This window comes from Vreelandella titanicae BH1 (assembly GCF_000336575.1).
GTDB classification, from domain to species: domain Bacteria; phylum Pseudomonadota; class Gammaproteobacteria; order Pseudomonadales; family Halomonadaceae; genus Vreelandella; species Vreelandella titanicae.
In genome coordinates this window covers 631,680-744,069 of the sequence record NZ_AOPO01000001.1, presented here as the reverse complement: position 1 = coordinate 744,069, position 112,390 = coordinate 631,680, and the positions used below count along the sequence as shown (strand labels likewise).

Sequence of the window (112,390 nt, the reverse complement as noted above, 5' to 3'; positions counted from 1 at the left end):
TTATTGGTAGTGGCGTGTTTCGCTACATGATCTGGACGGCCTATGCGGGCGCCTACTACCAGGCAGGCGAATCCGAGCCACAGCCGTTGAGTGACGTTCCAAGGCGTTTGGAGCTTGCTTATTTCCATGCCATCGACGCCCCTGACTTCTCTGAAGCCACCACAGAAAGCCTTCAGAAGAGCCTCACCGCCTATGAATTTTCCCAGTTGGAAGCAGAGGTTGAGGCATTTAACCAAAGCTACCAGGACGTCAAGCCGCAAGATCACTATGTGCTAAGTTGGGACGGTGACACGCTGCGCCTGGCGCTAAACGGCGAAACATTATATGAGGGTGGTAACGCAGAGCTGGCTAGCGCCATGTTCGGTATCTGGCTGGGTGAGCGGCCTTTGGGTGAAGATTTTCGCAATGCCCTGCTAGGGAAAAATTAACGAGCGGTCGTTATAATGGCCGTTTGCTAGTGGGGAGAGAGACGTTTTGAAGGCACTCATTCAGCGCGTGAAGCGCGCCAGCGTGGAAGTGGAGGGCGAAATCGTCGGCAGTATCGACCATGGACTGCTGGCGCTGATAGGAGTGGAGAAGCACGATGACGGGACTAGCGTGGAAAAACTGCTGCACAAGCTCCTCCATTACAGGGTATTCAGCGACGCCGAAGGTAAAATGAATCACAACCTGCAGCAGGTGAACGGTGGTCTGCTGCTCGTCTCCCAGTTCACCCTGGCGGCGGATACCCGTAAGGGGCTGCGGCCGGGCTTCTCCAGCGCCGCTCCTTCCGCCCAGGGTGAAGAGCTATTCAACTTGCTGGTTACCCAGACCCGTACTGCCTGGCCGCACGTCGCCACCGGTGAATTTGGCGCCGATATGCAGGTGGCGCTAATTAACGACGGCCCGGTAACGTTTTTGCTGGAAAGCTAGCTGTTTACTTTGCAAATATCCTTCGCTGGAAAGGAGAGTCGTCATTACATCGAATACTCAGCCACCCACTTGCTGGATCGTTGCTGGGCCTAATGGAGCCGGTAAGACGACCTTCGCACTTCATTATCTCCCTCAGGTAGCGCATTGCTCCCGGTTTATCAATGCTGACTTGATTGCTGCAGGTCTCTCTCCGCTGGCGCCAGAGCGGGAGCTACTAACCGCTAGCAGAATTTTCTTGGGCGAAGTCCAACAGGCAATTGAGGAAAGAGATGACTTTGCCTTTGAAACAACACTATCTGGACGAAGCTATATGCGGCTGGTGAAACAACTGCTATCAGAGGGTTGGCGCGTAGAGTTAGTTTATCTAGCCCTACCTTCCGTCGAAATGTCACGTCTACGCGTTGCAGAGCGTGTTTCACATGGCGGCCACGATATTCCTTCGAAAGACATTCAGCGCCGATTTCCGCGAAGTTTGCGCAACCTATTAACGCTATTTGCGCCATGTGTTACTCGCGCTCGCTGTTTTATGAATGATGGCGATATGCCAGAACTTGTCTTTGAGCAGCGTGGAAGCAAACGAGATATAATCAATGATCCGTATTTTCAATTAATCTGTAAGGAGTCAGCGTCATGAGCCAGCTTGCACCCGACACGCAGGAAATGCTCAACAGCCTTCGTGCCGCTGTGACAGAAACATTGGAGCGTAAGCGTCGACTTGGCCAGTACGCGGTTATTTGGAAAGACGGCAAACCTGAGTTGGCAGGTGGTGACGCTCCCGAGAACCAAATAGACATCTCACATCCCCAGGGTTCCTCTACGAGCTAATGATCAGGCATTCCAATTCCACGACGGCCCGGTAACGTTTTTGTTGGAAAGCTAGCCCTATTGTTGAGTATTCGCTTTCCGCTAGCTAGCCGTCTCTTCACTGGCGAGCAGTTCTGCTTCCATTGTCTCCAACGCCTCTTCGGCGCTGAGCCACTGCCGCTCTGATTCATCCAGGCGCGCTTTAATCTCTGCCTGCTGACTCAGCGTCTTGGTCAGTTCGGCTTTGCGGCTGCTGTCAGTGTAGAGCTCAGGGTCTGCCAGCACTTGTTCCACCTTATCAAGCTCGTGCTGGGCCTTCTCCATGGCTTTTTCTGCCTGGTCGCGCTGCTTTTTCAGTGGGCGCAGCTTCTCGCGCAGTTCGGCAGCCGCTTTGCGGGATGCTTTACGCGCTTCTCGGCTGTCGCCGCTAGGCTGCTGGTTCTGGCGCTCGGCTTTTTCACCGCGGGAATCCCGACGGCTCTCTTCCAGGCGCGCTTTAAGCCAAGCCCGGTAATCTTCCAAATCACCATCGAAGGGCTCGACACGGTGATCCGCCACCCGCCAGAACTCATCGACCGTGGCGCGCAGTAAGTGACGGTCGTGGGAGACCAGAATAACCGTGCCTTCGAAGCTTGCCAGCGCTTGGGTCAGCGCCTCGCGCATCTCTAAGTCCAGGTGGTTGGTGGGCTCATCGAGCAGCAGCAGGTTGGGTTTTTGCCAAGCGACGAGGGCCAGCGCCAGGCGGGCTTTCTCACCTCCAGAGTAGTTGGCGACTGTGCCGAAGGCGTCATCGCCCTTAAAGCCAAAGCCGCCCAGGAAGTTGCGGATATCCTGATCGCTGGCGGTGGGCGAGAGGCGCTGGACATGCACAAAGGGCGTCGATGAAACATCCAGGCTCTCAAGCTGATGCTGAGCAAAATACCCAATCGCCAAATGCTCGCCGGGTACGCGCTTGCCGTTAAGCAGCTCAAGCTCCCCGGTGAGCGACTTAATCAGCGTCGATTTACCCGCCCCGTTGGGGCCTAACAGGCCAATGCGGCTACCGGGCAGCAGGGTGACGTTGACCTTGTCTAGTTGAATGTTGTCGTCACTGCCGTCGCCCTTTTTACCGCGATAGCCTAGCTGCGCCTGGTCAAGCACCAGCAGAGGATGCGAGGTTTTATCGGCGGCGGGCAGCGTAAAGTGGAAGGGGGAGTCCACATGGGCGACGGCGATATCTTCCATGCGCTCGAGCATTTTTACCCGGCTTTGTGCCTGCTTGGCCTTGGTCGCCTTGGCTTTAAAGCGGGCGATAAAGCGTTCGATCTCTTCCCGGCGAGCCTGCTGCTTGGCGGCTTCAGCCTGCTGCAGAGCAAGCTTTTCGGCGCGAGTGCGCTCGAATTGGGAGTAATTGCCGCGGTATAGCTCCAGGGTTTGGTGGTGCATATGCACGATGTGATCGCATACGGCATCTAAAAAGTCACGGTCGTGGGAAATCAGCAGCAGGGTGCCAGGATAGCGGGTTAGCCACTGCTCCAACCACAGCAGGGCATCTAGATCCAGGTGGTTGGTAGGCTCATCCAGCAGCAGTAGATCGGAAGGCATAAACAGCGTACGAGCAAGATTGACCCGCATCCGCCAGCCGCCGGAAAACGCCGAGAGCGGGCGGGCGAGGTCAGCCTGGACGAAGCCCAGCCCCACCAACAATTGCGCCGCACGCGACTCCGCACGGTAGCCATCCAGGGTCTCAATCAAACCGTGCAGTTCGGCTTCGCGGTGGGCTTGCCCGGCTTCCTGGGCGGCCAATAAGTCAGCTTCTGCTTGGCGTAGCGCCAAGTCGCCATCGAGTACATACTCGATAATTGGGCGGTCGAGGGCGTCAACTTCCTGGGCCATATGCGCAATGCGCTGGCCGCCACTCATCTCGACATCGCCCTGGTCGGGCGCAAGCTCGCCGAGCAGCAGTTTGAATAGGCTCGATTTACCGGCGCCGTTTGCCCCGATAATCCCGGCCTTTACCCCGTTATTAAGGGTAATGTCCGCGTTGTCGAGTAGCGTTTGCGTGCCGCGTTGCAAGGCGACTTGGCGCAGTGCGATCATGCCTTCTCCCGAAGAAAGTGGGTCATTTGATGCGAGATTCTATTACGCTTGATTCTACCCGATTGCAGCGCCTACAGCAGACACCGTTATGGGATTTTGCACTGACGCTCTACGCTAGACCCGGCGTTGAAGCGGCCTGCCTGAAGCTTCAAGAGGAGGCCGGGCTGGATGTGTGCGAGATGCTGTTGCATTGCTGGCTCTACTCTTGCGGTCTGGAAGCCGAACCTAGAGCGCTGGCTTACCAGCGTGAGCAGCGTCACCTTTGGCAGTGCCATGTAACGGAGGTATTGCGTGGGTTACGCCAAGACTTAAAAGCCTCAGCGGCAGCAAGCGAGTCCGTAAAAGCGCTGCGCGAGACCATCAAACAGGCCGAACTGATGGCTGAGCGTGAGAACCTTCAACGTTGGCAAGCGTGGGCTTCGGCCTCGCCCAGCGATGAGGAACGTGTGGTTAACGTTGTTGAAATGTCGCTAGATGTAGATAAGTGGCTGCTAAAACAACTGTTTTTAGGAAGGTGTGCCCGTCAAGGCGAGGGGAGTATAAAGGAGCAAAATGAGTGGCTTGATTCGCTACAAACGCTTACTTGCCAGCTTGACCCTCACCAAGGAGCGCGCTAGCCTGAAATTAAGCTGTATTTGAAATACCTAGCGCTATTCGCCCGCTAGAACGCAGTATAGAGCAGCACCATTGCCGGTTGGCGAACACCGGTTAGCGAACAACAGTGTCGTGTTGAGATACGCGAGGCTTATCCAGGTTCTTGCGCACTCGTAAAGCGCGCTTACCACTGCAAGGGGAACACCGCATGAAGGCAAGCAAATTCGTTTCTACACGTTCTGTAACTACAAAGTCTGTAACTACAAAGTTAATGACCACGGCAAGTGTGGGTGCACTGCTGTTTGGTCTAAGCGCCGCTGCTCAAGCAGACAACTGGCGCTATGCTCACGAGGAGTATGAAGGCGACGTTCAAGATGTCTTTGCCTATGCTTTTAAAGAGTATATTGAAGATAACTCAGACCACACCGTGCAGGTTTACCGCTTTGGTGAGCTGGGTGAGTCTGACGACATTATGGAGCAGACTCAGAACGGTATCCTGCAGTTTGTAAACCAGTCGCCTGGCTTTACCGGTGCGCTCATTCCGGAAGCACAAATCTTCTTTATTCCTTACCTGCTACCGACCGACGAAGAGACCGTACTGACGTTCTTCGACGAAAGTAAGGCTATCAACGAGATGTTTCCTGAGCTTTACGCCGAGCAAGGCCTAGAGCTGCTGAAGATGTATCCGGAAGGCGAAATGGTCGTGACGACCGACGAGCCGATTAGCTCACCGGAAGATATGGATAATAAGAAAATCCGTACCATGACCAACCCGCTGCTGTCGGAGACCTACGACGCCTTTGGTGCAACGCCGACGCCGTTGCCTTGGGGTGAAGTCTACGGTGGTCTGCAGACCGGCATCATTGATGGTCAAGAGAACCCGATTTTCTGGATTGAGTCTGGCGGTTTGTACGAAGTGTCTCCGCACCTGACGTTTACCGGTCACGGCTGGTTCACTACTGCGATGATGGCCAACCAGGACTTCTACGAAGGTTTGTCTGAAGAAGATCAAACGTTGGTGAATGAAGCCTCTGAAGCTGCCTATGACCACACTATCGAGCATATCAAAGGCTTGGCTGAAGAATCATTAGCGAAAATTCAGGAAGCATCTGATGAAGTGACGGTGACACGTCTCGACGAAGAGCAAATTCAAGCTTTCCGTGAGCGTGCCCCGCAGGTTGAAGAAGCCTTCCTGGAAATGACTGGTGAAGGTGGTCAAGAGCTGCTCGAGCAGTTTAAAGCTGACCTTGAAGCCGTAACAAACGAGTAATCATCCTTAAAGCCGCATTGGCGAACGGTTGATTGATCAAGGGGCAGCAAAGGCTGCCCCTTTTTGTTTTGCGGCGGTTAGGCGGGGGCTACTCGGGCTGGGGTTTGACATCGTTACCGTTGGGTTACGTACATCTAGCGTTGAATCATCGGCGGCCGCAAGCCGTTACGCTTTAGTTAACTCCTCGCCTTGCACGAGGTAAGACTTGTCTAGCAGCTCTGGTTTAGGCAAGTTGGGAAATAGGCGGGTTTTGACGAGATAGCTTGGATTGAGATAGCTCTGGAATAACGCTGTGTTTATTGTGCCTACGGCACGTAACTGTTGCCGTTAGAGCCGTTCAAAAGGAGTCCGGCCATGACCGATGACGAGATGGAAAAGAGTTACCGTTCCGGCTTGCCGGGGGTACTAGGCGTGATCGACACTGCAATTAGCAAAATAGAAGCCGTGATTCTCGCGATGGGTGTTTTGCTAATGGCGCTGAATACGGTCACCAACGTGGTTGCCCGCTTTGTATTTGGCAACAGCATCATGTTCTCCGGTGAGCTAAACCGCATTTTGATCATCATGATTACCTTTGCGGGTATTGGCTATGCAGCCCGTCATGGTCGTCATATTCGCATGTCGGCTATCTATGATGCGCTGCCGGTAGGTGGGCGCAGAGCGCTAATGATCTGCATCGCGCTGTTCACATCGCTAGTGATGTTTTTCCTGCTCTACTATTCGATCGTTTATATCCTGGATCTGCATAGCAAAGGCAGGGTGTTGCCCTCCTTGGGCTTGCCGGTGTGGATCATTTACCTATGGGTGCCGATGGGCTTTTTAATCACCGGTATTCAATACTTGCTGACCGCGGTTAAAAACTTCACGTCCCACGATGTCTATCTCTCGACGGGCGTGGTGGATGGATATAAAGACACCGAAACAGAAGTCTAACGCGGGGCATTGCACCCTAGGGGAACAGCTATGACGACAATAATGGTCACCACCATGATTGCCCTGCTGCTGCTGGGCTTTCCAATGATGATTCCGCTGATTACCGCTGCGGTAATCGGCTTCTATATGATGTTTAACGGCTTCGGCCAGATGGATACGCTGATCCAGCAGATGATGGCGGGTATACGCCCAGCCTCACTTATTGCGGTTCCCATGTTTATCCTTGCCGCTGATATCATGACCCGCGGGCAGTCCGCTAACCGATTGATTGATATGGTGATGGCGTTTATCGGCCATATTAAAGGCGGCTTGGCGGTGAGCACGGCGGCTTCTTGTACGCTGTTTGGCGCCGTATCTGGCTCTACCCAGGCAACCGTGGTCGCTGTCGGTTCGCCGCTGCGTCCGAAAATGCTCAAAGCGGGCTACTCAGACTCTTTCACGCTGGCGCTGATTATCAATTCCAGCGATATTGCGTTTTTGATTCCGCCTAGTATCGGCATGATCATTTACGGGGTTATCTCGGGCACCTCTATCGGCGAGCTATTTATTGCCGGGATTGGGCCAGGGTTAATGATCCTGGTTATGTTCTCGATTTACTGCATTATCTACGCCATCGTTAAAGATGTACCTACTGAAGCAAAATCGAGCTGGAAAGAGCGCGCAGTAGCGGTTCAGCAGGCTCTTTGGCCTCTTGGCTTTCCGGTCATTATTGTGGGTGGTATTTACGGCGGTATCTTCAGCCCGACTGAAGCTGCTGCAGCTTGTGTGCTGTATGCCATTTTGCTTGAGTTTGTGGTCTTCCGCTCACTTAAGATGAACGACATTTATGCCATCGCCAAATCTACCGGCTTGATTACCGCCGTTGTCTTTATCCTGGTCGCGGTGGGTAATGGCTTCTCATGGATCATTTCGTTTGCTCAGATTCCGCAAATGATTCTGGAGGCGGTGGGTGTCAACGAAGCTGGCCCCACGGGCGTATTGATTGCTATCTGTATCTCCTTCTTTGTGGCCTGTATGTTTGTTGATCCGATAGTGGTCATTCTGGTGCTAACGCCTATTTTCGCACCCGCCATTGCGGCGACTGGCCTGGATCCTGTGTTGGTGGGTATTTTGATTACCTTGCAGGTGGCGATAGGGTCGGCAACCCCGCCCTTTGGATGCGATATTTTCACCGCTATTGCGATTTTCAAGCGCCCCTATTGGGATGTGATCAAAGGCACCCCGCCGTTTATTTTCATGCTGATTTTAGCGGCTGCACTGCTGATCATGTTCCCGCAAATTGCGCTGTTCCTGCGCGATGTCGCCTTCCGCTAAACAGCCACAAGGAGTACGCGAATGTTTAATCGCATTTTAGTCCCGGTGGATGGTTCAAAAGGCGCCTTAAGGGCGCTGGAAAAAGCGGTGGGTCTGCATATGCTAACCGGCGCTGAGCTCTATTTGCTGTGCGTGTTTAAACACCACAGCTTGCTGGAGGCCTCGCTCTCTATGGTGCGGCCCAACCAGCTGGATATCCCTGACGATGCGCTAAAAGAGTACGCCACCGAGATCGCTGTGCACGCAAAATCTCATGCGATTGAGCTTGGCGCTGACAGTGCTCGCGTGCGTGCTTTTGTGAAGGGCGGGCGACCCTCGCGCATTATTGTGCGCTTTGCCCGTAAGCGGGAGTGCGATCTGATCGTGATTGGTGCCCAGGGCACCAATGGCGAGAAGAACCCGCTGCTAGGCAGCGTTTCTCAACGGGTGGCGGGTGCAGCACACTGCCCCACGCTGGTGGTCTAAATCCGCTAAACCTCTCTCCCATTTTGTGGTCTTATTGGCGCCCACCTCCCCGAAGATGCAGCTCGGGGCGGTGGGTGTTAGTCTTTATATGACACTGATCGGCGTACGGCGCCGCTATAAAAAGGATCTTTCATGAAACAACTGCTCTCTACTACAGCTCTGACAGGTTTGCTTTTGGTTGCCCCTTTTGCCGCGGCAGCGCCCGAAACCGATGAACAGCGCTTGGCTTACAGCCTGGGTGTGACCCTGGGTGAAAGCATGCAGGCAGACATCGAAGACCTCGACTTGGATGCGTTCCACGACGGCATGAGCGATGTGTTTGAAGGTAATGACCTGGCGCTCAGTGAAGAAGAGATGACCGAAGCGTTGATGGCGTTCCAAGAGCAATCCATGCAAGCGCGTGAAGCGGAAGCTGAAGAGATGGCACAGAAAAACCTCGAAGAGGGCGAAGCTTTCCTAGCCGAGAACGCTGAGCGCGAAGAAGTGACCGTGACTGACTCTGGCCTGCAGTATGAAGTGCTTGAATCTGGCGATGGTGCCACGCCTGGCCCTGAAGATACCGTCGAAGTGAATTACGAAGGCATGCTGCTGGATGGCACCGTTTTCGATAGCTCTTTTGAGCGCGGTGAGTCCGTCAGCTTCCAGACCAATCAGGTGATCGAAGGCTGGCAGGAAGCGCTGCAGATGATGAGCGTTGGCGATAGCTGGATGCTCTATATCCCTGCGGATATTGCTTACGGCAAAAATGGTCAAGGGCCGATCGGGCCTAACGAAGTACTGACCTTCCGCGTTGAACTGCTAGGCGTCGAATAAGGGATGACTTCAACCCCCTCTTCTAACCTGCATTCTCTCGCTCAGGCACTGGTTTGCTTAGGTCTATGCACGCCGCTGCTAGCGCAGGCAGAGACGGACAGTGAGCCTGAGGATTTGCCCGCCCTGAGTGCTGCGAGTGAGCAGGCCAGCGTAGTGGGAGTATCGTCGGGCGGTTATATGGCGACCCAGCTAGCGGTGGCTTGGCCCGAGCGGTTTAGTGGCCTAGGTGTACTGGCAGCAGGGCCCTGGAGTTGCGCGCAGGGCTCGCTGAGTTTGGCGCTTAATCAATGCATGATGACCCGCCGTGGCGTGCCTTCGCTGGATGAATTGGAGGCTCGCCACCAGCGCTATATTGAGCTTGAACAGGTTGGCAGCACTGAGGCGCTTAGCCAGCTCAGGGCCTACTTATGGCACGGTGAAGAGGATGAAGTGGTTGAGCCACAGCTCGGCGACCTGCTTGCTGAGCAGTGGCAGCAGTGGCTTGCTTCGCCTGATCAGCTACGCGTTGCGCGCAGTGAAAATACGGGACATGGCTGGCCGATACGCTTACCCAGTGAAGCGGCTCCCGGGCCCCAGGAGTGGGGCGATTGCCGACAGGGTGGCGGTAGTTTCCTGTTATCCTGCGATGACGATATTGCTGGAGAAATGCTGGATTGGCTCTACCCCGAACGAGCAGCCTCGGACGCTGGCGAGTCTAGTCGTGAGCCAGAGGATGAGCAAGGGGGCGAACTAGTCGCGTTTGATCAGTCAGAGTTTGCGGTCAAGGGCCTAGCGGACACCGGCTATGTGTTTATACCTGAAGGCTGTGATGCGGGGGAGTGCCCGGTAACGCTGGCGCTGCACGGCTGCCAAATGAACGCAGAGGCCATTGGCGATACGTTCATACGCTACACCGGGCTTAATGCCTGGGCGGCAGCGCATCAGCAAATCGTGCTCTATCCTCAGGCAGAAAGCAGTATGGCGAACCCCCAGGGCTGCTGGGATTGGTGGGGGTTTGCTGAAAGTACCTGGCAGTTAAGCCCCCAGCACGATACCCGTAGCGGTACCCAAATTGGCGCGCTGCTGGCGATGCTGGATCGTTTACAGGCGGCACCTGAACAAGCCGATTAAGAAGAGACTTCGCTTAACCGTCTAGTTCGCTCTCTAATGCGGAAACTAAACCATGCGGGGTCGGTGAGTAGAGCACTCGCTGAAGAATATCGCCCTCGCGATTAACCAAAAAGAGCGAAGCGCTGTGATCAATGGTGTAGTCCATTGCTGAATCCGGCGCTTCGACTTTCCGCCATATCACCCCATAGCGTGAGGCGACATCCTCAAGCTGTTCCTGACTGCCCACCGCGCCGATAAACTCCTCGCCGAAAAAGCCCATGTACTCCTGCATGCGCGCGATGGTGTCGCGTTCGGGGTCAACGGTGACCATCACCGGCACTACACGCTCGCGCTGCTCCTCAGAGAGCTGGGCCAGGGCTTGACGCTTAACCGATTGGGTCATGGGACAAATGTCGGGACAGTAGGTGTAGCCAAAGGAGAGTATCGCGACTTGATCTTCATCTAACTGGGTTAACGAGAAATCACCCTGGGTAGAGGGCAGTTCAACTGGGCCTCCTACCGGTTCGCCCTCTTTGGGGGCGAAGGCATACTGATAGAGGCCTATACCGCTGACCACCAGTAAAGCCGCGACTAAACCGGTGCCTAGCCATAAGGGTTTCCTTGCCATATGCGTTAACTCCGAATTACGTCAAAATCGAACCAACTGCCTACCTTGCCTTCTGCGGTTTCCAGTATGACACGTGCACGCCAAGGCATAACGCTTTGAGTGCAAATCCCTACTTGGCCGTGACCTTGAAAATGGCCGGGTGCACCTGCGCTAAGGGCAAAACGGTGGAGCCCCAAATCCATATCTCGACCAATAAAATCTACCTCGACCTGGGTGGCCGTTACACCATCGACTTCCACTTCCAGTGGTAATATCTCTAGTGCATCGATTCGCCCATTTGCCTGAACCGCGAACGTGATGCGGCCCTTATCGCCCAAGGTGGCGGAGCAGGGCGCTGCATGCAGGTTACAGCTTGATGTGGGTGGAAACCATGTCACATCACTGTCGCGGTGGAGCCAATGTGAAAAGGCATACCACGCGCAGGCCGCTAGCGCCAAGCCAGTGACCAATATCAGTACCCTTAAGGCAGGAAAGCCCGCTGAGTGTGCAGGTTTTGATGTCATCTTCATGGCAGAATAATCGCTACGCAAGCCGTGGGGCGGGGAATCATTGCCATGGTAACAGTAATCGCACCGATATCGCTGTGCTGGGATGTCGCAGGCAAAAGGGACATAAATGGAGAGTATCACTGGCGCTTTAGGCCCACTATTTCTGTTGATCTTACTGGGCGCCGTGCTTGGCTATTGGCGCTGGCCCAGCGACACCTTTTGGCCGCAGATGGAGCGGCTGATCTACTTTGTGCTGTTTCCCGCCATGCTGGTAAGCACCTTGGCCACTGCGGATGTAAGCCGAGTGCCGGTCGGCCGCTTGGCGCTGGTGCTGCTGGGCGCGATGGCGCTGTTTGGCTTGCTGCTCTGGCGTTTACGTGGCTGGCTACAGCTAACGCCTGCGGCGTTTACGTCGGTATTTCAAGGCGCGGTACGTTTTAATACCTATGTGGGCGTTGCTGGCGCCGCCGCGCTACACGGCAGCTTAGGAGCGACCACCGCAGCCGTCGCCGTGGCACTAATGGTGCCAGTAGTTAACGTGATGTGTGTGGCCAGCTTTGTCGCCGCTGGCACACTCGGCGGTGCTAGCGTAGGTAAAAGTGCGATGGCGCTGATTAAAAACCCATTGATCCTTGCCTGCTTGGCGGGCATTGGTCTGAACCTTACGAACGTTGGTTTGCCCGGCTGGAGTCAAGATACGGTAGAGCTACTGGGGCGTGCGGCGCTGCCGTTGGGGTTGGTGGCCGTGGGTGTGGCGCTGCGCCCAGCGGCACTGCTACGCATTGACCGCGGCGTGCTGGCCACCAATGGCGTTAAACTGCTGCTCATGCCCGCGCTGGTATTGGCATTCACCTGGATCTTGCAGCTGGATCCCGTAAGCCGCGACGTAGCGCTGCTGTTTGCAGCACTGCCCACCGCCACCTCGGCGTATATCCTAGCCCGCCAACTGGGTGGCGATGCCGAGTTGATGGCGGCGATCATTACGGGCCAAACCCTATTGGCCATGCTCACCCTGCCTTTTTGGCTGCAGCTGGTTAGTTGACAGCGAGGCTGCAAAACTAAATAAAAAATATTCGCATTTGTATTGACGAGGTAAATGAGAACCATTACAGTGTGGTTGTCAGCGTTTGATGAGACGCTGACAACCAGGACAGCTGTTGATTTCAGAATCAGCGCCAGTTTACTGTCATGGTTTCTCCCTCTCATTGCTAGTCACGGTCTTTTTGCCGCTCCAATGGAGCGGCTTTCTTTTTTATGGGTTCCAGTTTCTTATTCATCTCCTGCGGGTGCGATCTTTGCTATCAGCAAGTGGTAATAAAAAATATTCGTATTTGTATTGACGCGGTAAATGAGAACTATTACATTGTGGTTGTCAGCGTTTGATGAGACGCTGGCAACCAGGACAGAAACCGCCAGTTTCCTGTCATGGTTTCTCCCTCTCATTGCTAGTCACGGTCTTTTTGCCGCTCCATTGGAGCGGCTTTCTTTTTTTAGCCTCTGCTACCCTCTCGCTTCCTATACTGCCTTTCGACTCCCGCTCCTCGCTTTCCGTCTCTTGTTTTAAAAACATGAATTTAAAAACGATGATTGCTGGCACGATGAGCCGGCTGACATAGCGTTATTGCTGTGGTGCGTTTTGGTGTCTACGTTTTATAAGTAGCCCCTAAAAGCGTTACTTGACATGGATACTAACGGAGGAGTTTGCCATGAACGATACACAAGACTTATTCCCTACTCGCTTGGAACGAAAGTTGGGAATGTTTGAACGCATTGATCCGGTGGTATACGGCGATGAGTCACAGCTTGCGAATGGCCCCTTAAGCAAATCAGAAATTGATGAGTACGAAAGAAAGGGATTTCTATCGTTTGAAGGATTTTTTGACGCTGATGACATGCAGGTTTTTCTTAAAGAACTGCGCGAATATGAAGACGATGCTGATCTGAAACTTTCAGAAGGCACTATTCTTGAACCTGGGCGTGAAGAGATTCGTACTATTTTCGGCATCCACGATGTTTCAAAACGCTTTCAGCGCTTGACCCAGGATCCCAAGCTATTGGCGATTGTTAAGCAACTTCTTGGCAGCGATGTATATATTCATCAGTCACGGATTAACTATAAACCAGGTTTTAAAGGCAAAGGGTTTGAGTGGCACTCCGACTTTGAAACATGGCATAGCGAAGACGGCATGCCACGTATGCGTGCGTTAAGTTGCTCCATCGTACTCACTGACAACGGTGAATTTAACGGCCCATTAATGTTGATCCCTGGCTCGCATCATTATTTTGTTCCGTGTGTCGGACGAACGCCGGAAAATAACTATAAAGAGTCGCTGAAAAGCCAAGAGGTGGGCGTGCCCCCAGCCAGTAGCCTTCGCGAGATAATGCTAGAAAACGATATCGAAGCTCCCAAGGGGCCTGCCGGTTCGCTGGTGATCTTTGAATGCAATACCATGCACGGCTCGAACATAAATATGTCTTGCTGGCCGAGAAGTAATCTGTTCTTTGTTTACAACAGTGTTGAAAACACGCTGCACGACCCTTACTGCGGTAACCGGCCCAGGCCGGAATTTCTAGCTAATCGTTCGGATTGGGAGCCGCCAAAACCGCTCAACGAGTAAAGCCCATGCGCATCGCCGTGTTTAGTGCTAAACCCTACGACCGCACTTTTCTTACACGCGCCAACTCGGGGCAACGCCACCACTTAAGCTTTTTTGAGGCGCGTTTAACTGAAGACACGGCGACCTTAGCCAACGGTTTTGACGCGATTTGCGCCTTCGTGAATGACTGCCTTGATGCCGCCGTGTTAGAGCAACTGCATAACGGCGGCACAAGATTAGTGGCACTGCGTTCGGCGGGCTTCAACCATGTTGATTTGGCTGCCGCCGATCGGTTAGGCATCACAGTGGTACGGGTGCCTGCCTACTCCCCCCACGCAGTGGCAGAACACGCGGTCGCCCTAGTGCTGAGCCTTAATCGCATGACTTATCGCGCTTACAACCGTGTGCGGGAGGGCAATTTTGCCCTGGATGGCCTGCTGGGGTTCGACCTGCACGGTAAAACGGTAGGCATTATTGGAACTGGGCATATTGGGCTGATTTTTGCCGATATTATGCACGGCTTTGGTTGCCGGGTAGTGGCCAGCGACCCGTTTCCCAGCCCGGATGCTAAATCCTTTGTTGAGTACGTGCCGCTAGCAACGCTGTTTGCCAGCGCCGACATTATCTCGCTGCACTGCCCGTTGACGCCTGAGACTCACCATTTGATTGATGCCGATGCCATCGCGCAAATGAAGGAAGGCGTTATGCTGATCAATACCGGCCGCGGAAGGGTGGTCGATACCCAAGTCGTCATAGCAGGCCTGAAAAGCGGCAAAATCGGCCGCTTAGGGCTGGATGTCTATGAAGAGGAAGAGCAGCTGTTCTTCGAAGACCTCTCTCAAGGCGTGATTAACGATGACCAGTTTATGCGCCTGACGACCTTCCATAATGTACTGATCACCGGACACCAAGCCTTCTTCACCGCCGAAGCGCTAACCAATATCGCCGAGACGACGTTGGCTAATATTGACGCTTTTGAACGCGGTAGCGGAACCCTTCATCGAGTGACTACCCCATAATTCACCTTCACTCATGGGGGCGTTAGCGTTTCATCCAAGCATTTAATTCATCTAAGAATGCTAGGCACTGGCTAAGTTGATCAATTTCTATGAACTCATCGGGCTTGTGGGCTTGGCGAATAGAGCCGGGCCCAACAATCACTGAGGGTATGCCGCCATCGATCTCGAACACGCCGCCTTCTGAGCCATAAGATACCTTGCCGCCACGCTCGGGAAGAATGGGTTCAAGCTTTTTGAACATATCGCTGTCGGTGGCGTCCCCCATGGCGGGGTAGGCAAATAGCTCTTGCCACTCAATGGCGGAATCGGCTGATTGGCGCTGCATTTCGGGGAGTAGGGCAGTCTCTATATCGCGGATCAGTGCTTGAATGTCCGTGGCGGCTGCTTCCTGATCAATGCTGCGTAGCTCAAAGATAAAGCTGCAGGAATCAGGGGTAACGTTGGTCGCCACACCGCCTTCTATCATAGTGGTCAGTGTTGTGGCGTGGGGAACGGTAAAGTTGTGGTCGAAAGGGCCTTCTTGCTCATATCGTCGTGATCGCTCGGCGATCATGGTGATGATACGCGAGGCATACTCCACCGCATTGACGTGTTGAGGGGAGAACGATGAGTGGCCCCCTTCTCCGCGCACCGTCACCCGCATGGCGATTTTGCCCTTTTGGCCGTTGATCAGTTTCATTTCGCTGGGTTCACCGATAATCGCCAGAGCTGGTGGCACCTTGAGCTCGGCTAAGTGACGAGCAATGGCGGGGGCACCCAGACAGCCTACTTCCTCATCATGAGAGAAGCAGAAATAGAAAGGTCGGTGTAGTTCGCCGTTGGCAAACGCCGGTGCCGCCGCCATAACGCAGGCTGCAAAGCCTTTCATATCGCAGGTACCACGACCAAACAAGCGGTTGCCGCGTTTCTCCATTTTGAAAGGGTCGCTCTGCCAGTTCTTCGGGTTGGCGGGTACGACGTCCGTATGACCAGAGAGGACGATGCCAGCTGCGTCGGCCGGCCCCAGGCGGGCGACTAAATTGGCCTTTTCGCCGCTCTCATCGGGCAGCACCGTCACATCCGCGTCAAGATTGGCGAAGAACCTCTCGATGTGATGAATAAGCTCAAGGTTGGAGTAAGCACTCGTTGTGTCGTAAGCGATAAGGTCGGTGAGGTGTGATATCGCGGCTTCCAACTGCGGGTGAGCGTTAGGCGTAGCACTAGCTTGCATAGCGTTAAATCCTTGGCAGTAAGGGAATCTTTGGCTCAGACCTTGGCTTTTTTAAGCTGCTGACGAATTGTCACTACCACCACGAATATCGCCAGCGAAGCGAATAACCAGGTGATAGGCGACGACACCAGGATGCTTGGATCACCGCGAGATAGCGCAAGGGCACGACGCAGGTTCTCTTCCAGCATCGGGCCAAGAATGAAGGCGATTAAAAAGGGGGCGGCGGGAATGGCGAACAGGAACATGAAAAAGCCAAATATGCCCATCGCTAGCAGTACGATGACGTCATACATACTGTTGGAGATCGAAAAAATACCGAATACGCACAGAGCAAGTACGATCGGCGCCATTAAGCCGGGGGGAATGCGCGAGATATGCGAGAAAAAGCGCATCGTTGCTTTACCAGCACCAAACAGCAAAACAGAAGAGAACAACATGCCAATAAACAGCATGTAAACCTCATGAAGGTTGTTCTCAAATAGCATAGGGCCTGGGGTCATGCCGTGAATCATAAAGGCGCCCAGCATCACGCCCGTAATCACATCGCCCGGCACGCCCAGTGCTAACAAAGGGATCATGGTGGAGCCACAGCAACCATTATTAGCGGACTCTGATGCTGCGATCCCTTCTAGTTCGCCCTTACCAAAGTTCTCGCGATTCTTTGAGCTACGCTGTGCTTCCCCGTAGGAGGAGAAAGCCGCCGCCGAAGGCCCTATGCCGGGAATGGCCCCCATCACAACACCAATCATGCTGCCTTTGAGCATTGCCTTTAAGGATCGGCGCAGCTCGTCTCGCGTTACGCGGTTATCGCCCAACTGCATGGGCTTATGGCTTTGATTGTTACGAAAGACAATAATTTTAAGCAGCTCTGGGATCGCAAACAGACCAATGAGTACGGGGGCAACGGCAAGACCGCTCTGCATATCCACGGTTAGATCAAAGCGGAACGAGCCGTACATATCTTCGCCCACTGTGGCTAGTAGTAGCCCTAAGCACGCCGATACAAGCCCAAGCAGCAGCGAGCGCCCTGACACCCCAGCGACGGTGGTAAGTGCGAAAATCATCAACATAAAGTATTCGGGTGGCCCAATACGCAGCGCAAGTAGCGCCAGTGGCGCGGCAATAAAAATCAGCGAGAGATTGGAAATAAAATCCCCGGTACAGGAGGAATAGAGCGCCATGTTGAGGGCTTTGCCTGCCTTGCCTTGCTGGGCCAATGGGTAGCCATCAAGGGTGGTGCAGGCAGCCGAAGCAGTGCCTGGCGTTTTGATCAATATCGCGGATACCGAACCGCCGTAGGTCGAGCCTTTGTACAGTGCGACGAGTAACAAAATGCTCGGAATCGGCTGCATATAAAAAGTAAAGGGCAGCGCCAGCGTCACCGCCATGGTGCCGGTCATGCCTGGAATAGCGCCGATAATCACGCCGCCCCAAATACCGGCGGCCATGATCAGAAAGTTCTCAATGGTGGCAACCGCCTGGAAGGCAACCAGCAGGTCGTTGAGCATAGTGGTCAGTCCTATACGCGGTAAGTTAAATACCGATAGCCTTGAAAAGGCTGCCGACAGGGAAACGCGTATTGAGTGCGCTGGAGAAAAACAGGTAGAGGACCAGTGGGAGTGCAACGGCAACGATGGCCGCCACCACTTTGTGGCGCCAATAACCCGTCAATATCAGCATCGCCATTAACAGCAGAATGCTCGATAGCAAAAAACCGAGCAGCATCACTGAACCGATAAAGAGCGCAAAGGCGAGTACCGTCCAGCCGAAGCGGGTGAGCAGCGTGACAAGTGGCGTGTCACCGCGGATAGTGCTGGCATCTTCAGGGTCAGCGATTGCTTCGGTTTTGCGTGAAAAAGAAAGCCCGACGAGCAGTATGCCCAGTGCCATGCCGAGCATGGATACCGTGCGTGGCCACATATCAGGCGGTGGCGCGAACCCTGGAATAAAGCGCGGGCGGGGCACATAGGCGGGTATCAGTAAAAACAGCACGATACCGAACAGCACCGTAATAACTAAACCGCGTGTTATACCCATGACCCCTCCAGTGATGAAATGATGTATGCAGTGACGACAACGTGGTGCCTAACGCTGACTCACTCTAGATAGCCAAACTGTTCCGCTAAGGTGCGATAAAACTCATACTGCTCTTTTGCGTAGGTCTCCATATCGACGCTGCCAATAGTGGAAATTGAGCCACGATCGTCAGCACGACTGAGCCACATTTCATCTTCAGCCACCTGCTCCATTACCTCTGCCCAGGTATTCATGACCTCTTCAGGTAAATCTGGCGGGCCATACAGCGCGCTCCACCCCATCACCTGGCCAGCCAACTCATAACCCAACTCTTCAGCCGTCGGCACGTCCGGTAGTGCTTCCATGCGCTCTGGTGAGAACACCATTAACGGACGCATGTCACCGCTCTCGATATGCGGCATCAGAGAGGCTGCCGCGATGGCGAGAAAATCAACATGCCCACCCAGTAATGCCGTTGCGAGTTCGCCGCCCCCACGGTAGGGAATCAACGTAGCCGCCGTCAGCGGATCCATTTTCGCGTCAGCCAGTAGCGACTGCACCGTAAAGCCATCAATGGCGGTGGCGCCGGAAGCGGCGTAGCTCATCGCACCAGGGTCGTTTTCGATGCCTTCCAGTAAATCCTCAACACTTTCATAGGGAGAGTCTTCAGCCACGGCAAGAATCATCGGTGTGGCTTCAAGCGGGCTGATGAAGGTGTACTCATCCCAATCAACACTGCTGTTTTCGTTGACCGCCGGTGATAGAGCCATGCCGACGCGGGCTAACAGCAGGGTGTAACCATCGGCGTCAGCTTGTGTCACATCGCGAGCGCCGGTCATTCCACCTGCACCGGCTTGATTGACGACCGTGACAGGCTGTCCTAAATATTCGCGAGCCGACTCCGCTAGCGCCCGACCAGCCAGATCGGAGGCGCCGCCTGGGCCATAAGGGACTACCAGTGTGACGGGTTCGGAAGGGTAGCTCTGAGCATAGGCGGTGGAGGCAGCGAGCAGCGTTGCTGCCGCTAAGCTTAAGGTGAGTTTCATACTTATCTCCGCAATCGTTGTTGCATAGCTTTCATGGAGTGGATTTATTAATAGCATTTTTGAACCCAGCGCTTTTAACATAGACAGGTATGAAATTTGTTGCAACAATTCGATTTAGTATTCGATTTTGTTCTAGTGGTGAGCCAAAGTTGCAAGCTTATTGTTTATAAACGTTGTTTTTATTCGCTGTTTATTGAGTAAAAGACTTCTTGAGTGGGATTAACACCATGAAAATAAAAGAAATTGAAGCTTTTGATGCATTCATGAAGCATGGCACCACGAAAGCGGCTGCAGAAACGTTAGGAATCAGCCAGTCAATGGTAAGTCGTTTGCTCATCGGGCTAGAGGACGAGCTGGGTTTTGCTTTGTTCAAACGTGCCCGCAATCAGCTTTCGCCAACGTCAGAAGCGTTTTTATACCACGCGTCCGTTTTACGGCTAATGGCGAGTATTCGAGATACTCAAAAAGACGCGGATGCTATTGCTAATAACCAATTGGGCAGTGTCGTAGTCGCTGCACAACCCATTTTTTGCGATACCTTTTTACTCGATGTCATTAAGCGCTTTAAACAAAATCACCCTAATGTAGGCGTTCGGGTCATCGATGCCGGGTTGCAAGAGTTGCTTAAAATGATCGACAACAATACCTGTGATGTGGCGCTGGGAATAACGCTTGAAGCAGACACTTATGGAGCAACGGTTAGTAGTCTTGCACGCTGTTCTGCCAGGTGCATCATGCATCGTACGCACCCCCTTGCTAAGCAAGATGTGGTGGCGCTTACTAGCTTACAAAACCAGACATTCGTAGAGCTGATGGCGGATAGTCCTCTGCGTGCCCGCGTGGATTACATTATGCAGACAGTGGATATAAAGCGGCATATTGCCGCTGAAATGCGCCATATGCGGGGGGTGTGCGCATTAGTTGATCGCGGACTTGGGGTCGCAGTGATTGATCCCATTGCAGAACTGCTGTTGCAGGGAACAGCCGTTGTATCAAAGCCTATGGAGCCAACCATTGAGTGGGAAATTGCCTTACTTAAATCTAAACACAAGCCGTTAAGTAATGTGGCTGAATCCTTCTGCGAAGAGATATACGCTGAAATCGATAGCTTGCATCAAATGGGAATACTAACTTCACTAAAATAAAACAGTAACGACAAACATATGACTTAACAGGAGACCGCCCCATGCAGCTCTATTTAAATACTTCTTCTCCCTATGCACGCGTTGTGCGCGTGTGCCTCTATGAAAAGCAACTGATTGAGCGCACCGAGCTTTGCTGGTGCGACCCTTGGGCGGCAGATAGCGAACTGTTGCAGATTACGCCGCTGAGTCGTATTCCAACACTGGTCACAGACGAGGGCGATGTACTCACCGAGTCGCTGTTGATTGCTCACTATCTGGATGCCGTGGGAGAAGGGCCATCTCTGGTACCCAATAAGGCATTAGCGGAAACCCTGGCGCTGGCAGGGTTGGGGCAGGGCTTGATGGACGCTGCCTTTAATGTGGTGATCGGCCGTAAGTATGCTGGTAATGAAGTGGATACGACGCTGTTGGGGCAGCGCCGTTTAAAAGCGATCGAACGCACTTTAATAACACTCAATGCGCACCCCAGCGTGCTGGCAGGCAGTGCCCAGCGTACCCTGGGGGCGATTACCGTTGCCGTTGCACTGGCTTATATCAGTTTCCGCCTACCGGCCTTTGATTGGCAAAACCGCTACCCGACGCTACATGCCTGGCAGGCGAAGGTGGTGGAGGGCGAGAGCTTTGCGCTTACCACGTTTGAATAGCGCAGGTTAATCACGCCGCTCGTAGATCAAATCCCAAACCCCGTGACCAAGTTTTTCACCGCGGGCTTCAAACTTGGTCAACGGTCGGAAGGCCGGGCGCGGCACGTAGGGGGCGGTTTCTGCGCTGGCGGTGTTGGCATAACCGGGGGCCGCTTCCATTACCTCGGCCATCCACTCTGCGTAGGCTTCCCAGTCGGTGGCCATATGGAAGGTGCCGCCAGGCATCAGGCGAGTGCGAATCAGCTCAACAAAGGCAGGCTGTACGATGCGTCGTTTGTGGTGCTTCTTCTTCGGCCAGGGGTCGGGGAAGAACAGCTGCAGCGTGGTCAGCGAGCCTTCGGGAAGGCACTGTTCGAGCACTGCCAGGGCGTCCTCGCGGTAAACGCGCAGGTTAGTCAGGCCGCGCTTATCAACTTCATCGAGCAGTTTGCCAACGCCAGGAGCGTGGACTTCAATGCCGATAAAGTCGGTGTCCGGATGGGTCTCGGCTTGCTCAATCAGCGAGTTGCCCATGCCAAAGCCGATTTCTACTACCCGCGGTGCCTGACGGCCAAACAGGACGTCCAAGTCTTGACGACCATCGGCGATGGTCAGGCCAAAACGCGGCCAGATATCTTCTAAGCCACGGTTCTGGGCTTGGGTCATACGACCCGCGCGGATCACGTAGCTTTTAATGCCGCGGCGGTGCAGCGGTGCATCCGTACCTTCCGGGCCTGTGGTGGCGTTGCTTTCGGGCGCGGTGTGACTTTCTGGTACGGTATCGTTGGGTTCAGTCATGGGGTCTCGAATCAATTAACCGTTAATACGGCCAGCGAAAGGTGAAGAAGGAGCGGCGGATTGGCGGCGCGGCATACGGCCTGCTAAAAACGCATCCCGGCCGGCCTCCACGGCCAGCTTCATGGCGTTGGCCATGCGTAGCGGCTCGCGGGCGTGGGCAATGGCGGTATTAAGCAGTACGCCGTCGCAGCCTAGCTCCATGGCCATGGCAGCATCAGAAGCGGTGCCAATGCCCGCATCCACGAGTACCGGTACCTTGCTCTGTTCAACAATCAAGCGCACGTTGTGTGGGTTTTGAATGCCGTGGCCAGAACCGATCAGCGAGCCCAGCGGCATGATGGCGCAGCAGCCCATGGCTTCTAGTTCGCGTGCCACAATAGGATCGTCGCTGGTGTACACCATGACGTCAAAGCCATCGGCGAGCAGCGTTTCAGCGGCTTTTAGCGTCTCGACCACATTGGGGTAAAGCGTATGATCGTCGCCGAGCACTTCCAGCTTGACCAGATTGTGACCGTCGAGCAGCTCGCGGGCCAGGCGGCAGGTGCGCACCGCATCTTTAGCGGTGTAGCAACCGGCGGTATTGGGCAGCAGGGTGTAGCGATCGGGGGAAATAGCGTCTAACAGGTTGGGCGCATCGGCGTCCTGGCCTAAATTAGTACGGCGTACCGCAAAGGTCACAATTTCAGCGCCACTTTGGGCAATGGCGGCGCCGGTTTCGGTAAAGTCTTTGTACTTGCCTGTGCCCACCAGCAGGCGCGATTGAAAATCGCGTCCGGCGATGGTTAGCGGGGTATCGGCTAGCGCTACATGCGTTTGTTGGGTCATAGTGTTTCCTCTAACCGCCGCCAATCGCGTGGACAACTTCTACGTGGTCGCCATCGACCAGGCGGGTGTCGGCGTGCTGGCTGCGGGGGACGATCTCTTCGTTAATTTCGACGGCGATACGACGACCGCTAAGGCCCAGCTGTTCAACTAAGTCAGCGGCGGTTAGGCCGGTCGACAGCGTATGGGGTTCACCGTTTAGACGTATCTGGATAGACATAGATAGGCGTGTCTCATTCGTCGTGGTAGTTCGTTCTCTAAGGCATTCTCTATTGTAGCGGTTTCACACCGCGCAAGGTAAGCCGTAGGTGCAAACAGCGTGATGTATGCCAACCATAATAGGAGTAGGAGAGCAGCGTGCAGCGAACAGATAAAGTGTGGTGGTGTATAGCGGCCCTTTCAGGCGCCATACTGGTGATGCTAGGCGCCTATGCAGCCCATGGTTTGGCGGCGCGCACCACAGAAGCGATGGTGAGTGCCGTTGAAACCGGTGTGCGTTACCAGGCCTGGCACACGCTGGCCATCATGATCGTGCTGGTATGGCGCCAAGTGCAGCCGCTTGCCGGACAGCGTTGGGTGCTGGCGCTGTGGGCGCTAGGCATGGGCTGCTTTTCAGGCTCGCTCTACCTGATGGCGCTGGCAGGACTGAATCTTGGCATTGTCACTCCTATTGGCGGGCTGCTGTTGATGGCCGGTTGGCTGGCGCTTGGGGTGATAGCGTTATTATGCAGCCGCACTTAACAGGTAGCAGTTAGATTAAAAGATATAAAACAACCACAGTACCAACGCCTGCCATACCTATCGCGTCCAGTGTCTCTATCACCTCGCCCCGTAAAGGGTAAATACGGCTACACATAGCTGTGCTTGTATTGCCTAACCTCAATAGCTGCGCTGTGCTGCTAACCCCAATACTGAAAATAGCGATAATGACTTCAAGTGACTCTATCTCAAATAGCATAAGGAGAGCGCTTAGCAAGCTGATTAAAACTACGCATAACCGAAATGAAAACCATTGCTTGAAAATGAGAGCAGTATCATCCTTATTTATCGAATCCTCAGGTGCTGTCTTTTTTGTTGATAAGAGCCGCCTTTCAAAAAACGGGTGAGTCTTTGATAAAAGAGTTATGAGCATGCCGACGCACCTGAGTTGTGATGAAGCTGAATCAATTTTGCCACTGAATAATTACCGATTACTTACGCGTTTAACTGCTGTTGGGTTGTCGGCACGTTTGGCTAATATCTTGTTCCTGCTGGTAGACAGTACTTGATACGCCAAGCAAACCCAACACGCTGTGAAATAGGTTGTCGTGTGAGGCGGCTTTGTCGGAAATCTGGTGTAAGCAGTCCGTATCTAGCCCTTGCTGCTGTGAAAAGGTGCTGGAAAGCCACCAAACCATAGGCACATGCGTCTGTTCGTCGGGGGCAATGGCGTAGGGAATGCCGTGCAAATAAAGCCCTTTTTCACCCAGTGATTCACCATGATCAGAGAGATAGATCATCGCAGCTGCGTAGTCATCCTGACGCTTTAACGTCTCAATTACCTGATTCAACACAGTGTCGGTATATAGAATGGCATTGTCGTAGCTATTGGTAATGGCATCTCTTGAGCACTTCGCTAAATCAGCGGTGGTGCAAGCAGGAACAAAACGTTCGTAGTCAGCAGGGTAACGCTGGTAATAGCTGGGGCCATGGTTGCCTAGCTGATGCAGCACTATCACCTGATCAGTTGGGGTGCTGCTAATTTGCATGGTTAAGGCTTGAACCAGTGCCTCGTCCAAGCAGCGCCCATCTTGGCATAAAGAAGCGTAGTCCTCTGGAGAGAGTGCTTTTGTCGTCACTCCTTCGCAGACGCCTTTGCAGCCCGACTGGTTATCAAGCCAGGTGACCTCTAAACCGGCGTGTGCTAATACGTCCAGTAAGGATTCATGTTGCTGAGCATAGAATTTAACGTAATCGGCACGCCCCGGTAATGAAAACATGCAGGGTAATGAGGCAGCCGTGCTGGTGCCGCATGCGGTAACGTCTGAAAAATTAATAACGTCGGGCTGTTGGGCAAGTTTGGGCGTGGTTTGACGTTCATAACCATTTAACCCCCAATTCACCGCCCGCGCCGTTTCGCCCACCACGATGACGAGCAGCGTGGGTTTGTCACCCACTTGTGAACTGATACGGGCATCTTCTCCCACTGGGGAGCGCACCGTATTTGCGGAAGCGTGCTGGCTGAAAACTGCCTGCGCCATCGAAACAATATAATTGCCTGGAGTCACCAAGTAGCGAAGCTCTTTATTGTTGCGCATGAGTGACGATACTTCTTGATAAGATAAGACGATCGCTAACAGCAATATAGTCGTACTGGCGAGGTAATAAGCTGAGCGGCGCAAAACAGCCTTCTTCCAGGTTGAAGGCGCGATTTTAACTCTCCAAATGATAAGGGTAGGCAAACCAAAAAAGATTGCCAAATGAATCAGCAAGCCAGCTGTAAGAAGCTCCCGTGCTTCGTTAGTATCCGTTTGAAGCACATTGTCTAACATTGAAGTATCAAAATAAGTGCCATAGTAAGTGGTAAAGTAGCTGACGAAGGCGGCTATTAGAAACAGTAAGATTAATAGGGGTTTTACCAATGTTCGAACAGCAAGGCTAACGAAGACCAAAAAATGAATGCAGGTCATTACCAAAAACATATTGGCGAAGGTAAGCCACGTCTGAACTGCAAGAAGATCATAGCCAACAAGGGCTTGTTGCCAAAAAGGCGCATTGTAAAAAACACTGAATATGACAACGGCCCATAAGACAAGTTGCTCCGTGCTCAATATGGGACGATAATGCCCAGCGGTGTAAACAATTTTTAAAGGCAAGGACAACAAAGGGGGCATCGAAAGGCTCTCTGTGTGAAAAAATTAATGCACTCTGGGAGGTAATAAAAATCTTGAAAGGGCAAAGCTTACAGTCCAGCAAATCATGATGGTCCAGAGGTCGTGGGACAGAAAGTGCGCCCCGCGTAACTGTTGAGTGATCCCAAACGTAAGGCCAAGCCCTAAACCCAGCACAAGCCCTGCCCATCGCCAGCGGGGCAGTGTGGCGGCCAAAACGAAGTAAAGTGCTATCCACGTATATCCTGCGCTGGCATGCCCGGCTGGAAAGCAAGCGGACGCTGGCATTACAGGAGGGCGTATGTCGAGCAAGCCAATAAAGTTTCGTTCCCCTCCATAGCGAATTAAATCCCAAGGGCATTCCATGCTCACCAGGTGCTTAATAGTCGCCACAAGTAATGCCGAAACAAGCGTTGCAGAAAAAAGATAAAAAAGTGGAGTGCGATAGTCTTTAAGACGAGTAGCAGTGGTGCTTAGTATCAATAGAAGAAGTGTGGCTAATCCCATAGCCAGACTTAGCCACTTACCGCCTTTGTGAAGAATATCTTGGGTAATTAAGGTGTCTTTCCATGCCCAAGTATTACCCTGAAGATGATATATAAAATCAGCTAGCGAAAAATCTATGCCTAAAACACTAAAAACTGACATGGCTGCCAAAAATAAAAGCCAAACAGTTACCAAGGGTTTGAGGGAGTTTAGTTTAGCAGTACGCATAGCCACACACCGACCATCATGAGAATTGTCAACATGACGGCGGCTGCTCCCATGTCTTTAGCTCGCCCACTAAGTTCGTTATTTTCAAGTCCGATGCGGTCAATAGTGTTTTCGATGGCGGAGTTGATGAGTTCCACTATCAATACAGATGTAAGTGAAAAAAACAGCAACGCTTTTTCCACGCAAGTGACATTAACAAAAAATATAAAGGGGTAGAGGATGAGGCATAGCAATACCTCTTGCCTAAAAGCGGATTCATTTTTCCAGCAAGCTTCTAAACCAGAAACTGCATTAATAGAAGCACGGAAAATACGTTTAAAACCCTTGCCATTGGGTTTTGGCGTAGTGGAAATATGCAAGGCGGTAGACTCGGTGACGTAATATTAGGGCCACTATAAAGCGCAAAACTTAACGAATAGTTATGCGCTTTCATTCATTAACGGGCGTACGTATGGACTGCAATAGGTGGTGGTGTTACGTACTGTTTTGGATAGTATTTTACAGAGGTCGGCTGACCGGGGGGCGTTGAGGCTTGCCCGTCAACATTAGCTTGTATGGCTTCTACTACCGTGTTGATCTCTGGGCGCCAAAGGATGGTGTCATAGGATTCTCGAGGTACGAAGGCGAGAGATTTTTGCTGGCGTACCAGGGATATTGTGGGGACGTCGAGCGCTGCCGCTAAATGCATAGGCCCTGAGTCTGGTGTCACGAGTAATTGGGCACGCTCCAAAACGGCGGCAAAGTGACGGATAGGAAGAGGTGGGCATAAGCTGCCGTAGAGGGAGGACTTTAAACGCTGCTCAATAGGTGCTAGAAGCCTAAACTCCTCGGGCCCAAGGAAAACGACATAGCGTATTTTGTGGGCTTCCATGGCATCGATGAGCATTAGCCAAAATGCCAACGGCCAACGTTTGTTTTGATGCCCACCTACGAAGATAGCAATAAAGTCAGTATCTGATGGGTGATCGCTATGAAGACTGGTTAGCTGTCTTATCTTCGTCATTGCCTGAGAGCGCTCCTGCTTCGTTAGCTGGAGCAATGGCCGATTATGGCAAGCGACACCGAGCTGATGTGTTAAATTAATGATGGCATCGTAGGCATGTGATGACTTCCCTTCCGCCTCAATGCTGTACCATCGCTGGTGACCTTTACGTGAACCCATGCTATACCGTGCCCCTATTAACTGGGTCACTATAAAACCGCTCGTTGATCCTCCGCTCACTTGTACCGCTAGATCATAACGTTGAGCCCTTAGGCGTCGTAATAATGTCACACACTTCCAAGGACGAAGGATCGCGGATCTCGACAGTAAATAAAAATGGTCAATAGGTCGTTGTTGCAACAGTGGAAAAGTTTTATCCGTCGCTAGATAGTCTATGCGTGCGGAAGGAAAACGTTCACGAAAAGCATCAATGACAGGGGTGCTGATTAGCGCATTTCCCAGACGAAAATTGGGGCGAATAATTAGAATTTTTTCTATACCCACAAGGCTGTCGATGGTTTCTGGCGCAGGCGGTTTGACGATATACCGTATACCTCTCAGTAAATATCGTTTCATTCCTTTTTCTAAACCACGAGCCATTATTTTTAAGTAATAGTTTGTTCTAATGAGGGTTAGTAAATGCATGCTCTGGCGCTCTTTTGGCTTTTCCCACGTCGGAAGAGGCAGCATGAGCCTAATAACTTAAAGAAGAGTTAAACTGTGTAAGAGCTTTACAAAAATAGGGTGGTAGGCTTACTGGTTTAGTTTAGACGAAACTACTTTGTGGGTTATAAGTCTCCGTATTTAAGAAAAGCTTAAGTTTTGGCATCCACGATAAAGGTTTGACGATTGAGGAAGCAAAATGCGCGCACTGCTGATAGAAGACGATCCCCTGCTTGGGGATGGCATTAAGACAGCCCTGGAGCGAGAGGGGTATACAGTCGATTGGTTTATGCTTGGGCGTGAAGCAATCAATGCTGTCAATAGCGAGACCTTCAGTGTGATTATTTTGGATCTTGGGCTGCCCGATATGGACGGTATGCAGGTACTGCATTTACTCCGTCAGCAATCAACTCTGCCTATTCTGATTTTGACGGCCCGTGATGCGATGGAAGACCGTATTGGCGGCTTAGATGCTGGGGCGGATGACTATGTACTCAAGCCATTTAATTTGCAGGAGTTACTTGCCCGTTTGCGTGTCGTAATGCGGCGCGCTGAGGGACGCGCCTCGCAGATGTTGACGCTGGGTGCACTGAGTATTGATGAGGCTCGTCATGCGGTGAGTTGGCGGGGCAAAGACGTAAAGTTGGGCCGACGGGAGTATGCCTTGTTGTTAGAGCTAGCTAGGCATCCCGACAGAGTGCTATCTCGTCCTCGTTTAGAAAGTTTGCTTTACGGTTGGGGCGATGAGATAGAGTCCAATGCGGTGGAAGTTCACATTCATCATCTGCGTAAAAAACTTGAAAAACATTTGATCATTAATGTGCGCGGAATTGGCTACCGGCTGGATAGCCAAGCACAATGATATCGATACGGCGTTATCTACTTCGTACCCTGGCCATTACCATGGTTGCCGCCGGGGGAGTTGCGGTTACCGCGGCCTACTTAATTACGGATCACGAGCTAGAAGAAATTCTCGATACACAGCTTAGTCTGCATAGCCGGATTGTGGCTGGCCAACTCGATCCCAACGCGACCATTGACGACTATGCTCGACTGGCTTCGCGCATGGGCCTTCCAGAACATCCGGCTCAGCTATATCGCGACGGTAACGCAGTGCCCGACAGCAGCTTTGAATCAGGTATCAAGCTTTACCACGAGGAAGAACTTAAATTAGTACTGGGTTTTTGGAATGCCGATGGCTCACCCAGGCTTCTAGGGGGCAAATGGAATGATGCCGGGCCTTTCCCCGCGCCTTTAGAGGAGGGTTTTCGCTGGGAAAGCTACGATGGTCATCGTTGGCGGGTTTTCAGCATGTTCGATGTTGCCAGCAATACCTGGATCAGCATGGGGCTGCGAGGTTCGTTTCATGATGAAGTGGTGGAGCGCATCACCTGGAACAATTTATTGCCGATGCTCTTTTTGCTTCCACTCCTCCTTTGGCTGATGAGTCGTATTATCCGGCGAGGTATTGCGCCCATTCAAGCGCTTTCCAACCAAGTACAAGGCCGCTCCGCCCACGACCTGCGTAAAATTGATGACCCGGTTCCTCAAGAGCTTAATGAATTACGCCAATCGCTAAACGACTTTATCGCCCGGTTGAAAGAAACGTTAGAGCGCGAGAGGCGCTTTACAGCAGATGCGGCCCATGAATTACGTACTCCCTTAGCAGCGCTGAGAATTCATCTGGATAACGCGCAGGAGGGGGGAGAGCAATCATTAAAAAAGGCTTATATCGGAGTAGAACGGCTGCAGCGGGTGGTAGAACAACTGCTTATTTTGGCTCGTTTGGATCAAGTAGCCACAACCTCACCGGCCACTATCGATCTCTATCCTATTGTTGCTGAATTGGTAGCAGAGCTATGGCCACTCGCTGAAGAGCGAGATCAGCATTTGAGGCTAACAGGATTAACCCGGCTGGAGGTGCGTGCCGACGAAGTCGAGGTGGGAATTCTCTTTCGTAACTTACTGGATAATGCCTTGCGCTATACGCCAGAAGGCGGCTGGGTGGAGGTAGAATTGGCGCTTGAGGAGGGTTTTCCCCAACTTATTGTGAAAGATACTGGCCCCGGACTCCCCGAGGCACTATTGGATAAAGTCACTGAGCGCTTTAGGCGCGCGTCTGGTCAGGGTACTACCGGCAGCGGATTGGGTTTGTCGATTGTTTCGGAGTTGGCTCAGCGCCAAGACGCACGCCTTGCACTTAGTAACCGCATGCCCAACGGGCTAGCGGTCAGTGTTACGTGGGGAAAAAACAAGCTGCAAGCCATCTAAGGTAGGTGAGGGCTGTGGGTTATATTTTCCTCTATGCATGCGCCCAAAGTCAGATTTGCGTCTATTTTGCCGCTTGACCTTGGGGCTACCTATAGGTTGTAAGATAAAAAGTTAATGGATGCCACTAACTTTTTTGTTGATAGAGCTTATGACTGAGGGCCTATGGCTGATAGAGCTGGGTATAGTCCTGCTGGCCAGCTATTGGTTTAGTCACACACCTCAAGGAGATCGCTCATGAAACGTTTTACCGCTACGGTTTTATCTAGTGCTTTACTCCTAGGAGCCGCCTCGGCTCAAGCTGCGTTGCCGGACGAGGCCACATTGTATAAAAACCCCCAGTGCGGTTGCTGTGACGAATATGCGCGCCATCTTGAAGAGCTTGGTGTAGAAGTGACGATTGTAGATGACGTAGAGCTGGGGGATATCAAGCAGCAGGCGGGTGTGCCCTATGGTTTGGGGTCGTGTCATACCATCGAAATAGGTGACTACTGGATTGAAGGCCATGTGCCGATGGGAGCGGTTACCAAGCTGTTTGAAGAGCAACCCGACATAGATGGCATTGGCCTGGCGGGGATGCCCATCGGTACGCCGGGTATGCCGGGGCCTCAGAGCGAGCCCTATAACGTTTACGCCTTTAGCGACCAACAAGATGAGCCGTTTATGACGTTGGCGCCGTAATTGACGGTCCCTTAAGGCTTTTCGGGCAGCGCATAGCTGGCGGTGACATGCACCACGGGGCGCGTTTCGTCGCTGACTGAGAAGAGTTGAACTTCGCCCACCGCTAAGCGGCGGCCGAGTTTGATCAGCTTGGCGTGGGCGATAATGTCATGATCACCTGACGCTGCGCGGAGGAAGTGGCAGTTTAAGTCGCTGGTCACCGCCATGGGTTCGGGGCCAATCTGCGCCAATATCGCCACATACATAGCTACATCCGCAAAGCCCATCATGGTGGGCCCGGAAACCCGCGGGCCGGGGCGCAGATGCTCGTTGCCGATCTTCAAGCGCAGGGTCGCCGTCATTTCGCCCACGCTCTCTATCTTGCCCATCCGCTGGGGAAACACTTCGTCTAAAAAGTGTTCGATTTGCTCGGCAGTCATTACGGTCATTGTTGTTTTCCTTTATAAAAAAGCCCCGAAGGATGAACCTCGAGGCTGATTACACCATAAAACGAACTTACTATGCCTTATGCACCTATGCCTTATGCACCTGGGCCTTATGCACCTGACGCCACTCGTGGAGTAGCGGCTCGGTGTAGCCGGAAGGCTGTACGCGGCCTTTGAAGATCAGGTCGGAGGCGGCTTTGAAAGCCGTGGAGCCTTCAAAATTGGCGCTCATGGCGGTGTAGGTGGGGTCGCCAGCGTTCTGCTCGTCGACTACCTTGGCCATGCGCTTGAGGGTCTCTTCCACTCGCGGTGCATCGACAATGCCGTGGTGTAGCCAGTTGGCAATGTGCTGGCTGGAGATACGCAGCGTGGCGCGGTCTTCCATCAGGCCTACGTTGTGGATATCCGGCACTTTCGAGCAACCGACGCCGTGCTCTACCCAGCGAACTACGTAGCCGAGAATACCCTGGCAGTTGTTATCCAGCTCCTGCTGCTTCTCTTCATCCGACCAGTTGGCGTTTTCCGCTACTGGCACGGTGAGTAGGTCGTCCAGGTAGTCGGGCTCACCCAACGCTTCCAGCTCGCGCTGAACGTCGGTGACGTTGACCTGATGATAGTGCAGCGCGTGAAGCGCAGCGGCCGTAGGTGAAGGCACCCAAGCCGTGTTGGCACCCGCTTTCGGATGGCCGATTTTCTGCTCTAGCATGTTGTGCATCAGGTCAGGCATGGCCCACATGCCTTTACCAATCTGGGCACGACCGCGAAGGCCGCAGGCAAGGCCCACTTGCACGTTGCTCTTCTCGTAGGCCTGAATCCAAGCGGCGCTTTTCATGTCGCCCTTGCGCACCATGGGACCCGCTTCCATGGCGGTATGCATTTCGTCGCCGGTACGGTCGAGGAAGCCGGTGTTGATAAATGCCACCCGTGAAGCCGCTTCAGCGATACACGCCTTGAGGTTAACGGTGGTGCGACGCTCTTCGTCCATGATACCCATTTTCAGGGTGTCGCGGTTCATGCCCAAAATGTCTTCAACGCGGCTAAACAGCTCGTTGGCGAAGGCAACTTCTTTAGGGCCGTGCATCTTCGGCTTGACGATATAAACAGAGCCAGTGCGCGAGTTGCGCGGCTGGTCAGCGTCTTTCTTCAGATCATGCAACGCGAGCAGCGAGGTAACCACGGCATCAAGGATACCTTCCGGCAGCTCGTTACCGTTCTCATCCAAAATCGCCGGTGTGGTCATTAAGTGACCCACATTGCGCACGAACATCAGCGAACGGCCGGGCAGCGTGACGCTGCTGCCATCGGTGGTTTGCCAGGTGCGGTCGGCGTTCAGCTTGCGGGTAAACGTCTTGCCGCCTTTTTCGATCTTCTCTTCCAGATCGCCCTTCATCAGGCCCAGCCAGTTACTGTAAACGCCCACCTTGTCTTCTGAATCCACTGCGGCAACGGAGTCTTCGCAATCCATGATGGCGGTCAGGGCGGCTTCCACCACGACATCTTTAACGCCTGCCGGGTCGGTTTTGCCGATGGCGTCGTTAGGGTCGATCTGGATTTCCAGGTGCAGGCCGTTGTTCCCCAACAGAATCGCGTCGGGTTTCGCCGCTTCGCCGTTAAAACCGATCAGCTTGCCGGAATCCTTCAAGCCGGTTTCACGACCACCTTCCAGCGTTACTACCAAGTGCTCATCACGAATGGCGTAGTTCATCGCATCCCGGTGCGAGCCAGTCGCCAGCGGTGCCGCGCGGTCAAGCACGCCACGGGCGTAGGCAATCACTTTGGCGCCGCGTTTCGGGTTAAAGCTGGTGCCTTTCTCCGCGCCATCCTCTTCGGAAATCGCATCGGTGCCGTACAGGGCGTCGTAAAGGCTGCCCCAGCGGGCGTTCGCCGCGTTCAGCGCATAGCGTGCGTTGCTCACCGGCACAACCAACTGCGGGCCTGCCTGAACGGCAACTTCACGGTCAACGTTGGCGGTGGTCGCTTTTACATTAGCCGGCGCTTCTGCCAGGTAGCCAACCTCTTTCAGGAAGCGACGGTATCCCGGCATATCGGTGACCGGGCCGGGGTTTTCCCGGTGCCATGCATCTAGCTTCTCTTGCAGCGTGTCGCGCTCTTCGAGCAATTGACGATTTTTAGGGGTCAAATCATGAAACAGGGCATCCACACCGGCCCAAAAGGCGTTTTCATCAACACCTGTTCCCGGTAGCGCCTGCTCATTTATAAAACGATCTAGATCGGCTGCCACCTGTAAACGGTGGCGCGTGATACGCTCGCTCATGGGGTTTCTCCTGTGAGGATGCCAGTGGGTGATGTGTTTGCTACGGTCAGCGTAAAATGTATTTATGGAAAATAATTCCACACCTGGCCGGGCATGTAAACAGCGTAGACCCTAATGCGCTAAAATGCTCGACCAAATGACTAGGCATTTGGTTCTGAAAGCGCGAAACATCAGCCGTGCCTAGGTCAAAGGACAATGGCGTTATGGAGAAACATCGATGAGTGATTTCCAACATCTGGAAGGCTTGTTTCGCCACGCCTCGGGCGATACCGCCCTTAGCCGCCTGTTGCCTGGGGAAGTATTGGCAAACGCCATGCAAGACTATTTCCACCACTATGGCTTGGAAGCACTGCTGTTAGATACCAGTGAAGTGCATGCAGGCTTTATCGATACGGGGCGCTTTGCGCTGTGGTGCCAAGTGTGGAGCCCCCCGCAGCCGGTGGGCACTGCCTTTGTGGTACATGGCTATTTCGATCATATGGGGTTATATCGCCATTTGCTTGAACGCCTGCTGGCTAAGGGGTGGCGAGTGGTGCTGTGGGATCTTCCCGGCCACGGCCTTTCCAGCGGTGCGCGGGCGGCAATAGAAGATTTCGATGATTATCAGCACTGCCTGGCTCACTTGCAGATGACTCTAAAGAGCCAAGGCATGGCGCCTGAGCCGTGGTTAGGCGTGGGCCAGAGTACCGGTGGGGCGATTCTGGCTACCGATGCACTCACCCGTCGTGGGGCTTCCGGCTGGTCGGGTTTGGTGCTGCTGGCGCCCCTGGTGCGGCCTTGGGGATGGAGCCAAACCAGCTGGCTGCACTTGATTGCCAGCCCTTTTGTAAAAGAGTTGCCGCGTAAATATCGCCCCAACTCTACCGACGAGCAGTTCACCGAGTTTCTACGCGAGGGTGACCCGCTGCAGCCCGAGCGTTTGAGCGTTGCCTGGGTGAGCGCCATGCGCCGCTGGATGCCTCGCCTACTGGCCCAGGAGCCCAACCCGCTGCCTACCCTGATACTCCAGGGCGAGCAGGATTTGACCGTTGATTGGGAGTGGAATTTAGCGATTTTGGCGAAGAAGTTTCCCAATGCCGAAATTCACCGCCACCCGGAAGCTCGCCACCACTTGGTAAATGAGGCAGATCCCATTCGTGAAGTGCTGTTTGAAGCGCTGGATAATTTTGTAGATGGGTTTGTCGATAGTGTTAGTAAATAACGTCGGCAATTCCAGACCCTAGAGGTATCCCTGGATCTAGGGCCCTGTTCTACCCTCTCAATGAGCCCTGCTTTACCCCCAGGGCGGTGTGCCGCCGAGCTGATTTACCATGAAGTCTACAAAGCAGCGTACCTTTGGCGAGAGGTAGCGGCTGGCTGGATAGAGAATATAGAGGCCTTGCTCAGGGGGGCGGTATGTCGGCATTATTTCAATCAAGCGCCCAGCCTTGAGATCCGCACTGACTACGAAGGTCGGGGTTAGAGAAATGCCCATGCCCGCAAGCAGCGCTTCTCGCAGGGCGATGCTGCTATTGGCGGTCAGGGTTGCTTTCACTCGCTGTTCGATAGTCTGCCCTGCATAGCCAAGGCGCCACACTTCCGGTGCGGCGCCCAGGCTGTAGAGCAGGCATTTATGCTCAGAAAGTGCTTGAGGTGTTGTCGGTTCGCCGAATCGCTCGAGATAGCCTGGCGAGGCGCACAATACGCGATGAATGCTTTGTAGTCGGCGTGCGATCAGTGATGAATCTTCCAGTGGGTCACCGGCACGTAAGGCGACGTCAAATCCTTCCTCCACCAACGCTACGCGGCGGTCATTCATAACCAGTTCGATGTTGATTTCCGGGTAGCGCTCGGCAAATACGGGGATCAAAGGCGCGATATGCAAAAGCCCCAGCGACATGGGGCAGTTGATCTTAAGAGATCCCCGCGGGATTGCTTGGTGAACTCCCAACGCTAGCTCGGTTTCTTCAATGTCGTCGAGGATGCAGGCGCAGCGTTCGTAGTACGCCCGCCCCGCATCGGTAAGGCTCAGCCGCCGGGTGGTACGCGTCAACAGCGTTACCCCAAGGCTGGCCTCCAGTTCCGCTACCTGTTTACTCACAGCGCCGTTGGAGAGCCGCTGGTCGTTCGCGGCCGCAGAAAAGCTCTGCAGCTCTACGACTCGCCGAAAGGTGCGCATTGCCGTCAGCTTATCCATGCATTGTTTCCAGTAAGGAAAATATCATTTTCGAATACTACTGATTATCTCTATTTAAACAAAGCTTATCCTGGGATTCATGGCGTCGACGAGATCGCCTACTCAGAACGTATTCGAATAGCAACGCATGGAGAATCACGATGACCCGGGTACTAGTCCTTTATTATTCAACCTATGGCCATATCGAGACGATGGCTGACGCTGTAGCGAAAGGCGCGGCCAGCATCCCTGGCACTGAAGTGACCATCAAGCGCGTGCCAGAACTGATGCCAGAAGAGGTCGCCCTCAAGGCGGGGGCTAAATTGGATCAGTCTGCGCCTATCGCCGAGCCGAGTGAACTGGCTGATTACGATGCCATTATTTTCGGCACGCCCACTCGCTTTGGCAATATGGCCTCCCAGATGCGCAATTTCTTAGATCAAACCGGTGGACTCTGGGCTAAGGGGGCGCTTATCGGCAAAGTTGGTGCAGCATTCACTTCCACCGCGAGTCAGCATGGAGGTCAAGAGAGCACCCTATTGTCCTTCCATACCACCTTGTTACACCACGGCATGGTCATCGTGGGTGTACCTTATTCTTGCCCCGACCTTACGACGATGGACGAAATCAGCGGAGGCACACCCTATGGCGCATCAACCTTGGCGGCGACAGATGGCTCGCGGCAGCCGTCGGTGGTAGAGCTGCGCATTGCTGAATTTCAGGGTCAGCACGTGGCATCCATTGCGCGTTCGCTCAGTTCACACAACGATTAGAGGGGGAGGTGAGACATGCATCCATTAAAGGTGGTGTTTGTGCACGATGTTGTTTGCGGTTGGTGTTACCTTCTCTCTCCCCGGCTGCACTCGCTTGCCAAGCAGTTGAACCTGGATGTGCATCACCAGTGCTTTACGCTTCAAGCAAGTAGAGAAGCCATGCTTGAAGCCTTCGGCTCTATGGGTGATGCCAAAGAAACAATTCTCGGTCATTGGGAAAAATGCGTTGCCGCAGAGGATACCCCGCGTTTCAACATTGATGGTATGCGTGCTCAAACCTTCGAGTATCCTCACGGGATGCCTGGCGCGCTGGCGTGTAAGGCGGCTGAAATGCAGGCAGGTCAACAAGGGCACTGGCGTATGTTTGATCGTGTTCAGTACGCGCACCTGACGGAGAGCCGCAATATCGGTGATAGCCAGGTGCTGCGATCACTGGCTGAAGAAATCGGGCTCGACATGGTTCGTTATGATCTAGACGTGCTCTCGGAAACAACTCAGCAGGCGGTGGAAAAGGATCACCACCTCGCGTCCAAGTTGGGAGTTCAGTCGGTGCCGACATTGATTGTTGAAGACAGATGGCTGATTAATGGTGCGCAACCGATAGAAAGCCTGCGTCTCCAGTTACAGGAAGTCCGCCAGCATATTGGCTGAATTTGTCGAGAGATTGCTGACGTTTTAACGTGAGGCTAGGGTCATAATTGAGCGCCCCGGCCCCACGCTTGCTCACATTACTGGGCGTTCAGGAAGTCCTCTACATCGAGCAGTATTAGCTCATTATCATCGGCGCGGCCTTGCTGGCGGCCAATCGAGAAAGGGTAGTTGTTGTCATTGGCGACCACGATAGTGCTCTCATCGACACGATCCACGTTCTCAATGGTCACAAAGGGAAAGTTAAAGGTGCCGTTGATCGTGCCACGGGGGGCGATGCCGTCTGGATCCTGGATGTTCATCAGGTCGATATAGGCGATTTTTTCAAGCACACCCTGCTCATTTGTGCGGTTGAGATCGACGAGATAGATGCGTTTGAACTCGGCAGGGTTGTCTGCCCACTCTTCTCTCGGGTCGCCTTGGCGGCTATCACGCTCAATGATTAAGCCGCGAGTTCCGCCAATGAGGTTGAAATCGCCAATCGCATGATCCGCTGACTCCAAGGGGTAGTAGCGGGTTGCGTCGCCCCATTCGCCGGTTTCAGTATGGAGCTCGAACATTCTTAATACGGGGGTGCCATCAATCGTTTCCGGGGCGTTGGCGTTGCTGTCCCAGACTGGCTTTTCCAATAAGGGGTAAAGGGTTGTTTGGTCTTCGGAGAGCGCCATGCCCTCGTAGCCACCGGAGCGAAACACTCTCACATCATCAGCGAGAGGCGCGCCAGGGTTCGGGGTGAGGGCAAAGGCATTGTCGGGGGAGCGCATCAGCGTCCCACCAGGATTGGTGGCCAGCACTTGCAGCACTTCGCCCGTATTATCGACCTGGATAATCCAGGGGCCGAACTCATCGCCAATCCAGTAGCTATTGCCCACCGGCTGTATCGATTCAATATCGAAATCAGCTCCGGTTAAAAAACGACCAGGTGTAGCTTCATTCATAATCGGGAAGGGCACCTTGCGGTTGGGATCCGATAGTTGAACGGTTTCCTCAATGATGACGCGCCCAGTGTCCCAGTCAGTCTTTATGATGTTAAACATCAGAATGACGTCGGAGGAGTTCGCCTTGGAGCCAAAGCCGTTATCGGTCAATACCAGGAAACGGTTATCGCCAAGCGAGCGAATGCCAGAAAAACCCTGCAGGGGCTGGCTGGGGAAGGGTAGCGCTAAGCCGGTGGCTTGCATGTTCGTATACAACTGCTCAACGCGGCCCTCTTGGCCAGTAAAACGGCCTGAGACGTTATAGTGCTCAGCGGCACCGGAAGGAGCTGCCACAAAGGTGCTGCCGGGTAGCTGGGCATGGCCGGACAATGTGGCGGGAAAACTCTGCTGGGCGTGTGCCGTACTGGTAAACGCAAAGGCGAGTAGAGCAGTCGCTAGTAACGGCTTTGTCATCACTATTTCACCATTTCGGAGGAAAAATTAGGGCAGGTGCAGCTTTTGCTAATTTTCATCCGTAATAGTGATAGTTGAATGACAAAGTGCAGACGTTTTAATGGCAGCAGGGTTTCACGTCGAGTCTGGCCCTGAGTCGTAAAATACGTCTTGCTCAACAGGCGTAAATATTAATAAATGGTGTGGCTTTCAAATACATTATTCAAAGAGGAAATGGCAATGGGATCATCGGTCAAAAAGGTACTGGTCTTTGCTGGCAGTGCCCGAGAAGCGTCACTGAACAAGCAGCTAGCCAAGCTGGCCGCCAAGCGTATTGAGGCGCTTGGCGGGGAAGCAACCTTTATCGATTTAAAAGATTATCCCTGCCCACTGTTTGATGAAGATATTGAAGCCCGGGGCGTGCCGGAGAATGTGCTGAAGCTGCGTGAGATTCTGGCGGATCACCAAGCGGTGATGATCGCTTCGCCGGAGTACAACGGCTTTATCACGCCGCTGCTGAAAAACACACTGGACTGGCTATCACGTCCCTATCAGGATACGCCGGGGCTCAAGTTATTTGCCGGTAAGTGGGCAGCGCTGGTGGCGGCTTCCCCAGGTGGGCTAGGTGGCATCCGTGCGCTACCGCTTGGTCAGCAACTGTTAGCCAATCTGGGGTTGGTCGTGCTGCCACAGCCATTGTCGCTGGCGAAAGCGGGCAGCGCCTTCAATGATAGTGGCGCGTTACATGATGAAACCACGGGGCAGAAGCTGGATGCGCTGTGTCAACGCCTAGTGGATTCACTGGCCGCCACGCACTAACCGCCCAGTGGCTTTCGGGGGCTTACGCCCCCTTTAGCATCCGATCCAGCTGGCGGTAGCCGATGACTTCAATGTAGGTACGGTTGCTCGAGTCGTTAAATGAGAGAATTGTTCATGCCACTTGGTGACGGCGGGCTTCTTCTAGGTCGTAGGCATTCTGCAAACGAAGCCAGTAACCTTCGCTTGTGCCGAAGACCTTGGCTAGACGTAAGTCAGTATCTGCCGTAATCGCTCGGCGGCCCAAGGTGATTTCACCAATGCGGGTCGCTGGGACGCCCATCTGCTTAGCCAGCGCATTTTTTCTCAGCGCCATTGGCTGCATGAAATCTTCGTACAAAATTTCACCGGGATGGATATTAGGAAGTTTTGCCATTTTGTCACCTCCCTTTATGAGTGGTAATCGACTATTTCAATGCTAAGTCCCTTTTAGCATCCGATCCAGCTGTCGGTATCCAATGGCCTCAATTAGATGCGGCTGGGTGGGTTTGGGTTCGCCCTGAAGGTCGGCAAGGGTCAGGGCTACACGTAGTACGCGGTGATAGGCGCGGGCGGAGAGCTTGAGCTTTTCCAGCACGCCCGCGAGCCAGGCGCGCTCTTCATCGTTAAGCGCGCAGGCGGCTTCCAGGGCTTTGCCGCTTAGCTGGCTATTCAGCGCGCCACGGGCCATTTGGCGTTCTCGGGCGGCCATCACCCGCTCGCGCACGGCTTCTGACGACTCGCCTTGGGTTTGTGCGGTGAGCTGCTCTGGCGGCAGCGCGGGCACTTCCACTTGCAGATCGATACGGTCTAGCAATGGCCCGGAAAGCCGTGCTTGATAACGCTGGATTTGGCTGGCGGTACACTGACAGCGCTGGCGTGGGTCGCCCAAGTGGCCGCAGGGGCAGGGATTCATTGCGGCTACTAACTGAAATTGAGCAGGGTAGCGACGTTCATGACTGGCGCGTGCGAGATGAATCTCGCCGGTTTCCAGCGGTTGCCGAAGTACCTCTAGCACATGGCGGGAAAACTCCGGCAGCTCATCCAAGAACAGCACGCCGTGGTGGGCCAGCGAAATCTCACCGGGTTTGGGTTTTGAGCCGCTGTCATTTTCAGCAATTAATGCGACCCTCAGCGCGTAATATCGGGCTATTATGGTAGTCTGTACAGGATTGAATGCGACAGAATTAATAGAAATTGCTGCGACAGGCTGCGTTTTATTTAATATTTGGTGCGACTGCTCATGCCACTGCCTACATCTGTTCGTAACATCGGCCCTACCCGTCGAAGCGTGTCTGGCTACTATGCCTTTCGCGGGGAGGAGTCTATTGCGTTCGAGTCGACGCTTGAACGTGATTTCCTCATCAAGGCTGACTTTGATGTAAGCGTCCTTGGTGTGATTTCCCAGCCGTGCGAGATTCCGTTTCATCATCCCGTGACCGGTAGGTGTTACACCTACACGCCTGATTATTTGGTTTATTACCGTCTCGGTAACCGTCATTACAGGGATTACCCCAAACCTCTCTTGGTGGAGGTCAAACCACGGGAAAAGTGGCAAGCACATTGGCGTGAATGGTCGCCTAAATGGAAGGCGGCGATGCGGCATGCTAGCAACGAGGGATGGTCTTTTAGCATTCATGATGAGAGCCGCATTCGTGATAAAACCCTGGACAACATCACTTTCTTGGCGCGTTACAAACGAATGGTGTTTCCCTCTGTTGAAAGCCAGGCAGTGCTCAACACGGTGAGGGAGATGGGGGTGGCGACCTTGGATTACCTGCTGTCTCGGCACTTCATGGGTGACATTTACCGGGCAGAGGGAATTGCGCATTTATGGCATCTGCTGGCGACCCGGCAGCTAGATTGCGATATGGCTCAATCCTTTAGCCCTCTATCAGAGGTGTGGGTACCCGATTATGAATAATCATCGTGACAACACAGCTGAACCCAGTAACGGCGTCGCCCAAACACGCCAACACTTGCAGATCACGGTGGGTGAGCAGGTTCAGAAAGATGACACCGTTTACCGAATTTCTCAGGTGCTCGATTTTGAGACGGTCATCGGCATCGCTGTTGAAACTGGGCGTAGTTGCCCGCTTCGCATCAGTGAATTAACGCCTTTTCATAACGGGCCTACCCCCCTTGAGCAGGATATGTCTGAGATTGGGGATGCCGATTGGCGGGAGGCTGAGCACCGCCTTTCCATCATTAAGCCCTTGGTGGATCGCCATACTATCGGTCGAGATGCAGCGGAAGAGCGTGCTAAACAAACCGGCGTGGATACGGCCACGATCTACCGTTGGCTGAAGCGATACAAGGCGACGGGTTCGGTGCTTGCATTAATTCCTCAAAAGCCAGGATGGAAGAAGGGTAAGTCACGTATCCCCGCGCATGCTGAGGCGGTAATTCAGGAAGTCATCAAAGACGTGTACCTGACGCTGCAGCGTCCCTCCGCGCAAAAAGCGGTACAGGAAGTGATGCGGCGTTGTCATGAACGGCGCATCGACCCGCCGAGCCCTGGTACCGTTCGTGCTCGTCTGCGGGATATCCCAGAGCGTGACCGGTTGCGTGGCCATGGCTTTAGAGACAAAGCCATTAACAAGTTTCAGCCGGCTGCCGGGAAATTCCCCAATGCGGACTATCCGCTAGCGGTCATGCAGATTGACCATACGCCTGCCGATATTATTTTGGTGGATGACGTGCATCGCAAGCCGATTGGTCGACCATGGATCACGTTGGCCATGGACGTGTGTACCCGTGTGGTCACGGGGTATTACTTATCGTTCGATCCACCCTCTGAAACATCCGTCGGCATGTGTGTGGCTCAATCAATGCTGCCTAAAGATGAATGGTTGCTGCTGCATAACGTGAAGGCAGAGTGGCCGGTATGGGGCACTCCTGCCACGATTCATGTCGATAACGGCCCAGATTTTCGCTCAGAGACGTTTCGGCGCTCATGCCTAGCCCATGGGATCAACCTTGAATTTCGGCCTGTTAAGCAGCCTCGTTACGGTGGCCACATCGAGCGGTTGCTGGGCTCTCTTCTCAAGGAGATCCATAACCTGCCTGGGACGACCTTCTCCTCCATCAAAGAGAAAGAGGGGTACGATCCAGAGAAGCACGCGGCCATGACGAAAAGCGAGTTTGAAGAGTGGCTGGTGACGTTGATTTGTAAGGTTTACCACCAGCGTCTTCATTCTGGAATTGGTATGTCACCGATGCGGAAATGGGAAATCGGTGTGTTTGGCAATGCTGACGTGCAGGGAGTGGGCTTAGCGCCACGGCCTGCTGATAGACTTTCTGTATTGCTCGATTTTTTGCCCAGCTTTCAGCGCACGATCCAGACCTTTGGTGTGACCATCGATGGCATGAACTATTACGATGAGGCGCTAAGGCCGTGGATCAATGCCAAAGATCCAGATACGCCAAACAAGAAACGCATCTTTGTGTTTCGGCGTGACCCTCGTGACATTAGCGTCATTTGGTTCAAAGACCCGGAGCTCGGGCACTATTTTCGCGTGCCCTTTGCAAATCTCGCCCTCCCCTCGATGAGTGTTTGGGAGCATGCCCAGGCCAAAGCGCGCCTTCGCCAGGAAGGCAGGAGCTCGGTCAATGAGTCTGAAATCCTACGCGCTATTAGTGAACTGCGAACCCATGTGGAAGAGTCGCAAGCACGTACCAAGCGAAGTCGCCGTCAGGCACAACGACGTAAAGAGCATGAGAAAAAGGTGACGCCTGCTGATCCCCTTTTACATGCACACTCAACCGCAGCTCCCAAAGAATCACCCACTCAGGGAGACGGTCTCTTATCGGGTGATATCGATGTGAACTGGGACATAGCATGAGCACACACCTTCATCCTGATCTTCGTCATGTCTTGGGGCTGTCCGCTAAAGAGCGAATGGAGTTTATGGATCAACCGCGATGGTTGGGGTATCCATTGGCTAATCGTGTCATTGAGGTCATGCGTGGGCTGATGGAGAAGCCTAGTCGCCCTCGTATGCCTAACCTTTTGCTCGTGGGTGACTCCAACAACGGAAAGACAACCATCGTTCAACGGTTTCGTAAACAGTACGGTGAGGGCTATGTGAATGAAGACGTAGAACCGGTGAAATCCGTGATCGTCACTCAAGCCCCACCGAGTGCCGATGAGAAAAGTCTGTATATCGCAGTGCTAGAGAGCTTTTGGGCTCCCTACCGTCCTACAGACCCGGTTCCCAAGCTGCGCTACCAGGTGATTCATCAACTGCGTGCTTGCCATACGCGGCTGCTGATCATTGATGAGTTCCACTCACTGTTAACCGGTGGAGCCGTCAAGCAGCGGGAAACGATGAATGCCATTAAGCTCTTATGCAATGAGTTGATGATTCCCATCGTTGGTGTGGGTACGCAGGATGCTGTGCGTGTGCTGCATTCAGATCCGCAGCATGCGAGTCGCTTTGATGTGGTTGCATTACCGAAGTGGGAGCTCAATCAGGAGTTTCAGAAGCTGCTTGCTGGCTTTGAGAAGATCCTACCGCTCAAACACCCTTCCCAACTGCATGAGCCACAATTAGCTACTCAGCTCCACGCGATTTCTGGCGGTAATTTGGGTGACCTGCACCGGCTGCTGATTGAGTGTGCAAATGCCGCTATTTTGTCTGGAGCTGAGCGCATCGATGAGAAAATTATTCAGAGTAAATCGTGGGTGCGGCCAACCCGTGGCATTAGGGAAGTGATGCTGTAATGCCGTGGGCGCTGAGTGTGCCTCTGTTGCCTGAGGAATCCCTTTCTTCATGGTTGGTACGGGCGGCGTTGAGACAGGGATGTGATCCTTTGTCGCTCACTGGGGCTATTTGGCCAACATGGCGTATATGGATAAGGGATATTGATAGGGAAATTCCCCTCGTCAGAATGCGCCCATTAGTCAATGCCTCGGGGATCTCTTACGCTGATTTTCAGAAGGCTGGGATGAGGGACGATTGTGAGAAAGTGGCTGGTTACTCATTACCGGAAACGCGGACTTGGCCCTGGTTGTTAGCACTCGGCAGCCGCAATCGAACCCGCTATGGAGGACAACAGGTATGCACGTTGTGCTTGGCAGAGGACTCAACCCCCTACTTGCGCCGACACTGGCGATTCGCTTGGCACATTGGGTGCCGCTTTCATGGGGTGCAGCTGATAGATGAGTGCCCAGCATGTAAGGCCCCGATAGAGCCCCATCGCCTGTCAGCGGAAGATCAACATTTAGCTCAGTGCAGCCGGTGTCATGACGATTTTAGGAAGGCGGTGTGCACGTCGTATTTACCTGAAGCGTTCAGTTTCCAAGTGATGGCGGATCGTGTTTTAAAATCGGATAACGTGACGTTTAGGCAGGCCTCTATCGCACCTGCCGATTGGTTTTCTATGGTGACCTTCTTTCTTAGCGTTGTACGGCGTGCAAGTCGGAGGCCTGCGTCACCCCTCGGCGATGCGCTTCTATCATTGGGCATTTCGGTTACGGATTGCCGAATGCCTGTGTCTGGGTTGGCGTTTGAGCTGCTGCCTGTCAACGAGCGTTGTGCTTTATTAGCGGCGGTGGAGCGTTTGCTAAGTATAGGCCTTGAAAAAACGTTTAGCGCTCTGGTCGATTGTAATGTCAAAACGAGTGCGCTTCATGATCCCCGAAAGTCACCCCCCGTTATGTTGTTGCCGTTGTTATCACGGTTATCTCATCACCCGCATGGGCCACATCGCCGCCGCGCTCAACCGGATCATCGCCCTACGTCGGAACGCGCAGTGAGAGCCTCATGGGCGCGTTTAAAACGGAGAATGAAAGCGGAGCCAACCTCTTGAAGCAACACAAAACGGTAGACTGCGATGAGTGTGGTCGAGAAGTCTCCAAATTGTGGCGACGCCATAAGGGGCATGGTTACTGCTCAACTTGCTATGCTCGGGTGTTTAAGCGGCGAATGTGCCCACGATGTGGTGAGTTAGCTCGTCTGCCTAAGAATGACCCAGAAGCCGTCTGTCGCCAGTGTGATGTCGACAAACCGTGCGCGCGATGTGGGAAAGCCAGTTCAGACTACAACATCGGCAAGGTCACTCCCTACGGCCCTGTTTGTAACGCCTGTGCTCCCTATTTTAGAGAATCAGAGCCTTGCGAGGCGTGTGGGAAGCCGTCTCAACGTCTTACCCGGGTGACTCGTATGGGAAATGACCATCGCTTATGTCCAAGCTGTGCGACGGCAGACCACGGTACCTGCTCTGCGTGTCGTCGACATCGCTTATTAGTGGTGGCATCTAGCGGTGATGCATTGTGCAAGGCCTGTTATGAACAAGGTGAGATTACCTGTCCATCTTGTGGTCATCCTATGCCAGCGGGGCGAGGCGATGTCTGTGAGCCCTGCTACTGGACGCGGACATGTCGTAAGCGGGTCACTATTGGCCAAGCTGGCATCAGTGCCAAAGCGTTAAGTGAGGCATTTGGGGAGTTTGGTGAATGGTTGATTCGCACCACGGGACCGCATAAAGCGGCACTAAAGATCAACACCTTCTTATTATTCTTCCTTGAGCTCGACCAGGCATGGTCACGCATACCAAGTTATCTGGAGCTGCTCCATCACTTTGGGGCTGAGGGGTTGCGGCGAGTGAGGCTCCCTATGCGCTGGTTGCATGAAGAGAAAGGGGTTGAGCCGGATCATCAGGCCAAGCGCATAAGCTCGGAGAAACGGCGTATTCAGGCGTACCTCAGTTCCATGCCGTCCGCTTCGTTATCAGAAAGTGTGCTGCAAACCTATTGGCAGCAATTAGAAGCACGTATTGAGGCGGGCAGAACGTCCCATACGTCCGCACGCTTTGCACTAAGCGCGGCAGCCGCATTGTTACTCAATACTGACCGAGAGGGACAGCGGCTACCTAATCAGGGCGATGTGGACAGTTACTTGAGTGCGGTGCCCGGACAAGCAGCCTCGGTGACGGGGTTTACCAATTTCTTAAATCGCCAACATGCCACCACACTGACCCCTAGGGTGGATGAGAAACGGGCAGGAAAACGGCGAAAAGAAAAGTTGGCTCGCACCATGATGCAAATGGCTAAGTCAGCTGATCAAGGGGAGGAGTGGAAGGAGCGATGGGTCGTCACTGCCATGGAATACTTTCATGACAAGAAAGTATCTAAAAAAGTACTCCGTCAGCAGGCCGTGGAGCATTCAGGGGACGGGGTTCGGGTTAGCATGGAGGGCGTGAGCTACTGGCTGCCTATTGTATAAGAGTAAAACGTTAGCTTTGCTGTTTGTCGTTAGGTGCGCTATGGGGGCCGCCCCGGCCTTTTTGGCCGGAGCGGTTCAGTTAAGGGGATCAAAGCATACCTTTCAGCTCCCCGTAGTCTCCCCCAACACGCAAGACCACGGTCACGTCGTTGTCATTGCGGTTACGGAAGAACCAGCCGTGGTTGCCGGTGAAAGCAGCTTCCAGCTCTCCCTCATCTTCGGGTACGCCACGCCCCTTCTCGTAGCTGATGGAGTTCCCATTGCCATCGCCGTGAGTGTCAAAATTAAGTGGCCCGCCGTCGGACGCCCAAGCGAATGTCGCGACAGCACCTTCTTCCATCGTTAGCTTATACTCGGTACCTTCACCCGGGGTGAGTGTGAATGTCACCTCATCACCCCATGCCGCAGTTTCTTCAGTTGCCTGGGAAGGTGTCTCCTCAGCGGCAGGAGCGTCAGCAAGCGCTACGTTTGCTTCAGTCTGCACCATCTCTTGACCTTCTGGTAACGAAGCGGCTACCTGCTCCGTCTCTACGTCTGAAGTTGGCACAGCAGTAGCGGTTGCGGTCGAAGGTTGGCTATCACTAGCAGCCTCTTGAGGTGCAGTGGCTTGAGCAGTTTGTTGGGCGCTGGCTTGATCGTTAGCCTGATCGAGTTCGGCTTCTTCGGCTAACTGGGTCTTGATTTCTCCCATCTCAGTCAGCCCCAGCAAGCGCCCAGCGCCGGTGGGGTCAATGGCATACTCAGCAGGTAACACAACCGTGATCAGTAAAGCGACGGCAATAACCGCTGCTATTAGCGTAGAGCGAAGTAACTGACCCGTTGATGGTAGTTCGGCACGGGTTGGAAGATCAGTGTTATACATCAGGGACTCCTTCAATTAGGCGATGAAATAGCCGGTCAGTTGATAACCCACCAGCATAAAACCAGCACACATCATGGCGACGTTGGCGGTATACGCATGGCGTAAGAAGCCAGTAGTGCGTCGCCAGAAGCCCATTACGATGAGAATAGCGCTCAATGCCAGTAGCTGGCCGATCTCTACGCCTATATTGAATGCCAGAAGGTTAGGGACGAGGCCATCGGGAGCGATATCGTACTCAATGATCTTGCTCGACAGGCCAAAGCCATGAAACAGACCGAACACCGATGTGGCTACCTTGGTGTTGGGCTGAAAGCCGAACCAGCGCTGATACGCACCGATGTTATCGAGCGCCTTGTAAACAACGGAGAGCCCGATGATGGCATCGATGAGGTAGCTATTGATGCCGATATTGAAGTACACCCCTAGTAGCATGGTCGTCGAGTGACCGATGGCAAAGAGGCTGACGTAAATAGCGATATGCTGCATTCGGTAGAGGAAAAAGATGACCCCTAGCAAAAACAGAATGTGGTCATACCCCGTTACCATGTGCTTGGCACCGAGATACATAAACGAGATCAGATGAACGCCATAGATCTCTTGGATGTAGCCCTTGTCACCTTCGGCCACCGCGTGAGCAAGCGCCTCGCCACTGGCGCCCAGTAGCATTAACAGCAGGGTTAGAAAGGCTAAGGCGTGGCGTCGGGCCATTATAGGCAAGCCGAGCGCACCCCTTACTTGGGATGGAAACATGCAACCTCCACGGGTCTGTCATTAGTCTTGGCCATCCGATGGATGGCCCCAGTCATCAAGCAACGACTGGCCGTGGAGGCCGCTCCAAGCGGTAGACACGACGCAGGGGAATACCGCGCCGTTCGCCCAGCCGCAGGGCATGACGGACGTTCGGCGCGATGGCAATGCTCGCCCCCAACCGGTCCGCTTGTTCGTGGAAGTGACTGCCGCTCTCATGAGAGAGGTGACGACCGTCATCGTGTTCATGCCCATGGGTATGCCCATGGGCCTTCTGAACACTCTCATGGTGAGATGACTCAACGCCGACCATGCTCATTGCGCCATGCGCATTCGCTTCGCCCACACTGGTAAGCAATAGGCTAGGCAAAAACAGCAGTAGCAGGGTCAGATAGCCAAGGCGGTGGCGCAGCCGATTGAGCATTTAAAGCAACCAGGACAAAAATTGACGATAAAAAAAGTAAATAACAGTTTGCTTACGCCGTAGCGCCGCGTAGCAACAATAGTTTATCATCCCTTCCAGGGGGATAGGAATAGAATAAGGGAAAGAAAATGACAATACATACACACCAGTCACATCCCGATATCATCAAGCGCTTGAACCGGGCTCGGGGACACCTTTCGAGCGTGACGCAGATGATAGAGGACGGTCGCCAGTGTCTGGACATTGCTCAGCAGCTTCATGCGGTTGAGAAAGCTATTCAACAGGCCAAACGTGCCTTGGTTTTAGATCATATCGATCACTGCCTAGAGAATGCCTTGGATTCTCAGGATCAAACGCAGCGGGCGCGGGCTGAAGAGTTCAAGGCCATTGCCCGCTACCTGTAAATACATCTAAGCCCCCTCACTTGAGGAACGCTCTATGCTCGATGTACTCGCCCATCGCGTCTATCGCCATCTCTTTTTCGCTCAGGTCATTGCACTGATTGGCACCGGTTTGACCACCGTTGCCCTAGCGTTACTGGCTCATGATCTTGCTGGGGGGCAGGCGGGTGTCGTACTAGGCACAGCGCTGGCAATTAAGATGGTCGCCTACGTGGGCATTGCGCCACTGGTGGGTGCTTACGCCTCACGCCTACCTCGACGCACGTTGTTGGTTAGCCTCGACTTGCTGCGAGCAGCCGTGGTTTGCGCACTGCCTTTCGTTACAGAAGTGTGGCAAATCTATGTGCTGATCTTTCTACTCAATGCTTGCTCAGCAGGCTTCACGCCCGTTTTCCAGGCGACAATACCAGACATCCTAGAAGACGAAGAGCAATACACGCGAGCATTATCCCTGTCACGCCTTGCCTACGATTTAGAGAATCTTCTTAGCCCGATGGCGGCAGCAGCATTACTGATGGTGATGAGCTTTGATGTCCTGTTTGTACTCAACGCTCTGGCGTTCGTGATCTCTGCCTCCCTGGTTATATCGGTGATGTTACCTGAGTCACAACCGCTAGAAGAAATTCCCGGCGTTTGGCGTCGCGTTTCTCACGGCATACGGATTTATCTAAAAACACCTCGCTTGCGCGGTCTGTTGGCGTTGAACTTGGCGGTCTCTGCCGCCGGAGCGATGCAGATCGTCAATACGGTAGTGCTTGTGCGCTCTATGTTGGGGCTTGGCGAGAAAGAAGTAGCTTTGGCCTTTGCTGCCGCAGGAGGGGGTTCCATGCTGGTGGCCTTACTGCTACCTAAGGTACTGGATCGACTGCCTGAACGACCAGTCATGCTGTTGGGTGGCATTATCATGGCGCTCAGTCTCTACTTGGGCTGGCTAGGCCCATCGTTTGCGGGGCTGGTCGGGCTATGGTGGCTATTGGGTGCAGGCGCGTCGATGGTCATGACCCCTACCGGACGCTTGCTCAAGCGTTCGTGCCAGCCGGAGGATCGTCCAGCGCTATTTGCTGCCCAATTCTCGTTGTCACACTGTTGCTGGTTGATCACCTATCCGTTGGCAGGGTGGTTAGGGCTGAATATGGGAATGACCGGAACGTTCGCAATGCTCGGAACCGTGGCTTTAACGGCGACGGGGCTTGCTGCGTTTGCTTGGCCTCGTAGAGATCCAATAGAGATTGCGCATGAGCACTCGCCTATACGTCATAGCCATCTTCACTATCACGACGAGCACCATCAACACGAGCATGAAGGATGGGAGGGGCCTGAACCTCATAGCCATCCCCACTATCATCTCAGAAATGTGCATCGGCACATGTTTGTCATTGATAACCACCATACACGATGGCCTTCGTGACACATTTCAGGCTGATAAGTGAATAGATGCCTGTTAGGTTAAATCACCACGGGTGATGCCTACTTTACTGAAGGCATTCATCACAGAAGCTTCGCAGGGAACGTTTTCATTTTTGGCTTTAGGGTGCTTGAACGTATCGGCGAATCCTGGGCAGTGACGAACGAGTTTTTGAACGACACCTTCAACGTGCCGCACGTTAGACAGCACTTGGCGCAACCAGTGTTCAAAGCTGCCTTGGTGATCCAGCGTAAATACCAAACCTTTGTAGGACGGAGGTTTTGACCCTTCCTCCCTACCGCCATTTCTGGGTTTAGGCGGGCGGCGTTGGAGTTCCATGAGATAAAGCGCTTGATCTAACACATGCACCTTGATGACGAGTACCCCGCGAGGAACCTTGGTCTGAGTGTCCATATAGACCCAATTGGCCACGGACGTTTCTACATCATCGTCTATGCCTAAGGGTTCGAGGCTAATTAACCGAGGGTCAGGGGAAGTGCTGAAGCCATCTTCAAAGGTAAACCAGCTAACGCTATGAATCGCTGTAGGATAGGCTGATTTTAAATAGAGAAGCGCATTCCACATATCACGTAGAAAGCCCTGCGACTCCAGTGTAATGGGGGCGTGAATAGACGCTTGTCCCACTCCCTTCCCTGACCCATAGGGCTCTCCAGTGGAGAAAATCGTTTCGTCACCAGGAACGGGGACGCCTCGTGTATCGGGCACGTTTTTTCGGGTATATCGTTTATCCAAGACGACGCGAGGCTTACCTAAAATAACGAATTCGTCCTCAGTAAGGTCTAGCCAAGAAGAGCCATGGTCTGGCTCTTCATCATCCGTCAGGTCAATGACATCGGGGATGTTTGGAAGCTGATGATAGGGAAATTGAGTGGGAGCATCATCGCCATCGGTGGCTGGTACTGTCGTTGACTTCTCTCTTTCGCGATGGATCGTGGCACCGTCAGGCTGAGTACAGCCTAATATCTGCAACCCTAGAAATGTCTTGCCACCATCAATCGGAACGCCAGAAACAGAGAGTTCCCCGCTTCCCTGGAACCAAGGCGTGACCTCAAAAAGTATCCTATCTTCGGGGAAGCGGGCTTCAATCTGTGAATAAATTTTTCTGGCGGCCTGTTCAGCATAGGGGTCGTACAGCATATGCGCGAGCAAAATGGCATCGTGTTTATGAACACGATACGTAAATTTGACAGGCCATGTACCTGGGGATGCAGGCGCATTAAGCGGTCGATAAAGACGTTCTTTGACCGCCTCCCAGGGGTAAGTGGCGAGCACCCGCTTGATTTCAGAGGATCGACCGTAAACGCGAGTAAAAAATTCTGTGCAAGGGATGAGCAAGTGTTTGCCATCTGGAAGGTCAAATTCGATCAGATAAGATCTTTGCTCTCTGTTCAGTGGCAAATAGTATTCATCATGAAAGGAGGTATAGAGGCTGCGCCCTGCTTTGCGTAAGTCATCTAGAGAGACTATCCGCCAGCCGCCTGGAGAAAATGAAACGGGGAATGTTCTCTCATCAAACGCGATGCGAGAGTTGCTCACCCCCTTTTCCCAGACAGAACCGATCCTCAATAGTCCGACATGTGTTAAGACCGTCGTTCGCTCAATCACATTCCCTAAATTGTTATTCTTATCAATGGGTCTGAAAAATACATAAATTTTAGGGACGCTTTCTGAGCGGGTATTTTTTTCGATAGGCCCATACCACCAAACGACCAAGCGTTCAGCTTCGTCTTTGAGAGTGCCGTCTGAAAAGCTAAAGGTTCTGCATTGTTTGAGTGAAACCGTCACAAGGGCGCGCTCTATGTAAACTCAACATAGAGATTGTCGCAGTAATTATTGTTTAGTCGCAACAATTGTTGAAAATGACAGCCGCCACCTACCAGGGCGGCGCCGCTGGCACTGTGATGGGGCTGTCGAAATGGCCTTCTTCCCCAGTCCGCTTCCAGCGGTAACCCGCAAACCGAGCGCACAGCAGCGACTGCCAGAGCATCCTCCTCAGAGAGCGGCGGCAGAATGCCCGGCAGGCGGCTGGCCAGCATGGTTTTGCCGGTGCCAGGAGGGCCTGCAAACAACAGGTTATGCCCCCCGGCCGCCGCGACTTCCAGCGCACGGCGAGCCTGCTGTTGGCCGCGCACATCGGCAAGGTCATCCACCGGGGCGGTGGTTTTCACCGAAGCGCTGAGCTTGTGCGGGGGTATCTTCTCTTGAGCGAGTAAGTGCGCCACTACCTGCCAGAGAGTATCGGCAGGCAGCACCGGCAAATCGCCTGCCAGGGCGGCTTCATCGGCGCAGTCGCGGGGAATGATCAGTGCTTTTTTCGCCCGCCGGGTGGCCAGGGCAAAGGGCAGTATGCCCGGCACCGCGCGCAGCTTGCCATCCAGGGCCAGCTCACCAGCGCACTCCATACCTTCCAGCGCTTCCACGGGAATTTGCCCGGAGGCGGCGAGGATACCTAGGGCAATGGGCAGATCAAAACGGCCACCCTCCTTAGGTAGATCGGCGGGGGCGAGGTTTAAGGTAATACGGCGGGTATTGGGAAAATCAAAGCCTGCATTAACCAGTGCACTGCGCACCCGTTCGCGGCTCTCTTTTACCGCCGTTTCCGGCAAGCCCACTAGCGTTAGGCCCGGCAAGCCGTTGGCCAGATGTACCTCAACATGCACCGCCGGTGCATCTAAACCTACGCCTGCGCGCGTGGCTACGATGGCAAGCGTCATCGCCTTTCCTCTGCTGTTGTTACTCACGACAATGTAAGCTAAAGCTACATTACCTTAAGTATTTAACCTATCGTAATTAAGAACGCTTTGGTAGCTTCACGTTCTTCTACTCATTGCCCTGATGGCTAACCGATGGCGCAGCCTCTAGCGCCGTAGTCAGCTTCCGGGCAAAGCGCTGGGCGGAGGGCAGCGCGCCGAAGCTCCATACCGGCGGCAGGTGAATTATCCTGTCGTGCCTGACGCTGGGGAGCTGCTGCCACAGGCCGCTTTTTGCAAGCTTCTCTTCGGCTCCGGCGGGCAGCGGGTCGATGATTACCATCGTTACTTCTGGGTAGCGCGCCAGCGCTTCAATCCCTACCAGCGCAAATCCCCAGGCATTTGTGGATTGATCCCAGGCATTGGGGAGGTCGAGCTGCTCCAGAACGGCGTTGTACAAGCTGTTTTCCCCAAACACCCGCACGTGGCGGGCATCCATAAACTGCACCATCAGTAGCGGTGCGATTTCTGACTGTGAGAGGGGCCGGGATTCGCGCAGCGTGGCCATCAATGTTTGGGTGTCTTCAATAAGCTGCTCGGCCTGGGGCTGGCGCTCGGTTAACTCGCCTAGCTGACGGGTCAGGGTTTGCATTTCCTGCCAGGTATCGGTGCCGGGGGAGTAGAGCGAGAATGAAGTGACCGGGGCGATGCGCTCCAGGCGCGGTGTCAAACCGGCAAACATGGGCGAGATCAGCGTTTGCTCTGGCGGCACTTGGGCCAGTAGTTCCATGTTGGGCTGGGTGCGCAGGCCCATATCGGTGGCACTATCGGGAATACGTGGCTCGCCTACCCAGGCATGGTAGTCACTCTGCTGGGCGACGCTGCTAACCGGCGCATCAATCGCCAGCAAGGTTTCGGCAATCGTCCAGTCCACCGTGGCCCACTGCGCCTGGGCAGTAGAAACGCTCAGCATACAAACAGCGAACAGCCCGCAGCGCGCGAGCAATGAGAACAGGTTGGTGTGGCACATGGTGGTGAGAGGCCATCCAGAAAATAAGAGCTGTATTTAAACGATAATATTTATTGTTTGCAAACCTGCATTCAAGAAAAAAAGCCCAGGCACAGTGGCCTGGGCAGGTTAGGTTACAATAAGTTAATAATGCTTAGACAAGGGCTTGAGCCGTCGCCTAGCACGAGCGTTTAGAAACGGTAGTGAACACTGGCGGTGACGCCGCGCTCGGCACCGAAGTAGCAGTACTCCAGGGAGTTGCAGGAGGCCACGTACTCTTTATCCAATAAATTGTTCACGTTTAAACGTGTTTCGACCCCTTCTACGCCGAGTTGGCTGAGGTCGTAGCCAATGGTGGCATCCACCAGAGTGTAGTCGGGCACGGTTTCGGTATTGGCCCGGTCAGCGGCGATATCGGCGTAGTGACGCACGCCGACACCCATATCCACGCCGTTCAGCCAGCCGTCGTTGGCCTGGTAGTGGCCCCATAGCTGCACTTGGTGCCGTGGGGAGTAAATCGCGTTGTTGCCCTGGTTGCCATCATCGCTTTTGGCGTAGGTGATGTCGGTGAAGCTATAGCCTGCCTGAAGCGAGAGGGTATCCGTTAGCTGGGTTTGCGCTTCCAGCTCCAACCCTTGGGATTCGATCTCCCCTACGGCTCGGTATGGGTCGGTGGGCTGCTCTTTGGTGGCGACGTTCTCCTGACCGATATGGAACAGCGCCGCGCTGTATTGGTTTTGGCTACCGTTAGGCTGGTATTTAACGCCGGTTTCCCACTGTTCGCCTTCCATGGGCTGGAGCAGATCGCCACTCTCATCCACGAAACTGGTGGGGGTGAAGGCGGTAGAGTAGCTCAGGTAGGGCGCTACGCCGTTATCGAACAGGTAGACCACCCCGGCGCGGCCACTGAACTGGGTGTCGCTAAGGGAACTGGTATCACCGCTATCGCGGTTGGCATTGTCGATATTGACCCAGTCGTAGCGGCCACCCAGGGTGAAGCGCCAGTTAACGAGGGCTATCTGGTCTTGCAGGTAAACCCCGGTCTGGTCGATCTCATGGCGTTCGCGCACCGGGGCGTAAAACTCGATGGGGTCGCTGCCATAAACCGGGTCAAACGCATTGAGCGGCGGGAAATACCCAGTGGGCCATGACACGTCGTTTTCCCGCTGCTGGTAATCCACTCCAAACAGCAGCGTGTGATCCATAAAGCCGCTGCTGAGTGTGGCTTCAAGCTGGTTATCGAGTGTCCAGGCTTCCAGAGATTCATTGCTGCCGGAGTAGTAGCGGGTGAGCTCGTCAGAGGTCGGTGACGTCCAACCATAGCCATAGACTTGATTGAGCACTACGTCGGAATTGAGATAGCGCATCAATTGGCGGCCGGTCACCTGGTCGTTGAAGCGGTGTTCCAGGGCGTAGCCGAACATGCGTTGGGTTCGCTCGTAGGTGTCGTAATCCTTTTCACCATCAAAGAAGTTGTTGCTGATCTTGTGGCCATTATGGGCGACCACGGCCCCCTCATAGGGTACGCCGGAGTGGTAGCCGCCTTCGGGTTCATCCTGTAGGTAGGCTTCTACGGTGAGGCTGGTGTCATCGGTGATATCCCAGGTGAGCCGGGGCGCAATGGCGTAGCGCTGCTCTTCTGCCGGGCCAAACTGGGTATCCGCGGCGCTGGCAATCCCGGTTAGGCGAAAGGCCACCCGCTGCTCTTCGCCAATCGGCCCGGTGAGGTCAAAAGCGGCGCTGCGCTGGTTATGATTACCCACTCGAAAACGCAGCTCACCGCCCTGTTCAAATTCCGGCCGCTTGCTGTTCAGGGCGACCACCCCGCCAGGGGAAGCGCGTCCATAGAGTACCGAGGCGGGCCCGCGCACCACTTCAATGCTTTCCAGAAACCATGGGTCAATGCGCATACTGCTATGGGAGTTGGCATCCCCCATTACTTTCAGGCCATCCAGGAAGGTATTGCTCAAGCTGCCGTCAGAAAAACCGCGCAGTACCAGGTAGTCGAAGCGATTGGAGGCGCCTACCTGATTGCTGTAAACACCTGGCGTGTAGTCGGTGGCGCGCTGCACGGTACTTACGCCGCGGTTATCCATCTGTTCGCGGGTGATCGTGGAAACGCTCTGGGGTATTTCGATCGTCGGCGTTTCCACTTTGGTGGCAGCCTGCTGGGCAGTCACCGTGACGGTGGCTAACTCGGTGCTTTCTTGAGCGTATACCGGGGAAACAGCCAGTGCCGAGAGAACGGCGACGCTAAGCGGAGAGCGTAGAAAACGGTGATGGGGGATGAGCATGGAGGCACCTGCAATAAGCATCAATTAACCAATGTGTTAATGAGAATTATTGCGCTTAATGGCTACTGAAAGGTATGCGCAATGACAAAGGGAGTATGCGTACTGCCAAAAAACGTCCAACAGAGGAACTTAGCGCTCCAAAAACAACCCTGCGGCTTTAATGGCGATGGTGTACTTCATGGGGCGCAATGCCAAAAGCGCGCTTAAAGGCGGTGGCAAAATTGGTGGCGTGGCGGTAGCCACAGGCGTGAGCGGTTTGCTGCACGCTATAACCTTTGCGTAAGTACGCTTGAGCTTGGGTCAGGCGACAACGTCGTAGGTAGTCGAATATCGAGCAGCCGTAACAGCGGTGAAACTTGGTGCGTAGGCTGCTCGGGCTCATCGCGGCATTGCGGGCCAACTGCTCAAGCCGATAATCCTGGTTGGGGGAGTGTTCGAGCTGCTGACGCAAGTGCTCCAGGCGCTGGTGGTCGCGCTGGGTTAAACCCGGTGGCAGGCTGACTGCCTTTTCTTCGTCGCTGGACTCAAGGGAGGCGGCAGGCAGCCCATGAGCTAACAACTGGAGCGCGAGCCCCTGCCATAGCAGGCGCTGCCGCTCTACTGACCAGTTCGAAGCCAGTGCTGCCTCCAGACTATGGATAAGGAACTGCGGCACCTGCCAAGTATGCAGTACGGGCGCTGCCGGAGGGGCAACATTGATAGGCGAACAGCTAATGGGCGAGAAAGAGAGAGGCTCTGTGCAAGCCAGAATCGATACGTTGAGAATGCGCAATCGTTGTGGCGCGGGCTGGAAGACCTCAAGCCCGGTCTGCTCGTTGAAATGGGCACTGAAGGCGTCGCCGGCCTGCAACTGAAACGACTGGTGCCCTAGGCCGACTTGGATATGGCCCTCGAGTATCACGCTGAGAAACCACGGCGCGGCACGCCGGGAAGTGGAGGCGTAAGCGTGCAGGACATCAAGATCAGAGTGTGTCACCCGCAGCGTGGGGTCTACCTCAACGTCCATCACCCGCCCATGGGCAACACAAGGCGCTGGCTGGGAGCGGTCAGGCGCTTCGGGAAAGCGGTAGTCGATCCCGAAGCGCTGACCAATAGCCAGCAGGTCATGGGTGGTTAGTGGTACGCAAGATGACGTTATTGAGCCGAGTGTAGCCATCCCCGTTACCTCACCCTTGAGCGGTTGTCAGCGAGTAGCGAACCAGCACTCAGTACTCCATCGACCAGTTCAGGGTGTAAGTACGCCCGCGGCCCTGGTAGTCGTAGAGGTACTCTGGGCCGTAGTAGGGCGAATAGAACATGGCGGCTCGCTGACCCCAGACGGTGGAGTACTGATCATCCAGCAGGTTCTGCACTCCCAGGCTTAAGGTGCCAAAATCGGTTTCCTGGCTGAGCGATAAGTCGAGGGTGGTATTGCCATCGATCTCGCGGTCGGCATCGTCTTTCAGGTCGAAGTTGTGGTTGGCCTGCAAGCGAGCCGAACGTACATAGTCCGTCCAGCCAATAAAGGCAGTGGCGGAAGAGAGCGATGCATAGCGGGCGTCACGCTTCTCCCACTCCCCTTGGTCGTTCTCCTGCTCGGAACGCACCAGGTGCAGGGTGCCCCCTGCCTCCAGGCCATTATCAAAGTAACGGGTCACGGCGCTTTCCAGGCCGAAGTCGCGTTTCTTCTCATCGACGACGCTGACGCTTAAATCCTCGGCGTTCTCTACCGCTTTGTCCGACCAGGCGTAGTAAAGCGCTGTTTGGGTCGTCCAGTTGCCACCCTGGTAGCGCCAGCCTAGCTCTATCTGATCCGTCTCGATGGCAGATAACGGGTTGTTATCGACACTTACGTCGGGGCTCTTGCCGTAATATTTGGCAGGATCTGGCAGTTCGAAGCCCTGGCTAAACTGCAGCCAGTTCTGGTGACCGTTGCCGTAGTCGTAGAGGGCGCTGGCATTGAAGAGCGTTGCTTCATAGTCATTCTCGCCGCCAGGAATCCCCTGGAATTCATCCACCTCGACGTCCATATGCTGCTGCCGCAACCCTGCGGAGAGCTTGAGCGCCTGGGTGGCCTGCCAGTCGCCCTGGAGGAAGCCTGAAAGCCCGTCCACTTGATAACCGGGGTAGCGAGGCTCAACCCCCGATGCCTGCTGAACCAGGCCGCCGGAAGCATCCGATATGTCGGTATCGAACAGCATCTGGCTGGCATCGAAGGTTTCACGATCCAGATCGAGGCCGTAGGTTAGCGAAACGTCATCACCCAGGCGCGATTCAAACAGCGCTTTGATGCCGCTTAAATCGGTGTTTTGTTGCGAGGCGCGAAATTGCAGGCCGTCGGCGACTGGGTAGGGAAATGCCTGGAAGCTGGACTCCTCCTCCCGGTGGAATGCCTGCAGGTAGAAGTTTTGCCCCCACAGGTTGGCGTGGTGATAGTTGACGTTGACGAGCTTACGGTCGGTTTCCGGATCGCGCTGTGAACGGTAGCCATCGCGAATTTCGGCATCGTTCAAGTTGGGCGTGGCAGCGTCGAGGTTGGGAAAGTAAACACCCCGGTCACCTTCATAGCCTGAACGGTACAGCTGGGCACCCAGTTCCAGACTCTGTTCATCGGTCAAGCGGAAAGAGAGGTTGCCCAATACATCAATGCTGCGATTATCCTGTAGGTCGGTCTGGGCGATATCGGGAAAGATTTCCTGGCCGCTGCCGTCATAGTGGCGGCCGTTGTCGCCAATGGCGGTACCCAGATAGCCTTGAACCCGCTCGTTACCACCGCTGATGGATTGTGCGAGGCGTCGATCTATGTCATCGCTGTTGTTGAAGCCGGTGGTGATGCCTGCTTCAGTACGCCAGTTCAGGCCTTCTTCACCTTTGCGGGTAATGATATTGATCAAGCCCCCCGTAGCACCGCCGCCATACAGGCTGCTGGCGCCGGAAAGCACTTCCACGCGCTCAATATTGAAGGGATCGATGGCATCGAACTGTCGGGAAAGCCCACGGGAACTGTTCAGCGATACGCCGTCGATGAGCACCTGCACGCCCCGGCCTCGCATGTTTTGCCCATAATTGGTGCGCCCTTGAGGCGCCAGATCCAACCCCGGTACCAGATGCCCCAATGCTGTCTTTAGGTCTGCACCATTGCGGGTCTGCTGTTGCAGCATCTCTTTGTCAATTACCCATACAGCACCGGGAATTTGACTGATCTGACTAGGAGTGCGCGATCCAACGACCACCATGGACTCGTCGGCGCTAGACGCAGTATTTTGGGCGAAAACGCCATTGGAGAAGCTCAGTAACAGGCCGGTGCCAACAAGCCCAGATATTGAAACAGACGACGGCGAAAAGAAAGGCTTTGCAAAAGGCAGCTTTGCAACAGATAGGTTTGATAGTGACAGGGCGTGCATAGTGAACAATCCGCAGACGGTAAGAAAATCAAAGGCGGAGAGTATCACCACGAAAAACAAAGTCAACGATAGTGATTCGTATTTATTTTGCGGTGCGCGCAGCAATAGGCCATTTCCCTATTGCTGCTAATGAAGCTTGAACGTTAAGCGGGTTTATTCTTCTCGTCTTCTGCATCTGATTCCGGCGCATGCTGCTCTGGAACTGGTGGGGCTTCAGCTTCGAGCGGCGTGGACGTCGTTGGCGCGGAGGCATCAACGGCTGCTTCAAGGTTAGCGACTTGGCGCTCTAACGCCTCTACCCGCGAACGGGTGCGCTGCAGTACATCCATTAAAATGTCGAAATCTTCCCGTGAGACAAGCTCCAGGCGGTCGAAGGCGCCACGCACGACTTGCTGCACGCCCTTTTGAATATCTTCTGGCGCCTGGGAGGCGTTTTGTAAACGGTCACCAATCTGCTGGGCCAAGCGGCTAATACGGTCTTGAGGCGCCATCGTTCTCTCCTAGATAAACCTGCTTTAAATATTGCTTACCGGTAAGGATACGCAACAGTTGGCGAATTCGCATGTATCGCGTGCTTTTACTGCTTAACCCAGGGTGTGCATCGAAATAGAGCAGGCTACTTTTGCTTACGCTCTTTTTTGGTGCAATAGCGGTGGTGTGAGAATGGGTTTGCTCAGATTTAGCTCTGAGCTGCACTTTTGATGACGGCTAATTGGCTGACTTATAAGCAAAAAAAGTCAGCTGGCACAGTATGCGCATTATCGGTTCAGGTGCTTATTCTGGCGGCTGTGCCGCTACCAATCTAGCAGGACTTATCCAGCAGGGGAGATCCGGGATGAAACTCATCACCGCTATCATCAAGCCATTTAAGCTCGACGACGTTCGTGAGGCATTGGCCGACAACGGCGTTCAGGGCATTACGGTCACTGAAGTTAAAGGTTTTGGCCGTCAGAAAGGGCATACCGAGTTGTATCGTGGCGCGGAGTACGTCGTCGACTTTCTACCCAAGGTAAAAGTGGAAGTGGCCGTAGACGACGCCCGTTTGGAGAGCGTATTGGATGCAATCTGTAGTGCGGCTAACAGCGGCAAGATCGGTGACGGCAAGGTGTTTGTGACACCGCTTGAAGACGTTATTCGGATTCGGACAGGCGAGCGCGGTGCAGACGCCGTTTAACGCTGCTTTTTCGGATCATTTCTATAGTTCAACGGGGAACTTACAATGAATGAGTTGACTGATCTGAGCTACGCGCTCGATACGTTCTACTTTCTAATTTGCGGTGTGCTCGTCATGTGGATGGCGGCAGGCTTCTCCATGTTAGAGGCGGGCTTAGTACGCTCCAAAAACACCGCTGAGATCCTGACCAAGAATATCGCGCTGTTTGCCATTGCCTGCACCATGTATCTGCTGGTGGGCTACTACATCATGTACTCCAGTAGCGCTGGCGGCTTCCTGCCCAATCTGGGCTTCTTGATTGGCGCTGAAAACAGTGTGGATGCGGTTACCGCAGGCGGCGATGACGCGCCCTACTACTCCATGCGTTCTGACTTCTTCTTCCAAGTCGTGTTCGTGGCAACCGCCATGTCAATTGTGTCGGGTGCCGTCGCTGAGCGTATGAAACTGTGGGCATTCCTGGCCTTTGCTGTGGTAATGACCGCGTTTATCTATCCGGTGTCTGGCTACTGGACTTGGGGTGGCGGCTGGTTGTCTGAAGTGGGCTACTCTGACTATGCGGGTTCCGGCATTGTGCACCTTGCCGGTGCGGCGGCTGCGTTAGCGGGTGTGATCGTGCTAGGCCCACGTAAAGGTAAATACGGTAAAGACGGTTCTATCCACGCTATTCCCGGTGCCAACATGCCGCTGGCAACGCTGGGTACCTTCATTCTGTGGATGGGCTGGTTCGGTTTCAATGGCGGTTCCGAGCTTAAACTTGCGGCTGTCGATTCTGCTAACAACGTGGCTCAGGTGTTTGTAAACACTAATGCAGCAGCGGCGGGTGGTGTGATTGCGGCACTGATCTTGGCCAAACTGTGGTTCCGCAAAGCTGACCTGACCATGGCATTGAACGGTGCCCTGGCTGGCCTAGTGGCTATCACCGCTGATCCGCTCTCTCCGACCGCACTGAGCGCTACCATTATCGGCGCAATTGGCGGCATCATCGTGGTCGCAGCCATCGTCACCCTCGATAAAGTGAAGCTGGATGATCCGGTCGGCGCGATCTCGGTTCACGGTGTTGTCGGTATCTGGGGCGTGCTGGCAGTGCCGCTGAACAATGACGGCGCATCATTCGGTGCCCAGATCATCGGTATCGTAGGTATCTTCGCTTGGGTATTCCTGGCCAGCCTGGTGGTATGGCTCATCCTGAAAGCCATCATGGGCATCCGGGTTAGCGAAGAAGAAGAGTATGAAGGCGTGGATATCGCTGAGTGCGGTCTCGAAGCCTATCCCGAATTTGGCATTAAGAAATAAACAGCGGTATTAAGAAATAAACAGTGGCATTAAGAAATAACTTAATGCTGACCTAGTGAGCTGGCGTGCTCCTTCTAGCCTCCCCTTAGTGGGAGGCTTTTTTATTCTCTGCCGATAGCGGTGTATGCTGGTAGTTAGCGGTTAACGGCTGCGATATTCGCAGCCGTTCAACCCGACCCCATCATGGCCACCCAGTTAGAGGATATGGTAATGAAATTGATCACAGCGATTATCAAGCCGTTTAAGCTCGACGATGTACGCGAGTCGCTCTCCGATATCGGCGTTCAGGGTATTACGGTGACGGAAGTGAAGGGCTTTGGGCGCCAGAAAGGGCATACCGAGCTGTATCGTGGTGCTGAGTATGTGGTGGACTTCCTGCCCAAGGTGAAGCTGGAAGTCGCCGTGGACGACGACATGGTCGAGCAGGTGATTGATGCCATCACCCAGGTGGCGAACACAGGTAAAATCGGCGACGGCAAAATCTTTGTGATGCCGCTGGAGCAGGTGATTCGTATCCGTACTGGCGAAACGGGCAAAGACGCGGTTTAACGGTGAAGGGTAAGGTGTGAATGGTAAGTAGTGCCGAGTAGACAAAGCCCCTGTGGATGCTCTCCCCAGGGGCTTTACTCATAAGGCGATGGTGACAATTTTCTATTCACCCTTCACCCTTCACCCTTCACACAACGATTACTTCTCGACAAACGCACGCTCGATGACGTAGTCGCCCGGCTCGCCCATGCGCGGCGAGATATTCAGACCCAGCTCGTCAAGTAGCGCGCTGGTATCGTCCAGCATGGCGGGGCTGCCGCAGATCATCGCGCGATCCTGGCGCGGATCAATGGGCGGCAGGCCGGTGTCTTCAAACAGCTTGCCCGTACGGATATGGTCGGTTAGGCGCCCCATGGTGTGGAACTCCTCCCGAGTAACGGTGGGGTAGTAGACCAGCTTTTCAGCGATGTCTTCACCCAGGTATTCATGGGCTGGCAGCTCTTTGGTGATAAAGTCGGCGTAGGCCAATTCAGAAACTTCCCGCACACCGTGAACCAGCACTACCTTCTCGAAGCGCTCGTACACTTCAGGATCCTGGATCAGGCTCATAAACGGCGCCAAGCCGGTACCGGTGGAGAGCATGTAGAGGTTGCGGCCCGGCAGTAGGTCATCGCATACCAGCGTGCCGGTGGGCTTGCGGCTAACCATGATCTGATCGCCTACTTTCAGGTGCTGAAGGCGTGAAGTGAGCGGGCCGTCGGGTACTTTAATGCTGAAGAACTCAAGGTGGTCTTCGTAGTTGGGGCTGGCAATGGAGTAAGCGCGCATCAGCGGCTTGCCGTTCACTTCCAAACCAATCATCACGAACTGACCGGTTTTGAAACGCAGGCTGCGCTCGCGGGTGGTGCGGAAGCTGAACAGGGTATCGTTCCAGTGATGGACGCTAAGCACTTCTTCCAGAGCAAACTTACTCATGCCGTTTTCTCCATTAGTCGATGCTGGCGCTAGTCCGCATCGGTCATATTCTTAAAAAGAATAAAAATGATTAAATATGTTGCCAGCAAGTCTAAGCAAAGGGTGGTATATCTGTTAAGCGAATTATATTGATAACGGTTATCTGAAAAATAGATATAGATCAAATAAAGGTCAGACTCTATGCACTACACCCTGCGGCAGTTGGAAGTCTTTGTGGCGGTTGCTCAGCATGAGAGCGTCTCCCATGCGGCGCGGGCGCTGGCCATGTCTCAGTCGGCAACCAGCACGGCGCTTGCGGAGCTTGAGCGGCAGTTCGACTGCCAACTGCTGGATCGGATTGGTAAACGCTTAAAACTTAACGCACTGGGTTTTCAGCTGTTGCCCAAAGCGGTGGCGCTGCTGGATCGCGGCGAAGAGATTGAAGAGCTTCTACGTGGCCAGAAAGGGGTTGGGTCGCTGGATGTAGGGGCTACGCTGACCATTGGCAACTACCTGGCCACGCTGCTGATCAGCGATTTTATGCAGCGCCACCCCGGTAGCCGGGTGCGCTTGGCAGTGCGCAATACGCGCCATATTATCGAAGGCGTGCGCCAGCACTCGCTGGATTTAGGCTTGATCGAGGGGCAGTGCGACGATGACATGATCATCAGCCAACCCTGGGTGGAAGATGAGCTGTGCGTGTTTTGCTCGCCGCGACACCCACTGGCAGGCCGCGAGCACCTTGAACTTGAACAGCTGCTGCGTGAGGACTGGATTATGCGCGAAGAGGGCTCTGGCACCCGCATGACTCTGGAGCATGCCGCGCGCCACCGCCGCAGCCGGTTTAACACCCTGCTAGAGCTAGAGCATACGGAAGGTATTAAGCGTGCCGTGGAGTCAGGGCTGGGGATTGGCTGTGTCTCGCGCCTGGCACTGCGAGATGCCTTCCGGCGCGGCAGCTTGGTGCCGCTGCCTACGCCGGAGTTGGATCTAAAGCGTCAGTTTACGTTTATTTGGCACCGGCATAAATACCTCACCACCGGCGTGCGCGAATTCCTGCGTCTGTGCCGTGAAATGACTGCCGGGGCCAAGCGCAGTGATGATATAGCGCTACCGCCGATTCCTTAATTCCTCAGAACGATGGCAACGCTTGGGTGGACTTTAACGTGAGCGGAGCCGGTGGGTGTTGAGACAGCTTGAAGCTGCCTATGGTGACCGCTAAATGGTCGGCCTGCTCTTTCAACTGCTCAGCAGCGGTCGTGGACTCTTCCACCATGGCCGCGTTCTCCTGAGTCATGCGATCCAGCTCTGCAACAGCGATGTTGACTTGATTAATGCCCTCGCTTTGCTCGCTGGTGGCCGCATTGATCTCTTCGAGGACATCGGTCACACGGGTAATGTGCGCGACGATATCCTGCATGGTGGCGCCAGCGTTGCGCACGAGCGTGGTGCCGTTATTGACCTTGCTTTGGGAATCTTCAATCAGTTTCTGGATATCGTTGGCCGCTTCACTGCTGCGCCCGGCCAGCTTACGTACCTCATCGGCCACCACGGCAAAGCCGCGACCATGCTCACCCGCCCGGGCGGCTTCCACTGAGGCGTTGAGCGCCAGCAGGTTGGTCTGGAACGAGATGCTGTTCATTAAGGTGACGATTTCACCGATCTTATCCGACGCGTGAGTAATGTCTTCCATGGTGGTCACGACGTTTGCGACAACCTTCCCGCCTTCGTTGGCGACCTCTGAGGCGGTCTGAGAAAGCTTGTTGGCTTCTTTGGCGGACGCCGCCGTGTGTTGAACCGTACTGGTAATCTCTTCAATCGAAGCAGACGTTTGCTGCAGGCTAGCGGCGGCGTTATCGGTGCGACGGGATAAATCCTGGCCACCCATCGCGATCTCATTGGCAGCGTGGTGAACCGACTCGCTGCTGGTGCGTACATCGATTAATACCGCTTCCATTTTGCTCACGAAGCGGTTGAAGGCGCCGCTTATCTGGGCTACTTCATCGCGGCCTTGCTCCGGTAGTCGGCGGGTCAGGTCGCCCTCGCCGCTAGCGATGTCATCTAGGGCATCCCGTGCCCGTTCGAGACCGGCGAAGGTTCGTTTGAGCCATAGGCTGAGCAACAGAGCCGTCACGGCGATAATAACCAGCAGCGTGATCAGTGAAGAGTGGAGAATGGCGCGCAGGCCGGCAGTCGCTTCATATTCATCTAGCGCCACGCCAAGTTCCCAATCGGTACCGGCGATGGGGGAGGCCGATAGCCGTTTGGTTTGGCCGTCGACCTGGATAGGCTCCCAGGCGTCTCTTGTAGCGCTCAACCGTTCGAGAACGGCAGGGGTCAAGGTCTCGCTGACCTGGCTCAAGGGTTTGAGCGTCAGCGCTGTATCAGGATGCGCGATCAGCGTCTCGCCGCCACTGCTCAGAAAAGCGAAACTCGAGGGCGTTGGTTGAATAGCGTTGACCTGATTGACCAGATTATCGATCGCTACATCTCCGCCGACCACGCCATACAGGCGACCCTCACGCTTGACCGGTGTAGCGAAGGTAACCACCAAGCGATTGCTGTTGGCATCCACATAGGGCAGCGAGACGATAGTGCTATCCTCATCCATAGCTGCCTGGTACCAGTCGCGCTGGCGTGGGTCATAGTCATTGGGTGGTATCCAGCCATCGGAAGAAAGATGGCTGCCATCGGTTTGGCCATAAAAGGCCGCTATGAATCCGCCTGAATCGGCTAACTGTTTTAGCGGCTCAAGAGGAGCATTATCGAGCACGGGCGCGCGAGCAGCTTCCAACATAGCGGCACGGGCAGATACCCATTCCTCAATGGCCAGGGCGTTACCCTGTACGATGGAGGCCTGTTGCCGAGTTATCTGCTGCTCATTGTGAGCCTGCAAGGTCAGATAGCTTACGGAGGCGTTGATGATCAGAGCCAGTGTGATGACCACCAACGTGATCATCAGGATGCGCAAGCGTAGGGACGACAGCATTAAGAAAGTCTCGCTATTCAGGGAAAATAAGGTCAGACGTTGACCGCTTGGTAAGTAATATCTGCTGTCATGCTATCGGCACCGATAGATACAACTTTAGGCGTATGCGTCAGTTCGTGTAGCTAGAGGTTCGCAAGGGAAAAGATACGCGCTGGAGTAAACCGAATTAACGTGGGATGGATAACGGAGTAGGGGCCTCAAAAAGAGGCCCCTATAGGTAGGATATAGCGCTGCCGCCGATTCCTTAAGCGTTTATCGCTCAGTCAATTCGGGAGCAGGCAACTGATGGTTGCTAGGGGCGTTTTTTGGCTCAAGTGTAAAGCCGCCTACCAGCGCAGCGAGCCTATCCGCCTGATCGTTTAGCTGTTCAGCGGCGGTCGTCGACTCCTCCACAAGCGCGGCGTTTTGCTGGGTCATTTGGTCTAGGTCGGTGACGGCAATGCTCACCTGGCTAATGCCCTCGCTTTGTTCTCGAGCGGCCGTACTGATATCTCCCAACATTTGCGTTACCCGCGTGACGCTTTCTGCTAATTCGTGCATTGCCGACTCCGCATCTCGAACCATTTGGGTACCGCTTTCAACCTTGCCAGCCGAAGTATTAATACGCTGGCGGATATCCTTGGCGGCTTCGCTACTGCGAGAGGCTAATTTGCGAACTTCGTCGGCGACCACGGCAAACCCACGACCGTGTTCGCCAGCCCGGGCGGCTTCCACAGAAGCATTCAGGGCAAGCAGGTTAGTCTGAAAGGCGATGCCGTCGATGACGGTCACGATGGCCTGAATTTCATCGGAATTGGATCGAATATCATCCATCGTTGCCACGACTTGCTCAAACGCGCTGTCGGTACGCGAGGCTAACTGCGAGGCGGTTTGTGAAAGCCCACTGGCTTCTTGCGAGGCGTGAGTGGTATGGCTAACGGTGCTGCTGATTTCTTCCATCGCAGAGGAGGTTTGCTGCAGGCTGGCAGCGGCCTGTTCAGTGCGCCGTGAGAGGTCGTGGCCACCTTGAGTAATTTCATTAGCCGCGTGGTTGACGGCTTCACTACTACGGCGCACATCCAGCAGAATAACCTGAATTTTTTCTGCAAAGGCATTGAACTGCTCAGCTACCGCGGCACTTTCATCTCGCCCATGCACCGGTAGACGTTGGGTAAGGTCACCATGGCCTGAAGCAATCTCTGCCATGCGGCTTGCAAGCCGCTTAAGAGGCCGTGCGATTCGCCCGCCAATCCACCATAGCGCTGCCACCCCCAATGCTGCCAGAAGTAGCCCTACTACCGTCATGCCCAGCGTATTTTGCTGGCGCTGCTCGCTGAGAACTGCTTGCAGCTCGCCTAACTCCGCAAGCGCTACGTCTTCAGGGAGCTGGAGTACCAACACCCAGGGGAGGCGAGTATCGCCAATGGTAATAGGCTGATAGCGCTGCAGTAGACCATCGTTAACGCTGCTTTGCAGGCTACCTTGCTCTGATGCCTCTCGGATGCCCGCGAGAATTGTACTGCTAAGGGAGTCACTGGCAGGCGAGCCCAGACTCTCTACGCCTGCCGTGTCGGCGACTAGCCCCCCACTTCCCGCGACGAGAGCCATGCGCCCAGCGCCTTCGTATAGCGCTTGGTTGGCATCGCTTAGCAGGGTTTGGATAAAGTTAAGGGAGAGGTCTACCCCCGCAACGCCACGAAACTCGCCATCCACCAAAATGGGGGCGTTAAACGAAGTGACCAGTTGCGTCTCGCCGCCATAGTCATAAGCCGCCGGATCGATAATGCAGGGAACTAGGGTTTCACGAGGGCAAAGATAGTATTCGCCTTCCCGAACGCCGCTGGGAAGGCGTTCTTCACTCTCCATGGTATCTCCCAGCGGCAGCACTTCTAGCGTTTCATCCTCGGTGCGGTACCACCAGGGCATAAAGCGACCGCTACCGTCATGGCCATAGCGCTCATCTCCTGCATATCGTGCGTCGTCACCAAACGCATTGGGCTCCCAGCCGATAAATGCATCCAGCAGTGTCGGGTTGTCGGCCACAGTTTGGCGCACTAAGTTAGATAGTTCGCGGCGGTTCAGGTAAAGCGAGCGGCGCCCCTCTTCATCCTCCATACCCATCAAAGCATTAGTAGTCGCCAATTGATTGGCGATAGTCATGGCATTGTTGAGTTCGCGCTGAATACGCCCGCCCTCTGCTTCGGCAATGGCATCCAAGCGCGCATTCAATGCACTTTCCATCAATGCGCCGGTATGCTCATTCACCGTTTGCTGGGTGCGGGCCGCGGCGACCAAGTTATAGATGACTAGCGCAGCCACAATCGCGAGCAAGCAAGGGCCCGCAAGTGCGACGACAAAAGAGCGTAACGAACGAAAATGCATAGCGTTACCCCTTAAGTAATGTGATGGCGGCGGTTGTCATGTGCTTGGTACTGCACTTGCAGGGCAGGTGCCGCGGCGTGAGACAGCTTAAAACTACTGATAGTGCCTGCCAGATGATCGGCCTGTTCTTTTAGCTGCTCGGCGGCGGTCGTGGACTCTTCCACCATGGCCGCGTTTTCCTGAGTCATGCGATCCAGTTCTGCGACGGCAATGTTGACCTGATTGATGCCATCGCTTTGCTCGCTGGTGGCCGCATTGATCTCCTCCAAAACATCGGTAACGCGGGTAATATGCGCGACGATGTCTTGCATGGTAGATCCCGCATTACGCACTAAAGTGGTGCCATTGTTAACCTTGGTTTGAGAGTCCTCAATCAGCTTTTGAATATCGTTGGCGGCATCACTGCTACGCCCAGCCAGCTTGCGTACTTCGTCGGCCACCACGGCAAAACCACGGCCATGCTCGCCAGCGCGGGCAGCTTCCACCGACGCGTTAAGCGCCAGCAGGTTGGTCTGGAAAGAGATGCTGTTCATTAACGTGACGATTTCACCGATTTTATCGGAGGCGTGGGTAATGTCTTCCATGGTGGTAACCACATTTGCTACAACCTTCCCACCTTCGTTGGCTACCTCTGAGGCGGTTTGGGAGAGCTTGTTGGCTTCTTTTGCGGATGCAGCCGTGTGTTGAACCGTGCTGGTGATTTCCTCGATCGATGCAGAGGTCTGCTGCAGGCTAGCGGCAGCGTTATCGGTGCGACGGGATAAGTCCTGACCACCCATGGCGATCTCATTGGCCGCGTGGTGAACAGATTCACTGCTGGTGCGTACATCAATTAATACGGCCTCCATTTTACCTACGAAACGGTTGAAGGCCTTGGCAATTTGAGTGACTTCATCATTACCCTCTTCGGGCAAGCGTCGGGTTAAATCGCCCTCTCCCGATGCGATATCATCCATCGCATTACGAACTCCCAGCAAGCGGCGTAGCAGCAGAGAAAGCAGCAAACCGAAGACCACTGCCGTGATTGCGGCCACAATCAGCAGCGTGACTATCGATGTAGTGGCGATGGCGCGCAGGCCCGCTGTTGCCTCGTGTTCGTCCAGTGCCACAATCAACTGCCAGCCACTGCTACCACCCACGTTATTGCCCATCAGCAACGTATCGCTGTTTTGCAGTGAAAGCGATTGGGGTTCATCGGCTTGGGCGATTTCGCTAAGCCGGGTGTTGGTCAGTTCATCGCTCAAACGTGTGGAAGGTTCGAGCGTCATGTCAGCGTCAGGATGCGCGATCAGGGTGCCGTCTTCAGTGGTTAAAAAGCCGAAACTGGACGGCGTAGGGGCAATGCCGGTAACAATTTCGATCACATCCTCAATAGTAATATCCGCACCAATGACTGCGGCCAGCTGCCCATTACGGTAGAAAGGGCGTGCAAAGGTAACGATTAAGCCCCCGTTTGGGCATCAGTGTAAGGTGCCGTAATAATGGTCTCTTGCGCTTCGGCTGCGCCTTGGTACCAGGGCCGCTGACGCGGGTCGTAATCGCTGGGGGGCTGCCATCCATCGGAAAAAATAGCGTCTGGTGTGGAAGGATAAGCAATGTAGGCTGTCATAAAGCTGCCTGAGCCAGCCAGTTGTCGAAGTGCGGCAAGTGGCTCATCGCTATTGGCTGCATCATCCATGCTGGAAAGCATGGTATAGCGTGCGTTAAACCACTCGTTGATAGCTTGCGTATTACCGTTAACCACGGCGCTAAGATTGCGCGTTATTTGCTGGCTATTATGGTGTTTTACGGTGGTGTAACTGGCAACGCCGTTAATCACCAGGGCGAGGGTAATCGCCACTAATGCGGCCAATAGGATGCGTGCTCGGAGGGTAGATAGCATGGTCGCTCTCGACGTAGAAGTGCATGTCAGTACTCAGGGGGAGGTACCGTTTATAATGTCTTCTAGGCTATCGGCGAGAGCGACCCTTTCTTTAGTCTTACATGGGCTTTAAGTTTTGGATATTACTAGCGTAAATCACTAACTGCTTGTTGAATATCGGCCATTGAAGCTTTACTTAGATCTTTTGATAGGGAATGAATCACCAGCTTTTGGGTAGGGGCATCGAGTTTATCGCGTAAAAGCCCTAAAAATTTAGGTGGCGCCACCATAATGAGCTTCTTCATACTGTTGCCTACTCGAGCACTATAAAGTCGCTGAGCGACCTCTTTCGCAAACAACTCGTTTTCGTGCTTAGTAGCCGTTCCCTCTTCGCCAGCCGAGCGAGAGGTAGTGGACATCGACTCATGCACATCGCCTCGACCGTCGGTGACCAAGTCACCTTCGTGTAGACGTCCTTCAGCGTGAACCATGCTTTCTTGCTCTGCCAACGTTAAGGCATCTCGGGTAAAAATGCGTGCGCGAGCGGCGTCGGCTACCACGATATAGGTTGTCATCGCTGTGCATACTCCATGTCGTTGATGGTCATCTAACCATGGCAAGCGTTTGGCGTTAGGTCAAACACAGCAAACGTCACCTGTATCAGGACAGAGCCCCATGACTACTGAGCAACGAAACATAAAAAAACATTGGCGCAACCGCTATTTATTCATGCGCCACGGCCATAGTCAGGCTAATCAACAGAGGGTGATTGTCAGCTCGCCGGGGCGCGGGGTGGAAAACTTTGGTCTCTCCGAGCATGGTGAGCAACAGCTTGCCCAGCTCGTTGCCGACTGGCAGTGGCCTGTGCCGACCCGCGTGGTGCATTCAGACTTTTTACGTACCACCCAAACCGCTGCCCATGTGGCGGCCAGGTTCGAGTTGGTACCCAGCGTGGATACGCGCTTGCGGGAACGAAATTTTGGCGAACTAGAGGGGTTGGGGGACGAGCACTATCCCAGTGTATGGGCGTTAGATGCCGAGGATGCTGAACACCAGCACCATGGAGTAGAAGCGTTGAGCCGGGTGGCGAGCCGTATGCAGGCGGTGATCGGTGATTGGGAACAACAGGTAAGCGGGGAAGTCATTCTGCTCGTCAGTCACGGTGATCCGCTGCAAATTCTGCTGACTGCCCTGGCCGGGAAACCGCTGACGTCCCACCGTGAGCAAACCCCGTTAGCACCCGCTAGCATTACTCTTTATGGGCATGGCGTGTAATCCACTAAAAGCTGTGTGGTAGTCTCTAAGAAAAGTAAAGAGAACCTGCTATGCCTGCTCCTTTTTCGCCGGATGCGCCGAGCCTGCTGAATGCCCTTGCTGTGGGCAGCCGCGCGCTCATCGACGCGCACTTTTGGAGTGAGGGCGTCGATCAGCTATTGGCGGCGCTAGGGGAAGCGTCGGGTGTCAATCGGGTGTGGATATTTCAAACCATAGAGCGCAACCCAAACGGTGTCTTGCAGGATTTTGTTTTTGAGTGGGCATCTTCATCGCACTATCGTGAGCGAACGCAAAAACGCTTTCGCTTTTTTACCACGCTGATCGACGATCCCGAGTATGAGGAAATGGTCAATCGTCGGGAGCGTGGTGACTCGCACACCTGTATTACCTCGCAGGTGGATTTGGGGTCGCTGCGCGACAATTTGGAAAGCCAGTCGATTTTATCGATGGTGACCGTTCCGATTATGGTGGATGGTCAGTGGTGGGGCACTTTGGGCTTCGATGACTGTGAGCGTGAAGTTGACTGGGAGGGAGCGGGGTTGCAGGCGCTAGTGATCGGCGCTGAACTGATCGCTTCGGCTATTTATCGTCAGCAGCTTACCTGCAGGCAGCGGCAGGTTGATCTGCTGCAGCAGGTCGCCGCCTGCGGCACCTGGGAGATTAATACTCGCAGTGGCGCAACCTGGTGCTCTTCGGCGTTGCTGCTTTCGCTGGGTTATCCTGGCGATTATGCAAGGCTCCCATTGCGCCGCTTACTGGCTCACGCCATGCCCACTGACCGCTTACGGGTGTTTGGTTTGATCCGCGAGTGCCAACAGCGGCTGCAAACCCAATGCCGCATTGATGTTCAGCTCAGGGTCGCATCCGGGCAATGGCGTTGGCATGAGCTGGTGATGGAAAGCTACTACTCCGATGATGGCTATTTAGCGCGTATCGGCGGCCTAGTCATCGATATTAGTCAACGTAAAAAAAGCGAAGAGCAGGCCTGGGCGGCGGCGGAGTTTGACGCCTTGACCGGCACACGCAACCGACGTGGCTTGGCTAATCACTTAGCACAACTCAATGAGCAAGCTGAAGCGGCAGCCTATTATTTGCTGATGATTGATATTGATTACTTCAAACATATCAATGATCGCTACGGTCACCCCGCGGGGGATACGCTGCTGGTGGAGATGGCAAAGCGAGTACACGAGGCCCTGCGGCCCGAGGATTGTCTGGCAAGGTTCGGCGGTGAAGAGTTTGCTGTTACGGCGGGTGATTTATCGCACCAACAGGTAGTCCAGCTGGGTGAGCGTATTCGCCAACGAGTAGCCCAGCAACCGTTTTACCTGACGGCGGGTGATTCGCAAGTGCCGATGATGGTGACACTCACCGTCAGCGTGGGGATTGCACCTCTGGCGCTCACCAGTGATTTAGACCACAGTCAGGCAGTAGCCGTTGCCCAGGCCGACCAAGCGCTCTATGCCGCCAAAGAGGCGGGGCGAAATCGCGTTGTGGCTCACTGGCAGCCGTGATGACGACGACTGATGAGGTTTATTGCTGCGACGGTGGAATCCAGGCAATCATATCGACTTCCACATCAGCGCCTCCAGCCAAGCCGGTTACCCCGATACAGGTGCGGGTGGGTAGAGGCTGGGGAAAGTAACTGGCGTAGACCTTATTCACTTCGTCGAAGTGGCCCATATTGGTAATGAACACCCGGGACTGCACCACATATTCGAAGGCACTTCCGACTTCTTCCAGCACAATCGCCAGGTTCTGCATTACCCGATGAGTCTGTTCGGTGAAGGTGCCCAAAAGCATCTCGTTGGTCTCTGGCACCGTCGGCATTTGGCCAGTGATAAAGACCAGATCACCTACGCGGCAGGCGTGGGAAAAAGGCGCAATCGGTTGCGGGGCGCGGTCGATAAACAGCTTTTCAATCATGTTTTTATCCTTTTTTAATGTTTTTAAAACATCATGGGCCTCAAGTGAGGCCCATGATGACGAACTTATCCACAGCTGCTTTGTCGCTGGGGCTGTGTATTAATGCCCCAGAATCTGGCTTAAGAACAGCTGGGTACGTTCAGACTGCGGGTTGTTGAAGAACGGCTCTGGCGCGTTCTCTTCAATGATTTGCCCCTGATCCATAAAGATCACCCGGTCGGCGACGGTTTTGGCGAAGCCCATTTCGTGGGTCACGCAGATCATGGTCATGCCCTCTTCCGCCAGTTCCACCATAACGTCCAGCACCTCTTTGATCATCTCGGGGTCGAGGGCGGAGGTGGGCTCGTCAAACAGCATCACGTCGGGGTGCATGCACAGCGAGCGGGCAATCGCTACACGCTGCTGCTGACCGCCCGAGAGTTGCCCCGGGTACTTAGTTGCCTGCTCGGCAATGCGCACCCGTTCTAGGTACTCCATGGCTAGCGCTTCGGCCTCTTTGCGCGGCTTCTTTTGTACCCACATTGGCGCAATACAGCAGTTTTCCAGCACTGATAAATGCGGGAACAGATTGAAGTGCTGAAACACCATGCCGACGCTGCGACGAATCTGCTCAATGCGTTTGACGTCTTGGGTCAGCGGTAGACCGCCCACCACAATTTCACCTTTTTGGTGCTCTTCAAGGTGGTTAATGCAGCGAATTAGCGTTGATTTACCCGAACCTGATGGGCCGCAAACCACGATACGTTCGCCGCGTTTTACCTCAAGGTAGATATCCCGCAGTACGTGAAAATCGCCGTACCACTTGTTAACGTTGTGCATCTCGACCATCAGGTCAGAAGCACTGGTGTCAGAGGTGTTGGTGGCTGCTTGTGTCATGTTGAAATCCTACTTAAAACGTAATGAGATGCGGCGCTCGTATTTAAACTCGAACTAGTGCTTATGGCCGGTGTTTAGCTTGCGCTCCAAGTACTGGCTGTAGCGCGACATGCTGAAACAGAATATCCAGAACACGAACGCGGCAAATACATAGCCCTCTACCGAGAAGCCCAGCCAGCGCGAGTCGGAAAGCGCCGCTTGCACAATGCCCAACAGGTCAAACAGCCCGATGATCATGACCAGGGTGGTGTCTTTAAACAGTGAGATAAACGTATTGACGATGCCAGGAATCATCATTTTCAGTGCCTGAGGCATCACGATTAGCCCCATGCGCTTCCAATACGTCATCCCCAGTGCCGCGGCGGCCTCATCTTGCCCTTTGGGAATCGCCTGCAAACCACCGCGAATAACCTCGGCCATATAGGCACTTTGGAACAGCGTCAGGCCGATTAGCGCACGTATAAGGCGATCCACGTTAAGTTCAGACGGCAGGAACAGCGGCAGCATCACCGAGGCCATAAACAGAATGGTGATTAGCGGCACACCGCGCCAAAACTCGATAAAAATCACGCAGAAGGTTTTGACGATGGGCATGTTCGAGCGTCGCCCAAGGGCTAATACAATGCCAATAGGCAGTGCGCCAATCATCCCCACGCTAGCCAGTAGCAGCGTCAGCATCAAACCGCCCCAGCGGTGGGTGGAGACACGCGGTAGATCAAAGTAGCCGCCGTGTAGCAGCACGTAGGCGATCACCGGGAAGATCAGCAGCGCAAACAGTGTCATCCAGCGCTTAAACGGCAGGCGCGGAATGACCATCCAGGCAATAATGCCCGCGAACATGGCAAACACGATGTTGGCGCGCCAATACTCCTCACTCGGGTAGAGGCCGTACATAAACTGGGAAAAGCGTGCGTTAACGAATACCCAGCAGGCGCCCACCCGTGTGCAGTCTTCGCGGCTGTCGCCCACCCAGTTGGCATCAATAAATGCCCACTGAACCGTTGGCACCACGAGTAGATAGAGCACGTACAGGCCCAGTAGCGTGAAGATGCTATTGATAGGGCCGTTGAACAGATTGCCGCGTAGCCAGGCAACCGGCCCAATGGTGCCTTTAGGCGCCGGGCGCTGAGGTATGGTTTCTTTATTGTGAATCATGGGGTCGCCTCCGGCCTAGCGTTCGACCAGCGCAACGCGAGCGTTGAACCAGTTCATGAACATGGACACCAGCAAGCTGATGATCAGATAAACCGCCATGGTCATGGCAATGACTTCGATTGCCTGACCGGTCTGGTTGAGCGTGGTGCCGGCAAAAACCGATACCAGGTCGGGGTAGCCGATGGCGGTGGCCAGTGACGAGTTTTTAATCAGGTTGAGGTATTGGCTGGTGAGTGGCGGAATAATGACGCGCATAGCCTGGGGAATGATGATTAGGCGCAGCACTAGCTTGCGCGGCAAGCTCAATGCCTGGGCGGCTTCCGTTTGGCCATGGGGGATGGCTTGGATGCCCGAGCGCACAATCTCCGCAATGAAGGACGCGGTATAGATAGACAGCGCCAGCCACAGAGCCAAAAATTCAGGGATAATGGTGATACCACCGCCGAAGTTAAAGCCGCGCAGTACCGGCATCTCCCAGGTCACCGGTACACCGGTAGCGACCAGTACCAGCAGCGGTAGGCCAAAGATAATCACCAGCGACATCCAGAAAACCGGCAGGCGCTTGCCGGTGGCTTCGTGGCGGCGCTTGTTCCACATGACCAGTGCGATGCTGGCAATAATGGCCACCACGAAGGTAGCTGGGATAAGACCAAACCCTGACTCGAACAGCGGTTGAGGCAGGTACAGCCCGCGCACGTTCAGGAAAATGGCTTCGCCAAAGGCCATGCTCTCTCTAGCGCTGGGTAACGTCCGCAGTACAGCAAAGTACCAGAAGAAAATTTGCAGCAGCAGCGGGATATTACGAAACGTTTCGATATAAGCGTTAGCTAGCCGGGCGATCAACCAATTGGGCGATAGCCGCGCAATACCGACGATAAAACCAATAATCGAGGCAGCTAACACCCCCAATCCACCGACTAGCAGCGTATTGAGCAAGCCAATCACAAAAGTGCGGCCGTAGGTACTTTGGGAGGAGTACTCGATTAAGCTTTGACCAATACCAAAGCCGGCTGTGTTGCCCAGGAAGCCAAAGCCAGTGGTAATGCCGCGAGCATTCAGGTTGGCTTGGGTATTGCCGATAATATAGATCAGGAAAGCCGCGACAACGGCGACCAATATAAGCTGAAAAATAAGTGCGCGCTTAGCGCGGTCTCGCCAAAACGGCGGCTTGTGGCCAGCGGGGCGAACGTTAGGTCTTACAGACATGGATGGCGTCTCCGCTACACGGAAGGTCAATCAAATGGCCCGCCACGACCTTTAAACAGATACCTGTGAAGAGGGCGGCGGGCCGGGGTCAAGCGAGACGCTTAGCGAATCGGGGGAGCGTACTGGAAACCACCGTCGGTCCACAGGGCGTTAACACCGCGCTCAATTTCCAGCGGCGAGCCCATGCCCACGTTGCGGTCGAAGCTTTCAGCGTAGTTACCCACTTGGCTAATAATGTTGTAGGCCCAATCTGCTTCTAGGTTCATGCCTTCACCGTAGTTGCCGTCTTGGCCTAGCAAGCGAGCGATGTTGGGGTCTTCAGAGTTAAGCATTTCTTCAGCGTTTTCACTGGTGACGCCGTACTCTTCGGCGTTAATCATGGCGAACAGCGACCATTTCACAATGTTGAACCAAAGATCGTCACCCTGACGAACCACAGGGCCTAGTGGCTCTTTGGAGATAACGTCAGACAGGATCATCGAGGCTGAAGGATCGTCTAGCTGAATACGTAGCGCCGCTAGCTGAGAGGTATCGGAGGTTAGCACGTCACAGCGGCCGGCCTGATAGCCACCCACGGTTTGCTCAGAGGTATCAAATACGATCGGGTTGAATTCCATGTCGTTAGCACGGAAGTAGTCAGCCAGGTTCAGCTCGGTAGTGGTGCCAGACTGAATGCAGATGGAGGCGCCGTCGAGTTCATCAGCACCGGTAATACCCAGGTCACGGGATACCATGAAGCCCTGACCATCATAGAATGTTACGCCGGTGAAGTTCAGGCCCAGGGTGGTATCGCGGGTAGTCGTCCAGGTGGTGTTACGTGAGAGAACATCAACTTCACCAGACTGCAGGGCGGTGAAGCGCTCTACGGCATTGAGTGAAATATAGTTGACGGCTTCTGAGTCGCCGAGCACCGCTGCCGCTACTGCGCGGCATACATCAACGTCGATACCTTGCCAGTTACCGTCGTCGTCCGGAGCTGAGAAGCCCGGCAAACCATCGCTCACACCACACTGAACGGCGCCACGCTCAATGGTATCTTCCAGGGTGTCGGCTTGAGCAGTTGCCATTCCCGCCAGGCTAAGTGAGCCAGCGGACGCCAGAAGCGCTAAGTGTTTTTTATTGAACATCTAGTTTCCCTCGAAGTTATTGGAATCAGCTACTGAAATCAGTTAATGAAACCAGTAGTTGAAATAGTTATGCATGCCGTAGCATGTCACTAAACCTAGCAAGGAAGATGCCAACAAGGGTACAGGCGTTAATTCAGCGCTTTTCAACGCTACTCAACGAATTCGAGACGAAGGTCTAGGTGCAAAAAAGGTTACCGCCCACCTCGCATTGCACCGTAATAGGGCAAGCTGAGGTGGGCGGTAACACGAAGGCAGGTATTAGGCGTGGTTTACTCGGCTGCGAATGCCTTGCGCATAAATGGCGGAAGGGCGAGCGCACCGCGATGGGCGTCAACGCTATAGTATTCAAGCGGCAAGTCGTGGTTGGTGGCTGCCTGCTCGCGGAACGTATTCACGTCGGTGGCTTTACCCGCCAATGTTACGCTCCACCAGCCTGAAGGATAAACCGGCTGCGGGAAGGGCAGCGTGGCAACGCTGTCAAAACCGGCTTTCAACATGTCGTTGCGCAGCTCTCGGATGATCGAGCCACTGTGGTAAAGCGGTGATTCGCTCTGCTGCACCATTACGCCGCCGCTTTTCAAAATACGGTGGCAGCGCTTGAGAAAATCGGTTTTAAACAGCCCTTCAGCGGGCCCAACCGGGTCGGTGGAGTCGATAATCAGCACATCGATGCTCTCATCAGGTGCATCGTCCACCCACTTGACGCCGTCGGCGAACAGCAGTTCAGCGCGGGGGTCGTTATTCGACGCTACCAACGACGGGAAGAAGCGCTCAGAGGCCTTGGTGACCTCTTCGTCGATATCAATTTGGGTAACTTTCTCGACACTCGGGTGGCGCAGCACCTCTTTTAAGGTGCCGCAGTCGCCACCGCCGATGATCACCACACGTTTGGGATCTTGGTGGGTAAACAGCGCCGGATGCGCAATCATCTCATGGTAGAGGAAGTTATCGCGATCAGTCAGCATCACGCAGCCGTCCAGCACCATTAGGTTGCCGTAGGTTTCGGTGGCGTAGACCTCTAGATGCTGGTATTGGCTCTGCACATCCAGCAGTTTTTCAGAGATCTTCAGTGAGAAAGCGCTGCCGTGGCTATCAAAGACTTCGGTAAACCATTGGTCGTCGCGTAAATCGCTCATCAATTGGCTCCTGAGTGCTGTGCATTTGTGTGCGTTGGAATATCGCGGTGATACTGCGGGCTTAATTCGTGCAGCGCCTCCATAAAGGCAGTGACGTTGTCGGGGTTGGTAAACTGGCTGATACCGTGGCCCAGGTTAAACACGTGGCCAGGGCCATGGCCGTAGCTTTCCAACACGCGGGCTACTTCAGCGCGGATAGCCGAGGGGCGGGCAAACAGAACGTTGGGATCAAGATTGCCCTGTAGCGCCACTTTGTGACCAACCCGGGCACGGGCATCGGAAAGCTCGGTAGACCAGTCGATCCCCAATGCATCGGCACCGGCGCAGGCGATATGCTCAAGCCACTGGCCGCCGTTTTTGGTGAAGAGAATCACCGGTACGCGGCGGCCGTCGTGTTCGCGGATCAGTCCCGAAACGATCTGCTCCATGTAGCGCAGCGAGAACTCAAGGTACGCAGGGGTAGAGAGTGCGCCACCCCAGGTATCAAAAATCTGCACCGCCTGGGCTCCCGCGCGAATTTGGGCGTTCAGGTAGTCAGTTACCGCATGCGCCAGCGTATCCAGCAACTGGTGCATGGTATCCGGGGTATCGTAAAGCATGGTTTTCAGATGGCGGAAGTCCTTGCTGGAGCCGCCCTCCACCATGTAAGTCGCCAGCGTCCAGGGGCTGCCTGAGAAGCCGATCAGCGGCATGCGGCCGTTCAGCTCACGACGAATGGTCGACACCGCACGCATCACGTAATCCAGGTCGCGCTCGGTGTCGGGCACGCTTAGAGCGGCGACTTCTTCCTGTGTACGCACGGTTTTGCGGAATTTTGGGCCTTCGCCGGTTTCAAAATAGAGCCCCAGGCCCATGGCATCTGGAATGGTCAGAATATCTGAAAACAGAATGGCTGCATCCAGCGGGTAACGCTCCAAGGGCTGTAGGGTGACTTCGCAGGCCAGGTCATGGTTGCGGCACAGATCCATAAAACTGCCCGCATCGGCCCGGCTGGCGCGGTATTCCGGCAGGTAGCGGCCCGCTTGACGCATCATCCACACCGGGGTGCGGTCGACGGGCTGGCGCGCTAGTGCGCGAAGAAAGCGATCATTTTGCAAAGGTGTAGTGGTCATAGACACTTGCTCTTAGGAAATTTGCCCGCATCGTATTGGAAACCGTACTTGGGAGCGTACTTGAAACCGTTTTGGGGATCGTATGAGGGCAATTGTACTTGAAGATAGGTGTTAGGGCGGCGTACTCGATGGCAAAAATCGTCGCACCCGGCCAATTTTTCTCCATTATTTAGTCGCCTTGTCAGCGTGAGGCGGGCGCCGCTTCCTGTTAGAATACTGACCCACTTTGCCAACACTGGTGTGGTTAACTGGTTTGGTCAATCAGCGAGGTAACCTGTGACCATTCGCTTCATTGCCGCTTCCCGGCTGCCCACGCCCTGGGCAACGTTTACTATGCATGGCTTCGAAGATGAGGCTACCGGCAAGGATCATATCGCCTTAACGTTGGGTGATGTGACCGGCGGCGAGCCGGTGTTGGGGCGGGTGCACTCCGAGTGTTTGACCGGTGACGCTCTCTTCTCCATGCGCTGCGACTGTGGCTATCAGCTCCAGGAAGCGCTAAAACGCATCGCTGAAGAGGGCCGCGGCGTGCTGTTTTACCTGCGCCAAGAGGGGCGGGGAATAGGCCTGTTAAACAAAATTCGTGCCTACCACCTGCAAGATCAAGGTGCTGATACGGTCGAGGCCAACGAGCAGCTCGGTTTTGGCGCCGACATGCGCCGCTATGATCTGTGCGTGCCGATGCTTAACCATTTGGGCATCACAGCGTTAAGGCTGATGACCAACAATCCGCGCAAGGTGGATGCCCTCACCCGCGACGGCGTGAATGTCGTCGAACGTTTGTCGATCACCACCGGCCTGAACCCTCATAACGAGCAGTATCTCTCAACCAAAGCGGGCAAGCTTGGCCATATGATGGCCCTGGATGACTTCACTCACGCCAGCGATGTGGATATTGAGCGCAAGGGGTGATACGAGTGGGGGATGGCATGCGAGGAGCGCTCCAGGATGAACGCCGTCAGTAAGGAGCAGTACAAGCAGTATAAACAGCAGCGTGAAAACCTTCCCGAAGAGCAGGGCGAATTCAGTGTATTCGAAGAGTGGCTGCACAGTATCACCCACGGTATCGGTGCTGTGCTCAGTTTGGTGGGAATGGTAGTACTGTTGGTTGCGGCGAGCTACGCCGCCCATGTCGACCCGTGGAAAATTGTCAGCCTGAGCCTGTACGGCACCACGCTAGTCCTGCTTTATACCGCCTCTACCCTTTACCACGGCATCCCTCATCGGCGCTGGAAGCAGCGCTTTCAGTTACTTGATCACTGCGCGATTTATTTACTCATCGCAGGTACTTACACGCCCTTTTTACTCGTCAATATGCGCGGCACTACAGGCTGGGTTTTGTTTGCCGCCGTGTGGTCGCTGGCGTTGGTGGGCATTGCCTGCATACTGCTATGGCCTCAACGTTTTTCGATATTACGTGTGGCGATTTATCTGCTCATGGGCTGGATGATCGTGCTGGCATCAGGAGAGATGGCGGCGAGTCTTTCAACGACCGGCATTGCCCTACTGGCCGCGGGAGGAATTACCTACACGCTAGGGGTGATCTTCTACGCCGTGCGTGCGATCCCCTACAACCATGCGATTTGGCATCTATTTGTAGTGGCTGGCAGCATCTGTCACTACTTTGCCGTTTATAGCGCCGTTCTACCGCACGTTTCAGCTGCTTAATGGTTAATCGCTCGACTTCGAATCATTGCCTGCTTGAACCCGCCTGTAAATTAGATGGTTTTTAAGGGGTTAAAAATACCTGTAACTCGCAGTTTCCCACTGTAGACTAAACGTTAAACTTAAGTTTTAGGATGTTGAGCCGACAGTAGTATCAGGTTTAGATGCAGACCTTGGTGTATTTAACGCCGTGCATCCTGAAAAAACACAGTGGGTTCGTATAATGATGTCTATTGCCACACCCAAAACGACATTCAATAAGCTTTTCCAACAAGAGGATTGTCATGAGCACTGTTAACAACGCCCACGACACGACGATGCCGTCGGTACTGGGCAAAAAAGACAGTACTGATGAGATGGTGCATCGCATAGGCCACTTAACGCGCCTACTGCGGGACAGCATGAAAGAGCTGGGCCTAGATCAGCAGATTAGCCAGGCGGCGCAGGCAATACCGGATGCTAATGACCGGCTCAACTACGTTGCCTCAATGACGGAGCAGGCCGCAGAGCGGGCATTGAATGCCGTTGAGCGCGCTCAACCGGTGCAAGACAGCCTTGAAGAAGAAGGCGCTGCGCTTAATGAGCGCTGGCAGGCGGCGGCAGCTAAGCTCGCGGCAGTAGAAGGTGATGCTAAGCTCGTCGAGGATACACAGAACTTTTTGAGCAGTAAGCTTCCCACCGCAACCGGGGCTACTCAAAAAGAGCTGCTTGAAATCATGATGGCCCAAGACTTTCAGGATCTCACCGGTCAGGTGATTAAGAAAATGATGGAAGTCATCAAGCTCATCGAAGAGCAGCTTGTTCAGGTGCTGGTCGATAATGTTCCTCACGTCACCGACGGCGTTAAGATGGAAGATGACCGCGATGAACATGCCAAGCTTCGTAACGGGCCGCAGGTGAACCAAAATAAGACGGATGTGGTGGCAGGGCAGGATCAAGTAGACGATTTGCTTGATGACCTTGGCTTTTAAGCAACGCCCGACTAGTTAAAAAACCGTTGCCACATACTGCCAGCAACGGTTTTTAAAGCGTTTAGATGTTGATTAACTCTCTGCTGCTGCCTGCTCTTTTTCGATTGCTCTAGCCATCGCGGCGCGCTGAATATGGCGTTCGCGATAGGCCAATAGCGGTTCGGGTAAGCGGTGCTTCATGCTGACCGCCCACGATAAGGTATGGGTTAAAAACAGATCCGCAAGGGTAAAGGTGTTACCCACCAAGTTTTCTTGCCCGTTGTAGCGGCGCTCCAGCGCGCTTAGCGCACGCTGAAACTCCCATGCGCAGACCGGCAAAATAGCGGGAACGCGTTTATCTGTGGGCAGGGCAAACTTATGCTTGGCTTGATTCCACAGTGGCTGCTCCATTTCGGTGACGATAAAGCTGAGCCACTGGTCGACCTGAGCGCGAGCGGCAGGGCTGCTGGGTAGGAGGGTGCCGTCGCCATATTGCTCCGCTAGATAACGGCAAATCGGCACTGATTCAAATAGCGATACTTCTCCATCTTCAAGAACTGGCACCTTGCCATCCGGGTGACGCGCCAAATGCGCGGCTGTTTGCCCCTCGCCTTTATCCAGCGCCACATGCTGGCACTGATACTCTAGGCCTAACTCTTCAAGTGTCCACGCTGCTCGTAGCGAGCGGGAGTGGGGGAATGTGTATAGCGTGATCATTACGGCTCCTTAGTACCCTTAATCTTCTCGTTGTTGTCTTTGCGACGGTTTTTTTCTAAATGTAGTAGAGGCCTAACAGGCTGCACTGCAACCTATAGAATTAAGCTTAAATGCCCCTGAATAAGCGCTGGTTATAAATGTCTTGGCGAGTTTCTATTAAGTGAATATCGGTAATGGTGGGGTGGAGAGGGTTAATGACGGCAATATTCTCCATTGCCCCGGGTACAGCACAGCTGGGAACTAGCAGCATCAGCGTATCGCAACGCTGCAGCCATGCAGTACCTAGTGTTTGAGTGCTTTCAGGGTAGGGGTAGTGGTGCCAATCGTCGGGTAACTGGTGCTGGGGCCAGATGTCCCTACCGGTATCGCCGGGGAGCTCGAAAATACCTAACCGGTAGTTGGCGGGTAGCAAGCGGGGAGAGGGCAGATAATTACCGAGTTCCAGCATCGCTACGCTTGCAGAGGTGCCGAAATAGACGACAGGGCTGCCTGGAGCGTTCCATCTTGCGCCATCCCGGTAGCTGGCGCCAAGGCCGCTTAAATTATTCATATAGCGTTCGGGAGCGATGCGGTATAGCTTCATTAGCTAAATTCACCGAACTCAATTTTACGCAGCGCTTCCCTCACTAACTGGCGACCTTCGAAAGTATCAAAAAGATTCAAAGGCGTCTCGCCCGCCAGCGCAGGAATCGGCGTATTTAGCCACTCATGGGCTTTAGCGGTATCGCCAAAAACAGTTTGAGCATGGTAAAGCACGCGCAACACATCCAGCACCTCTTCGCTGTCGGTGCGGCTTAGAGCTTTGCGATGGTAGAAGCGATGCAAATTGCCTGGCGTGGTTTCCAGCAGTCTGACAAACAGTTCACGATTATTGCCCATTGCCTGAATCGCTTGTTTTACCACGCTGCCTGGGACACCGACGCGCACCGCGTGAATAAAGGCGATCTTATCCGTCAGCACATTAACCGATACGCTAACGCCACTAACAGCTTGCTGGCTATTGGAATAATGTTCGAGCGCTTCCATAAGTACCTCCTTCGCTGAACGCTATAGAAGTATGCATCATTTTGATGATGGCTTTCCATCAAAATGTTTTCAGCGCTTTCTGAGCATCCTTTCTCTTTATCCCTCCCTCGCCTCGCGGATCCGCTCGTAGGCATTGCCGATTTCGCTGGTGCGTGCCTGTGCGATATCACGCATGCTCTCGGGCAGGCCTTTGCCGGCCAGTTTATCCGGGTGGTTTTGGCTCATCAGACGGCGGTAGGCTTTTTTGATTTCAGCATCGCTGGCGTCATCAGAAACCCCCAATACGCGGTAAGCGTCCTTGAGAGCCTCTTCGCTGGCGCCTTGAGAGTTCGCGGCCGCGCCGTGCAACATCGCTTCGATCTGCTGAACTTCGGCGTCGCTGCAGCCTACTCCCTGGGCGACACGTAGAATCATCTCGTGCTCGGCGGGGTGAAGCACGCCATCAGCAGCGATAGCCGTGAGCTGAACCTGGATAAATACCTGGCGCAGAACCGGCTGGCGCTGGGTTAAGCGGTTAACGTTGGCCAGCTCCGCCTCCAGATCAAAGTCATCGGCGCGGCCACGCTCGAAGGCGGCGCGAGCCTTGGCGCGCTGTTCGCCCTGGAGGTGCATTTGATCAAACAGCTTTTCGGCAACGTCCAACTCGCCGTCGGTCACTTTACCGTCGGCTTGGCATAAGCAGCCCATCACCGAGAAAATCGACTCCAAAAAGCCTTCCTGGATGCGCATCCGCGCGATATTCAGGCGGCGGCTAAGGCGCTTGCCTAGCCACCAGCCCAGGCCACCGCCAATCAGCAGCCCTACCGGGCCTCCAAACGCAAGGCCAATCAAGGCGAAAATAATAATTAGAAATAGCATATTAGTCTCAAAGTAATTTAAAAAATAATGGCTTATGGCAGTCGAGCGCGAATAGCCTGCTCAATGCCTTCGATATCCAGTTGACAGTCGGCAAGCAGTTGCGCGGGAGTGCCGTGCTCTACAAAGGCGTCCGGCAGGCCGAGATTGAGCACTTCCACCTGAACGCCTTCGGCGTGGAGCAGCTCATTCACGGCGCTACCTGCGCCACCGGCAACCACATTTTCTTCCAGTGTCACCAATAGTTCGTGCTCGTCGGCAGCGTGCAGCACCGCATCGCGATCCAGCGGTTTGATGGAGCGCATATTGATATGGGCTGCGTTGAGTCGTTCGGCGACTTCCGCTGCGGCGCTGTTGAGGCTGCCAAAGGCGAGCAGCGCAATACGCACACCATCGTTGTCGGCATGGCGGCGCACTTCCGCTTTGCCAATGGCGAGTGGCTCAAGATGCGCGGGAATTTCCGCACCTGGGCCGGTGCCACGGGGGTAGCGCACAGCAGCAGGACCAGGGTGGTGATAGGCGGCACTGAGCATGGCGCGGCACTCGGCTTCATCCGCCGGGGCCAGAACCACCATGCCGGGCACACAGCGCAGAAAGGAGAGATCCATGCTGCCGTGGTGCGTGGGGCCGTCTTCGCCCACCAGGCCCGCGCGATCAATGGCGAAAGTGACGTCCAGGTTCTGCACGGCAACGTCATGAATCAACTGGTCGTAGCCGCGCTGCAGAAAGGTGGAGTAAATCGCCACCACGGGTTTCATGCCTTCGCAGGCCATACCCGCCGCGAGCGTTACCGCATGCTGCTCAGCAATCGCCACATCGAAATAGCGCTGAGGGTACTCTTTTGAAAAGCGAATCAGGTCGGAGCCTTCGCGCATGGCGGGGGTAATGGCCATCAGGCGCTTGTCGCTTGCCGCCATATCGCACAGCCATTCGCCGAACACATTGCAGTATTTTTTCTTCGCGGGTGGCGGGGTAACCACCGGTTTCTTGACCGTAGTCGCGTTGGCTAGCGTTTCGGGTTTTTCCAGCTTAGTAATAGCGTGGTAGCCAATCTGATCCGCTTCGGCGGGCAGAAAGCCTTTGCCTTTCACCGTCTTGATATGCAGAAACTGCGGGCCGTCGAGGTCGCGCAGGTTTTCGATCGTATGGGTTAACGCGTCTAGGTCATGGCCATCAATGGGGCCTACGTAGTTAAAACCCATCTCTTCAAACAGCGTGGCGGGGCTGACCATGCCTTTCATGTGCCCTTCAGTGCGCCGGGCAAGTTCCAGGGCGCCGGGCAGGTGCGAAAGCACTTTTTTACTCTCTTCGCGTATTTTCAGGTAGGGCTTGCTGGAGAGCACCCGAGCTAGGTAGGTCGCCATGCCGCCGACGTTCTCGGAAATCGACATCTCGTTGTCGTTGAGCACTACCAATAGATTGGCATTCACGTGGCCAGCGTGGGCGAGGGCTTCAAAGGCCATGCCGGCGGTCAATGCGCCGTCGCCAATAATCGCGCACACGTGACGCTTATCGCCCTGTGCCTTCGCTGCCAGTGCCATACCCAATGCCGCCGAAATCGACGTGCTGGAGTGGCCGACGCCAAAGGTGTCGTACTCGGACTCGGCGCGGCGTGGAAATGCTGCCAGACCGCCGTGCTGGCGAATACTTAGCATGGCCTCGCGGCGGCCGGTGAGAATCTTGTGCGGGTAGGCCTGATGGCCCACGTCCCACACTAGTCGGTCGTGGGGCGTTTGGTAGACATGGTGCAGGGCAACGCTCAGCTCGACCACGCCGAGCCCAGCGCCAAAGTGACCGCCGGAAACACCCACGCTATAGAGCAGGTAGGCGCGTAGCTCGTCGGCCAGTTGGGCGAGCTGGGAGGCATTCATGGCCCGCAGCGCGGCGGGGTGGTCAAAGGAGTCGAGCAGCGGCGTCGTTGGGCGCTCGCGGGGGATTTCGTCGAACAGCTTCATGGGCATCTTTAGTGGTCGCGCTCGATCATGTAGTGGGCTAAGTCGGCCAGCGGTGCAGCACGCTCGCCTAATGGGGCGAGTGCGGCAATGGCCTCGTCAATCAGGCTGTGCGCTTTGCGTTGAGCACCCGCTAACCCCAGCAGGCTGGGGTAGGTGGGCTTGGCGCGTGCGGCATCGGCGCCTGACGTTTTGCCTAGGGTAACGGTATCGCCGGTCACATCTAGGATGTCGTCGTGAATCTGAAAGGCTAGACCAATGGCGCGGGCGTAGCGAGTAAGCGCGTCTAAGCGCGGGTCATCGTCGTCGACGGCTACCAGGCCGCCCAAACGCACTGCAGCGACGATCAGTGCGCCGGTTTTATGGGCGTGCATGTGGGCCAGGGCATCGACATCTGGGTGATCGCCGACGGCGTCTAAATCCAGCGCCTGCCCCGCCACCATGCCATCACGGCCAGAGGCGGAGGCCAGGGTGTGCACCAAATGGCTCAGCCGGGGGTGCGCATTGCTGGCCAACACTTCGAAGGCCAGCGCCTGCAGGGCGTCTCCGGCCAGAATCGCACTCGCTTCATCAAAGGCTTTATGCACAGTGGGCTGACCACGACGCAGGTCGTCGTCATCCATGGCTGGAAGATCATCATGGATCAACGAGTAAGCGTGGATTAGCTCAATGGCCGCGGCGGGGGCATCCAGAGCATCGTCTTTAGCACCGAGTGCCTGACCAGCCATATACACCAGTAGCGGTCGCAGGCGTTTGCCGCCGGCCAGCAGGCCATGGCGCATTGCCGCCTCGAGGCGTGGCGCTACCGCTGGGCGGTTATCAAACAGCGCCGCTAGGGTGGCATCTACGCGGGCATTGCTGGTCTGACGCAGGGTGGCAAGCTGGCTAGGCTGCATGGCTACCATGGGGGCGTCTCCTTGCTCTCATTCTCGGCCGCATCCTTAGGGTCGTCGGGGCCAGTAAAGGGCGTTACGTTTAAACGTCCTTCGCTATCTTCACTCAGCGCCCGCACCTTGAGTTCGGCGCTATCCAGGCGCTGCTGGGCATCGCGGGTCAGCCGCACGCCCTGTTCAAACGCGGTCAGTGCATCTTCCAATGAGAGCTCGCCTGACTCGAGACGTTCAACGATGGTTTCGAGTTGCTCAACCGTCGCGGCAAAGTCCTGTGGGGGTGATGTCGTGTCACTCATTGGGGGGTGCCTGTAAACCGGTATGTTTTTTTAAATAAGCTTAAATAAGCCCACAGTATACACCGAGGCTGGGGGGCGGCGTCTGCCCTCTTCAATACAGCTTGTTGCCCGACTTGCGATCCATTCATTGTCACCACGCAGACTTTTCATCATTCACACCCGGCCTGAACGATGCGGGCTGTGCTACGATATGCGCCTCCCGTGAACCGATACACGGCGCATGCCGCCGACCATAGAGGTTGATTCAGCCATGGCCAAAACGTCCCTGGACAAGAGCAAGATCAAGATCCTGCTACTCGAGGGCGTCCACCAAAGTGCGGTGGACAATTTTCACACGTCAGGGTACGCCAATATTGAGCACCTGCCGACGTCCCTTGATGAGGATGCGCTGATCGAAAAGATCCGCGATGTTCACTTCATTGGTATTCGTTCCCGCACCCAGTTAACGGAGCGCGTGTTCGAGGCGGCAGAGAAGCTAGTCGGCGTTGGCTGTTTCTGTATCGGCACCAATCAGGTCGATTTAACCGCTGCCCTCACCCGCGGTATCGCGGTATTTAACGCGCCGTACTCCAATACCCGTTCGGTGGCCGAGCTGGTGCTGGCAGAAGCGATTATGCTACTGCGCGGTATCCCAGAGAAAAATGCCCGCGCTCACCAGGGTGGCTGGCTGAAGTCAGCGAAGAACTCCCACGAAGCGCGCGGTAAAACGCTGGGTATCGTTGGCTACGGCAGCATCGGTGCGCAACTTTCGGTGCTGGCCGAATCGCTGGGCTTTAACGTCATTTACTATGATGTCATCGCCAAGCTGGGTATGGGTAATGCAAACCAGGTAGCAAGCCTTGAAGAGCTGCTGGGTCGTTCCGATGTCATTAGCCTGCACGTGCCTGACCTTGCCTCTACCCGCTGGATGATCGGCGCAAAAGAGATCGCTGCCATGAAGCCCGGTGCGATCTTTATTAATGCCTCCCGCGGTAGCGTCGTTGAAATCGAACCGCTTGCCGAAGCGCTTAAAGCAGGCAATCTCAACGGCGCGGCGATTGACGTCTTCCCGGTAGAGCCGAAAGGCAACGAAGAAGAGTTTGAGAGCCCGCTGCGTGGCTTGGAGAATGTGATTCTGACCCCGCATATCGGTGGCTCTACCCTGGAAGCTCAGGAGAATATCGGTATTGAAGTGTCAGAAAAGCTGATTACTTACTCTGATAACGGCACCACCGTGACCTCGGTCAACTTCCCCGAGGTGGCGCTGCCCGCTCACCCGGACAAGCACCGTTTGCTGCATATTCACGATAACGTACCGGGCGTGCTGTCGCAGATTAACCGCGTGCTGTCTGAAAATGACATCAACATCTCCGGTCAATACCTGCAGACCAATGAAAAAGTCGGTTATGTGGTCATTGATGTAGATAAAGCCTACGGCCCCCAGGCGCTGGAAGCATTGAAGCAAGTGGATCACACGCTGAAAATTCGTGCGCTCTACTCGGCGCAAAATAGCTAACGCAATTGGTTAAATAAGTTGGCTGTAAAAACGGCGCCTCTTGCGAGGCGCCGTTTCGGTTTAGGCAGTTTAGTAGGTTCGGTCTTTAAGCAAGATCAAACAGCAGCACTTCGCCTGCTTCCTTGCCGGTAAGGTTTATCGCCTCATCCGGTTGGAACGCCGCGGCGTCGCCTGCGCTCAGCGTCTCACCGTTAATCTCCATTTCGCCGTTCACCACATGCAGCCAAGCGTAGCGCGAAGGCGGCGCTGTTGCCTGTTCGCCAGCGTTAAACAAACCCGCGTAAAGGTTCACATCCTGGTTGATGCTCACAGACCCGTCGCGGCCTTCTTCAGAAGCCACTAAACGCCATTGCCCTTGACGCTCAGCGCTAGGAAAAGCCTTTTGCTCATAGCTGGGTTTAATGCCGAGCTGCTTGGGTTCAATCCAGATCTGCAGGAAGTGCAGCCCGTTCTCCTTGGAGTGATTAAACTCGCTGTGCAGCACGCCGGTGCCCGCCGACATGCGCTGCACATCGCCCGGGCGCATCACCTCGCCATTGCCCATATTGTCTTTGTGCTCCATCTCACCTTCAAGCACATAGGAGATAATCTCCATATCCCGGTGAGGATGGGCGCCAAAACCATGGCCACCCGCTACGCGGTCTTCATTGATCACGCGCAGAGCGCGGAACCCCATATGGTTGCGGTCAACGTAGTTGGCAAAGGAAAAGGTATGGAAGGAACGCAGCCAGCCGTGGTCGGCGTAGCCCCGCTCGTTTGAACGACGAATAATCATGGTGTGCTCCGCAGGTTGCGTGAGATTGAATAATGACAATATACGCCTTACTGACGCTCCGTGGGGTGAAGCTTTCTGCACGTTCCTGTCGAATAAATCGATGTATTAAATGTGATTGCCAGCGCTAAACTTTTGGTTAGCTTTCGAGTAAAATCCTGGCCTCTTCTAACCCGGTCCGCCCTTTGCGAGGGTGACTACCAGGAGTTTTGCATGTCAGTAACTATTCAAACGCCGCCCATTGTGGTCGCTGCGCTGTACAAATTTGTCACCCTCAATGACTTTGAAGCGCTGCGCGAACCGCTGCGCCAAACCATGCTCGATAACGATGTAAAGGGCACGCTGCTGCTCGCCAAAGAGGGCATTAACGGCACGGTGGCGGGTAGCCGCGAAGGTATCGACGCACTGTTGACCTGGCTGACTGCTGACCCACGCTTGGCTGATATTGATCACAAAGAGTCTTTTTGTGACGAAACGCCGTTCTACCGCACCAAGGTCAAACTCAAAAAAGAAATCGTCACCCTCGGCGTGCCGGATATCGACCCTAACGATACCGTGGGCACTTACGTCGAGCCGGAAAACTGGAACGACATCATTGCCGACCCGGAAGTACTGGTGATCGATACCCGCAATGATTACGAAGTGGCGATTGGCAGCTTTGAGCGGGCGATCGATCCTAAAACCACCACATTCCGCGAGTTTCCCGAGTACGTGCGCGAGCACTACGACCCGGAAAAGCATAAGAAAGTGGCCATGTTCTGCACCGGCGGCATCCGCTGTGAAAAAGCCTCCAGCTTTATGCTTAAAGAAGGCTTTGAAGAGGTCTACCACTTAAAAGGCGGCGTGCTGAACTACCTGGAAAAAGTCCCGGAAGAGCAGTCGCTGTGGCGCGGTGAGTGTTTTGTGTTCGACAACCGGGTGACGGTTCGCCACGACTTAAGCAAAGGCGAGTTCGAGCAGTGCCACGCTTGCCGCATGCCCATCTCCGCAGAAGATATGCAGTCTTCTGCATACGAACCGGGCATTAGCTGCCCCCACTGCATCGACTCGTTGCCGGAGAAGACCCGCGCGGCGGCCCGTGAGCGCCAACGCCAAATCGATTTAGCCAAACAGCGCGGCGAGCCGCACCCCTTAGGCCGCGACACCCGCCTAATGAAAAAATGAAGTAGCGCACTGTAGGCAAGATTTTTAAACAAAAACGTACGTAAAGCTTGTGCGCTAGACTGATGGGCAAAGTGTTACTCAACCTCAGGAGTTCACCATGCCCATCACCACTGATGACCTTTCCACAACGGCCTCCCTCCTACAACGTTTTGACCACCAAGGCGTCACAACGCTGACGATGAGCGCGCCAGAGCGCTTTAACGCGCTCTCGGAAGCCATGTTGCAAGCGCTTCACGACGCGTTAGCCGAAATTGCCAACGATAGCAGCGTGCGCTGTGTGGTACTTGCCGCCGAAGGCAAAGCCTTCTGCGCCGGGCATGATCTGAAGCAGATGCGTGCCAACCCCGATAAAGCCTACTATCAAGCGCTGTTTGCCCGCTGTAGCGAAGTGATGCAGGCCATTGTGCACTTGCCTGTGCCGGTCATCGCCAAAGTGCAGGGCATAGCCACCGCTGCGGGCTGCCAACTGGTGGCGAGCTGTGATCTGGCGGTGGCGGCACGCAGCGCACGCTTTGCTGTTTCCGGCATCAATGTTGGCCTGTTTTGTTCTACTCCTGCGGTAGCACTTTCCCGCAACGTTGCGCGTAAACACGCCATGGAGATGCTGCTTACCGGGGAGTTTATCAGTGCTGATCAAGCCGCTGAGTGGGGGTTGATTAACCGCGTGGCAGATGATGACGCGCTGGACGAAGCAACTGAAGCCCTGGCCACCAGTATCTGCGCGAAAAGTGCCGTTGCAGTGCGCACCGGAAAAACCATGTTTGCCCGTCAGTTGAGCATGCCGCTCGACGAAGCCTACGCCTTTGCCGGGGAAACCATGGCCTGCAATATGTTAGCCGAGGATGTGGGTGAGGGGATCGATGCGTTTATAGCTAAGCGGCTACCGCGCTGGAACCATCGCTGAATGAATGGAATTCGTTTCCGTAAACGCGACAATTGCCATGTTGTCACGTTATCCTGACGCCCTTTGTATTTTAGGGAAGCCGTCGTCAGCAAGGGCGCTTTTAGTAAGTAGTAGGAGCGCTTTTGGGAGCGTCTTTTAGCAGTGCCTATTTGGAGAAAGCCAAGTGAGTGAAGCCAAACGCAGGACGGTCGGTCGTCCGGCGAGTACCGCCAAAGCTAGCGGAGGCCATAGCCAGTCGTTGGTGCGTGGCTTAACGCTGTTGGAGTACCTTGCGGCCAGCCCGCTTGGTTTAGCCCTTTCAGATGTGGCGGAGATGGCTGAGTTGGCGCCCTCTACCACCCACCGCTTGCTGCAAGCCTTGCAGAGTCAGGGGTTTGTGACCCAGGAGAACGAGCAAGGCCTATGGCGCATCGATGTCAAAACCTTCCGTATCGGCAATAGCTTTCTTGAAGCCCGCGACGTGGTGGCCACAAGTCGCCCTTTTCTACGCCGTTTAACCGCTGAGACCGGCGAGACCGCTAATTTGGGCATTCGCGATGGGGTCACGGCGGTATTTTTAGCGCAGCATGAATCACCGCAAATGATGCGTATGATCACCCGCCTAGGTTCCCGCGCGCCGCTGCATGCCTCCGGCGTAGGTAAAGCGCTGCTAGCGTGGATGCCCGATGATGAGCGCGCCAAACTGCTGGATGGCAGCGAGTTGGCAAGAGTGACCGCCAATACGCTCTATCAATCCGACACACTTCAAATGGAAACAGAGCAGATTCGCGCCCAAGGCTTTGCCTGTGACCGTGAAGAGCATGCCATTGGCCTGCACTGCGTGGCCGCCTGTGTGTTTGATGAGCATGGCACGCCGTTGGCGGCGATCTCGGTTTCTGGCCCGGTGGCGCGCATCCCGGAAGCTCGCTTACTCACCCTGGGGGCGCTGGTTCGCCAAACGGCCGATGAGATAACCCAGCAGTTGGGTGGGCAGGTGCCACGTTAACGTGGCTCACTGAGTCTATGCTAAGCCTGTTTTTTGTCGCCCTGGTCAGCGCCACGCTGCTTCCCGGTGGGTCGGAAGTGTGGCTAGCGCGGCTGTGGTGTCTCGGCGAACCGCCTCTGGGGCTGTGGGCGGTGGCCACGGCGGGCAACACTCTCGGCAGCATGATCAACGTGGCGATGGGCCGCTATGCGCGTCAGTTTCAAGATCGCCGCTGGTTTCCGGCCTCGCCACGCAGCTTAGCCCGAGCGGAGCGCTGGTATCATCGCTTTGGCGAGCTAAGCCTGCTGGTTTCCTGGGCACCGATTATTGGTGACCCTCTCACTGTACTGGCCGGCGTTTTCCGGCTGCCCTGGTGGCGGGCGCTAGCGTGGATTGTGGTCGCTAAAGGTACGCGTTACGCGGTGGTGTTACTGCTGGCACAGCAGTGGCTATTATCGCTTTGCCAGTGAAACGCCTTATTAATCAAGTCATGTTAACCTGTACAACTTTTTCACAAGCGGCGCTGGCAGTGTAGAGTGTAAGCAACTTGGGCTGCCTATTATTGGCTTGCGTAAAACTAAGCAGCCGTTAGATTGAACAGAACACTCACCCAAAAGGAGGTTTAGGTGTGAAGCCACTTCGTTTATTACCCTGGCTAGGTGTCTGGCTATTGGCAATGATTGCCTTAATAGCCACGCCAGCAATGGCGCAGAGCGCGCCAAGTGAGTCGACCAGCGCCGATGGTGCTGCATCCTCTGAAGAAGCAGCGCCTACGTCCTATGAGGCGCTGGCGAACCTGCTAGAGGATGAGCAGTCGCGGCAAGAGCTGATTGAGATGTTGCGCAATCAAGCCTCAGTGCTGCCCAATGGCGTTGCTACCGAACTCTCCCCGGAAGCGGCCGCTCAAGGCAGTGAGATAGCGCCGGAGGATGTCTCGCTGCCACGCCAACTCGCTGAGCTCACCAGTCGTGTGGTAAGCGATGTGGGTGGTCAATTCGAGCAAGTGGTAGGCATTGTCGGCGGTCTGTTTTCTGGCCAAGAGGCCGACAGTGTCTTTGATATGGCCGCCTTCACCAGTGCGGCGATTAATCTGGGTATGGTGATTGTCGCCACCTTTGCACTGTTTATGATTGTTCGGCGGTTGGCTAAGCCGCTGTTTACCAAAATCAGCGGCTGGTCGCTGAATGGTAAAAATTTAACCCCCGTTTTACGTTTGGTTTTCTGCGTGGCGATTGCGGCAGTCATCGATGTGCTGCTTGTCGGCTTGGCCTATGTGGGTGGTAATCTGCTGGCCACCTTTGCGATTGGTGAAGCAGGGGAGCTCTCGACCCGTGCCTCGCTGTTTTTAAATGCGTTCTTGATTATTGAACTGCTCAAAGCCGGTGTGCGAATGCTGTTCTCTTCGCGCTACGAAGGGCTGCGGCTACTGCCTATCTCTGCCCAGGAAGCCTCCTACTGGAACCGCTGGTTAGCGCGGTTGATCGGCATGGTCGGTTACGGCCTGATGGTGGTAGTCCCGCTGGTTAACTTCTATGTAGCGGCCTCACTGGGTCAAGCGGTCGGTACGCTGATTATGCTGTTGGCGTTTATCTATGCGGTGGTCGTGGTGCTAAGAAACCGCGCCCGTCTGCGTGGTAATCTGAACGAGATGGCGGCAAAATCAACGCTGACTGCCAGCCGCGTCTCGCTGCAGCTATTTGCCCGTACTTGGCACCTGTTCGCGCTGCTCTATTTCTTGATCGTATTTGTGCTGACGTTAACGCGCCCCGGCGATGCGCTGCCGTTTGTGATGTTTGCCACCTTGAAGTCATTGGCCGCGATTGTCGTTGGGTTGTTGGTGTCGTCTTTTCTTACCCAGACCATTGGCCGTCGGATTACCCTGTCGGACGATCTGCGGCGCAAATTACCGCTGCTTGAAAAGCGCTTAAACAGCTACGTGCCCAATGCGCTTCGCGTGCTGCGTACGATCATTCTGATTGTGGTCATCATGATGGTGCTGAACGCTTGGGGCGCCTTTGACCTAGCTGCCTGGTATGCCTCTGAAGGTGGCGCCGTGCTGGTTGGCAACCTGACCAGTGTTGCGGTGATTTTGATTGTGGCGCTCGCCGTGTGGCTGGGCCTGGCAAGCCTGATCGAGCATAAGCTCAATCCGGAAACCGGCTACGGTGAACCCTCTGCGCGGGCAAAAACCCTGCTCAGCCTGTTTCGTAATGCCCTGGCAATCGCTATGGTCACGATTACCGGCATGATCGTACTGTCGGAAATTGGCATCAATATCGGCCCATTGATTGCCGGTGCCGGTGTACTTGGTTTGGCGATTGGTTTTGGTGCTCAGAAGCTGGTGCAGGACGTTATCACCGGGGTATTTATCCAGGTCGAGAACGCTATGAATACCGGCGATGTGGTCACGGTGGGTGGCGTGACAGGCACCGCCGAACGGCTCAGTATCCGCTCTGTCGGTATTCGTGATTTGTCCGGTACTTATCACATCGTACCGTTCTCCAGCGTGGATACCGTGTCTAACTATATGCGCGAGTTTGGTAACCATGTGGGTGAGTACGGTATTGCCTATCGTGAGAGTATTGATGATGCCATTGCACAGCTTCAATTGGCTTTTGAAGACCTGAAAGCCAGCGAAGAGCATAGCCATAAATTGTTGGCGGATCTGACCGTGGCAGGTGTCATTGCGCTGGCAGACAGCTCCGTGAACATCCGTGTGGTGATCAAGACTACGCCGGGCGACCAGTGGGCCGTGGGCCGCGCCTACAATCGCCTCGTCAAGCTACGCTTCGATGAAGCGGGTATCGAGATACCTTTCCCGCATACCACGCTCTACTTCGGGCAAGATAAAACTGGTTCTGCGCCTCCCGCAAACCTGCGTGTTATGCAGCAAGCCTTTACGATCGATGGTAGCCCGGCTGGGCAGCCTAAGTCGGGTGATATTACATCGGATGACAGGTTTGATCCACGCGGTAGTAAAACTAGCTCTGATACTTTTGAACACGAAAAGCCTGACCATGACGACGTCGATGAAACTTAAACTGTTGTTATCGTGAAGCGATTGTTATCAATCGCTGCAACGAGGCCGCCTTCAGGCGGCCTCGTTGCGTTTTAAGGGCTGAATTTTTATTTAATTGGCATAGTTTTCTGAGTGCCGACCCTCCAGATTGATTGACTCCCCGCCATCGACAAACAGAATCTGCCCCGCTACAAAGGGGTTTTCCAACAAGTAGTGCAGAGCTTGTACAAGGTGGTCGGGGTGCCCCTGGCGCTTGAGCGGAATGCCTTCAATACGCCACTCAATATAGGCGCTAGTGCGCTGGGAAGCGGGCAGTACCACGCCAGGGGCGATGCCGTTAATGCGAATGCGCGGTGCGAACTCCAGTGCCGCCATACGAGTCATCTCCGCTAGGCTCTTTTTCGATAGCAAATAGGCTGCATAGGGATACTGGTGATAGGCCACCTTATTATCGATGATATTGATCACCTGGCCCTCTTGAACGGTTTCGGCAAAGTAACGGGTGAGCAGTAGCGGGGTAAACATATTGACCCTGAACTGTGTCTCCAGCATCGCCAGCTCGGTCGCCGAGATCGGCGCGGGTTCATAGGCAGAGGCGCTGTTCAGCAGCAAATTAAGCCCTGGGAAGCGCTGCTTGGCCGACTGGAGTAAGTCGTTTAAGTCTTCGTTTAAAAAATCGCAGGAAAATATTTCGCACTCCCGCCCTTTAGCGCGGATACCGCTGGCGACCTCTTCGGCCTCTTTGCGGGAGCGATTAACGTGTAGAGCAATATCAAAACCGGCATCAGCCAACGCTTCGGAGAAGAATCGGCCCAAGCGGGTAGCACCGCCGGTTACCAGAGCAGCCTGATGATGCATAAAGCGTTCCCTACTGTTTTATTGGTATAGGAAGACTTTCTGCGTGAGTGTAGCGTTTGTCAATAACTTATACACAGCTTGCACGTGGCACGTGCTTAGAGGTATTGATAGATGAGTCCTGCTTACAGGGCCATTCAAGAAGACGTCACTTTTAACAGGATGTCGCTATGCCACCAACGACGTTGTTTACCAAACAATCTGAAGCGCTCCATGAGTGCTTGATCTCTTTAGGTTCTAACATCGACCCAGACCACTATGTGGCTCAGGCGGTCGATATCATTAACCGTGAGTGCAATCTGTTGGCTCGTTCCAAAACGATTCGCACCCAGCCGGTGGGGTACCAGCAGCAACCCGATTTCCTAAACGCCGCGCTGTTGGTGAGCACACCGCTTGAGCGTGAAGCGTTTCGTGCTTACCTCAAAGGGGTGGAAGATCGTCTGGGCCGTGTTCGGGGAGCGATTAAATCGGGGCCACGTACTATGGATCTAGACATTGTGGCTTGGGATGGAGAGGTGGTCGATGACGGTTACTACCTGCACGACTATGTAAAAAAACCTGTTGATGAAGTGCTGGCGAGTAGTGGTCGCAGCCTTGAGCCTCAAAAGTGTTCATGATTTTTGCGTTTAGGCCGATAGTAACGTTGTAGCCGCCATCAATCGGGCGCGCTAACTTCCCTGGAGGCGTGCGTTGCTCAGCCTAAATACCAATGTGATGTCGCTAACCGTGCAGAACAATCTGCGCGGCAGTCAGCAGGCCATGCAGACCGCCATGCAGCGCCTCTCTTCTGGGCTGCGCATCAATAGTGCCAAGGATGACCCTGCCGGCCAGGCGATTGCCAATCGTATGACGGCGCAAATCAAAGGCATGACCCAGGCGATCCGCAACACCAATGATGGCATATCAATGGTGCAGACGGCGGAAGGCTCGCTTAATCAGATTAACGACAACCTGCAGCGCATCCGTGAGCTGAGTGTACAAGCAGCTAACGGCACCAACTCTTCCGACGACCTGGATTCTATCCAAGACGAAATTGATCAACGTTTAGAAGAGATTGAGCGCATCGCCGGGAAAAGTAACTTCAATGGCATTGGGCTTTTGAACGACACTAAATCACTGAACATTCAAGTGGGTGCTAACGTTGGCGATACCATTGCCGTTCGTTTTGAAGCCATGAATTTACAGGGGTTGGGTCTTGATGGTTTGGACGTGACTGAGGATTTCAGTGGGACGGATAAACCGATAGATAGAGTGGATGAGGCGATCAAGCGGTTAGATCGCCAACGTAGCTATTTGGGGGCGGTGCAAAACCGTTTTGAAAGCGTAATTGATGGCCTCAATAACAGTATTGTTAACACCTCCGCTGCCCAGTCGCGTATTCAGGATGCCGATTATGCTAAGGAAGTCTCCAACCTTGTGCGCGCCCAGATCCTGCAGCAGGCAGGCATTGCTATGTTGGTTCAGGCCAACCAGCAGCCGCAGATGATTCTGCGCCTGCTGGAAGGGCTATAAGGTAAGCACTGTAGCGCAGCTCTCTTAATCAATAATGCCCTGTTCACGGGCCATGGCGTAGGCTGCCTGTGGGCCATTCCAGAGTGACGGCAGCAGTATCAACGAGACCGGAATCGCGGTGATAACAATGAACTGCTGCAGCGCGCCAATCTGGCCTGCGCCCATATACAGCAGTACCGCTGCCATCAACGCCATGGCGATCCCCCAAAACGCCCGCATGACCGGGCTGGGGTTATCGTGCCCCGCCCCCACTACCGCAATGGCGTAGCTCATTGAGTCGCCGGTGGTCGCAACGAAAATGGTGGTCAGAAGCAGGATCGCTAGTGCCATCCAGGTACCGCCGGGCAGTGCTTGGGCAATGGTTAAGGTGGCTACATCAAACTGGAAGTTGTTCAGCGCCTCGGTTAAATCAATCACCCCGGTGAGTTGATAATAAATGCCTGAGCCGCCCAGCAGGGTAAACCACACGGTGGTGGCAATCGGTGCCAGGATTGCTACCGCGATGATCATTTCGCGGATGCTGCGACCGCGGGAAATACGCGCCACAAAAATCGCCATCAGCGGCGCATAGCCAATAAACCAGGCAAAGAAGAATACTGTCCACCACTGCATCCACCACGCCGGAGCGGTCTCTGCGGTCATGGTCGCCATGGTAAAGAATTCGCTGACATACGCGCCCATGCCTGAAACGTAGCTATTGACCAAAAACAGTGTGGGGCCAAAAACAATAATGACCGCGCCAATGGCTAGCGCCAGTAGCACGTTAAAGCGGCTAAGTAGTTGAATGCCTTTGTGTACGCCGCTCATGGAAGAGAGCACGTAGATGCTGCCGAGTACGGCTAGAATGATCAACTGGCCGGGATAACCTTCCGGTAAGCCAAACAGCTCGTGCAGGCCGAAGCTGACCTGGGTGGCCAAAAAACCAATTGGACCCACAGTGCCCGCAACCAAAGCAATTACGCAGCAGGCATCGACGATGCTGCCCAGCGGGCCGCGCATTAGTCGCTCACCCAGTACGGGGTAGAGCAGGGTGCGGGGCTGAAGCGGCTGGCCTTTCACGTAGTGCGCATGGGCAAGCACCACGGCGGTTAGCGACCCCAGTACCGCCCAAGCCATAAAGCCCCAGTGCATGAAGGACTGCCCCAAGGCGCCGGAAACGGCGTCAGCGGTGCCTGCTTCGCTATCAAACGCGGGAGGCGTTACCACAAAGTGGTATACCGGCTCACCGGCGGCAAAGAATACGCCACCGCCTGCCAGCAGCGTACACAGAATGATCGAGAGCCACTTAAACGTGCTCATTTCTGGTGCATCTAAATTGCCGATTTTAGCTTTAGAGGCTGGGGTTATGGCCAAACCGATGGCGATAAAGAACGTCAGCAGGAGCAGCAGTTGAAAGTAACTGCCCAGCACTAGCGCGGTCCAGGCGAAGCCAGCGCTGATGCTGTCAGCTACCAGAGTTACGTCGTAAAGCGACAGTGCGAGAAAGGCAACGATAAAGCCGATACTTAATATCAATACAATAGGGTCGCCGAGCGAAAACCGCTGAGAACCCTCAGAATTGGGGCTGGGGTGGGTCATGTTAAATACCTTATGGGGAGAGCGAGAAACTGAAATAGCAGCCTATTAAAGCGTGCCGTTAAGCGGTGTAACGCCACATGAGCGTTCAGAAGTTGGTGATTGAAGCAGGCGAAATTACAGGTAAAAAAAAGCGCCATTCAAGGAATGGCGCAAGACAGGAAACTGAGCTTAGTATATCGCCAATTTAGACCAACGTCTAATATGTTTTAACTTGGTGCGTTGCTCAGGTGCAAATGCACCATTTTGGCCATATAGCGGAGGGCGGCGGCACTTAACTGTCTACCTAATAGCATGAAAATTAAATAAAAAATCAATAATGGCAGTATTGCTGCAATGCTAAAGCATATTTTGTATACAAGGTATGCTCACGATGATGACCTCCACTTCTAAACGCCGTTTTTCTACTTCAACACTAGGTTTTCCCACTGCAACACCAGGTTTTTCTACGGCGCGCCTGCTCACCGGCTGCGCGGCAGCGCTGATGTTAATACCGGCTATCAGTTACGCCGACGATACCCAAATACGTTTTCAGCTGGATTGGCGCTTTGAAGGCCCCTCCGCGCCGTTTTTGATGGCTGAAGAGAAAGGCTACTTCGCCGACGAAGGGTTGGACGTTCAGATTGATTCCGGCAGCGGCTCGGCGGGTGCGATTAATCGCGTGGCGTCCGGGGCCTATGAAATGGGCTTTGGCGATCTTAATGCGCTGGTCGAGTTTCTCGCCGAAAACCCCGATGGCCCCGGTATCCAAGGCGTCTATATCGTCTACGACGGCACCCCCGCGGCGGTGTTTGCCCGCAAAGACCGCGGCATCGAGAGCCCGGCTGATTTAGCCGGTAAAACCATCGCCGCCCCCACCTTCGATACCGGCTACCGCGCCTGGGGCGTGTTTGCCGCGGCTAATAATCTGGACGCCGACGCGGTGGAGTGGCAAAACGTCGACCCTACGCTGCGCGAAACGCTGATAACCCGGGGCGATGTGGATGCAATCACTGGCTTCTACTTCACCAGCCTGCTCAATCTTGAAGAGCGGGGAATGAGCGAAGACGAGCTGACTATTATGCCGTTCCCAGACTACGGCGTGCCCCTGTACGGCAACGCCATTATCGCTAGTGAATCCTTCGCCGAAGAAAATCCGGAAGCCGTGCAGGGCTTTCTGCGCGCCTTCAACCGCGCCCTGGGCGACACTATTGCCGATCCCGAGGCTGCCATTGAGTATGTTAAAAACCGCGATGGCCTGATCGATGTGGAAATGGAGACTAGGCGCTTAAAACTCGCTCTGGATGGCGTCGTCGACACTCCTGAAGTGCGCGAAAATGGCGTGGGCGGAGTGGATGACGAGCGCCTGGCTCAGGCGATTCAACTGGTTGCCGATGCTTACGACCTCACGTCAATTCCTTCGCCCGATCAGGTGTTTAGTTCAAACTACTTACCTGCCCAGGAAGAACGCATGCTGTTTCCGGCCGAGGGCGAATAAGCATGTCGGCAGCGTTCGTCACCTTTGATGATGTTAGCCTGGCCTACGATGCGGCGGGTAATGCCATTGAAGACATCAACCTGAGTATTCACGAAGGCGAGTTCGTCGCTTTCGTGGGCCCCTCCGGCTGCGGTAAATCGACCTTTATGAAGCTCTGCACCGGTCTGCATGCGCCTACCACCGGTGCCGTACGAGTGGATGGAGAACCGGTCACCGGGCCGCTGAAGATCTCCGGCATGGCATTTCAGAACGCCAACCTGCTGCCCTGGCGCACCACACTGGATAACGTCCTACTGCCGTTGGAGATCGTTAAACCCTACCGCCATCAGTTTCGTAAACGGCGCGAAGAGTTTGTCGGCTGGGCTCGCAAGCTGCTCAAGACCGTTGGGCTTGAAGGCTACGAAGAGCAGTATCCGTGGCAGCTTTCCGGTGGTATGCAGCAGCGGGCATCGATCTGCCGGGCGTTGATTCACCAGCCGCGCCTGCTAATGCTGGATGAACCCTTCGGTGCACTGGATGCGTTTACCCGCGAGGAGCTGTGGTGCGTGCTGCGCGACCTGTGGGAAGCGCAGCGCTTTACGGTAGTGCTGGTGACCCACGATCTGCGCGAGGCGGCGTTTCTGGCCGATACCGTCTACATCATGAGCCGCCGCCCCGGACGGGTGATTGAGCGCCGTGAAATAGAGTTGCCGCGACCCCGTGCACTGGAAACCACTTACCGAAAACCCTTTATTGATCTGGTTCAGGAGCTGCGTGCTCAAATTGGCGAAGTGCGCAGCACTTAATAAAAGCCCCCAGCACCTGATGAAAGGCGCACTTATGACGAAAAATAATCAGTTAATTGAACGACTGGCGCCGTGGATAGCGGTGGTCGCGTTGGTTGTTATCTGGGAAGTAACGGTGCGGGTGTTTGATGTGCCCAGCTTTATCTTCCCCAGTGCCTTGGAGACGGCCCAGGCGCTGGTAACTTATTCCGGGCCTATCGCCATGCACTCCTGGCAAACCTTCTGGACAACGCTGATTGGCTTTGGATTGGGTGTGGCCGTGGGGCTGGTGTTGGGCTTTATTATCGGCTCGTCACGCTTTCTATATAACGCTTGCTACCCACTGTTAGTCGGCTTTAATGCCATTCCCAAAGTGGCTTTCGTGCCCATCCTGGTTGTCTGGTTTGGGATTGGCTCGGTGCCGGCGATACTCACCGCCTTTTTAATCTGCTTCTTCCCTATTGTGGTGAACGTAGCTACCGGTTTAGCCACGCTGGAGCCTGAGATGGAAGACGTACTGCGAGTGCTGGGCGCGCGGCGTATTGATGTGTTGCTGAAAGTGGGCCTGCCACGCTCGCTGCCGTATTTCTTTGCCTCGCTAAAAGTCGCTATTACTCTGGCGTTTGTAGGCACAGTAGTGTCAGAAACGGTCGCCTCCAATCAGGGCATTGGCTATCTGATGATGAGCGCCGGTTCGCAAATGCGCATGGGGCTGGTCTTTGCCGGACTGCTGGTGATCAGCGCCATGGCCATGGTGATGTACGAGCTATTTGCCCAACTGGAAAAACGCATGACCGGCTGGGCGCACCGTGGTCAGAATCGCTAGGGCCAGTGCGCAACTCACCAGCGGTAAAGCAGTGAAGCGCTGGTGGTATTGTCGGTGCGCTCGCTGGTGTCGTCAGGCGGTTGGGAGTTGTGCTTGATTTCATGAGATAAGCGCAGCGACAGCTTTGAATTGAGCCTTGCCGTGAGCGCTGTAAGCGACCGCGACGTGGTATTTTGGTCGGTGTACTCAAACGACATTTCCTGCTGAATATCGGCGTAGTCAGAAAAAAACCATTGATAATCCAACGCTGTATAAGCCACTGCTAACCGATAATCGCCATGTTCGCGTAGTCGGTCATGACGATAGCCTGGCCCTGCCTCCAGCGAAAAAACATGGGTATCGTTCTCTAAAATCTGACGCCCATAGCCACCGATGGCAGAAAGCTGCTGGTCGTAACCGGCAAAGCGATCCTTCTCCCAGCGGGCAAACCCAAACAGATAGTGGGGGCCATCCAGTTCATAGCGTTCGCGTCCTGCGACTAAGTACTGCTCGGCGCTGGTTTTGTCATCCTTGGTGACGTTACGCACTTCACCACGCAGCGAGTAGGTGAAGTTACCGGTAAGCCACGTCAGCAGCGTTTTACCGATCAGCGTCTGGCTATCGGTATTGCCCGAGAGGCGGGTAAAGCCCAGTTCAGCATCGCCACTGAACACGGGCGCATCTTCCTGGGGAGGCGGTGGAGCGTAGAACGGGTTGGCATATGCCACGGTTAGCCATAGCGGCCAGCAGGCCAGCAAGAGTATCCATCTAACGATCGCCACTACATCCCTCCTTGATTTCGGCATTGGGCCATTATATCAGCGAACGATGACTCTGGGGTGACGGCGATTAACGCCGTTGGCTGGCGCGTGCCATAATGGCGCGGTCACGCATTTCGAGTCTACCTATGAGCGCTTCCCGCCCCCGAACGTTAGCCGACCTGCAGCGCTGGCGCCGCACTCGCGCAAGGCGCAGCTGGTATAAACGCAGTTTTCGCCTTCAGGTAATGCTGTTAGTCGGACTACTGTTGGCAGGCATGCTACTGGCGCAGGGCACCTACCTCAATCACCGCAAGGCAGAAATTATTAGCCAGCAGATGGGCGAGCGAGCGCTGGCGGTGGCCAAAACGGTGGCGTCGATGCCGCAAATTATCAACGCCTTTTCAATTCCCGACCCCTCTTTCATTATTCAGCCCCTCGCAGAGCGCGTTCGCCATGAAACGGGCGCGCGCTATGTCGTTGTAGGCAACGCCCAAAGTATTCGCTATTCCCACCCCGTGCCGGAGCGGATTGGGAAACCAATGGTGGGGGGCGATAATGATCAGGCGCTGATTCATGGCCAATACTATGTATCCGAGGCAACCGGGTCATTGGGCACTGCCATTCGTGGCAAAGCGCCCATTTGGGATGAAGAGGGCAATATCATTGGCCTGGTGTCCGTCGGCTTTATGATGGATCGCGTGGCCATGGACGTAGCCCGCTACAACAGCTTTGGCTGGGCGCTGGTGGCGCTGATGATTTGTCTCGGCTTTGCCGGTGCTTACTGGCTATCGCAGCATCTTAAAAAGGTCATTTTAGGCCTGGAACCCTACGAGATTGCCCGCTTGGCTATGGAGAAAGAGGCCATTTTGCAGTCGATCCACGAGGGTATTCTGGCGGTTAATCGTGAAGGTCATATTACCTTGGTCAACCAGCAGGCGCGGCGCTTTCTCAACCTGGACGATGAGCATGTGCTGCTGGGGCAGCCCATCCGCGAGGTCGTGCCTAATTCGCGGCTATTGGAGGTGCTCCGACGCGGAGAGCAGGAGTTCGACCAGGAGATGTGGCTGGGCGATCACCCGGTGGTGGTCAACCGCGTGCCGATTCTGCACGAAGGCGAGATTGAGGGGGCGGTGGCCACTTTCCGCAGCCGTCGCGAAATTGTCGATCTTTCCCACGCGCTTACCCAGGCCAGCCGTGATGTGGATATGCTGCGTGCCCAGGCCCACGAGTTTTCCAATAAGCTCTATACCATCTCAGGATTACTGCAGTTAGAACGCATCGAGGAAGCTCTCGCGCTGATCCATCAAGAAACCGAACGCGCCCAGGCGCAGATGAGCTTTTTAATGCGCAACGTGGCCGACGCCGTGCTTAGCGGTACGCTACTGGGTAAACTTACCCGGGCGCGGGAGCTGGGCGTAGCGTTGGAAGTCGATGAGCAAAGCTCGCTCTCCTGCCCGCTAACGCCCACCGGCCAAGAAGTGATGATGAGCGTGGTGGGTAACTTGCTGGACAACGCCTGCCATGCAGCGCTGAATGGGCCGAGTAAAGCGCCCAAAGTACGCCTGTTTTTCACCGATTTGGGGGAGCAGCTGTTGATCGAAGTGGAGGACAACGGGCCCGGAGTACCTGCCCAGCTCGCCGAATCGATTTTCCAGGAAGGCTTTTCGACCAAAACGGGCAAACACCAGGGCATTGGCCTGGCGCTGGTGGCCAGGCTCTGCCGCCAGCACGGCGGCGCCGTGACCCTGGAGGAGAGCGAGCTGGGGGGCGCATGCTTTATCGCGGTGCTCGACCGCTCGCTGTGTGCGCAGCAAGACCAACAGCAGTCTCAACAACAATTTTAAAAACAATTTCATCAACAATTTCAAAAACAGTGACCACGACGGCTAGGGGGGAACGCAATGTCTGATGGGCAGTACGGCATTTTGGTCATTGAAGACGATTTTCGCATTGCCGATATCCACCGGGCCTTTATTGAACAGAGCGACGGCTTTTATGTGGTGGGCATGGCGCGCAACGGTAGCGAAGCCAAGGCGATCATGGCGGAACAGGCCACCAACATCCAGTTGATCTTGCTCGACGCCTACCTACCCGATGTTGAAGGCCTGGAGCTGCTATGGGCGATTCGCCGCGACTACGTGCATGTGGATATCGTCATGGTTACCGCTGCCCGGGAAGTAGAAACCATCAGCGAGGCGCTGCGTGGTGGGGTATTCGACTACCTGATCAAGCCCATTGAAGCCGCGCGAATGGCGCAAATGCTGACTCGCTTCCGTCGCGAGCGTGAAGCCTTGGCCAACCGTGCCGAGATGAATCAGGATGAACTGGACTCCGTGCTGGCGCGCCTGAAGCCCGGCGAGCCGTTGCGTGCTAAAAGCCAAGCCCTGCCTAAAGGTATTGATCGGCTGACGCTGCGCCGGGTGATTGATGCCCTGGCCGACGCACCCGACTCGCTCACCGCCATGCAGATGGCACGCATCATGGGTGCCAGTCGCTCAACCGCCCGCCGTTATTTAGAGTTTTTAGTTGCTGAACAGGCGGTGAGTGCGGAGCTGGGCTATGGTGATGTAGGGCGGCCTGAGCGCCGCTATCGGCTGTTGGAGGCAGCACACGAGTGGCTCAACACTCTATAAAGGAATGTGGTAATTAGGCGCGCGTGAACAAAATGAACAAAATAGCCATAAAGAACTTTTTGTCTTTTATGCGCACAAGCTTGTCGGTCAGGGTAGTGGTCTTCTAACGTTCGCGGCGTGCAGTCTCACAATAAGAAGCTCTACACAGCAAACTCATCACACAACAAAACTGATACGTGGAGAACGCCATCATGACGTCGCTTACCCTCAAGCGTTTATCTGTATTTGCTCTTCCCATTGCTGCCTTTGCAGGCATGAGCACCGCCGCACAGGCGCAAGAGTGGACACCTGAACGCTCCATCGAATTCGTCGCACCGGCTAACCCAGGCGGCGGTTGGGATACTCTCGTTCGCACCATGTCGCGGGTGATTCAGCAAGAAGAGCTGGCCGATGAAAGCTTCGCTGCTATCAACGTACCTGGCGGCGGCGGTGCCGTAGCCTGGGCCCAAGTGGCCCGCGATAGCGGCAACCCGCACAAGCTGTTTGCCACCAGCCCGCCGATGATTCTGGTGCCGCTGGCAGGTGCTTCGCGCTACGACCACACCGACTTTACCCCGGTCGCGCGGATCAACACCGACTACTCAATCATCCTGGTCGCGGCAGACTCCGAGTATCAGAACCTCGAAGACCTGCTCAATGCGCTGAAAGAAGATCCCAGCTTGAGCGTTGGCGGTGGTAGTGCGCCTGGCTCCATGGATCATATTGCCATTGCAGGCCTTGCCTCTGCGGCCGGAATGGAAGCCTCGGCAGTCAACTACATCCCGTTTTCGGGTGGCGGCGACGCCATGACTAACCTAATGGGCGGCCATATTGAAGCCGTGGTCGGCGGCGCTGGTGAAGCGGTTGGCCAACTTGGTGAAGGAAGCCAACTGCGTGCGCTGGGCGTCTCTTCTGAAGAGCGTTTGGGCGGTGGCTTGAGCGAAGTGCCTACCTACCAGGAGCAGGGCTTCGACTACACCTTCGATATCTGGCGCGGCGTGATGGGCGCTCCTGATATGCCTGAAGAGGCAGTGGCCTACTACGAAGACCTGTTCGCCGAAATGCTTGAAACCGATGCATGGCGCGAAGCGAGCGACCAACTGGGTTGGATCGACGCCTACCAAAACAGCGAAGAGTTTGGCGCCTTCCTGGATCAGCAGCAAGAGCAGTTCAGCGACGTGCTGAGCGAGCTTGGCCTACTGCGCCAGTAATCCTACTCCTTGTATCGCCCAGTCGCCCAAGCGTGGCTGGGCGTCTCCCGCGGTTAACAATATGCGTTAACCGCGGGAGACGTGTTGGCTCCTTCGGAGAGATTCCTATGACTCGTTTAAATACCAATCAGTGGTTAGCACTGGTGTTTGCGGTATTGGCTGTTGGCTATATCGCGATGGCGTGGCAGATCCCTACCTTTCCTCTGCCGCGCCCGGTCGATTCTGACCTGTTTCCTAAAGTATTAGGCTTCTCGCTACTGATCCTGTCGGTGTTTCTATTTTTTGAGAAACCCACCCCGATAGCCGGTGCCGATGAAGTCGACGAAGAGGCGCAGCACGGGCCGCTGCTACTGACGCCCTGGGCGCGGGTCATCGTGACTTCGTTGGCGATTGCCGCCTACGCGCTATTGCTGGTGCCGCTGGGTTTTGTACTTGCTTCTACGCTGCTCTGCGTTGGATTGACGGCCTACTACGGCTATCGCCGCCATGGGGTCAACCTCGCTACGTCGCTGGGGGTAGTGCTAGCGCTCTACCTGACCATGACGAAGGTGATGGATGTTTACCTGCCCACTGGCTTGCTGCCTTTCTAAACAAAGCCTTGTTAGCAGGTCTTTCCGCTAGCAGTTCTTAAGAGAGTAATTCCCATGGATGCCTTCAATAATTTGATGTACGGCTTTGGCATCGCGCTTGAGCCAATCAATATTGCCTACGTATTTGCCGGTGTATTTGCTGGCACCATTATCGGCATGCTGCCGGGCCTTGGCCCTATCAGTGCACTTGCCCTGATGATTCCTATCACCTTTGCCATGGAACCCTCGTCGGGTTTGATCCTGATGGCAGGGGTTTACTACGGCGCCATCTTCGGTGGCTCTACTTCCTCGATTCTGCTCAACGCCCCCGGCGTTGCGGGTACCGTAGCAACCTCCTTTGACGGCTACCCGATGGCCAAAAAAGGTCTGGCGGGTAAAGCGCTGGCGATTGCCGCCTACTCGTCATTTGTGGGCGGTACGGTATCGGTTATTTTCTTGATGCTGGTGGCTCCGCTGCTTTCCAAAGTGGCCGTAAGCTTTGGCCCTTCCGAGTACTTTGCACTGATGGTGCTGGGCTTAACCGCCGTGGTCTCGCTGTCGGATAAATCGCTGATCAAGGGGCTGATTGCCGCCGTGGTGGGGGTAATTATCTCGATTGTGGGTATCGATATGCAGACCGGTACCGAGCGTTTTACCTTCGGCTCCGTTCAGCTTCTCGACGGTATCGACTTCCTGGTGGTGGCGCTGGGGATTTTTGCGCTTGCCGAGGTGTTCTACATGCTGCTGCGCGGCGGTGGTGGCAAAGAGGCGCCGCGTAATGCGATTGGCTCGCTGAAACTGACTCGTAGCGAAGTCAAAGAGATCGCTGGCCCCGTTGGCCGCAGCTCGGTGTTGGGCTTCTTCACCGGCGTTCTGCCGGGGGCTGGCGCGACCATTGGTTCGTTCCTGGGTTACAGCATGGAAAAACGCATTGCCAAAGATGGCGACACCTTTGGGCAGGGCAATATCAAAGGCGTGGCCGCGCCGGAAGCGGCCAACAACGCCGCCTGTACCGGCTCCTTTGTGCCGCTGTTGACGCTGGGTGTACCGGGTTCGGGTACCACCGCAGTACTGCTGGGTGCCCTGCTGGTCATGGGGGTCAATCCCGGCCCAATGATGCTGACAGAGCGTCCGGACGTGTTCTGGGGCGTGGTTGCCAGTATGTATATCGGTAATATCTTCCTGCTGGTGCTTAACCTGCCGTTGATACCGCTGATCGCCAAGATTCTTGATCTGCCCAAGCCGCTACTGCTGTCGCTGATTTTGATCTTCTGCATGATCGGCGTCTACGGCATGAGCTTCAGTGTGTTTGATCTGTTGCTGCTGCTCGGTTTTGGCCTGGTGGGCCTGGGTATGCGCCTGTTTGGTTTCCCCGCGGCGCCGCTGATTTTAGCGCTGATTCTGGGCAACATTATGGAAGAGTCCTTGCGTCGCGCGCTGCAGATCTCCGGTGGCGACTGGATGACCTTTATCGACAAGCCTATCTCGCTTGGCCTACTGGTCGTCGCCTTGCTGTCGCTTGGTCTGCCGTTACTGAAAAAACGCCGTAAGAAAATTCCACCCGACGTGGCTGTTTAACGCCACTACTTAAAGGGTGAATAGCAAGGAGCCTTGGTGATGCCAAGGCTCCTTTTTTTATCTGCGCTTTCTTATCTACTTTTTTAACTAATAATAAAGAGTGGTTTTGTAACCAATGAGTAACTAATGCGTTAGTACTTTGTGTTTAAAAAGTTCAAGTACTTAGTTGGTGCACTGTCTTTTATTGGTGCATTGAGAGGGTGCTTCAGCAGCGTTAATGCGCTTTATTTTGGTGCATGTGGTGGATTTTGAGATTTTCTGATGATTATTAAGTGGCTGATTAAAGAGCTATAAGACAACTTTGTGTCAATCTGGCGCATCCCTTGCAAGAGTTATTGGCTAGTGAACGTATTGGGGGAGCTAACACAACAACCCCAAGTGCGAAGCCAATCATCAAGCCTCGGTCATAACAAACCCCAGCCATAAGGGGTGCAAGGAGATTAACAATGAACACTCTCAAACGCTCGACACACCCTCGCCCCTTCCTTTCAAGTGGCCGTTTCGCGACCGCTTTACTCACCGCTGCCATCATGGGGGCCAGCACCCAAGCCATCGCCCAAGACGATGACCCGATCAAAGTCGGTATCCTGCACTCGCTTTCCGGCACCATGGCGATTAGTGAGACCGTCCTCAAAGACACCGTCGAAATGCTTATCGAACAGCAGAACGAAGCCGGTGGTTTGCTGGGCCGTCAGTTAGAGGCCGTGGTGGTTGACCCGGCGTCTAACTGGCCGCTGTTTGCCGAACGCGCCCGGGAGCTGCTGGATCAGGAAGAAGTGGACGTGATTTTTGGCAACTGGACGTCGGTTTCGCGTAAATCCGTGCTGCCCGTCGTAGAGGAGCTCAACGGGCTGCTGTTCTACCCGGTGCAGTATGAAGGCGAAGAATCCTCTGAAAACGTCTTCTACACCGGCGCGGCGCCTAACCAGCAGGCGATTCCTGCGGTTGAATACCTTATCAACGAAGTCGGTATCGAGCGCTTTGCACTAGTGGGTACCGACTATGTCTACCCGCGCACTACCAATCGTATCCTCGAGGCCTTCCTCAAGGATGAACACGGCATCGCGGATGAGGACATCATGGTCAACTACACGCCGTTCGGTCACTCCGATTGGCAGAACATCGTGGCAGAAATTCGCCGCTTCGGTGAAGAGGGTAAACCGACCGCCGTAATCTCGACGGTTAACGGCGACGCCAACGTGCCGTTCTATACCGAGCTCTCCAACCAGGGTATCGACGCTGCCGATATTCCCGTCATCGCCTTCTCTGTGGGTGAGCAGGAGCTTACCGGTATTGATACCGGCCCGCTGGTAGGC

Annotated in this window: 107 protein-coding genes and 3 pseudogenes (2 of these 110 only partly in view); 57 read left to right on the top strand and 53 right to left on the bottom strand. The window is 54.6% G+C overall.

The features are described 5' to 3' along the window. The 4 genes in view from HALTITAN_RS03220 to HALTITAN_RS03205 are tightly spaced (at most 46 nt apart) and all read left to right on the top strand, a layout consistent with a single transcriptional unit that may run on beyond the window. On the top strand, window positions 1-428 hold the 3' portion of the coding sequence (locus tag HALTITAN_RS03220; protein ID WP_009286223.1) for a chalcone isomerase family protein. The gene continues 154 nt to the left of window position 1, outside the view; only the last 428 of its 582 coding nucleotides appear in the window; its start codon lies off the left edge, out of view; it ends in the stop codon at window positions 426-428. A gap of 46 nt (window positions 429-474) precedes the next feature. Next, the gene (dtd, locus tag HALTITAN_RS03215; protein WP_022521247.1) at window positions 475-912 is read left to right on the top strand and encodes a D-aminoacyl-tRNA deacylase; all 438 of its coding nucleotides are present in this window, start codon (window positions 475-477) and stop codon (window positions 910-912) included. Between the two features lie 25 nt (window positions 913-937). After that, complete coding sequence (locus tag HALTITAN_RS03210; RefSeq protein ID WP_217920557.1) at window positions 938-1,546, top strand: ATPase; 609 nt, start codon at window positions 938-940, stop codon at window positions 1,544-1,546. Then, window positions 1,543-1,737, top strand: a complete 195-nt coding sequence (locus HALTITAN_RS03205) for a hypothetical protein (RefSeq protein WP_022521249.1) — start codon at window positions 1,543-1,545, stop codon at window positions 1,735-1,737. Before HALTITAN_RS03210 ends, HALTITAN_RS03205 begins: the two co-directional genes overlap by 4 nt. Before the next feature lie 81 nt (window positions 1,738-1,818). Here the strand turns inward: HALTITAN_RS03205 and HALTITAN_RS03200 are convergent, their stop codons facing one another. Next, window positions 1,819-3,795 carry an ATP-binding cassette domain-containing protein gene (locus HALTITAN_RS03200; protein WP_022521250.1) on the bottom strand — a complete coding sequence of 659 codons (1,977 nt, stop codon included), beginning with the start codon at window positions 3,793-3,795 and terminating at the stop codon, window positions 1,819-1,821. Window positions 3,796-3,824: 29 nt separating this feature from the next. Between HALTITAN_RS03200 and HALTITAN_RS03195 the strand changes: the two genes are divergently transcribed. From HALTITAN_RS03195 to HALTITAN_RS03165, 7 genes are all read left to right on the top strand, one after another. Continuing rightward, on the top strand, window positions 3,825-4,412 hold the full coding sequence (locus tag HALTITAN_RS03195) for a TIGR02444 family protein (RefSeq protein WP_039857680.1): 588 nt from the start codon (window positions 3,825-3,827) through the stop codon (window positions 4,410-4,412). A 185-nt stretch (window positions 4,413-4,597) separates the two neighbouring features. Next, on the top strand, window positions 4,598-5,659 hold the full coding sequence (locus HALTITAN_RS03190) for a TRAP transporter substrate-binding protein (protein ID WP_022521252.1): 1,062 nt from the start codon (window positions 4,598-4,600) through the stop codon (window positions 5,657-5,659). 354 nt (window positions 5,660-6,013) lie between these two features. Next, the gene (locus HALTITAN_RS03185) at window positions 6,014-6,592 is read left to right on the top strand and encodes a TRAP transporter small permease (protein ID WP_022521254.1); all 579 of its coding nucleotides are present in this window, start codon (window positions 6,014-6,016) and stop codon (window positions 6,590-6,592) included. A 30-nt stretch (window positions 6,593-6,622) separates the two neighbouring features. Then, window positions 6,623-7,906 (top strand): TRAP transporter large permease, encoded by a 1,284-nt coding sequence (locus tag HALTITAN_RS03180; RefSeq protein WP_022521255.1) that lies wholly within the window; start codon window positions 6,623-6,625, stop codon window positions 7,904-7,906. Window positions 7,907-7,927: 21 nt separating this feature from the next. Beyond that, window positions 7,928-8,371, top strand: a complete 444-nt coding sequence (locus HALTITAN_RS03175; protein WP_022521256.1) for a universal stress protein — start codon at window positions 7,928-7,930, stop codon at window positions 8,369-8,371. Between the two features lie 132 nt (window positions 8,372-8,503). Beyond that, a complete protein-coding gene (gene bamJ / locus HALTITAN_RS03170) occupies window positions 8,504-9,184 on the top strand; it encodes a BamJ family beta-barrel-assembly machinery protein (protein ID WP_009286218.1) in 681 nt (226 codons plus the stop codon). 3 nt (window positions 9,185-9,187) lie between these two features. Further along, window positions 9,188-10,294, top strand: coding sequence for an alpha/beta hydrolase family protein (locus HALTITAN_RS03165; RefSeq protein ID WP_009286217.1), 1,107 nt, complete (start codon window positions 9,188-9,190; stop codon window positions 10,292-10,294). A gap of 13 nt (window positions 10,295-10,307) precedes the next feature. On the opposite strand, the gene HALTITAN_RS03160 is transcribed toward HALTITAN_RS03165, so the two are convergent. Beyond that, on the bottom strand, window positions 10,308-10,901 hold the full coding sequence (locus tag HALTITAN_RS03160; RefSeq protein ID WP_022521260.1) for an SCO family protein: 594 nt from the start codon (window positions 10,899-10,901) through the stop codon (window positions 10,308-10,310). Between the two features lie 5 nt (window positions 10,902-10,906). Then, window positions 10,907-11,410 carry a hypothetical protein gene (locus HALTITAN_RS03155; RefSeq protein ID WP_039857676.1) on the bottom strand — a complete coding sequence of 168 codons (504 nt, stop codon included), beginning with the start codon at window positions 11,408-11,410 and terminating at the stop codon, window positions 10,907-10,909. Between the two features lie 106 nt (window positions 11,411-11,516). Here HALTITAN_RS03155 and HALTITAN_RS03150 point away from each other — a divergent pair, with 106 nt between their 5' ends. The 3 genes from HALTITAN_RS03150 (at window position 11,517) to HALTITAN_RS03140 (ending at window position 15,005) form a co-directional block, all read left to right on the top strand. Then, entirely contained in the window at window positions 11,517-12,431 is a 915-nt protein-coding gene (locus tag HALTITAN_RS03150) for an AEC family transporter (protein WP_009286215.1), read from the top strand. A 664-nt stretch (window positions 12,432-13,095) separates the two neighbouring features. Further along, complete coding sequence (thpD, locus tag HALTITAN_RS03145; RefSeq protein ID WP_039857674.1) at window positions 13,096-14,007, top strand: ectoine hydroxylase; 912 nt, start codon at window positions 13,096-13,098, stop codon at window positions 14,005-14,007. A 5-nt stretch (window positions 14,008-14,012) separates the two neighbouring features. Beyond that, window positions 14,013-15,005, top strand: a complete 993-nt coding sequence (locus tag HALTITAN_RS03140) for a 2-hydroxyacid dehydrogenase (protein ID WP_039857672.1) — start codon at window positions 14,013-14,015, stop codon at window positions 15,003-15,005. A gap of 22 nt (window positions 15,006-15,027) precedes the next feature. On the opposite strand, the gene argE is transcribed toward HALTITAN_RS03140, so the two are convergent. Genes argE through HALTITAN_RS03120 form a run of 4 tightly spaced genes read right to left on the bottom strand, consistent with a single transcriptional unit; the run spans window position 15,028 to window position 19,277 of the window. Continuing rightward, the gene (argE, locus tag HALTITAN_RS03135; RefSeq protein WP_009286213.1) at window positions 15,028-16,215 is read right to left on the bottom strand and encodes an acetylornithine deacetylase; all 1,188 of its coding nucleotides are present in this window, start codon (window positions 16,213-16,215) and stop codon (window positions 15,028-15,030) included. 35 nt (window positions 16,216-16,250) lie between these two features. Beyond that, the gene (locus HALTITAN_RS03130) at window positions 16,251-17,723 is read right to left on the bottom strand and encodes a tripartite tricarboxylate transporter permease (RefSeq protein ID WP_039857670.1); all 1,473 of its coding nucleotides are present in this window, start codon (window positions 17,721-17,723) and stop codon (window positions 16,251-16,253) included. A 25-nt stretch (window positions 17,724-17,748) separates the two neighbouring features. Further along, window positions 17,749-18,252, bottom strand: coding sequence for a tripartite tricarboxylate transporter TctB family protein (locus HALTITAN_RS03125; RefSeq protein ID WP_035555025.1), 504 nt, complete (start codon window positions 18,250-18,252; stop codon window positions 17,749-17,751). A 59-nt stretch (window positions 18,253-18,311) separates the two neighbouring features. After that, window positions 18,312-19,277: a Bug family tripartite tricarboxylate transporter substrate binding protein gene (locus HALTITAN_RS03120; RefSeq protein WP_035555028.1), complete on the bottom strand. Its 966-nt coding sequence runs from the start codon at window positions 19,275-19,277 to the stop codon at window positions 18,312-18,314. Between the two features lie 227 nt (window positions 19,278-19,504). On the opposite strand from HALTITAN_RS03120, the gene HALTITAN_RS03115 reads away from it, so the two are divergent. Beyond that, the gene (locus HALTITAN_RS03115) at window positions 19,505-20,422 is read left to right on the top strand and encodes a LysR family transcriptional regulator (RefSeq protein WP_039857665.1); all 918 of its coding nucleotides are present in this window, start codon (window positions 19,505-19,507) and stop codon (window positions 20,420-20,422) included. Window positions 20,423-20,463: 41 nt separating this feature from the next. Beyond that, window positions 20,464-21,066: a glutathione S-transferase N-terminal domain-containing protein gene (locus HALTITAN_RS03110; protein WP_039857663.1), complete on the top strand. Its 603-nt coding sequence runs from the start codon at window positions 20,464-20,466 to the stop codon at window positions 21,064-21,066. A gap of 6 nt (window positions 21,067-21,072) precedes the next feature. On the opposite strand, the gene trmB is transcribed toward HALTITAN_RS03110, so the two are convergent. The 3 genes from trmB to thiS are packed head-to-tail and all read right to left on the bottom strand — an operon-like array spanning window position 21,073 to window position 22,885. Continuing rightward, window positions 21,073-21,843, bottom strand: a complete 771-nt coding sequence (trmB, locus tag HALTITAN_RS03105) for a tRNA (guanosine(46)-N7)-methyltransferase TrmB (RefSeq protein ID WP_022521264.1) — start codon at window positions 21,841-21,843, stop codon at window positions 21,073-21,075. Window positions 21,844-21,858: 15 nt separating this feature from the next. Beyond that, window positions 21,859-22,668 (bottom strand): thiazole synthase, encoded by an 810-nt coding sequence (locus HALTITAN_RS03100; protein ID WP_039857662.1) that lies wholly within the window; start codon window positions 22,666-22,668, stop codon window positions 21,859-21,861. 10 nt (window positions 22,669-22,678) lie between these two features. Beyond that, window positions 22,679-22,885 carry a sulfur carrier protein ThiS gene (gene thiS, locus HALTITAN_RS03095; protein WP_022521266.1) on the bottom strand — a complete coding sequence of 69 codons (207 nt, stop codon included), beginning with the start codon at window positions 22,883-22,885 and terminating at the stop codon, window positions 22,679-22,681. A gap of 137 nt (window positions 22,886-23,022) precedes the next feature. Between thiS and HALTITAN_RS03090 the strand changes: the two genes are divergently transcribed. Next, the gene (locus HALTITAN_RS03090) at window positions 23,023-23,406 is read left to right on the top strand and encodes a DUF423 domain-containing protein (protein ID WP_039857659.1); all 384 of its coding nucleotides are present in this window, start codon (window positions 23,023-23,025) and stop codon (window positions 23,404-23,406) included. 461 nt (window positions 23,407-23,867) lie between these two features. On the opposite strand, the gene HALTITAN_RS03080 is transcribed toward HALTITAN_RS03090, so the two are convergent. From HALTITAN_RS03080 to HALTITAN_RS03065, 4 genes are all read right to left on the bottom strand, one after another. Then, window positions 23,868-25,538, bottom strand: coding sequence for a phosphoethanolamine transferase (locus HALTITAN_RS03080; RefSeq protein ID WP_009286207.1), 1,671 nt, complete (start codon window positions 25,536-25,538; stop codon window positions 23,868-23,870). Between the two features lie 24 nt (window positions 25,539-25,562). After that, window positions 25,563-26,249, bottom strand: coding sequence for a phosphatase PAP2 family protein (locus tag HALTITAN_RS03075; RefSeq protein WP_039857656.1), 687 nt, complete (start codon window positions 26,247-26,249; stop codon window positions 25,563-25,565). Further along, window positions 26,231-26,608, bottom strand: a complete 378-nt coding sequence (locus HALTITAN_RS03070; RefSeq protein WP_081742678.1) for a diacylglycerol kinase — start codon at window positions 26,606-26,608, stop codon at window positions 26,231-26,233. The genes HALTITAN_RS03075 and HALTITAN_RS03070 overlap by 19 nt, the downstream gene beginning before the upstream one ends. 77 nt (window positions 26,609-26,685) lie before the next feature. Beyond that, window positions 26,686-27,876: a glycosyltransferase family 9 protein gene (locus HALTITAN_RS03065; protein ID WP_039857655.1), complete on the bottom strand. Its 1,191-nt coding sequence runs from the start codon at window positions 27,874-27,876 to the stop codon at window positions 26,686-26,688. A 217-nt stretch (window positions 27,877-28,093) separates the two neighbouring features. Between HALTITAN_RS03065 and HALTITAN_RS03060 the strand changes: the two genes are divergently transcribed. From HALTITAN_RS03060 to HALTITAN_RS03050, 3 genes are all read left to right on the top strand, one after another. Further along, window positions 28,094-28,756, top strand: a complete 663-nt coding sequence (locus tag HALTITAN_RS03060) for a response regulator (RefSeq protein ID WP_009286204.1) — start codon at window positions 28,094-28,096, stop codon at window positions 28,754-28,756. Then, window positions 28,753-30,165: an ATP-binding protein gene (locus tag HALTITAN_RS03055; RefSeq protein ID WP_009286203.1), complete on the top strand. Its 1,413-nt coding sequence runs from the start codon at window positions 28,753-28,755 to the stop codon at window positions 30,163-30,165. Before HALTITAN_RS03060 ends, HALTITAN_RS03055 begins: the two co-directional genes overlap by 4 nt. Window positions 30,166-30,399: 234 nt before the next feature. After that, the gene (locus HALTITAN_RS03050) at window positions 30,400-30,843 is read left to right on the top strand and encodes a DUF411 domain-containing protein (RefSeq protein WP_027957966.1); all 444 of its coding nucleotides are present in this window, start codon (window positions 30,400-30,402) and stop codon (window positions 30,841-30,843) included. Between the two features lie 11 nt (window positions 30,844-30,854). Here HALTITAN_RS03050 and HALTITAN_RS03045 read toward each other — a convergent pair whose 3' ends face one another. Both HALTITAN_RS03045 and HALTITAN_RS03040 read right to left on the bottom strand, forming a co-directional pair. Then, window positions 30,855-31,271: a PaaI family thioesterase gene (locus tag HALTITAN_RS03045; RefSeq protein WP_039857653.1), complete on the bottom strand. Its 417-nt coding sequence runs from the start codon at window positions 31,269-31,271 to the stop codon at window positions 30,855-30,857. Between the two features lie 85 nt (window positions 31,272-31,356). Next, window positions 31,357-33,543 (bottom strand): malate synthase G, encoded by a 2,187-nt coding sequence (locus HALTITAN_RS03040; RefSeq protein ID WP_039857651.1) that lies wholly within the window; start codon window positions 33,541-33,543, stop codon window positions 31,357-31,359. 217 nt (window positions 33,544-33,760) lie between these two features. Between HALTITAN_RS03040 and HALTITAN_RS03035 the strand changes: the two genes are divergently transcribed. Beyond that, window positions 33,761-34,744: an alpha/beta hydrolase gene (locus HALTITAN_RS03035; protein WP_022521274.1), complete on the top strand. Its 984-nt coding sequence runs from the start codon at window positions 33,761-33,763 to the stop codon at window positions 34,742-34,744. Window positions 34,745-34,816: 72 nt separating this feature from the next. Here HALTITAN_RS03035 and HALTITAN_RS03030 read toward each other — a convergent pair whose 3' ends face one another. Beyond that, a complete protein-coding gene (locus HALTITAN_RS03030) occupies window positions 34,817-35,719 on the bottom strand; it encodes a LysR family transcriptional regulator (RefSeq protein ID WP_009286202.1) in 903 nt (300 codons plus the stop codon). A gap of 140 nt (window positions 35,720-35,859) precedes the next feature. Between HALTITAN_RS03030 and wrbA the strand changes: the two genes are divergently transcribed. Both wrbA and HALTITAN_RS03020 read left to right on the top strand, forming a co-directional pair. Next, window positions 35,860-36,471, top strand: a complete 612-nt coding sequence (gene wrbA / locus HALTITAN_RS03025; RefSeq protein WP_009286201.1) for an NAD(P)H:quinone oxidoreductase — start codon at window positions 35,860-35,862, stop codon at window positions 36,469-36,471. Window positions 36,472-36,486: 15 nt separating this feature from the next. Further along, a complete protein-coding gene (locus HALTITAN_RS03020; protein ID WP_039857650.1) occupies window positions 36,487-37,122 on the top strand; it encodes a DsbA family oxidoreductase in 636 nt (211 codons plus the stop codon). Window positions 37,123-37,199: 77 nt separating this feature from the next. Here HALTITAN_RS03020 and HALTITAN_RS03015 read toward each other — a convergent pair whose 3' ends face one another. Beyond that, the gene (locus tag HALTITAN_RS03015) at window positions 37,200-38,510 is read right to left on the bottom strand and encodes an esterase-like activity of phytase family protein (RefSeq protein ID WP_039857648.1); all 1,311 of its coding nucleotides are present in this window, start codon (window positions 38,508-38,510) and stop codon (window positions 37,200-37,202) included. Window positions 38,511-38,729: 219 nt separating this feature from the next. Here HALTITAN_RS03015 and HALTITAN_RS03010 point away from each other — a divergent pair, with 219 nt between their 5' ends. Beyond that, window positions 38,730-39,308, top strand: coding sequence for an NADPH-dependent FMN reductase (locus HALTITAN_RS03010; RefSeq protein ID WP_022521278.1), 579 nt, complete (start codon window positions 38,730-38,732; stop codon window positions 39,306-39,308). A gap of 112 nt (window positions 39,309-39,420) precedes the next feature. Here the strand turns inward: HALTITAN_RS03010 and HALTITAN_RS03005 are convergent, their stop codons facing one another. Both HALTITAN_RS03005 and HALTITAN_RS03000 read right to left on the bottom strand, forming a co-directional pair. Then, on the bottom strand, window positions 39,421-39,681 hold the full coding sequence (locus tag HALTITAN_RS03005; protein WP_039857646.1) for a HigA family addiction module antitoxin: 261 nt from the start codon (window positions 39,679-39,681) through the stop codon (window positions 39,421-39,423). Between the two features lie 42 nt (window positions 39,682-39,723). Further along, window positions 39,724-40,386 (bottom strand): annotated as a pseudogene (locus HALTITAN_RS03000) (ATP-binding protein); the annotation flags it as partial. 141 nt (window positions 40,387-40,527) lie between these two features. Between HALTITAN_RS03000 and HALTITAN_RS02995 the strand changes: the two are divergent. From HALTITAN_RS02995 to HALTITAN_RS02980, 5 genes are all read left to right on the top strand, one after another. Further along, window positions 40,528-41,208 (top strand): heteromeric transposase endonuclease subunit TnsA, encoded by a 681-nt coding sequence (locus HALTITAN_RS02995; RefSeq protein WP_039857643.1) that lies wholly within the window; start codon window positions 40,528-40,530, stop codon window positions 41,206-41,208. Continuing rightward, window positions 41,201-43,129: a Mu transposase C-terminal domain-containing protein gene (locus HALTITAN_RS02990; RefSeq protein WP_039857641.1), complete on the top strand. Its 1,929-nt coding sequence runs from the start codon at window positions 41,201-41,203 to the stop codon at window positions 43,127-43,129. The genes HALTITAN_RS02995 and HALTITAN_RS02990 overlap by 8 nt, the downstream gene beginning before the upstream one ends. Beyond that, window positions 43,126-44,010: a TniB family NTP-binding protein gene (locus tag HALTITAN_RS02985; RefSeq protein ID WP_009286198.1), complete on the top strand. Its 885-nt coding sequence runs from the start codon at window positions 43,126-43,128 to the stop codon at window positions 44,008-44,010. The genes HALTITAN_RS02990 and HALTITAN_RS02985 overlap by 4 nt, the downstream gene beginning before the upstream one ends. Next, the gene (locus HALTITAN_RS26295) at window positions 44,010-45,098 is read left to right on the top strand and encodes a TniQ family protein (protein ID WP_083868672.1); all 1,089 of its coding nucleotides are present in this window, start codon (window positions 44,010-44,012) and stop codon (window positions 45,096-45,098) included. Before HALTITAN_RS02985 ends, HALTITAN_RS26295 begins: the two co-directional genes overlap by 1 nt. 353 nt (window positions 45,099-45,451) lie before the next feature. Further along, complete coding sequence (locus tag HALTITAN_RS02980; RefSeq protein ID WP_236614920.1) at window positions 45,452-46,513, top strand: hypothetical protein; 1,062 nt, start codon at window positions 45,452-45,454, stop codon at window positions 46,511-46,513. 88 nt (window positions 46,514-46,601) lie between these two features. Here HALTITAN_RS02980 and HALTITAN_RS02975 read toward each other — a convergent pair whose 3' ends face one another. From HALTITAN_RS02975 to HALTITAN_RS02965, 3 genes are read right to left on the bottom strand one after another with little or no spacing between them, the layout of a single operon-like run. After that, entirely contained in the window at window positions 46,602-47,375 is a 774-nt protein-coding gene (locus tag HALTITAN_RS02975) for a hypothetical protein (RefSeq protein ID WP_039857635.1), read from the bottom strand. Window positions 47,376-47,390: 15 nt separating this feature from the next. Further along, entirely contained in the window at window positions 47,391-48,125 is a 735-nt protein-coding gene (locus HALTITAN_RS02970) for a HupE/UreJ family protein (RefSeq protein WP_009286196.1), read from the bottom strand. Window positions 48,126-48,180: 55 nt separating this feature from the next. Beyond that, window positions 48,181-48,546 carry a hypothetical protein gene (locus HALTITAN_RS02965; RefSeq protein WP_039857633.1) on the bottom strand — a complete coding sequence of 122 codons (366 nt, stop codon included), beginning with the start codon at window positions 48,544-48,546 and terminating at the stop codon, window positions 48,181-48,183. Between the two features lie 128 nt (window positions 48,547-48,674). On the opposite strand from HALTITAN_RS02965, the gene HALTITAN_RS02960 reads away from it, so the two are divergent. Continuing rightward, window positions 48,675-48,950: a metal-sensing transcriptional repressor gene (locus HALTITAN_RS02960; RefSeq protein ID WP_051051813.1), complete on the top strand. Its 276-nt coding sequence runs from the start codon at window positions 48,675-48,677 to the stop codon at window positions 48,948-48,950. 34 nt (window positions 48,951-48,984) lie between these two features. After that, window positions 48,985-50,355: an MFS transporter gene (locus tag HALTITAN_RS02955; protein ID WP_009286195.1), complete on the top strand. Its 1,371-nt coding sequence runs from the start codon at window positions 48,985-48,987 to the stop codon at window positions 50,353-50,355. 33 nt (window positions 50,356-50,388) lie between these two features. On the opposite strand, the gene HALTITAN_RS25185 is transcribed toward HALTITAN_RS02955, so the two are convergent. The 7 genes and pseudogenes from HALTITAN_RS25185 to HALTITAN_RS02915 form a co-directional block, all read right to left on the bottom strand. Then, the gene (locus HALTITAN_RS25185; protein WP_009286194.1) at window positions 50,389-52,158 is read right to left on the bottom strand and encodes a hypothetical protein; all 1,770 of its coding nucleotides are present in this window, start codon (window positions 52,156-52,158) and stop codon (window positions 50,389-50,391) included. Between the two features lie 80 nt (window positions 52,159-52,238). Then, window positions 52,239-53,087: pseudogene (locus HALTITAN_RS02940) on the bottom strand (YifB family Mg chelatase-like AAA ATPase); the annotation flags it as partial. 106 nt (window positions 53,088-53,193) lie between these two features. Beyond that, on the bottom strand, window positions 53,194-54,093 hold the full coding sequence (locus HALTITAN_RS02935) for an ABC transporter substrate-binding protein (RefSeq protein ID WP_009286192.1): 900 nt from the start codon (window positions 54,091-54,093) through the stop codon (window positions 53,194-53,196). Window positions 54,094-54,263: 170 nt separating this feature from the next. Further along, the gene (locus HALTITAN_RS02930; protein ID WP_039857626.1) at window positions 54,264-56,366 is read right to left on the bottom strand and encodes a TonB-dependent siderophore receptor; all 2,103 of its coding nucleotides are present in this window, start codon (window positions 56,364-56,366) and stop codon (window positions 54,264-54,266) included. Between the two features lie 157 nt (window positions 56,367-56,523). Then, window positions 56,524-57,522, bottom strand: coding sequence for a helix-turn-helix transcriptional regulator (locus HALTITAN_RS02925; protein ID WP_051051811.1), 999 nt, complete (start codon window positions 57,520-57,522; stop codon window positions 56,524-56,526). A 49-nt stretch (window positions 57,523-57,571) separates the two neighbouring features. Further along, a complete protein-coding gene (locus HALTITAN_RS02920) occupies window positions 57,572-59,581 on the bottom strand; it encodes a TonB-dependent receptor (protein WP_230805313.1) in 2,010 nt (669 codons plus the stop codon). Between the two features lie 311 nt (window positions 59,582-59,892). Beyond that, the gene (locus HALTITAN_RS02915; protein WP_022521302.1) at window positions 59,893-60,240 is read right to left on the bottom strand and encodes an accessory factor UbiK family protein; all 348 of its coding nucleotides are present in this window, start codon (window positions 60,238-60,240) and stop codon (window positions 59,893-59,895) included. A gap of 344 nt (window positions 60,241-60,584) precedes the next feature. Between HALTITAN_RS02915 and HALTITAN_RS02910 the strand changes: the two genes are divergently transcribed. From HALTITAN_RS02910 to glnK, 3 genes are all read left to right on the top strand, one after another. Further along, window positions 60,585-60,923: a P-II family nitrogen regulator gene (locus HALTITAN_RS02910; RefSeq protein ID WP_007112359.1), complete on the top strand. Its 339-nt coding sequence runs from the start codon at window positions 60,585-60,587 to the stop codon at window positions 60,921-60,923. A gap of 45 nt (window positions 60,924-60,968) precedes the next feature. Beyond that, window positions 60,969-62,216 carry an ammonium transporter gene (locus HALTITAN_RS02905; RefSeq protein ID WP_009286189.1) on the top strand — a complete coding sequence of 416 codons (1,248 nt, stop codon included), beginning with the start codon at window positions 60,969-60,971 and terminating at the stop codon, window positions 62,214-62,216. Window positions 62,217-62,426: 210 nt separating this feature from the next. Then, on the top strand, window positions 62,427-62,765 hold the full coding sequence (gene glnK, locus HALTITAN_RS02900) for a P-II family nitrogen regulator (protein WP_027957942.1): 339 nt from the start codon (window positions 62,427-62,429) through the stop codon (window positions 62,763-62,765). A 138-nt stretch (window positions 62,766-62,903) separates the two neighbouring features. Here the strand turns inward: glnK and HALTITAN_RS02895 are convergent, their stop codons facing one another. Next, complete coding sequence (locus tag HALTITAN_RS02895; protein ID WP_007112363.1) at window positions 62,904-63,680, bottom strand: ferredoxin--NADP reductase; 777 nt, start codon at window positions 63,678-63,680, stop codon at window positions 62,904-62,906. Between the two features lie 180 nt (window positions 63,681-63,860). Between HALTITAN_RS02895 and HALTITAN_RS02890 the strand changes: the two genes are divergently transcribed. Continuing rightward, window positions 63,861-64,787 (top strand): LysR family transcriptional regulator, encoded by a 927-nt coding sequence (locus HALTITAN_RS02890; RefSeq protein WP_009286188.1) that lies wholly within the window; start codon window positions 63,861-63,863, stop codon window positions 64,785-64,787. Between the two features lie 4 nt (window positions 64,788-64,791). Here HALTITAN_RS02890 and HALTITAN_RS02885 read toward each other — a convergent pair whose 3' ends face one another. From HALTITAN_RS02885 to HALTITAN_RS02870, 4 genes and pseudogenes are all read right to left on the bottom strand, one after another. Next, window positions 64,792-66,648, bottom strand: a complete 1,857-nt coding sequence (locus HALTITAN_RS02885) for a methyl-accepting chemotaxis protein (protein WP_009286187.1) — start codon at window positions 66,646-66,648, stop codon at window positions 64,792-64,794. A 252-nt stretch (window positions 66,649-66,900) separates the two neighbouring features. After that, window positions 66,901-69,009: a methyl-accepting chemotaxis protein gene (locus HALTITAN_RS02880; protein WP_009286186.1), complete on the bottom strand. Its 2,109-nt coding sequence runs from the start codon at window positions 69,007-69,009 to the stop codon at window positions 66,901-66,903. A gap of 11 nt (window positions 69,010-69,020) precedes the next feature. After that, a pseudogene (locus HALTITAN_RS02875) lies at window positions 69,021-70,891 on the bottom strand (methyl-accepting chemotaxis protein). Window positions 70,892-71,016: 125 nt separating this feature from the next. Continuing rightward, window positions 71,017-71,445, bottom strand: coding sequence for a host attachment protein (locus HALTITAN_RS02870; protein WP_022521305.1), 429 nt, complete (start codon window positions 71,443-71,445; stop codon window positions 71,017-71,019). A gap of 100 nt (window positions 71,446-71,545) precedes the next feature. Between HALTITAN_RS02870 and HALTITAN_RS02865 the strand changes: the two genes are divergently transcribed. Both HALTITAN_RS02865 and HALTITAN_RS02860 read left to right on the top strand, forming a co-directional pair. Then, the gene (locus tag HALTITAN_RS02865; protein WP_039857620.1) at window positions 71,546-72,145 is read left to right on the top strand and encodes a histidine phosphatase family protein; all 600 of its coding nucleotides are present in this window, start codon (window positions 71,546-71,548) and stop codon (window positions 72,143-72,145) included. Window positions 72,146-72,195: 50 nt separating this feature from the next. After that, on the top strand, window positions 72,196-73,659 hold the full coding sequence (locus HALTITAN_RS02860) for a sensor domain-containing diguanylate cyclase (protein WP_009286183.1): 1,464 nt from the start codon (window positions 72,196-72,198) through the stop codon (window positions 73,657-73,659). A 19-nt stretch (window positions 73,660-73,678) separates the two neighbouring features. On the opposite strand, the gene HALTITAN_RS02855 is transcribed toward HALTITAN_RS02860, so the two are convergent. The 7 genes from HALTITAN_RS02855 to hemE all read right to left on the bottom strand — a co-directional run bounded on the left by HALTITAN_RS02855 (window position 73,679) and on the right by hemE (window position 80,683). After that, the gene (locus HALTITAN_RS02855; RefSeq protein WP_022521312.1) at window positions 73,679-74,071 is read right to left on the bottom strand and encodes a RidA family protein; all 393 of its coding nucleotides are present in this window, start codon (window positions 74,069-74,071) and stop codon (window positions 73,679-73,681) included. Window positions 74,072-74,170: 99 nt separating this feature from the next. Next, complete coding sequence (locus tag HALTITAN_RS02850; protein ID WP_022521313.1) at window positions 74,171-74,947, bottom strand: amino acid ABC transporter ATP-binding protein; 777 nt, start codon at window positions 74,945-74,947, stop codon at window positions 74,171-74,173. Window positions 74,948-75,001: 54 nt separating this feature from the next. Beyond that, the gene (locus HALTITAN_RS02845; RefSeq protein ID WP_009286182.1) at window positions 75,002-76,102 is read right to left on the bottom strand and encodes an amino acid ABC transporter permease; all 1,101 of its coding nucleotides are present in this window, start codon (window positions 76,100-76,102) and stop codon (window positions 75,002-75,004) included. Window positions 76,103-76,117: 15 nt separating this feature from the next. Then, window positions 76,118-77,308 carry an amino acid ABC transporter permease gene (locus HALTITAN_RS02840; RefSeq protein ID WP_022521314.1) on the bottom strand — a complete coding sequence of 397 codons (1,191 nt, stop codon included), beginning with the start codon at window positions 77,306-77,308 and terminating at the stop codon, window positions 76,118-76,120. Between the two features lie 101 nt (window positions 77,309-77,409). Continuing rightward, window positions 77,410-78,435 (bottom strand): amino acid ABC transporter substrate-binding protein, encoded by a 1,026-nt coding sequence (locus HALTITAN_RS02835; protein WP_009286180.1) that lies wholly within the window; start codon window positions 78,433-78,435, stop codon window positions 77,410-77,412. Window positions 78,436-78,704: 269 nt separating this feature from the next. Further along, the gene (gene speE, locus HALTITAN_RS02830) at window positions 78,705-79,571 is read right to left on the bottom strand and encodes a polyamine aminopropyltransferase (RefSeq protein WP_022521315.1); all 867 of its coding nucleotides are present in this window, start codon (window positions 79,569-79,571) and stop codon (window positions 78,705-78,707) included. Further along, window positions 79,571-80,683, bottom strand: a complete 1,113-nt coding sequence (gene hemE, locus HALTITAN_RS02825) for a uroporphyrinogen decarboxylase (protein ID WP_022521316.1) — start codon at window positions 80,681-80,683, stop codon at window positions 79,571-79,573. Before hemE ends, speE begins: the two co-directional genes overlap by 1 nt. Window positions 80,684-80,959: 276 nt before the next feature. On the opposite strand from hemE, the gene ribA reads away from it, so the two are divergent. The 3 genes from ribA (at window position 80,960) to cheZ (ending at window position 83,319) form a co-directional block, all read left to right on the top strand. Further along, a complete protein-coding gene (gene ribA, locus HALTITAN_RS02820; RefSeq protein WP_009286177.1) occupies window positions 80,960-81,595 on the top strand; it encodes a GTP cyclohydrolase II in 636 nt (211 codons plus the stop codon). Between the two features lie 36 nt (window positions 81,596-81,631). Next, window positions 81,632-82,351: a PAQR family membrane homeostasis protein TrhA gene (gene trhA / locus HALTITAN_RS02815; RefSeq protein ID WP_022521317.1), complete on the top strand. Its 720-nt coding sequence runs from the start codon at window positions 81,632-81,634 to the stop codon at window positions 82,349-82,351. A 281-nt stretch (window positions 82,352-82,632) separates the two neighbouring features. Continuing rightward, window positions 82,633-83,319: a protein phosphatase CheZ gene (gene cheZ / locus HALTITAN_RS02810; protein ID WP_022521318.1), complete on the top strand. Its 687-nt coding sequence runs from the start codon at window positions 82,633-82,635 to the stop codon at window positions 83,317-83,319. A gap of 72 nt (window positions 83,320-83,391) precedes the next feature. Here the strand turns inward: cheZ and HALTITAN_RS02805 are convergent, their stop codons facing one another. The 7 genes from HALTITAN_RS02805 to HALTITAN_RS02775 all read right to left on the bottom strand — a co-directional run bounded on the left by HALTITAN_RS02805 (window position 83,392) and on the right by HALTITAN_RS02775 (window position 89,037). Then, the gene (locus tag HALTITAN_RS02805) at window positions 83,392-84,015 is read right to left on the bottom strand and encodes a glutathione S-transferase family protein (protein ID WP_022521319.1); all 624 of its coding nucleotides are present in this window, start codon (window positions 84,013-84,015) and stop codon (window positions 83,392-83,394) included. Window positions 84,016-84,121: 106 nt separating this feature from the next. After that, window positions 84,122-84,598, bottom strand: coding sequence for an RES family NAD+ phosphorylase (locus tag HALTITAN_RS02800; RefSeq protein WP_039857616.1), 477 nt, complete (start codon window positions 84,596-84,598; stop codon window positions 84,122-84,124). Beyond that, window positions 84,598-85,041 carry an antitoxin Xre/MbcA/ParS toxin-binding domain-containing protein gene (locus tag HALTITAN_RS02795; protein WP_022521321.1) on the bottom strand — a complete coding sequence of 148 codons (444 nt, stop codon included), beginning with the start codon at window positions 85,039-85,041 and terminating at the stop codon, window positions 84,598-84,600. Before HALTITAN_RS02795 ends, HALTITAN_RS02800 begins: the two co-directional genes overlap by 1 nt. A 96-nt stretch (window positions 85,042-85,137) precedes the next feature. Next, window positions 85,138-85,899 (bottom strand): co-chaperone DjlA, encoded by a 762-nt coding sequence (gene djlA / locus HALTITAN_RS02790; protein WP_039857614.1) that lies wholly within the window; start codon window positions 85,897-85,899, stop codon window positions 85,138-85,140. A gap of 32 nt (window positions 85,900-85,931) precedes the next feature. Further along, entirely contained in the window at window positions 85,932-87,857 is a 1,926-nt protein-coding gene (gene dxs, locus HALTITAN_RS02785) for a 1-deoxy-D-xylulose-5-phosphate synthase (protein WP_009286174.1), read from the bottom strand. Window positions 87,858-87,859: 2 nt separating this feature from the next. Beyond that, window positions 87,860-88,753, bottom strand: coding sequence for a (2E,6E)-farnesyl diphosphate synthase (ispA, locus tag HALTITAN_RS02780; protein WP_009286173.1), 894 nt, complete (start codon window positions 88,751-88,753; stop codon window positions 87,860-87,862). Next, a complete protein-coding gene (locus tag HALTITAN_RS02775; RefSeq protein ID WP_039857613.1) occupies window positions 88,747-89,037 on the bottom strand; it encodes an exodeoxyribonuclease VII small subunit in 291 nt (96 codons plus the stop codon). Before HALTITAN_RS02775 ends, ispA begins: the two co-directional genes overlap by 7 nt. Window positions 89,038-89,287: 250 nt before the next feature. On the opposite strand from HALTITAN_RS02775, the gene serA reads away from it, so the two are divergent. Next, window positions 89,288-90,532 (top strand): phosphoglycerate dehydrogenase, encoded by a 1,245-nt coding sequence (gene serA / locus HALTITAN_RS02770; protein WP_039857612.1) that lies wholly within the window; start codon window positions 89,288-89,290, stop codon window positions 90,530-90,532. 85 nt (window positions 90,533-90,617) lie between these two features. Here serA and HALTITAN_RS02765 read toward each other — a convergent pair whose 3' ends face one another. Continuing rightward, window positions 90,618-91,307 carry a pirin family protein gene (locus HALTITAN_RS02765; protein ID WP_022521326.1) on the bottom strand — a complete coding sequence of 230 codons (690 nt, stop codon included), beginning with the start codon at window positions 91,305-91,307 and terminating at the stop codon, window positions 90,618-90,620. Between the two features lie 210 nt (window positions 91,308-91,517). Between HALTITAN_RS02765 and trhO the strand changes: the two genes are divergently transcribed. The 5 genes from trhO (at window position 91,518) to ybiO (ending at window position 97,376) form a co-directional block, all read left to right on the top strand. Beyond that, complete coding sequence (trhO, locus tag HALTITAN_RS02760) at window positions 91,518-92,468, top strand: oxygen-dependent tRNA uridine(34) hydroxylase TrhO (RefSeq protein ID WP_027957917.1); 951 nt, start codon at window positions 91,518-91,520, stop codon at window positions 92,466-92,468. A gap of 97 nt (window positions 92,469-92,565) precedes the next feature. Then, the gene (locus HALTITAN_RS02755) at window positions 92,566-93,372 is read left to right on the top strand and encodes an enoyl-CoA hydratase (protein ID WP_009286171.1); all 807 of its coding nucleotides are present in this window, start codon (window positions 92,566-92,568) and stop codon (window positions 93,370-93,372) included. 163 nt (window positions 93,373-93,535) lie between these two features. Continuing rightward, window positions 93,536-94,357: an IclR family transcriptional regulator gene (locus HALTITAN_RS02750; protein ID WP_022521329.1), complete on the top strand. Its 822-nt coding sequence runs from the start codon at window positions 93,536-93,538 to the stop codon at window positions 94,355-94,357. A 17-nt stretch (window positions 94,358-94,374) separates the two neighbouring features. Then, entirely contained in the window at window positions 94,375-94,806 is a 432-nt protein-coding gene (locus HALTITAN_RS02745; RefSeq protein ID WP_039857610.1) for a YqaA family protein, read from the top strand. A gap of 158 nt (window positions 94,807-94,964) precedes the next feature. Then, the gene (gene ybiO, locus HALTITAN_RS02740; protein ID WP_009286170.1) at window positions 94,965-97,376 is read left to right on the top strand and encodes a mechanosensitive channel protein; all 2,412 of its coding nucleotides are present in this window, start codon (window positions 94,965-94,967) and stop codon (window positions 97,374-97,376) included. A gap of 90 nt (window positions 97,377-97,466) precedes the next feature. On the opposite strand, the gene HALTITAN_RS02735 is transcribed toward ybiO, so the two are convergent. Next, the gene (locus HALTITAN_RS02735; protein ID WP_039857609.1) at window positions 97,467-98,213 is read right to left on the bottom strand and encodes an SDR family NAD(P)-dependent oxidoreductase; all 747 of its coding nucleotides are present in this window, start codon (window positions 98,211-98,213) and stop codon (window positions 97,467-97,469) included. A gap of 167 nt (window positions 98,214-98,380) precedes the next feature. Between HALTITAN_RS02735 and folK the strand changes: the two genes are divergently transcribed. Beyond that, window positions 98,381-98,827: a 2-amino-4-hydroxy-6-hydroxymethyldihydropteridine diphosphokinase gene (gene folK / locus HALTITAN_RS02730; protein WP_027957911.1), complete on the top strand. Its 447-nt coding sequence runs from the start codon at window positions 98,381-98,383 to the stop codon at window positions 98,825-98,827. Between the two features lie 73 nt (window positions 98,828-98,900). Then, the gene (locus HALTITAN_RS02725; RefSeq protein WP_009286169.1) at window positions 98,901-99,722 is read left to right on the top strand and encodes a flagellin N-terminal helical domain-containing protein; all 822 of its coding nucleotides are present in this window, start codon (window positions 98,901-98,903) and stop codon (window positions 99,720-99,722) included. 24 nt (window positions 99,723-99,746) lie between these two features. Here the strand turns inward: HALTITAN_RS02725 and HALTITAN_RS02720 are convergent, their stop codons facing one another. Continuing rightward, on the bottom strand, window positions 99,747-101,300 hold the full coding sequence (locus tag HALTITAN_RS02720) for a BCCT family transporter (protein ID WP_009286168.1): 1,554 nt from the start codon (window positions 101,298-101,300) through the stop codon (window positions 99,747-99,749). Between the two features lie 370 nt (window positions 101,301-101,670). Here HALTITAN_RS02720 and HALTITAN_RS02715 point away from each other — a divergent pair, with 370 nt between their 5' ends. The 3 genes from HALTITAN_RS02715 to HALTITAN_RS02705 are packed head-to-tail and all read left to right on the top strand — an operon-like array spanning window position 101,671 to window position 104,364. After that, a complete protein-coding gene (locus HALTITAN_RS02715) occupies window positions 101,671-102,774 on the top strand; it encodes an ABC transporter substrate-binding protein (RefSeq protein WP_236614919.1) in 1,104 nt (367 codons plus the stop codon). Between the two features lie 2 nt (window positions 102,775-102,776). Then, complete coding sequence (locus HALTITAN_RS02710) at window positions 102,777-103,559, top strand: ABC transporter ATP-binding protein (RefSeq protein WP_039857608.1); 783 nt, start codon at window positions 102,777-102,779, stop codon at window positions 103,557-103,559. Between the two features lie 34 nt (window positions 103,560-103,593). Beyond that, window positions 103,594-104,364 carry an ABC transporter permease gene (locus tag HALTITAN_RS02705; protein ID WP_085947143.1) on the top strand — a complete coding sequence of 257 codons (771 nt, stop codon included), beginning with the start codon at window positions 103,594-103,596 and terminating at the stop codon, window positions 104,362-104,364. A gap of 14 nt (window positions 104,365-104,378) precedes the next feature. On the opposite strand, the gene HALTITAN_RS02700 is transcribed toward HALTITAN_RS02705, so the two are convergent. Beyond that, the gene (locus HALTITAN_RS02700; RefSeq protein ID WP_009286167.1) at window positions 104,379-105,149 is read right to left on the bottom strand and encodes a DUF481 domain-containing protein; all 771 of its coding nucleotides are present in this window, start codon (window positions 105,147-105,149) and stop codon (window positions 104,379-104,381) included. Between the two features lie 101 nt (window positions 105,150-105,250). Here HALTITAN_RS02700 and HALTITAN_RS02695 point away from each other — a divergent pair, with 101 nt between their 5' ends. The 6 genes from HALTITAN_RS02695 to urtA form a co-directional block, all read left to right on the top strand. Next, window positions 105,251-106,948, top strand: a complete 1,698-nt coding sequence (locus HALTITAN_RS02695) for an ATP-binding protein (protein ID WP_022521339.1) — start codon at window positions 105,251-105,253, stop codon at window positions 106,946-106,948. 57 nt (window positions 106,949-107,005) lie between these two features. Then, window positions 107,006-107,737 (top strand): response regulator, encoded by a 732-nt coding sequence (locus tag HALTITAN_RS02690; RefSeq protein WP_009286165.1) that lies wholly within the window; start codon window positions 107,006-107,008, stop codon window positions 107,735-107,737. A 191-nt stretch (window positions 107,738-107,928) separates the two neighbouring features. Continuing rightward, entirely contained in the window at window positions 107,929-108,927 is a 999-nt protein-coding gene (locus HALTITAN_RS02685) for a Bug family tripartite tricarboxylate transporter substrate binding protein (RefSeq protein WP_022521341.1), read from the top strand. A 107-nt stretch (window positions 108,928-109,034) separates the two neighbouring features. Beyond that, on the top strand, window positions 109,035-109,517 hold the full coding sequence (locus tag HALTITAN_RS02680; protein ID WP_022521342.1) for a tripartite tricarboxylate transporter TctB family protein: 483 nt from the start codon (window positions 109,035-109,037) through the stop codon (window positions 109,515-109,517). A gap of 54 nt (window positions 109,518-109,571) precedes the next feature. Beyond that, window positions 109,572-111,074, top strand: a complete 1,503-nt coding sequence (locus tag HALTITAN_RS02675) for a tripartite tricarboxylate transporter permease (protein WP_009286164.1) — start codon at window positions 109,572-109,574, stop codon at window positions 111,072-111,074. Window positions 111,075-111,520: 446 nt separating this feature from the next. Continuing rightward, window positions 111,521-112,390, top strand: partial view of an urea ABC transporter substrate-binding protein gene (gene urtA / locus HALTITAN_RS02670; RefSeq protein ID WP_009286163.1) — the 5' portion only. It continues 492 nt past the right edge of the window; 870 of the gene's 1,362 nt are visible here — the first part of the coding sequence; its start codon is at window positions 111,521-111,523; the stop codon falls past the right edge of the window.

Bases quoted from the DNA above. Each gene is read 5' to 3' on its own strand.
- wrbA (WP_009286201.1), top strand. From the start codon at position 35,860: ATGACCCGGGTACTAGTCCTTTATTATTCAACCTATGGCCATATCGAG.
- HALTITAN_RS03190 (WP_022521252.1), top strand. From the start codon at position 4,598: ATGAAGGCAAGCAAATTCGTTTCTACACGTTCTGTAACTACAAAGTCT.
- HALTITAN_RS02805 (WP_022521319.1), bottom strand. From the start codon at position 84,015: ATGATCACGCTATACACATTCCCCCACTCCCGCTCGCTACGAGCAGCG.
- djlA (WP_039857614.1), bottom strand. From the start codon at position 85,899: ATGCTATTTCTAATTATTATTTTCGCCTTGATTGGCCTTGCGTTTGGA.
- HALTITAN_RS26295 (WP_083868672.1), top strand. From the start codon at position 44,010: ATGCCGTGGGCGCTGAGTGTGCCTCTGTTGCCTGAGGAATCCCTTTCT.
- HALTITAN_RS02690 (WP_009286165.1), top strand. From the start codon at position 107,006: ATGTCTGATGGGCAGTACGGCATTTTGGTCATTGAAGACGATTTTCGC.
- HALTITAN_RS02860 (WP_009286183.1), top strand. From the start codon at position 72,196: ATGCCTGCTCCTTTTTCGCCGGATGCGCCGAGCCTGCTGAATGCCCTT.
- HALTITAN_RS03065 (WP_039857655.1), bottom strand. From the start codon at position 27,876: ATGCATTTACTAACCCTCATTAGAACAAACTATTACTTAAAAATAATG.
- HALTITAN_RS03200 (WP_022521250.1), bottom strand. From the start codon at position 3,795: ATGATCGCACTGCGCCAAGTCGCCTTGCAACGCGGCACGCAAACGCTA.
- HALTITAN_RS02920 (WP_230805313.1), bottom strand. From the start codon at position 59,581: ATGGTGGTCGTTGGATCGCGCACTCCTAGTCAGATCAGTCAAATTCCC.
- HALTITAN_RS02695 (WP_022521339.1), top strand. From the start codon at position 105,251: ATGAGCGCTTCCCGCCCCCGAACGTTAGCCGACCTGCAGCGCTGGCGC.
- HALTITAN_RS02980 (WP_236614920.1), top strand. From the start codon at position 45,452: ATGGGAAATGACCATCGCTTATGTCCAAGCTGTGCGACGGCAGACCAC.
- HALTITAN_RS02910 (WP_007112359.1), top strand. From the start codon at position 60,585: ATGAAACTCATCACCGCTATCATCAAGCCATTTAAGCTCGACGACGTT.
- folK (WP_027957911.1), top strand. From the start codon at position 98,381: ATGCCACCAACGACGTTGTTTACCAAACAATCTGAAGCGCTCCATGAG.
- trhA (WP_022521317.1), top strand. From the start codon at position 81,632: ATGAACGCCGTCAGTAAGGAGCAGTACAAGCAGTATAAACAGCAGCGT.
- HALTITAN_RS03045 (WP_039857653.1), bottom strand. From the start codon at position 31,271: ATGACCGTAATGACTGCCGAGCAAATCGAACACTTTTTAGACGAAGTG.
- HALTITAN_RS03160 (WP_022521260.1), bottom strand. From the start codon at position 10,901: ATGGCAAGGAAACCCTTATGGCTAGGCACCGGTTTAGTCGCGGCTTTA.
- thiS (WP_022521266.1), bottom strand. From the start codon at position 22,885: ATGTCTATCCAGATACGTCTAAACGGTGAACCCCATACGCTGTCGACC.
- HALTITAN_RS02800 (WP_039857616.1), bottom strand. From the start codon at position 84,598: ATGAAGCTATACCGCATCGCTCCCGAACGCTATATGAATAATTTAAGC.
- HALTITAN_RS02990 (WP_039857641.1), top strand. From the start codon at position 41,201: ATGAATAATCATCGTGACAACACAGCTGAACCCAGTAACGGCGTCGCC.
- HALTITAN_RS02735 (WP_039857609.1), bottom strand. From the start codon at position 98,213: ATGCATCATCAGGCTGCTCTGGTAACCGGCGGTGCTACCCGCTTGGGC.
- speE (WP_022521315.1), bottom strand. From the start codon at position 79,571: ATGAGCGATTTACGCGACGACCAATGGTTTACCGAAGTCTTTGATAGC.
- HALTITAN_RS02775 (WP_039857613.1), bottom strand. From the start codon at position 89,037: ATGAGTGACACGACATCACCCCCACAGGACTTTGCCGCGACGGTTGAG.
- HALTITAN_RS02960 (WP_051051813.1), top strand. From the start codon at position 48,675: ATGACAATACATACACACCAGTCACATCCCGATATCATCAAGCGCTTG.
- HALTITAN_RS03060 (WP_009286204.1), top strand. From the start codon at position 28,094: ATGCGCGCACTGCTGATAGAAGACGATCCCCTGCTTGGGGATGGCATT.
- HALTITAN_RS03180 (WP_022521255.1), top strand. From the start codon at position 6,623: ATGACGACAATAATGGTCACCACCATGATTGCCCTGCTGCTGCTGGGC.
- HALTITAN_RS03035 (WP_022521274.1), top strand. From the start codon at position 33,761: ATGAGTGATTTCCAACATCTGGAAGGCTTGTTTCGCCACGCCTCGGGC.
- HALTITAN_RS02985 (WP_009286198.1), top strand. From the start codon at position 43,126: ATGAGCACACACCTTCATCCTGATCTTCGTCATGTCTTGGGGCTGTCC.
- HALTITAN_RS03125 (WP_035555025.1), bottom strand. From the start codon at position 18,252: ATGGGTATAACACGCGGTTTAGTTATTACGGTGCTGTTCGGTATCGTG.
- HALTITAN_RS02865 (WP_039857620.1), top strand. From the start codon at position 71,546: ATGACTACTGAGCAACGAAACATAAAAAAACATTGGCGCAACCGCTAT.
- HALTITAN_RS02880 (WP_009286186.1), bottom strand. From the start codon at position 69,009: ATGCATTTTCGTTCGTTACGCTCTTTTGTCGTCGCACTTGCGGGCCCT.
- HALTITAN_RS03140 (WP_039857672.1), top strand. From the start codon at position 14,013: ATGCGCATCGCCGTGTTTAGTGCTAAACCCTACGACCGCACTTTTCTT.
- HALTITAN_RS03150 (WP_009286215.1), top strand. From the start codon at position 11,517: ATGGAGAGTATCACTGGCGCTTTAGGCCCACTATTTCTGTTGATCTTA.
- HALTITAN_RS02765 (WP_022521326.1), bottom strand. From the start codon at position 91,307: ATGATTATTCGTCGTTCAAACGAGCGGGGCTACGCCGACCACGGCTGG.
- thpD (WP_039857674.1), top strand. From the start codon at position 13,096: ATGAACGATACACAAGACTTATTCCCTACTCGCTTGGAACGAAAGTTG.
- HALTITAN_RS03205 (WP_022521249.1), top strand. From the start codon at position 1,543: ATGAGCCAGCTTGCACCCGACACGCAGGAAATGCTCAACAGCCTTCGT.
- HALTITAN_RS02995 (WP_039857643.1), top strand. From the start codon at position 40,528: ATGCCACTGCCTACATCTGTTCGTAACATCGGCCCTACCCGTCGAAGC.
- HALTITAN_RS02755 (WP_009286171.1), top strand. From the start codon at position 92,566: ATGCCCATCACCACTGATGACCTTTCCACAACGGCCTCCCTCCTACAA.
- HALTITAN_RS03005 (WP_039857646.1), bottom strand. From the start codon at position 39,681: ATGGCAAAACTTCCTAATATCCATCCCGGTGAAATTTTGTACGAAGAT.
- HALTITAN_RS02885 (WP_009286187.1), bottom strand. From the start codon at position 66,648: ATGCTGTCGTCCCTACGCTTGCGCATCCTGATGATCACGTTGGTGGTC.
- HALTITAN_RS02700 (WP_009286167.1), bottom strand. From the start codon at position 105,149: ATGCCGAAATCAAGGAGGGATGTAGTGGCGATCGTTAGATGGATACTC.
- HALTITAN_RS02905 (WP_009286189.1), top strand. From the start codon at position 60,969: ATGAATGAGTTGACTGATCTGAGCTACGCGCTCGATACGTTCTACTTT.
- HALTITAN_RS02720 (WP_009286168.1), bottom strand. From the start codon at position 101,300: ATGACCCACCCCAGCCCCAATTCTGAGGGTTCTCAGCGGTTTTCGCTC.
- HALTITAN_RS02955 (WP_009286195.1), top strand. From the start codon at position 48,985: ATGCTCGATGTACTCGCCCATCGCGTCTATCGCCATCTCTTTTTCGCT.
- bamJ (WP_009286218.1), top strand. From the start codon at position 8,504: ATGAAACAACTGCTCTCTACTACAGCTCTGACAGGTTTGCTTTTGGTT.
- HALTITAN_RS03155 (WP_039857676.1), bottom strand. From the start codon at position 11,410: ATGAAGATGACATCAAAACCTGCACACTCAGCGGGCTTTCCTGCCTTA.
- HALTITAN_RS02855 (WP_022521312.1), bottom strand. From the start codon at position 74,071: ATGATTGAAAAGCTGTTTATCGACCGCGCCCCGCAACCGATTGCGCCT.
- HALTITAN_RS02935 (WP_009286192.1), bottom strand. From the start codon at position 54,093: ATGTGCCACACCAACCTGTTCTCATTGCTCGCGCGCTGCGGGCTGTTC.
- HALTITAN_RS02835 (WP_009286180.1), bottom strand. From the start codon at position 78,435: ATGTTCAATAAAAAACACTTAGCGCTTCTGGCGTCCGCTGGCTCACTT.
- HALTITAN_RS02745 (WP_039857610.1), top strand. From the start codon at position 94,375: ATGCTAAGCCTGTTTTTTGTCGCCCTGGTCAGCGCCACGCTGCTTCCC.
- HALTITAN_RS02710 (WP_039857608.1), top strand. From the start codon at position 102,777: ATGTCGGCAGCGTTCGTCACCTTTGATGATGTTAGCCTGGCCTACGAT.
- ispA (WP_009286173.1), bottom strand. From the start codon at position 88,753: ATGGTAGCCATGCAGCCTAGCCAGCTTGCCACCCTGCGTCAGACCAGC.
- HALTITAN_RS02930 (WP_039857626.1), bottom strand. From the start codon at position 56,366: ATGCTCATCCCCCATCACCGTTTTCTACGCTCTCCGCTTAGCGTCGCC.
- trmB (WP_022521264.1), bottom strand. From the start codon at position 21,843: ATGACTGAACCCAACGATACCGTACCAGAAAGTCACACCGCGCCCGAA.
- HALTITAN_RS03080 (WP_009286207.1), bottom strand. From the start codon at position 25,538: ATGCCCCCTTTGTTGTCCTTGCCTTTAAAAATTGTTTACACCGCTGGG.
- trhO (WP_027957917.1), top strand. From the start codon at position 91,518: ATGTCAGTAACTATTCAAACGCCGCCCATTGTGGTCGCTGCGCTGTAC.
- HALTITAN_RS03130 (WP_039857670.1), bottom strand. From the start codon at position 17,723: ATGCTCAACGACCTGCTGGTTGCCTTCCAGGCGGTTGCCACCATTGAG.
- dxs (WP_009286174.1), bottom strand. From the start codon at position 87,857: ATGCCCATGAAGCTGTTCGACGAAATCCCCCGCGAGCGCCCAACGACG.
- HALTITAN_RS02840 (WP_022521314.1), bottom strand. From the start codon at position 77,308: ATGTCTGTAAGACCTAACGTTCGCCCCGCTGGCCACAAGCCGCCGTTT.
- serA (WP_039857612.1), top strand. From the start codon at position 89,288: ATGGCCAAAACGTCCCTGGACAAGAGCAAGATCAAGATCCTGCTACTC.
- HALTITAN_RS03010 (WP_022521278.1), top strand. From the start codon at position 38,730: ATGGGATCATCGGTCAAAAAGGTACTGGTCTTTGCTGGCAGTGCCCGA.
- HALTITAN_RS02705 (WP_085947143.1), top strand. From the start codon at position 103,594: ATGACGAAAAATAATCAGTTAATTGAACGACTGGCGCCGTGGATAGCG.
- HALTITAN_RS03030 (WP_009286202.1), bottom strand. From the start codon at position 35,719: ATGGATAAGCTGACGGCAATGCGCACCTTTCGGCGAGTCGTAGAGCTG.
- HALTITAN_RS03075 (WP_039857656.1), bottom strand. From the start codon at position 26,249: ATGCGTACTGCTAAACTAAACTCCCTCAAACCCTTGGTAACTGTTTGG.
- glnK (WP_027957942.1), top strand. From the start codon at position 62,427: ATGAAATTGATCACAGCGATTATCAAGCCGTTTAAGCTCGACGATGTA.
- HALTITAN_RS02915 (WP_022521302.1), bottom strand. From the start codon at position 60,240: ATGGCGCCTCAAGACCGTATTAGCCGCTTGGCCCAGCAGATTGGTGAC.
- HALTITAN_RS03185 (WP_022521254.1), top strand. From the start codon at position 6,014: ATGACCGATGACGAGATGGAAAAGAGTTACCGTTCCGGCTTGCCGGGG.
- HALTITAN_RS03115 (WP_039857665.1), top strand. From the start codon at position 19,505: ATGAAAATAAAAGAAATTGAAGCTTTTGATGCATTCATGAAGCATGGC.
- HALTITAN_RS03110 (WP_039857663.1), top strand. From the start codon at position 20,464: ATGCAGCTCTATTTAAATACTTCTTCTCCCTATGCACGCGTTGTGCGC.
- HALTITAN_RS03020 (WP_039857650.1), top strand. From the start codon at position 36,487: ATGCATCCATTAAAGGTGGTGTTTGTGCACGATGTTGTTTGCGGTTGG.
- HALTITAN_RS02965 (WP_039857633.1), bottom strand. From the start codon at position 48,546: ATGCTCAATCGGCTGCGCCACCGCCTTGGCTATCTGACCCTGCTACTG.
- HALTITAN_RS02715 (WP_236614919.1), top strand. From the start codon at position 101,671: ATGATGACCTCCACTTCTAAACGCCGTTTTTCTACTTCAACACTAGGT.
- HALTITAN_RS03100 (WP_039857662.1), bottom strand. From the start codon at position 22,668: ATGACCCAACAAACGCATGTAGCGCTAGCCGATACCCCGCTAACCATC.
- HALTITAN_RS02895 (WP_007112363.1), bottom strand. From the start codon at position 63,680: ATGAGTAAGTTTGCTCTGGAAGAAGTGCTTAGCGTCCATCACTGGAAC.
- HALTITAN_RS02890 (WP_009286188.1), top strand. From the start codon at position 63,861: ATGCACTACACCCTGCGGCAGTTGGAAGTCTTTGTGGCGGTTGCTCAG.
- HALTITAN_RS03055 (WP_009286203.1), top strand. From the start codon at position 28,753: ATGATATCGATACGGCGTTATCTACTTCGTACCCTGGCCATTACCATG.
- HALTITAN_RS03165 (WP_009286217.1), top strand. From the start codon at position 9,188: ATGACTTCAACCCCCTCTTCTAACCTGCATTCTCTCGCTCAGGCACTG.
- HALTITAN_RS02870 (WP_022521305.1), bottom strand. From the start codon at position 71,445: ATGACAACCTATATCGTGGTAGCCGACGCCGCTCGCGCACGCATTTTT.
- HALTITAN_RS02795 (WP_022521321.1), bottom strand. From the start codon at position 85,041: ATGGAAGCGCTCGAACATTATTCCAATAGCCAGCAAGCTGTTAGTGGC.
- HALTITAN_RS03050 (WP_027957966.1), top strand. From the start codon at position 30,400: ATGAAACGTTTTACCGCTACGGTTTTATCTAGTGCTTTACTCCTAGGA.
- HALTITAN_RS03175 (WP_022521256.1), top strand. From the start codon at position 7,928: ATGTTTAATCGCATTTTAGTCCCGGTGGATGGTTCAAAAGGCGCCTTA.
- HALTITAN_RS03195 (WP_039857680.1), top strand. From the start codon at position 3,825: ATGCGAGATTCTATTACGCTTGATTCTACCCGATTGCAGCGCCTACAG.
- HALTITAN_RS03040 (WP_039857651.1), bottom strand. From the start codon at position 33,543: ATGAGCGAGCGTATCACGCGCCACCGTTTACAGGTGGCAGCCGATCTA.
- HALTITAN_RS03120 (WP_035555028.1), bottom strand. From the start codon at position 19,277: ATGAAACTCACCTTAAGCTTAGCGGCAGCAACGCTGCTCGCTGCCTCC.
- HALTITAN_RS03015 (WP_039857648.1), bottom strand. From the start codon at position 38,510: ATGACAAAGCCGTTACTAGCGACTGCTCTACTCGCCTTTGCGTTTACC.
- hemE (WP_022521316.1), bottom strand. From the start codon at position 80,683: ATGACCACTACACCTTTGCAAAATGATCGCTTTCTTCGCGCACTAGCG.
- HALTITAN_RS02970 (WP_009286196.1), bottom strand. From the start codon at position 48,125: ATGTTTCCATCCCAAGTAAGGGGTGCGCTCGGCTTGCCTATAATGGCC.
- HALTITAN_RS02680 (WP_022521342.1), top strand. From the start codon at position 109,035: ATGACTCGTTTAAATACCAATCAGTGGTTAGCACTGGTGTTTGCGGTA.
- HALTITAN_RS02675 (WP_009286164.1), top strand. From the start codon at position 109,572: ATGGATGCCTTCAATAATTTGATGTACGGCTTTGGCATCGCGCTTGAG.
- cheZ (WP_022521318.1), top strand. From the start codon at position 82,633: ATGAGCACTGTTAACAACGCCCACGACACGACGATGCCGTCGGTACTG.
- HALTITAN_RS02845 (WP_009286182.1), bottom strand. From the start codon at position 76,102: ATGATTCACAATAAAGAAACCATACCTCAGCGCCCGGCGCCTAAAGGC.
- argE (WP_009286213.1), bottom strand. From the start codon at position 16,215: ATGCAAGCTAGTGCTACGCCTAACGCTCACCCGCAGTTGGAAGCCGCG.
- HALTITAN_RS02850 (WP_022521313.1), bottom strand. From the start codon at position 74,947: ATGACACAAGCAGCCACCAACACCTCTGACACCAGTGCTTCTGACCTG.
- HALTITAN_RS02685 (WP_022521341.1), top strand. From the start codon at position 107,929: ATGACGTCGCTTACCCTCAAGCGTTTATCTGTATTTGCTCTTCCCATT.
- HALTITAN_RS02975 (WP_039857635.1), bottom strand. From the start codon at position 47,375: ATGTATAACACTGATCTTCCAACCCGTGCCGAACTACCATCAACGGGT.
- HALTITAN_RS02925 (WP_051051811.1), bottom strand. From the start codon at position 57,522: ATGGCTACACTCGGCTCAATAACGTCATCTTGCGTACCACTAACCACC.